This window comes from Brevibacillus gelatini (genome assembly GCF_050920745.1).
GTDB lineage: Bacteria > Bacillota > Bacilli > Brevibacillales > Brevibacillaceae > Brevibacillus > Brevibacillus gelatini.
The window spans coordinates 1,579,303-1,693,327 of the sequence record NZ_CP154342.1 but is presented as its reverse complement, the minus strand read 5'-3'; the positions used below and the strand labels follow the sequence as shown (position 1 = coordinate 1,693,327).

General features: G+C 52.4%; 112 protein-coding genes, 3 pseudogenes, 1 riboswitch and 1 other annotated feature (2 of these 117 running past the window's edge). Of the genes and pseudogenes, 31 read left to right on the top strand and 84 right to left on the bottom strand.

The genetic code is table 11. The features are described from left to right. From AAFJ72_RS08380 to rpsU, 19 genes are all read right to left on the bottom strand, one after another. On the bottom strand, positions 1 to 558 hold the 5' portion of the coding sequence (locus AAFJ72_RS08380; RefSeq protein ID WP_122904584.1) for a pyruvate, water dikinase regulatory protein. The gene continues 279 nt to the left of window position 1, outside the view; the window shows 558 of its 837 coding nt (coding positions 1–558); it begins with the start codon at positions 556 to 558; its stop codon lies beyond the left edge, outside the window. Positions 559 to 569: 11 nt separating this feature from the next. After that, the gene (locus AAFJ72_RS08375) at positions 570 to 1,214 is read right to left on the bottom strand and encodes a helix-turn-helix transcriptional regulator (protein WP_432776735.1); all 645 of its coding nucleotides are present in this window, start codon (positions 1,212 to 1,214) and stop codon (positions 570 to 572) included. A 125-nt stretch (positions 1,215 to 1,339) separates the two neighbouring features. Further along, positions 1,340 to 3,409, bottom strand: a complete 2,070-nt coding sequence (glyS, locus tag AAFJ72_RS08370; RefSeq protein ID WP_432776734.1) for a glycine--tRNA ligase subunit beta — start codon at positions 3,407 to 3,409, stop codon at positions 1,340 to 1,342. Further along, a complete protein-coding gene (gene glyQ, locus AAFJ72_RS08365; RefSeq protein WP_122904587.1) occupies positions 3,402 to 4,331 on the bottom strand; it encodes a glycine--tRNA ligase subunit alpha in 930 nt (309 codons plus the stop codon). Before glyQ ends, glyS begins: the two co-directional genes overlap by 8 nt. Before the next feature lie 289 nt (positions 4,332 to 4,620). Beyond that, positions 4,621 to 5,394, bottom strand: a complete 774-nt coding sequence (recO, locus tag AAFJ72_RS08360) for a DNA repair protein RecO (RefSeq protein WP_122904588.1) — start codon at positions 5,392 to 5,394, stop codon at positions 4,621 to 4,623. Further along, positions 5,385 to 5,540 (bottom strand): YqzL family protein, encoded by a 156-nt coding sequence (locus tag AAFJ72_RS08355; RefSeq protein WP_122904589.1) that lies wholly within the window; start codon positions 5,538 to 5,540, stop codon positions 5,385 to 5,387. The genes recO and AAFJ72_RS08355 overlap by 10 nt, the downstream gene beginning before the upstream one ends. A gap of 116 nt (positions 5,541 to 5,656) precedes the next feature. Next, positions 5,657 to 6,574, bottom strand: coding sequence for a GTPase Era (era, locus tag AAFJ72_RS08350; protein WP_122904590.1), 918 nt, complete (start codon positions 6,572 to 6,574; stop codon positions 5,657 to 5,659). Beyond that, positions 6,567 to 6,965 (bottom strand): cytidine deaminase, encoded by a 399-nt coding sequence (gene cdd, locus AAFJ72_RS08345; RefSeq protein WP_432776733.1) that lies wholly within the window; start codon positions 6,963 to 6,965, stop codon positions 6,567 to 6,569. The genes era and cdd overlap by 8 nt, the downstream gene beginning before the upstream one ends. Before the next feature lie 175 nt (positions 6,966 to 7,140). Next, complete coding sequence (locus AAFJ72_RS08340; protein ID WP_432776732.1) at positions 7,141 to 7,512, bottom strand: diacylglycerol kinase family protein; 372 nt, start codon at positions 7,510 to 7,512, stop codon at positions 7,141 to 7,143. A 9-nt stretch (positions 7,513 to 7,521) separates the two neighbouring features. Next, positions 7,522 to 8,001: an rRNA maturation RNase YbeY gene (ybeY, locus tag AAFJ72_RS08335; RefSeq protein ID WP_432776731.1), complete on the bottom strand. Its 480-nt coding sequence runs from the start codon at positions 7,999 to 8,001 to the stop codon at positions 7,522 to 7,524. A 35-nt stretch (positions 8,002 to 8,036) separates the two neighbouring features. Then, complete coding sequence (locus AAFJ72_RS08330; RefSeq protein ID WP_122904594.1) at positions 8,037 to 9,008, bottom strand: PhoH family protein; 972 nt, start codon at positions 9,006 to 9,008, stop codon at positions 8,037 to 8,039. Between the two features lie 41 nt (positions 9,009 to 9,049). After that, positions 9,050 to 10,258 carry a sporulation protein YqfD gene (gene yqfD / locus AAFJ72_RS08325; protein WP_432776730.1) on the bottom strand — a complete coding sequence of 403 codons (1,209 nt, stop codon included), beginning with the start codon at positions 10,256 to 10,258 and terminating at the stop codon, positions 9,050 to 9,052. A 26-nt stretch (positions 10,259 to 10,284) separates the two neighbouring features. Further along, complete coding sequence (gene yqfC, locus AAFJ72_RS08320) at positions 10,285 to 10,581, bottom strand: sporulation protein YqfC (protein ID WP_122904596.1); 297 nt, start codon at positions 10,579 to 10,581, stop codon at positions 10,285 to 10,287. A gap of 241 nt (positions 10,582 to 10,822) precedes the next feature. Then, the gene (locus AAFJ72_RS08315) at positions 10,823 to 11,029 is read right to left on the bottom strand and encodes a sigma-70 family RNA polymerase sigma factor (RefSeq protein ID WP_122904597.1); all 207 of its coding nucleotides are present in this window, start codon (positions 11,027 to 11,029) and stop codon (positions 10,823 to 10,825) included. Positions 11,030 to 11,180: 151 nt separating this feature from the next. Next, positions 11,181 to 11,678, bottom strand: coding sequence for a hypothetical protein (locus AAFJ72_RS08310; protein ID WP_432776729.1), 498 nt, complete (start codon positions 11,676 to 11,678; stop codon positions 11,181 to 11,183). 11 nt (positions 11,679 to 11,689) lie between these two features. After that, on the bottom strand, positions 11,690 to 12,694 hold the full coding sequence (gene floA / locus AAFJ72_RS08305) for a flotillin-like protein FloA (protein ID WP_432776728.1): 1,005 nt from the start codon (positions 12,692 to 12,694) through the stop codon (positions 11,690 to 11,692). Positions 12,695 to 12,709: 15 nt separating this feature from the next. After that, positions 12,710 to 14,044 (bottom strand): NfeD family protein, encoded by a 1,335-nt coding sequence (locus tag AAFJ72_RS08300; RefSeq protein ID WP_432776727.1) that lies wholly within the window; start codon positions 14,042 to 14,044, stop codon positions 12,710 to 12,712. A 149-nt stretch (positions 14,045 to 14,193) separates the two neighbouring features. Then, the gene (locus AAFJ72_RS08295) at positions 14,194 to 14,640 is read right to left on the bottom strand and encodes a GatB/YqeY domain-containing protein (RefSeq protein WP_432776726.1); all 447 of its coding nucleotides are present in this window, start codon (positions 14,638 to 14,640) and stop codon (positions 14,194 to 14,196) included. A 17-nt stretch (positions 14,641 to 14,657) separates the two neighbouring features. After that, positions 14,658 to 14,831, bottom strand: coding sequence for a 30S ribosomal protein S21 (gene rpsU / locus AAFJ72_RS08290; RefSeq protein WP_005833076.1), 174 nt, complete (start codon positions 14,829 to 14,831; stop codon positions 14,658 to 14,660). A gap of 260 nt (positions 14,832 to 15,091) precedes the next feature. Between rpsU and AAFJ72_RS08285 the strand changes: the two genes are divergently transcribed. After that, positions 15,092 to 16,474, top strand: coding sequence for a UDP-N-acetylmuramoyl-tripeptide--D-alanyl-D-alanine ligase (locus AAFJ72_RS08285; RefSeq protein WP_432776725.1), 1,383 nt, complete (start codon positions 15,092 to 15,094; stop codon positions 16,472 to 16,474). A gap of 116 nt (positions 16,475 to 16,590) precedes the next feature. Here AAFJ72_RS08285 and AAFJ72_RS08280 read toward each other — a convergent pair whose 3' ends face one another. Beyond that, positions 16,591 to 17,718 carry a D-alanine--D-alanine ligase gene (locus AAFJ72_RS08280; protein ID WP_122904603.1) on the bottom strand — a complete coding sequence of 376 codons (1,128 nt, stop codon included), beginning with the start codon at positions 17,716 to 17,718 and terminating at the stop codon, positions 16,591 to 16,593. A 235-nt stretch (positions 17,719 to 17,953) separates the two neighbouring features. On the opposite strand from AAFJ72_RS08280, the gene AAFJ72_RS08275 reads away from it, so the two are divergent. Next, positions 17,954 to 18,448 carry a hypothetical protein gene (locus AAFJ72_RS08275; protein ID WP_122904604.1) on the top strand — a complete coding sequence of 165 codons (495 nt, stop codon included), beginning with the start codon at positions 17,954 to 17,956 and terminating at the stop codon, positions 18,446 to 18,448. 117 nt (positions 18,449 to 18,565) lie between these two features. Here AAFJ72_RS08275 and AAFJ72_RS08270 read toward each other — a convergent pair whose 3' ends face one another. Further along, positions 18,566 to 19,861, bottom strand: a complete 1,296-nt coding sequence (locus AAFJ72_RS08270) for a class I SAM-dependent rRNA methyltransferase (RefSeq protein WP_432776724.1) — start codon at positions 19,859 to 19,861, stop codon at positions 18,566 to 18,568. Positions 19,862 to 19,992: 131 nt separating this feature from the next. Here AAFJ72_RS08270 and AAFJ72_RS08265 point away from each other — a divergent pair, with 131 nt between their 5' ends. After that, positions 19,993 to 20,967, top strand: coding sequence for a Na/Pi cotransporter family protein (locus tag AAFJ72_RS08265; RefSeq protein WP_432776723.1), 975 nt, complete (start codon positions 19,993 to 19,995; stop codon positions 20,965 to 20,967). Here AAFJ72_RS08265 and AAFJ72_RS08260 read toward each other — a convergent pair. The 25 genes from AAFJ72_RS08260 to gpr all read right to left on the bottom strand — a co-directional run bounded on the left by AAFJ72_RS08260 (position 20,948) and on the right by gpr (position 47,947). After that, on the bottom strand, positions 20,948 to 21,613 hold the full coding sequence (locus tag AAFJ72_RS08260; protein WP_122904607.1) for an LrgB family protein: 666 nt from the start codon (positions 21,611 to 21,613) through the stop codon (positions 20,948 to 20,950). The genes AAFJ72_RS08265 and AAFJ72_RS08260 overlap by 20 nt on opposite strands. Beyond that, on the bottom strand, positions 21,606 to 22,001 hold the full coding sequence (locus AAFJ72_RS08255; protein WP_122904608.1) for a CidA/LrgA family protein: 396 nt from the start codon (positions 21,999 to 22,001) through the stop codon (positions 21,606 to 21,608). The genes AAFJ72_RS08260 and AAFJ72_RS08255 overlap by 8 nt, the downstream gene beginning before the upstream one ends. Positions 22,002 to 22,108: 107 nt before the next feature. Next, a complete protein-coding gene (gene deoC, locus AAFJ72_RS08250; protein WP_122904609.1) occupies positions 22,109 to 22,774 on the bottom strand; it encodes a deoxyribose-phosphate aldolase in 666 nt (221 codons plus the stop codon). Positions 22,775 to 22,777: 3 nt separating this feature from the next. Next, on the bottom strand, positions 22,778 to 23,206 hold the full coding sequence (locus AAFJ72_RS08245) for an NUDIX hydrolase (RefSeq protein ID WP_122904610.1): 429 nt from the start codon (positions 23,204 to 23,206) through the stop codon (positions 22,778 to 22,780). Next, positions 23,203 to 24,561 carry a tRNA (N(6)-L-threonylcarbamoyladenosine(37)-C(2))-methylthiotransferase MtaB gene (mtaB, locus tag AAFJ72_RS08240; protein ID WP_122904611.1) on the bottom strand — a complete coding sequence of 453 codons (1,359 nt, stop codon included), beginning with the start codon at positions 24,559 to 24,561 and terminating at the stop codon, positions 23,203 to 23,205. Before mtaB ends, AAFJ72_RS08245 begins: the two co-directional genes overlap by 4 nt. 24 nt (positions 24,562 to 24,585) lie before the next feature. Next, positions 24,586 to 25,344, bottom strand: a complete 759-nt coding sequence (locus tag AAFJ72_RS08235; RefSeq protein WP_432776722.1) for a 16S rRNA (uracil(1498)-N(3))-methyltransferase — start codon at positions 25,342 to 25,344, stop codon at positions 24,586 to 24,588. 18 nt (positions 25,345 to 25,362) lie between these two features. Then, positions 25,363 to 26,304 carry a 50S ribosomal protein L11 methyltransferase gene (gene prmA / locus AAFJ72_RS08230; protein ID WP_432776721.1) on the bottom strand — a complete coding sequence of 314 codons (942 nt, stop codon included), beginning with the start codon at positions 26,302 to 26,304 and terminating at the stop codon, positions 25,363 to 25,365. Between the two features lie 69 nt (positions 26,305 to 26,373). Beyond that, the gene (gene dnaJ / locus AAFJ72_RS08225) at positions 26,374 to 27,501 is read right to left on the bottom strand and encodes a molecular chaperone DnaJ (protein ID WP_122904614.1); all 1,128 of its coding nucleotides are present in this window, start codon (positions 27,499 to 27,501) and stop codon (positions 26,374 to 26,376) included. Between the two features lie 157 nt (positions 27,502 to 27,658). Continuing rightward, a complete protein-coding gene (gene dnaK / locus AAFJ72_RS08220; protein ID WP_432776720.1) occupies positions 27,659 to 29,485 on the bottom strand; it encodes a molecular chaperone DnaK in 1,827 nt (608 codons plus the stop codon). A gap of 51 nt (positions 29,486 to 29,536) precedes the next feature. Next, positions 29,537 to 30,079 (bottom strand): nucleotide exchange factor GrpE, encoded by a 543-nt coding sequence (gene grpE / locus AAFJ72_RS08215; RefSeq protein ID WP_122904616.1) that lies wholly within the window; start codon positions 30,077 to 30,079, stop codon positions 29,537 to 29,539. A 58-nt stretch (positions 30,080 to 30,137) separates the two neighbouring features. Next, the gene (gene hrcA / locus AAFJ72_RS08210) at positions 30,138 to 31,163 is read right to left on the bottom strand and encodes a heat-inducible transcriptional repressor HrcA (RefSeq protein WP_122904617.1); all 1,026 of its coding nucleotides are present in this window, start codon (positions 31,161 to 31,163) and stop codon (positions 30,138 to 30,140) included. A gap of 193 nt (positions 31,164 to 31,356) precedes the next feature. Continuing rightward, the gene (hemW, locus tag AAFJ72_RS08205) at positions 31,357 to 32,499 is read right to left on the bottom strand and encodes a radical SAM family heme chaperone HemW (RefSeq protein ID WP_432776719.1); all 1,143 of its coding nucleotides are present in this window, start codon (positions 32,497 to 32,499) and stop codon (positions 31,357 to 31,359) included. A gap of 104 nt (positions 32,500 to 32,603) precedes the next feature. Next, positions 32,604 to 34,421, bottom strand: coding sequence for a translation elongation factor 4 (gene lepA, locus AAFJ72_RS08200; protein WP_432776718.1), 1,818 nt, complete (start codon positions 34,419 to 34,421; stop codon positions 32,604 to 32,606). 134 nt (positions 34,422 to 34,555) lie between these two features. Further along, a complete protein-coding gene (locus AAFJ72_RS08195) occupies positions 34,556 to 35,362 on the bottom strand; it encodes a heme ABC transporter ATP-binding protein (RefSeq protein WP_432776717.1) in 807 nt (268 codons plus the stop codon). Further along, positions 35,359 to 36,396 carry a FecCD family ABC transporter permease gene (locus AAFJ72_RS08190; RefSeq protein ID WP_432776716.1) on the bottom strand — a complete coding sequence of 346 codons (1,038 nt, stop codon included), beginning with the start codon at positions 36,394 to 36,396 and terminating at the stop codon, positions 35,359 to 35,361. The genes AAFJ72_RS08195 and AAFJ72_RS08190 overlap by 4 nt, the downstream gene beginning before the upstream one ends. A 46-nt stretch (positions 36,397 to 36,442) precedes the next feature. Beyond that, entirely contained in the window at positions 36,443 to 37,483 is a 1,041-nt protein-coding gene (locus AAFJ72_RS08185; RefSeq protein WP_432776715.1) for an ABC transporter substrate-binding protein, read from the bottom strand. A 161-nt stretch (positions 37,484 to 37,644) separates the two neighbouring features. Continuing rightward, a riboswitch (cobalamin riboswitch) is annotated at positions 37,645 to 37,849 on the bottom strand. A gap of 15 nt (positions 37,850 to 37,864) precedes the next feature. Continuing rightward, on the bottom strand, positions 37,865 to 38,956 hold the full coding sequence (locus AAFJ72_RS08180; RefSeq protein WP_432777160.1) for a M24 family metallopeptidase: 1,092 nt from the start codon (positions 38,954 to 38,956) through the stop codon (positions 37,865 to 37,867). A 175-nt stretch (positions 38,957 to 39,131) separates the two neighbouring features. Then, positions 39,132 to 40,025 (bottom strand): ABC transporter permease, encoded by an 894-nt coding sequence (locus AAFJ72_RS08175; RefSeq protein ID WP_122904623.1) that lies wholly within the window; start codon positions 40,023 to 40,025, stop codon positions 39,132 to 39,134. Between the two features lie 17 nt (positions 40,026 to 40,042). Continuing rightward, entirely contained in the window at positions 40,043 to 41,053 is a 1,011-nt protein-coding gene (locus AAFJ72_RS08170) for an ABC transporter permease (protein ID WP_432776714.1), read from the bottom strand. A gap of 99 nt (positions 41,054 to 41,152) precedes the next feature. Continuing rightward, positions 41,153 to 42,805: an ABC transporter substrate-binding protein gene (locus AAFJ72_RS08165; RefSeq protein ID WP_122904625.1), complete on the bottom strand. Its 1,653-nt coding sequence runs from the start codon at positions 42,803 to 42,805 to the stop codon at positions 41,153 to 41,155. Positions 42,806 to 42,931: 126 nt separating this feature from the next. Next, on the bottom strand, positions 42,932 to 43,903 hold the full coding sequence (locus tag AAFJ72_RS08160) for an ABC transporter ATP-binding protein (RefSeq protein ID WP_122904626.1): 972 nt from the start codon (positions 43,901 to 43,903) through the stop codon (positions 42,932 to 42,934). Positions 43,904 to 43,922: 19 nt separating this feature from the next. Next, positions 43,923 to 44,891 carry an ABC transporter ATP-binding protein gene (locus tag AAFJ72_RS08155; RefSeq protein ID WP_432776713.1) on the bottom strand — a complete coding sequence of 323 codons (969 nt, stop codon included), beginning with the start codon at positions 44,889 to 44,891 and terminating at the stop codon, positions 43,923 to 43,925. Positions 44,892 to 45,214: 323 nt separating this feature from the next. After that, positions 45,215 to 45,523, bottom strand: coding sequence for a DUF3679 domain-containing protein (locus tag AAFJ72_RS08150; RefSeq protein WP_432776712.1), 309 nt, complete (start codon positions 45,521 to 45,523; stop codon positions 45,215 to 45,217). Between the two features lie 5 nt (positions 45,524 to 45,528). Continuing rightward, positions 45,529 to 46,710 (bottom strand): stage II sporulation protein P, encoded by a 1,182-nt coding sequence (spoIIP, locus tag AAFJ72_RS08145; protein WP_432776711.1) that lies wholly within the window; start codon positions 46,708 to 46,710, stop codon positions 45,529 to 45,531. A gap of 136 nt (positions 46,711 to 46,846) precedes the next feature. Further along, on the bottom strand, positions 46,847 to 47,947 hold the full coding sequence (gene gpr, locus AAFJ72_RS08140) for a GPR endopeptidase (RefSeq protein ID WP_432776710.1): 1,101 nt from the start codon (positions 47,945 to 47,947) through the stop codon (positions 46,847 to 46,849). A 177-nt stretch (positions 47,948 to 48,124) separates the two neighbouring features. On the opposite strand from gpr, the gene rpsT reads away from it, so the two are divergent. Beyond that, positions 48,125 to 48,400, top strand: a complete 276-nt coding sequence (gene rpsT / locus AAFJ72_RS08135; protein ID WP_012685714.1) for a 30S ribosomal protein S20 — start codon at positions 48,125 to 48,127, stop codon at positions 48,398 to 48,400. Between the two features lie 63 nt (positions 48,401 to 48,463). Here the strand turns inward: rpsT and holA are convergent, their stop codons facing one another. The 4 genes from holA to AAFJ72_RS08115 form a co-directional block, all read right to left on the bottom strand. Next, positions 48,464 to 49,504, bottom strand: coding sequence for a DNA polymerase III subunit delta (holA, locus tag AAFJ72_RS08130; protein WP_432776709.1), 1,041 nt, complete (start codon positions 49,502 to 49,504; stop codon positions 48,464 to 48,466). A gap of 302 nt (positions 49,505 to 49,806) precedes the next feature. After that, positions 49,807 to 50,688, bottom strand: a complete 882-nt coding sequence (locus AAFJ72_RS08125; RefSeq protein WP_432776708.1) for a hypothetical protein — start codon at positions 50,686 to 50,688, stop codon at positions 49,807 to 49,809. Then, positions 50,688 to 51,233: an RNA polymerase sigma factor gene (locus AAFJ72_RS08120; protein WP_122904633.1), complete on the bottom strand. Its 546-nt coding sequence runs from the start codon at positions 51,231 to 51,233 to the stop codon at positions 50,688 to 50,690. The genes AAFJ72_RS08125 and AAFJ72_RS08120 overlap by 1 nt, the downstream gene beginning before the upstream one ends. Before the next feature lie 53 nt (positions 51,234 to 51,286). Next, entirely contained in the window at positions 51,287 to 53,662 is a 2,376-nt protein-coding gene (locus AAFJ72_RS08115; RefSeq protein WP_432776707.1) for a DNA internalization-related competence protein ComEC/Rec2, read from the bottom strand. Between the two features lie 213 nt (positions 53,663 to 53,875). On the opposite strand from AAFJ72_RS08115, the gene asnB reads away from it, so the two are divergent. From asnB to comER, 3 genes are all read left to right on the top strand, one after another. Next, a complete protein-coding gene (gene asnB, locus AAFJ72_RS08110) occupies positions 53,876 to 55,801 on the top strand; it encodes an asparagine synthase (glutamine-hydrolyzing) (protein WP_432776706.1) in 1,926 nt (641 codons plus the stop codon). A gap of 123 nt (positions 55,802 to 55,924) precedes the next feature. After that, positions 55,925 to 56,683, top strand: coding sequence for a helix-hairpin-helix domain-containing protein (locus AAFJ72_RS08105; protein WP_432776705.1), 759 nt, complete (start codon positions 55,925 to 55,927; stop codon positions 56,681 to 56,683). Between the two features lie 70 nt (positions 56,684 to 56,753). Beyond that, positions 56,754 to 57,587 carry a late competence protein ComER gene (gene comER, locus AAFJ72_RS08100; RefSeq protein ID WP_122904637.1) on the top strand — a complete coding sequence of 278 codons (834 nt, stop codon included), beginning with the start codon at positions 56,754 to 56,756 and terminating at the stop codon, positions 57,585 to 57,587. A gap of 160 nt (positions 57,588 to 57,747) precedes the next feature. On the opposite strand, the gene leuS is transcribed toward comER, so the two are convergent. The 9 genes from leuS to AAFJ72_RS08055 all read right to left on the bottom strand — a co-directional run bounded on the left by leuS (position 57,748) and on the right by AAFJ72_RS08055 (position 65,854). Next, positions 57,748 to 60,165, bottom strand: coding sequence for a leucine--tRNA ligase (gene leuS, locus AAFJ72_RS08095; RefSeq protein WP_122904638.1), 2,418 nt, complete (start codon positions 60,163 to 60,165; stop codon positions 57,748 to 57,750). A 211-nt stretch (positions 60,166 to 60,376) separates the two neighbouring features. Then, positions 60,377 to 60,618, bottom strand: a binding site (T-box leader). A 51-nt stretch (positions 60,619 to 60,669) separates the two neighbouring features. Further along, complete coding sequence (locus AAFJ72_RS08090; RefSeq protein WP_432776704.1) at positions 60,670 to 61,407, bottom strand: class I SAM-dependent DNA methyltransferase; 738 nt, start codon at positions 61,405 to 61,407, stop codon at positions 60,670 to 60,672. Positions 61,408 to 61,412: 5 nt separating this feature from the next. After that, positions 61,413 to 61,769, bottom strand: coding sequence for a ribosome silencing factor (gene rsfS / locus AAFJ72_RS08085; RefSeq protein ID WP_432776703.1), 357 nt, complete (start codon positions 61,767 to 61,769; stop codon positions 61,413 to 61,415). Further along, positions 61,769 to 62,359: a bis(5'-nucleosyl)-tetraphosphatase (symmetrical) YqeK gene (gene yqeK / locus AAFJ72_RS08080; RefSeq protein WP_432776702.1), complete on the bottom strand. Its 591-nt coding sequence runs from the start codon at positions 62,357 to 62,359 to the stop codon at positions 61,769 to 61,771. Before yqeK ends, rsfS begins: the two co-directional genes overlap by 1 nt. Continuing rightward, entirely contained in the window at positions 62,343 to 62,936 is a 594-nt protein-coding gene (locus tag AAFJ72_RS08075) for a nicotinate-nucleotide adenylyltransferase (RefSeq protein ID WP_432776701.1), read from the bottom strand. Before AAFJ72_RS08075 ends, yqeK begins: the two co-directional genes overlap by 17 nt. A 13-nt stretch (positions 62,937 to 62,949) precedes the next feature. Next, complete coding sequence (gene yhbY, locus AAFJ72_RS08070) at positions 62,950 to 63,240, bottom strand: ribosome assembly RNA-binding protein YhbY (RefSeq protein ID WP_432776700.1); 291 nt, start codon at positions 63,238 to 63,240, stop codon at positions 62,950 to 62,952. Between the two features lie 36 nt (positions 63,241 to 63,276). Further along, positions 63,277 to 64,128: a shikimate dehydrogenase gene (locus AAFJ72_RS08065; RefSeq protein ID WP_432776699.1), complete on the bottom strand. Its 852-nt coding sequence runs from the start codon at positions 64,126 to 64,128 to the stop codon at positions 63,277 to 63,279. A gap of 83 nt (positions 64,129 to 64,211) precedes the next feature. Further along, entirely contained in the window at positions 64,212 to 65,333 is a 1,122-nt protein-coding gene (gene yqeH / locus AAFJ72_RS08060; protein WP_432776698.1) for a ribosome biogenesis GTPase YqeH, read from the bottom strand. Then, entirely contained in the window at positions 65,330 to 65,854 is a 525-nt protein-coding gene (locus AAFJ72_RS08055; RefSeq protein ID WP_122904646.1) for a YqeG family HAD IIIA-type phosphatase, read from the bottom strand. The genes yqeH and AAFJ72_RS08055 overlap by 4 nt, the downstream gene beginning before the upstream one ends. Positions 65,855 to 66,050: 196 nt before the next feature. Here AAFJ72_RS08055 and AAFJ72_RS08050 point away from each other — a divergent pair, with 196 nt between their 5' ends. Together AAFJ72_RS08050 and AAFJ72_RS08045 are read left to right on the top strand one after the other, a co-directional pair. Further along, positions 66,051 to 66,614: a TetR/AcrR family transcriptional regulator gene (locus AAFJ72_RS08050; RefSeq protein WP_432776697.1), complete on the top strand. Its 564-nt coding sequence runs from the start codon at positions 66,051 to 66,053 to the stop codon at positions 66,612 to 66,614. Positions 66,615 to 66,694: 80 nt separating this feature from the next. Next, on the top strand, positions 66,695 to 67,915 hold the full coding sequence (locus AAFJ72_RS08045) for an MFS transporter (RefSeq protein ID WP_432776696.1): 1,221 nt from the start codon (positions 66,695 to 66,697) through the stop codon (positions 67,913 to 67,915). Positions 67,916 to 67,974: 59 nt separating this feature from the next. Here AAFJ72_RS08045 and AAFJ72_RS08040 read toward each other — a convergent pair whose 3' ends face one another. From AAFJ72_RS08040 to AAFJ72_RS08025, 4 genes are all read right to left on the bottom strand, one after another. Then, complete coding sequence (locus AAFJ72_RS08040; protein ID WP_432776695.1) at positions 67,975 to 68,172, bottom strand: hypothetical protein; 198 nt, start codon at positions 68,170 to 68,172, stop codon at positions 67,975 to 67,977. Between the two features lie 9 nt (positions 68,173 to 68,181). Further along, positions 68,182 to 69,234 carry a DNA polymerase IV gene (locus AAFJ72_RS08035; RefSeq protein ID WP_432776694.1) on the bottom strand — a complete coding sequence of 351 codons (1,053 nt, stop codon included), beginning with the start codon at positions 69,232 to 69,234 and terminating at the stop codon, positions 68,182 to 68,184. Positions 69,235 to 69,444: 210 nt separating this feature from the next. After that, on the bottom strand, positions 69,445 to 70,179 hold the full coding sequence (locus AAFJ72_RS08030; RefSeq protein WP_432776693.1) for a gamma-glutamyl-gamma-aminobutyrate hydrolase family protein: 735 nt from the start codon (positions 70,177 to 70,179) through the stop codon (positions 69,445 to 69,447). Positions 70,180 to 70,212: 33 nt separating this feature from the next. After that, a complete protein-coding gene (locus tag AAFJ72_RS08025; RefSeq protein ID WP_432776692.1) occupies positions 70,213 to 71,838 on the bottom strand; it encodes a peptide ABC transporter substrate-binding protein in 1,626 nt (541 codons plus the stop codon). A 108-nt stretch (positions 71,839 to 71,946) separates the two neighbouring features. Here AAFJ72_RS08025 and AAFJ72_RS08020 point away from each other — a divergent pair, with 108 nt between their 5' ends. After that, positions 71,947 to 72,759, top strand: coding sequence for a serine hydrolase (locus AAFJ72_RS08020; RefSeq protein ID WP_122904653.1), 813 nt, complete (start codon positions 71,947 to 71,949; stop codon positions 72,757 to 72,759). Between the two features lie 125 nt (positions 72,760 to 72,884). Here the strand turns inward: AAFJ72_RS08020 and AAFJ72_RS08015 are convergent, their stop codons facing one another. Next, entirely contained in the window at positions 72,885 to 74,183 is a 1,299-nt protein-coding gene (locus tag AAFJ72_RS08015; RefSeq protein ID WP_122904654.1) for a phytoene desaturase family protein, read from the bottom strand. A gap of 183 nt (positions 74,184 to 74,366) precedes the next feature. Between AAFJ72_RS08015 and AAFJ72_RS08010 the strand changes: the two genes are divergently transcribed. Both AAFJ72_RS08010 and AAFJ72_RS08005 read left to right on the top strand, forming a co-directional pair. Continuing rightward, positions 74,367 to 74,813, top strand: coding sequence for a M15 family metallopeptidase (locus AAFJ72_RS08010; RefSeq protein WP_432776691.1), 447 nt, complete (start codon positions 74,367 to 74,369; stop codon positions 74,811 to 74,813). 6 nt (positions 74,814 to 74,819) lie between these two features. Then, the gene (locus AAFJ72_RS08005; protein ID WP_432776690.1) at positions 74,820 to 75,053 is read left to right on the top strand and encodes a M15 family metallopeptidase; all 234 of its coding nucleotides are present in this window, start codon (positions 74,820 to 74,822) and stop codon (positions 75,051 to 75,053) included. Positions 75,054 to 75,127: 74 nt separating this feature from the next. Here the strand turns inward: AAFJ72_RS08005 and AAFJ72_RS08000 are convergent, their stop codons facing one another. The 3 genes from AAFJ72_RS08000 to AAFJ72_RS07990 all read right to left on the bottom strand — a co-directional run bounded on the left by AAFJ72_RS08000 (position 75,128) and on the right by AAFJ72_RS07990 (position 78,010). Continuing rightward, a complete protein-coding gene (locus AAFJ72_RS08000) occupies positions 75,128 to 76,258 on the bottom strand; it encodes a virulence factor (RefSeq protein ID WP_432776689.1) in 1,131 nt (376 codons plus the stop codon). A gap of 108 nt (positions 76,259 to 76,366) precedes the next feature. Continuing rightward, the gene (locus tag AAFJ72_RS07995) at positions 76,367 to 77,236 is read right to left on the bottom strand and encodes a GNAT family N-acetyltransferase (RefSeq protein WP_432776688.1); all 870 of its coding nucleotides are present in this window, start codon (positions 77,234 to 77,236) and stop codon (positions 76,367 to 76,369) included. A 15-nt stretch (positions 77,237 to 77,251) separates the two neighbouring features. Beyond that, entirely contained in the window at positions 77,252 to 78,010 is a 759-nt protein-coding gene (locus AAFJ72_RS07990) for a DUF4931 domain-containing protein (RefSeq protein ID WP_432776687.1), read from the bottom strand. A 196-nt stretch (positions 78,011 to 78,206) separates the two neighbouring features. Here AAFJ72_RS07990 and AAFJ72_RS07985 point away from each other — a divergent pair, with 196 nt between their 5' ends. Continuing rightward, positions 78,207 to 78,443, top strand: a complete 237-nt coding sequence (locus tag AAFJ72_RS07985) for a hypothetical protein (RefSeq protein ID WP_122904675.1) — start codon at positions 78,207 to 78,209, stop codon at positions 78,441 to 78,443. Positions 78,444 to 78,566: 123 nt separating this feature from the next. Here the strand turns inward: AAFJ72_RS07985 and AAFJ72_RS07980 are convergent, their stop codons facing one another. The 4 genes from AAFJ72_RS07980 to AAFJ72_RS07965 form a co-directional block, all read right to left on the bottom strand. Further along, the gene (locus tag AAFJ72_RS07980; RefSeq protein ID WP_122904659.1) at positions 78,567 to 78,788 is read right to left on the bottom strand and encodes a hypothetical protein; all 222 of its coding nucleotides are present in this window, start codon (positions 78,786 to 78,788) and stop codon (positions 78,567 to 78,569) included. A gap of 108 nt (positions 78,789 to 78,896) precedes the next feature. Continuing rightward, the gene (locus AAFJ72_RS07975) at positions 78,897 to 80,807 is read right to left on the bottom strand and encodes an ABC transporter ATP-binding protein (protein ID WP_432776686.1); all 1,911 of its coding nucleotides are present in this window, start codon (positions 80,805 to 80,807) and stop codon (positions 78,897 to 78,899) included. Positions 80,808 to 80,964: 157 nt separating this feature from the next. After that, positions 80,965 to 81,687 (bottom strand): NAD-dependent deacylase, encoded by a 723-nt coding sequence (locus AAFJ72_RS07970; RefSeq protein ID WP_432776685.1) that lies wholly within the window; start codon positions 81,685 to 81,687, stop codon positions 80,965 to 80,967. 59 nt (positions 81,688 to 81,746) lie between these two features. Beyond that, complete coding sequence (locus tag AAFJ72_RS07965; protein WP_432776684.1) at positions 81,747 to 82,532, bottom strand: cupin domain-containing protein; 786 nt, start codon at positions 82,530 to 82,532, stop codon at positions 81,747 to 81,749. 193 nt (positions 82,533 to 82,725) lie between these two features. Between AAFJ72_RS07965 and AAFJ72_RS07960 the strand changes: the two genes are divergently transcribed. The 6 genes from AAFJ72_RS07960 to AAFJ72_RS07935 all read left to right on the top strand — a co-directional run bounded on the left by AAFJ72_RS07960 (position 82,726) and on the right by AAFJ72_RS07935 (position 87,062). Continuing rightward, the gene (locus AAFJ72_RS07960) at positions 82,726 to 83,511 is read left to right on the top strand and encodes a metallophosphoesterase family protein (RefSeq protein ID WP_432776683.1); all 786 of its coding nucleotides are present in this window, start codon (positions 82,726 to 82,728) and stop codon (positions 83,509 to 83,511) included. Positions 83,512 to 83,687: 176 nt separating this feature from the next. Next, entirely contained in the window at positions 83,688 to 84,116 is a 429-nt protein-coding gene (locus AAFJ72_RS07955) for a disulfide oxidoreductase (RefSeq protein ID WP_122904663.1), read from the top strand. A 2-nt stretch (positions 84,117 to 84,118) separates the two neighbouring features. Then, positions 84,119 to 84,589, top strand: coding sequence for a thioredoxin family protein (locus AAFJ72_RS07950; protein ID WP_122904664.1), 471 nt, complete (start codon positions 84,119 to 84,121; stop codon positions 84,587 to 84,589). Between the two features lie 161 nt (positions 84,590 to 84,750). Beyond that, positions 84,751 to 85,626 carry a cytochrome c oxidase assembly factor CtaG gene (ctaG, locus tag AAFJ72_RS07945; protein WP_432776682.1) on the top strand — a complete coding sequence of 292 codons (876 nt, stop codon included), beginning with the start codon at positions 84,751 to 84,753 and terminating at the stop codon, positions 85,624 to 85,626. Between the two features lie 51 nt (positions 85,627 to 85,677). Further along, positions 85,678 to 86,289: an SCO family protein gene (locus AAFJ72_RS07940; protein ID WP_122904666.1), complete on the top strand. Its 612-nt coding sequence runs from the start codon at positions 85,678 to 85,680 to the stop codon at positions 86,287 to 86,289. Between the two features lie 5 nt (positions 86,290 to 86,294). Continuing rightward, on the top strand, positions 86,295 to 87,062 hold the full coding sequence (locus AAFJ72_RS07935) for a FixH family protein (RefSeq protein ID WP_432776681.1): 768 nt from the start codon (positions 86,295 to 86,297) through the stop codon (positions 87,060 to 87,062). A gap of 87 nt (positions 87,063 to 87,149) precedes the next feature. Here the strand turns inward: AAFJ72_RS07935 and AAFJ72_RS07930 are convergent, their stop codons facing one another. The 3 genes from AAFJ72_RS07930 to AAFJ72_RS07920 all read right to left on the bottom strand — a co-directional run bounded on the left by AAFJ72_RS07930 (position 87,150) and on the right by AAFJ72_RS07920 (position 90,066). Then, positions 87,150 to 87,497, bottom strand: coding sequence for a transporter (locus tag AAFJ72_RS07930; protein ID WP_122904668.1), 348 nt, complete (start codon positions 87,495 to 87,497; stop codon positions 87,150 to 87,152). Positions 87,498 to 87,676: 179 nt separating this feature from the next. Continuing rightward, entirely contained in the window at positions 87,677 to 88,657 is a 981-nt protein-coding gene (locus tag AAFJ72_RS07925) for a C40 family peptidase (RefSeq protein ID WP_432776680.1), read from the bottom strand. A gap of 242 nt (positions 88,658 to 88,899) precedes the next feature. Next, a complete protein-coding gene (locus AAFJ72_RS07920) occupies positions 88,900 to 90,066 on the bottom strand; it encodes a UDP-N-acetylmuramoyl-tripeptide--D-alanyl-D-alanine ligase (RefSeq protein WP_432776679.1) in 1,167 nt (388 codons plus the stop codon). A gap of 151 nt (positions 90,067 to 90,217) precedes the next feature. On the opposite strand from AAFJ72_RS07920, the gene AAFJ72_RS07915 reads away from it, so the two are divergent. Continuing rightward, on the top strand, positions 90,218 to 91,285 hold the full coding sequence (locus AAFJ72_RS07915) for a CapA family protein (RefSeq protein ID WP_432776678.1): 1,068 nt from the start codon (positions 90,218 to 90,220) through the stop codon (positions 91,283 to 91,285). Positions 91,286 to 91,418: 133 nt separating this feature from the next. Here AAFJ72_RS07915 and AAFJ72_RS07910 read toward each other — a convergent pair whose 3' ends face one another. After that, on the bottom strand, positions 91,419 to 91,949 hold the full coding sequence (locus tag AAFJ72_RS07910) for a CarD family transcriptional regulator (protein ID WP_432776677.1): 531 nt from the start codon (positions 91,947 to 91,949) through the stop codon (positions 91,419 to 91,421). A 225-nt stretch (positions 91,950 to 92,174) separates the two neighbouring features. Between AAFJ72_RS07910 and AAFJ72_RS07905 the strand changes: the two genes are divergently transcribed. Then, positions 92,175 to 93,290: a hypothetical protein gene (locus AAFJ72_RS07905; RefSeq protein WP_432776676.1), complete on the top strand. Its 1,116-nt coding sequence runs from the start codon at positions 92,175 to 92,177 to the stop codon at positions 93,288 to 93,290. A 584-nt stretch (positions 93,291 to 93,874) separates the two neighbouring features. Here AAFJ72_RS07905 and AAFJ72_RS07900 read toward each other — a convergent pair. Beyond that, a pseudogene (locus AAFJ72_RS07900) lies at positions 93,875 to 94,129 on the bottom strand (sigma factor-like helix-turn-helix DNA-binding protein); the annotation flags it as partial. A gap of 364 nt (positions 94,130 to 94,493) precedes the next feature. On the opposite strand from AAFJ72_RS07900, the gene AAFJ72_RS07895 reads away from it, so the two are divergent. From AAFJ72_RS07895 to AAFJ72_RS07885, 3 genes are all read left to right on the top strand, one after another. Beyond that, positions 94,494 to 95,051, top strand: a complete 558-nt coding sequence (locus AAFJ72_RS07895) for a hypothetical protein (protein ID WP_432776675.1) — start codon at positions 94,494 to 94,496, stop codon at positions 95,049 to 95,051. 120 nt (positions 95,052 to 95,171) lie between these two features. Beyond that, complete coding sequence (locus AAFJ72_RS07890; protein WP_432774378.1) at positions 95,172 to 96,296, top strand: IS4 family transposase; 1,125 nt, start codon at positions 95,172 to 95,174, stop codon at positions 96,294 to 96,296. Positions 96,297 to 96,604: 308 nt separating this feature from the next. Continuing rightward, positions 96,605 to 96,970: a hypothetical protein gene (locus AAFJ72_RS07885; protein ID WP_432776674.1), complete on the top strand. Its 366-nt coding sequence runs from the start codon at positions 96,605 to 96,607 to the stop codon at positions 96,968 to 96,970. Positions 96,971 to 97,365: 395 nt separating this feature from the next. Here AAFJ72_RS07885 and AAFJ72_RS07880 read toward each other — a convergent pair. Further along, positions 97,366 to 97,611 (bottom strand): annotated as a pseudogene (locus AAFJ72_RS07880) (sigma factor-like helix-turn-helix DNA-binding protein); the annotation flags it as partial. 418 nt (positions 97,612 to 98,029) lie between these two features. Here AAFJ72_RS07880 and AAFJ72_RS07875 point away from each other — a divergent pair. From AAFJ72_RS07875 to istB, 5 genes and pseudogenes are all read left to right on the top strand, one after another. After that, positions 98,030 to 98,500: a hypothetical protein gene (locus AAFJ72_RS07875; protein WP_432776673.1), complete on the top strand. Its 471-nt coding sequence runs from the start codon at positions 98,030 to 98,032 to the stop codon at positions 98,498 to 98,500. Between the two features lie 231 nt (positions 98,501 to 98,731). Next, entirely contained in the window at positions 98,732 to 99,379 is a 648-nt protein-coding gene (locus AAFJ72_RS07870; RefSeq protein ID WP_432776672.1) for a hypothetical protein, read from the top strand. Positions 99,380 to 100,007: 628 nt separating this feature from the next. After that, a pseudogene (locus tag AAFJ72_RS07865) lies at positions 100,008 to 100,232 on the top strand (hypothetical protein); the annotation flags it as partial. A gap of 96 nt (positions 100,233 to 100,328) precedes the next feature. Then, the gene (istA, locus tag AAFJ72_RS07860; RefSeq protein ID WP_432776059.1) at positions 100,329 to 101,552 is read left to right on the top strand and encodes an IS21 family transposase; all 1,224 of its coding nucleotides are present in this window, start codon (positions 100,329 to 100,331) and stop codon (positions 101,550 to 101,552) included. Continuing rightward, a complete protein-coding gene (istB, locus tag AAFJ72_RS07855) occupies positions 101,549 to 102,316 on the top strand; it encodes an IS21-like element helper ATPase IstB (protein WP_432776671.1) in 768 nt (255 codons plus the stop codon). Before istA ends, istB begins: the two co-directional genes overlap by 4 nt. Positions 102,317 to 102,751: 435 nt before the next feature. Here istB and sigK read toward each other — a convergent pair whose 3' ends face one another. Next, a complete protein-coding gene (gene sigK, locus AAFJ72_RS07850; protein WP_122905981.1) occupies positions 102,752 to 103,462 on the bottom strand; it encodes an RNA polymerase sporulation sigma factor SigK in 711 nt (236 codons plus the stop codon). 566 nt (positions 103,463 to 104,028) lie between these two features. Here sigK and AAFJ72_RS07845 point away from each other — a divergent pair. Both AAFJ72_RS07845 and AAFJ72_RS07840 read left to right on the top strand, forming a co-directional pair. Beyond that, positions 104,029 to 105,864: an IS1182 family transposase gene (locus AAFJ72_RS07845; protein WP_432776670.1), complete on the top strand. Its 1,836-nt coding sequence runs from the start codon at positions 104,029 to 104,031 to the stop codon at positions 105,862 to 105,864. 205 nt (positions 105,865 to 106,069) lie between these two features. Next, complete coding sequence (locus tag AAFJ72_RS07840; protein WP_005833250.1) at positions 106,070 to 107,302, top strand: IS110 family transposase; 1,233 nt, start codon at positions 106,070 to 106,072, stop codon at positions 107,300 to 107,302. Positions 107,303 to 107,493: 191 nt separating this feature from the next. On the opposite strand, the gene AAFJ72_RS07835 is transcribed toward AAFJ72_RS07840, so the two are convergent. The 6 genes from AAFJ72_RS07835 to AAFJ72_RS07810 all read right to left on the bottom strand — a co-directional run. Then, positions 107,494 to 107,850 carry a response regulator gene (locus AAFJ72_RS07835; RefSeq protein ID WP_025847145.1) on the bottom strand — a complete coding sequence of 119 codons (357 nt, stop codon included), beginning with the start codon at positions 107,848 to 107,850 and terminating at the stop codon, positions 107,494 to 107,496. Between the two features lie 607 nt (positions 107,851 to 108,457). Then, positions 108,458 to 109,495, bottom strand: a complete 1,038-nt coding sequence (locus tag AAFJ72_RS07830; protein WP_432776669.1) for a protein-glutamate methylesterase/protein-glutamine glutaminase — start codon at positions 109,493 to 109,495, stop codon at positions 108,458 to 108,460. 43 nt (positions 109,496 to 109,538) lie between these two features. Then, positions 109,539 to 110,384, bottom strand: coding sequence for a CheR family methyltransferase (locus AAFJ72_RS07825; RefSeq protein WP_432776668.1), 846 nt, complete (start codon positions 110,382 to 110,384; stop codon positions 109,539 to 109,541). A 106-nt stretch (positions 110,385 to 110,490) separates the two neighbouring features. Further along, positions 110,491 to 113,577 (bottom strand): methyl-accepting chemotaxis protein, encoded by a 3,087-nt coding sequence (locus tag AAFJ72_RS07820; RefSeq protein WP_432776667.1) that lies wholly within the window; start codon positions 113,575 to 113,577, stop codon positions 110,491 to 110,493. A gap of 149 nt (positions 113,578 to 113,726) precedes the next feature. Continuing rightward, complete coding sequence (locus AAFJ72_RS07815; protein ID WP_432777159.1) at positions 113,727 to 113,801, bottom strand: hypothetical protein; 75 nt, start codon at positions 113,799 to 113,801, stop codon at positions 113,727 to 113,729. A 116-nt stretch (positions 113,802 to 113,917) separates the two neighbouring features. Then, positions 113,918 to 114,025, bottom strand: the 3' portion of a protein-coding gene (locus tag AAFJ72_RS07810; RefSeq protein WP_432776666.1) for a chemotaxis protein CheW. The gene runs 1,905 nt beyond the window's last position; only the last 108 of its 2,013 coding nucleotides appear in the window; the start codon falls outside the window, past its right edge — the gene reads right to left on this strand; its stop codon occupies positions 113,918 to 113,920.

Sequence of the window (114,025 nt, the reverse complement as noted above, 5' to 3'; positions counted from 1 at the left end):
TTCCGGCGGCTCCACCTCGGGGACGAGCGGGACGTTCGCTACCTTCAGTCGCTTGTTTGCCAAATACATGGAAAGCGGAGTCTTGGAGGTGCGCGATACCCCGATCAGCACCACGTCTGCACGCAAAAGTCCGCGCGGATCACGCCCGTCATCGTATTTGACGGCAAACTCGATGGCGTCCACCTTGCGGAAGTATTCCTCGTCCAGCCGACGAACCAGCCCCGGCTTGCCTGTCGGCGGCTCCTTGAGCATGCCCTGCAGTGTTTGCATAAGCGGTCCCATCACATCAATCGCGGGGATGCCGTGCAGGGCTGCTTGCTGGGTAATGTAAGCGTTCAGTTCGGGGATGACCAGCGTAAAGACGATCATCGCTTTCGATTCCTTGGCGGAGGCGATAATTTCGTCGATGGATTCCTTGTCTTCTATGTAGGGATACTTTTGCACATCAAACAAAAAACGGTCAAATTGGCTGGCTCCAGCGCGAACGACCAGCTCGGCCGTTTCGCCGATGGAGTCCGACACCACGTAGATGAGCTGCCCTTGTTGTTTACCTTGCATCCATTTTCCTCCTACACTTTCGGCTCGCTGCCCAGTTCTACAAATGCTTTGGCGATCGTCGTTTTCGTTACCCGTCCCACCAGCTCCATCTGCTTCGGATCTTCGTCACTGGCGCGTACAACAGGCAAAGAGTCGATCTGGAAATCGATCAGCTTCTTCGCTGCCGCATACAAGGTTTCCTCCGGCCCACAAGTGATGATATTCGGCATCCGCGACATGATGATGCTGACGGGTACATCCTCCAGCGACTTGTTGCCCAGCGACGCGCGCAAAAGATCCTTGCGTGAGATGACGCCAGCCAAATACCCTTTTTGATTGACAACGAACAACGTCCCGACATCCTCCAGAAAGAGGGTAACGATTGCATCGTAAGCGGAGGCGGACTCGGAAACTACGATTGGCACAGCCTTGTAGTCATTGACAATAAGCTTGTGAAGCCGTTCACTAATGACGGAGCTTGCAGGTCGGCCAGCATAAAAATACCCGACCCGAGGTCTGGCTTCTAAATAACCCGACATGGTGAGGATGGAAAGATCAGGGCGCAACGTAGCGCGAGTCAGATTGAGGCGCTCGGCGATATGCTCCCCTGTAATCGGTCCGTCATCCTTCACTATCTGTAAGATTTGCTCTTGACGCTTGGTAAGCTCGATGACCAATCACCCCGGTTCTGTCTTTACCTCTTCCTAGTATTACTCTATTCGACCGGATATTCCTTCTTTCGCGCGGAAAAAAGGTGCCCCCGTCCTTTTTTTAGACGGAGGCACCTGCCTATTTGGTTTTTTTACGCAAACACAATTTTGGCAAAGTCGGCGTAGCCGTTCAACAGACGAGAGATGCAAAGGAGCAGGCCCAGGCGATTGGCGCGAACGGCCTGATCTTCGGCCATGACCATGACCTTGTCGAAAAAGCCCTGAATCGGCTCGCGAAGCGTCGAGAGCGTCGCCAAAATTTTCTCCTGATCGGCAAGCCCTTGCACTTCGCTCGCAACAGACTGGTAAGACTGGTACAGTTTGCGCTCGGCTTCTTCGGCAAACAACGCTTCGTCCACGCTGTCCGCTTCCGCTTTTTGCGCCAGATTGTTCACCCGGGTGAACTGCTCGACAATCAGCTTGAAGTCTTCGGCCGCAACCGTTGCCATCAGAGCCTTCGCTTTTGCCAGCACGTCAGGCACCCGCGTCAAGTCTGCGTTCAGCACGGCATCCACCACATCGTAGCGGACTCCGTTTTCTTGCAGGACGTTTTTCAAACGCAGTGCGAAGAAGTCGACCAGGTCCTTTTTCACTTCTTCCACGGTGCGCTTTTTTACGCCTTGTGCCGCATAGCCTTCGAGCGCCGCATCCCACAGCTCGTCCAAAGACAGCTGCCAGTTGCGCTCCAGCAAAATGGCGACGATCCCCGCAGCCATCCGGCGCAGGCCGTACGGGTCCTGGGAGCCTGTCGGCACGATGCCGATGGAGAAGCAGCCGACGATCGTGTCGAGTTTGTCCGCCATGCTCGCGATCGCACCCTGGGCAGAAGCCGGCATGAGGTCTCCGGCAAAGCGAGGCAGATAGTGTTCAAACACGCCGCGCGACACGAGGTCGGATTCTCCTGCCTTGCGGGCGTAATCTTCACCCATGATGCCTTGCAGCTCAGGGAATTCGCCTACCATGTTCGTCACGAGGTCAAACTTGGCGATTTCAGCGATGCGGTCTACTTGCTTCGCCTCTTCCGCACTTACGCCGAGCTTGCTTGCGATCAGCCCTGCCGTTTTGCGGACGCGGCGCACCTTGTCGCCAATCGTTCCCAGTTCCTCGTGGAAGACGATTGTCTCCAGACGCTTCAGGCAGCTTTCGATGGACATCTTCTGGTCCTCGACATAGAAGAAGCGGGCGTCAGAAAGACGGGCACGCAGCACTTTTTCGTTTCCTTTTGCCACGTTTTCCAGTGCGCGGCTGTCGCCGTTGCGCACGGTGACGAAGTGATTGAGCAGTTTGCCCTGTGCGTTTTCCACCGGGAAGTAGCGCTGATGCTCGCGCATGGAAGTGACCAGAACTTCGCGCGGAATGGTCAAAAATTCCTCTTCGAACGTGCCGTAGAGTGCTGTCGGATACTCGACGAGGTGAACGACCTCATCAAGCAGCCCTTCGTCCATCGGAATTTTCCAGCCGTGCTCTTGCTCCAGACGGCGGATTTGCTCCACGATCATCGCCCGGCGTTCGTTCGGATCGACAATGACGTGCTGCTCGGCCAGCTTGCTCACGTACTCGCCCGGGTTGTTCAGCGTCACTTCTGTGCCCAGGAAGCGATGGCCGCGGGAGACGCGACCGCTTTTGACGCCTGCAATCTCCAGGTCGATCAACTCTTCGCCAAACAGGGCAACGAGCCAGCGAATCGGACGAACGTATTTCAAATCTCTTGCGCCCCAGCGCATGTTTTTCGGAAAGCTCATGCCTGCAATCACGTCAGAGAGCTGCGGCAAGATTTCCGTCGTCGCCTTGCCTGTCTCCGCTTTTCTCGCATGAACGTATTCCACGCCGTTTACTTCCTTGAAGTACAGGTCGTTCGGGTCGACATTGTTGCTGCGCGCAAAGCCGAGCGCTGCCTTGGACCAGTTGCCCGCTTCGTCCAGGGCGATTTTCTTTGCCGGACCTTTTGCTTCGTCGTTGCGATCCGGCTGTTTTTCTGCAAGCCCCTGGATCAGCAGGGCGAAACGGCGCGGCGTTTCCAGCGCAGTAATCTGCTCAAATGGCAAACGTTCTGCCGTCAGCCATTTCTCCACTTTTTCCTTCAATTGCGACGCTGCCAGTGCGACAAAACGCGCCGGCATTTCTTCCAGACCAACTTCTACGAGCAAATCGCGTTTACTCATTTGTATCCTCTCCCTTCACCTGTGCCGTCTGTTCCTGTTGGGCGTCCTCTTTTTTCAGCAGCGGGAAGCCGAGACGCTCGCGCTCCGCGTAGTACGTTTGCGCCACTTCACGCGACAGGTTGCGGACGCGGGCAATATAGCCTGTACGCTCGGTCACGCTGATCGCGCCGCGTGCATCCAGCAGGTTGAACGTGTGTGAGCATTTCAGCACGTAGTCGTACGCCGGGTAGACGAGACGCTCCTTCATCAGTCGTTTTGCTTCGGCTTCGTATGTGTTGTAGAGGGTAAACAGCATGTCTGTGTCAGACAGCTCGAACGTGTATTTGGAGTGTTCGTACTCAGGCTGCAGGAACACGTCTCCATACGTGTAGCCGTTGCACCATTCCAGCTCGAACACATTTTCCTTTTCCTGAATGTAGGAAGCGAGTCGCTCCAGGCCGTACGTCAGCTCGACTGCTACCGGCTTGCACTCCAGACCGCCCACTTGCTGGAAGTAGGTGAACTGGGTGATTTCCATCCCGTCCAGCCAAACCTCCCAGCCGAGTCCCCATGCGCCCAGACCCGGATGCTCCCAGTTGTCTTCCACGAAGCGGATGTCGTGCTCCAGCGGCTCGATGCCGAGTTCACGCAAACTTTCCAGGTACAGCTCCTGGATGTTGTCCGGCGACGGCTTCATGATGACCTGGAACTGGTGATGCTGGTACAGGCGATTCGGGTTTTCCCCGTAGCGGCCATCCGCCGGGCGACGGGAAGGCTCGACATAGGCGACATTCCACGGCTCCGGGCCGATGGAGCGCAAAAATGTCATCGGGTTGAGTGTCCCTGCCCCTTTTTCCACGTCGTACGGCTGCACGATCAGGCAATTTTGCTTCGCCCAAAAGTTTTGCAGCGTCAAAATGATGTCTTGAAATGTCATTTTCATGCTTTTTCCTCCTCCAAAAATAAAACCTCCCGCCCGCTACACTGTTGCGAAACGCTACAGTGTAGGGACGAGAGGATTCTCGCGGTTCCACCCTACTTGGCGAAAAAGTTCTTCGCCCACCTTGTCAAGACACAATTGCTCCGGAACGCCCTTCATCGGCATGGTGACCGGGCTTGCACCGTCCCCGGTTCGCTACTGGCACACAGTGGCCGACTACTCCTTTCCTTCATGGCAACACTCGGTATGTAAGTTTGCTACTTATCATAGCGAAAAGAAAATGGGATGTCAATCAGTCGCTGTCCGGCTGCGCCATCCTTTCCATTCGCTCCAGCTGTTCCAGAAATGCGCGACTTTTCAGCCGCAGATCGAGATGCTCATCCATGAAGCCGCGGATAACGCGCTTAAGCTGGCTGCGCGTCGCCGGCTTCACCTCGATCTCGCCGAGCCGCTCCAAATCGAAGACCTGGAACAGCCGCAAAAGCTTCCAGGTAGAAGGCGTAACCGCCAAGGCATACGGATCAAAAGGCTGACAGGAAGGACACAACAGTCCCCCCTGTGACACGCTGATCGCGTACGGCTCCCGCTGCTGTCCGCAGTTCGCGCACGCTGACAGCTGCGGGGAGATTCCGGCCACGATCAGCATCTTCGTCTCGAAAATCCGGCAAAGAATTTCCGGGTCCACTCCTTCATCCAGGTAGCGAAACGTCTGAAGGAGCAACTGGAACAAAAAAGGATTCGGCTCCCGCTCGTGTGTCAAACGATCCAAAAGCTCCGCTATGTAAGCGGCATAAGCCGTCGCAGTGAGGCTCTGCCGCATATCCCGAAACGAATCCAGTATGTCCCCCTGTGACAAATCAGGCATTCCTGCTCCGGGCCCTGCTTTGCACAGAAAGTAGCCGTGTGAAAACAACTGGGAGACGGCGGCAAGACGGCTCTTGGTCTTTTTGGCACCGCGCGCCATCACGCCAAGCTTGCCGTTCTCCCTGGTAAACAACGTCACCACTTTGCTGGACTCGCCGTAGTCCACGCTGCGAATGACAATCCCTTCCCACTTTACAAGCATGCCTGCGAGTCACCCAATTCTTCTTGGGCGAGATCAGGCAGAGCTTCTTCTGCGGAGCTGTCTGCCTGATGGTGATCGCGATAGAGAAGGTAAGCATGGATGTCACCGGTTGAAGCGAAAACTCTCCAAGAAAAGTCACGAAGCATGGTGCATCATCCTTTCCTGTATCGGGTCTATCCACTTCCTTCTTAGAATCACCTGCGCCCGTTTTTCTATGCCTTGGAAAAATTAACACGAATGAAAACGATGCTGTTTGTCCCGTCTATTCTTCGTCGTAAAAGCCGAAGTTGCGCAGCATGCGCTCCTGGTTGCGCCAGTCCTTTTTCACCTTGATCCACAGTTCCAAAAACACCTGATCGCCCATCAAACGCTCGATGTCTTTACGCGCCCGTCGGCCGATCTCCTTGAGCATCTGGCCTTTTTGCCCGATCAGAATCCCGCGCTGTGAATCCCGCTCTACATAGATCGCGGCGTAAATGTACAGCGTCTTCCCGTTTTCGCCGCGCTTCATTTCTTCTACGACGACCGCGATCGAGTGCGGCACTTCCTCGCGTGTCAAGTGCAACACTTTTTCCCGAATCAGCTCTGCTACGACAAAGCGCTCCGGGTGATCGGTCACTTGGTCGGCCGGGTAGAACATCGGGCCTTCTTCCATTTCACCCATGATCGCCTCAGTCAACGCGCCGGTGTTGTTGCCCTCCAGCGCGGAGATTGGAACGATCTGCTTGAAATCATACAACTTGCGGTAATCGTCGATAATCGGCAGCAAAGCCTCCGGATGAACCTTGTCGATTTTGTTGATGACCAAAAATACGGGCGTCTTCACTTGCTTCAAGCGTTCGATGATGTAATCGTCCCCTGCGCCGCGCTTTTCCGTCGCGTCGACTACAAACAGCACGAGATCGACTTCGTTCAACGTGTTTTCTGCAACCGACACCATGTAGTTGCCCAGCTTGGACTGCGGCTTGTGAATGCCCGGCGTGTCGAGGAAGATGATCTGCCCTTCTTCCGTCGTATGCACAGCGGTAATTTTGTTGCGCGTCGTTTGCGGCTTGTTCGACATGATCGCGATCTTGTGGCCGACGATGTGATTGAGCAGCGTCGATTTGCCTACGTTCGGTCTGCCGACAATCGAAACAAACCCAGATTTGAATGACTTTTTGGTCTTGCGGTTATCCACGTAAATCCTCCTTGGAAAATGCCCCTGGCAAAAGGGCAGATACTGTCGTTTCCTCTACGTCACCTTTGAGGTTGGTCAAATATACCGGCATGTCCGGCGGGCAAAGCTCTGCGATCACCTGGCGGCAAGCGCCGCACGGAGATACCGGCCCTGGCGTGTCTGCCGCCACTGCGAGCGCCTTGTATGTACGATCGCGCTCGGAATACGCTTTGAACAGGGCGGTCCGCTCCGCGCAGTTGCACAGCGAGTACGCGGCATTTTCGATGTTGCCGCCCAGGTATACGTTGCCGCTCTCACACAGCAGCGCGGCTCCCACCTGAAACCTGGAGTACGGCACGTACGCCAGCTCCCTTGCTTCGATGGCTTTCGCCAGTAACGCTTGTTTATCCATTCTCATCATTCCTCTTATTCGTAGTCTCTACCACGATTTTTCACGAATCGCAAAAAAGGGCACCTGCCCCCTCACGAAGAGACGACAAGAGACCAGACTTCATGGCCTCCCAAAAAGGCTCGTCCGGTCTATTGTATCGGCGGGGCTACGGCCAGTCCTGCTGGGGGATGACCTCTTAGCCCACTATTTTTTGCAGCAAAGGCGGCCCGAAGACAGCGATGCCGATCACGACAGACAAAATCGCTGCCACCAGCACAGCCCCAGCGCACGCGTCTTTGGCGATCTTCGCTTTTTCGTGCCAGTCTGGCGAGGCGAGATCGACAACTGCTTCTACAGCCGTATTCGCCAGCTCCAGCGAAAAGACAAGACCGATAGAAAAAAAGACCAGCAAAACATCGCTGCGGGGAATGTGCAGCCACCATGCCGCCACCAGTACGATTACAGCAGCGGCTACGTGGATTTGCATGTTTCGCTGTGTCTTTACGGTATGCCCGATTCCTTGCAAGGCGCAGCCGAAGCTTTTCGCCAATCTCCGGAATTCCTTCAACGTGATCTCCTACCTCGTCAAGCCGATTTGCTCCAACACTTTTTCTTGACGGGAAAACATTTCTTTCTCCTCTTCCGGCGTGCCGTGATCGTAGCCGAGCAGATGGAGAAAGCCATGCACAGCGAGAAAGCCCAGCTCCCTTTCAAAGGAGTGGCCGTAATCCTCAGCTTGCTCACGCGCTTTTTGCACCGAGATGATAATGTCTCCCAGCATGTTCGGGATTTCGTCCGCTTCGCTCTCGTCGAAGAAGATTTCCATTTCGCCCTCCCCTTGTTCATTCATGGCAAAGGACAAAACGTCTGTCGGACGATCCACTCCGCGATAGTCGCGGTTCAGCTCGTGAATCCGCTCGTTCGTGACCAGCGTAACGACTACTTCTCCCTGCACGTCCTCCAGCTTTGCGCATGCTTCGAGACAGTCGGTCAGCAGTTTTTGCAGGCTTTCATCAAGCGCTTCGATTTCTTCATGGAGGATTTCTACAGATAGCACAGATAAACAATCTCCTTTTTTACAAACGCGATTTATCAATAGCCGTGATCGACTTCTTCCTTGGCATAGGCAGCGATAATTTTTTGCACCAGGCTGTGTCGCACGACATCTCCTTCCTGGAATTGAATGAAGGCGATATCCGGAATCCGGTTCAAAATCCGCTCCGCTTCCCGCAGCCCGGACTTTTTGCCTTTGGGCAGGTCAACCTGTGTCACGTCACCCGTGATGACCATTTTGGACCCGAACCCAAGCCTGGTCAAAAACATTTTCATTTGCTCGGGAGTGGTGTTTTGCGCCTCGTCCAAAATGACGAACGAGTCTTCCAGTGTACGGCCGCGCATGTACGCAAGCGGAGCGACTTCAATCAGTCCGCGCTCCATCATCTTGGCCACCTGCTCGTTGCCGAGCATGTCATACAAGGCATCGTAGAGCGGACGCAGATACGGGTCTACCTTTTCCTGCAGATCGCCAGGCAAAAATCCAAGGCTTTCCCCCGCTTCTACAGCCGGTCTGGTAAGAACGATCCGTTTGACACGTCCATTTTTCAACGCGGTTACGGCTGTGACCACCGCCAAATACGTTTTCCCCGTTCCGGCAGGCCCGATTCCGAAGACGATGTCGTGCTTCTTGATCGCCGACAAATAGTGACGCTGGCCGAGTGTTTTGGCCCGGATCACCTTTCCGCGCTGGGTACGTGCCACTTCCTCATCATAAACATCCAGCAGTTGCGCTCCATCTCCCCGGCCAACGAGCATCATCGCATATGAAATGTCGCGCTCGGACAGTGGAATGCCTCTGCGAATGAGCTGCAGCAAAATGCCAATCAGCTCCGTCAGCTTATCCACTTCCGGCTTGTCGCCGCTAATGACCAATTCGCCTTCGCGGGTCATGATTCGGGCAGGACTTTTTTCCTCGATCAGTTTTAGGTACGCGTCGTGTGGTCCAAACAACAGCAGGGCCTCAGATGCGTCTGAAAACGGGATTCTTACCTCATCTTGTACGTGCAACAGGCTTCCATCTCCTTGCAACGGTTATCATCAATATCGCGTCACGGATTGCCATTGTTCACAGGTGCCGGGGGTATGATCGGCTGTTCAACGGCAATTTCTTCAATGACGGAAAAATGAATGCTTACGTAAACTTTACCATTCTCTGCGGTGACGTGCAAAACTTTTTCGTCCTGAATGAACGCATCTTTCCCAGCTTTTTGCAAAATGTCTGCTCTCGCGAATTTTTTCGCGATCTCCGTCGCCTCTTCCTTGCTCAATTGCTTCGTAATCGGCTCGATTTCCGAGTAGGTGACGGTCTTCCAGCCGATCGGCGACGTATACCCGGCGTAGGAGGGGACGAACCTTTTTTCTTCCGTCCGGGCCTCTGCAAACACTTCCCTGGTAAATGGCCAGACCTGAATCGCGTACGGCCCTACCAGCAAATACTGCTGCTTTTGCCGCTCTCCGGTCAGCCGATAGAGAGTTTGCTTTAGCGGTACTGTTGTGTTGCTGACATACCAGACCTCGCCTTGCACCTTGCCGCGGGCGGATACGGCCTGCTGGCGCTCTTCGTTGCCGATGATGCCGGAGATGAGCACCTGCCCTTTTTCGACGAGTTGGTTGTTCGTCACCTGGCTTTTGCCGACCTCCGGAAGAATTTTGTGGATGACCGCCCGTTTTTTCGCCACGAGATGGCGCGGGCCTGTCGCGAGCGGCTTGACAGGCGCTTCCTTCTCCACTACTTGCAGCCTGACCTTCGTGCCCTGGATGTCGATGCCGACCCAGGCTGCTTCGGGCAGCAGGCTCAGCAGTTCTTTTTGCAGGATCAGCGGTTCCTTTAGTTTGACCTTCCAGGCCCCTTCCTTAATCCCGATCTGTCCGGCAGCCTGTATGACCCGCGCCGGATCGATATACTTGGTTCCGGTCACTTCGACGCTCCATACAAACGAGGAGAGCATGTACAATCCGATCAAAAACAAAACCGCCCCGATAGCCAGTCCCGCGCGTCTGCGCACGCGCAAAAGCCAAAACGGAAGGCCCTCCCTGCTTTCCACATGACTGCGACAGCCTGTCTCCCGCAACAGCGGCCGCAGGCGAAAATAGTCGCGAATCAATATATCGCAGCGACTCACCTCCGAACCGACCCTGCGAATATTCCAGATCCGGATGCCCTCCCGTACGGCCATATTCAGCAAACGTTCAAAACGCTTCCCCCGCACGGTAATGGTGATGTGTCCATCTACCCATTCCTTGAGTCCGTTTCGCATCTGTGCCGTCTCCACCTTTCTTTGCGCTACTTGTCCTGCGGCCCTGTCTCCAAAAATTTGACCCCGCCAATCCGTCCTTCGAGCAGCACCTCTTCCGGCAAAATCGCCCTGATGACAAGCTGTTCGCCTGAGACTATCATCTGCCCGTTTGTAAGCAGCAAGCGCAGCTCATGTTCACTGAAATGCAAAACACCGCGATGGTTCTCTATGTACATTTGCAAATGACCGATCATCGTAATCCGCGGGACTTCCAGGACCACATCTTGCGGCAGATCCAACACACCTCCGGCCAATTGGCGCAGACGGCGGCTCCAACGCTTCATGGATAAGCCCCCCTTCTACTGGCGCATGCGCCGTTTTCTAAATTGGGTCGTTGCCAATCTCGCTTCCGGGCTGCTGGTGCAAGATCATTCTTACCTATGCGTATGCGAGCGATCTGTGTGTCATTCATACGAAAAGCCGATCCGCGCATTTCCAGTAGAGACAGCCGATTTTGGGCGAAAAAGGGAGCATGGGCAAAAATAAAAGACCTCTGGCACTTTGGAGTTTCCAAGTGCCAGAGGTCTATCTCTGCTGTTCTTTTGCAAGGAAGGCGGACAACTGCTGTTCGCTTCGTGTAAGCGTCCTCCATTTTTTCAGGACCCGCTTGACCTTTTCCGCGGAGCAGCCGCAAGCAATGGCTGTTTCATAAATGGATTTTCTTTCAAAGATGGCAAGGCGAATCACTTTTTGGCGAAAGCGCCCCATTTGCTCAAAAATTTGCTCACTCATTCGCTTGTCCACCACTCCTTCTCATCAGTGGAAACGGTTTCTATACACTACAGGATATTCAACCGTATTCGTGGAGACAAGCCCAAATTTTCGACAAGCGCAAACACCCGACAGGCAACCATGATGTTCGCCTGTCGGGTGTACAAATAAGCTATTTGATCGCGTTGCGGGAGCGCTCGGCAAAGTAAGGAGCTTTGGAGCGCGGCGCCCCAAAAATCAGCGCCCACTTCATGCCCTCGCGCGGGTCCGCATTGTTGACAGACCGCAGCTTCGCTCGCTGTGGAGCCGGCTCTGCTGCCGCAGCGGACACGCGGATCGTGGAGCCATTCGAAGCGCGCGCAGGCTCGGGAAAGGCCCATTCCTGCTCCACTCCGACACCTTCCATCGATTCCGTGTCCTGCTCCATTGGCTCGTATTTGGCAGAGGCCCGCACCGTTTGCCGCTCCTGTGTCACAGCAGGCTCTTCCACCCAGGGGGTTTCGACAGGCGTCAGAGGGGGGGTCGGCTTTCCTTGTGCCATCCTTTTCCCTTTGCCGCCCAAGCCCAGCAGTTTGTAACCGATGTAGCCCAGTATGATAAACCAGTACTTTCCAATCAGAGGCAGAACCCAGCCAAACAAGTCAAAGAGGAGCTCAATGAGTTCGTCCATGGCACTCGCCCTTACTCTTGCCGATCAGGCGAATCAGGGTCCTGTTTGTCACCTGGATGCCCGAACGATTGGCGCATTTGGGTATCCGCTGCAATGTTTTGCAGGTTGTAGTAATCCATGACGCCCAATTTGCCGCTGGTCAACGCTTCTGCCAACGCAAGCGGAACCTGCGCTTCTGCCTCTACTACTTTTGCCTTCATTTCCTGTACGCGCGCCATCATTTCCTGTTCCTGGGCAACCGCCATCGCACGGCGCTCTTCGGCTTTTGCCTGCGCGATGCGCTTGTCGGCTTCGGCCTGGTCGGTTTGCAGTTGCGCCCCGATGTTTTTGCCTACATCGACGTCTGCAATGTCAATCGAGAGAATTTCAAACGCCGTTCCCGCATCCAGACCTTTGTTCAGTACGGTTTTGGAGATGAGGTCCGGATTTTCCAATACGTCCTTGTGACTGATGGACGAACCGATGGTCGAGACAATGCCTTCCCCGACACGCGCGATGATCGTTTCTTCCCCCGCACCACCGACCAGGCGGTCAATGTTCGCGCGTACAGTCACTTTCGCTTTGGTGCGCAGCTCGATCCCGTCTTTTGCCATGGCTGCTACAACTGGTGTTTCAATTACTTTCGGGTTCACGCTCATTTGTACCGCTTCCAATACATCGCGTCCTGCCAGGTCAATCGCTGCGGCGCGTTCGAAGCCGAGCGGAATATCTGCGCGCTGCGCTGCGACCAGTGCGTCCACGACACGGTCCACGTTACCACCCGCCAGGTAGTGGCTCTCCAACTGGTTTGTATCCAGTTGCAAACCAGCCTTGCGCGCCTTGATGAGCGGGTTTACGATGCGCGACGGAACGACGCGGCGAAGACGCATGGCGACGAGCGTAATGATCCCGATGTTCACACCCGATGCGAGGGCGGAAATCCAGAGCATCACCGGAACGAACGAGAAGAAAATCGAGAGAGCTACGATGGCGACCGCCACCATAAAAATAAGAGGTATCAATCCACTTTCCAGCATATGCAAATCACTCCTTTATTCTTGTTCGGCTACAACGACGCGCGTGCCTTCTACTTGCACCACGACAATCGCCGTTCCGGGGTCGATAAAACCTCCGGCCGAAACCGCATCAACACGTTTTCCTTCCACCTTCACGACACCAGCCGGACGCAAAGGGGTGAGGGCAATTCCTGTCTTCCCGGCGAGGTCACGCTGGTCCTTCGGCGCTACATATCCTTCCTCGTTTCGCTGTACGTCACCGAGAACAAATTTGCCAAACAACCCTCTGACGCCGTACCGTTTGATGAGCAAAAATGTGACGAAAGCCGTGACGGCTGCGGCGATGCCCAGCGAAGCAAGTCCCTGCTGCGTGTCGTAAGCAGCCATTACCAGCCCGGTCACGATACTGATGAAACCGATCGCCCCGACAATACCGCCTGGCAAAAATATTTCCAAAATCATGAGTAATATTCCGACCACAAACAGCCCGATGTGCAGCCAGTTTGCAAAGCCTGCCACATAATGGCCGAAGAAATACAGGCCAAAAGAAACGAGAGAGATCGTACCTGCGACACCAAAGCCAGGTGCAAACAGCTCAACCACAATTCCAACCAGACCGATGACGAGCAAGAGACTCATGACATATGGACTGGTCACCCAGCGCGCGACTATTTCCCCGCCTGTCGGCTCGATCATCTGGAGGGAATCGCCTGCAATCCCCAGACTGGCAAGCAGCTCTTCCTTGCCGGAAACGACGCGATCCGCGTAGCCCAATGCTTTTGCTTGCTGGGCATCGAGCGAGAGCACCGTGCCCTTCGGCTTCAATCCCGGAAACTCCGTATCAATTTCGACCATGGCCCGCGCCACATCGGGATTTCGGTTGTTCAATCCGGCCGCTGCCGACATTTTTTTGCTCCACCCGGAGATGAACTTGATGTCGGCTGCATTGCCTGCCAGATCAATGGGAGTCGCTGCCCCTATGCTGCTGCCTGGCGTCATAACGATTTCGTTGGCATTTAAAGCGATATAGGTACCCGCTGAAAAAGCCTGATTGTCAATGTAGGCAATCGTGCGCATGGGAGATTGGCGGATCAGCTGCCCAATCTGGTCGGCAGCATCCACTTCGCCACCTGGCGTATTGATATGCAAGATGACAAGGTCTGCCTGTTGCTTTTCCGCGTCATGAAAAGCTCTCTTCAGGAAGCTTTCCAGACCGCGCTCAATCGTGTTGTCTACCGGAACCCAGACCGCTTTTTGATAGGTTTGGGCAAAAGTTCCCGGTGTTGCAAGAAACATCGAAAGCCCCATCATCATGCAGAGAAACGAAAAGAGCAGTCGCACACGACGCAAAGCTGGCCTTGCTGCAGTCATTGCATGTACCTCCTTCCTTGTATCAGCTTCAGCATCATGCCCACTATGGTATACGAAAAAGGATGGAGATTGTTTCAAAAAAAGAAAAAACCCAGCCATCTTCTTCCGGCTGAGTTTTTCCGTTCGTATCTATATGAGGTGTTGCTCGTCTACGATGGTAGTTCCTCAGATACAATCTTTTGCACGAGGGTTCCGTCTGCTCTGCCTTTCACTTTCGGCATGATTGCCCCCATCACTTTGCCCATTTCCTTTTTGGAAGAGGCATTCGTGGCGGCAATCGCTTCCCGAACGATATGGCGAATTTCGTCTTCGCTGAGCTGAGCGGGCAAGTAAGCGGAGAGCACGTCGATCTCTTCGCGCGATTTTAAGGCAAGTTCCTCACGGCCTGCCTTCTCGAATTCGTGGAGGGATTCACGGCGTTGTTTTAACTCACGAGTCAAGATGGTCAGCACTTCGTCTTCAGACAAAGTTCTGCCTTTGTTAATCTCTTCATTCTTTAAAGCGGCTTTCACCATGCGAATAACAGAGAGTTTTAGAGCAGCTTTGTCCTTCATCGCTTGCTTCATATCTTGATCGAGTCGCTCCATTACACTCATGATGGGCCCTCCGTCCATTAGTACTTACGTTTGCGAGCTGCTTCGGATTTCTTTTTGCGCCGAATGCTAGGCTTCTCAAAGTGACGACGTTTACGCAGTTCCGCCATCACACCGGATTTGGCGCTCTCACGCTTGAAGCGGCGAAGTGCGCTATCCAAAGACTCGTTTTTCTTGACTCGAATTTCTGCCATTTGTCTTCCCTCCCTCCGCTAAAACCGTGGGACGCCTGAATCGTGGTACGAACAGACTGTCACACTTCATTATAGGATAATTGACTAATGCAGGTCAACCTTTAGTTCGTTTTTCTTCGTGAAATCTAGTATCATGATTGCGGACGGCGCAACGCGACTGCGACGGCCAGTCCCGCAATTTTGTCTTGCGGCCATAACGGACGCGTGGTAGCATGACTTCGAGGTTGGAGAAGGATCATGAGAAAAAGGAGTTCGTGCACATGAAACCAATTGCGCTGGAACAGGCTGCCATCAACGCGGAAGGACTCTTGCTGGCAGGTTCCCCGCATCTTGCCGTGTCATCCGTTCACTTCGATACCCGCCAGTTGAATCCTGGGTCATTGTTCGTGGCGATGACAAGCGGTGTACGGGATGGTCACGATTTTTTGCTGCAAGCCGTCGAACAGGGCGCTGTAGCCGCAATCATATCCAATCAGGAAAAAATTCCTGCAGGCTTGCCAAAAGACTTCGGTCTGATTCTCGTCAACGACACGCTGCGCGCTTTTCAAAAGCTGGCAGCAGCTTATCGCAAACAGTTCGCGATCCCGCATATCGCCATCACGGGCAGCATCGGGAAAACAACGGTCAAGGACATCGTTGCCCACGTACTGGAGGCGCGCTCTCCCGTTTACAAAACATATAAAAACTTGAACAATCATCTCGGTGTGCCGTTTTCCCTGCTGCAAGTCGAGGAGAAGCATCAGGCTGCCGTCCTGGAGCTTGGGATGAATCACGCCGGAGAAATCGACCTGCTCGCCAGCCTGGTCAAACCGCAAATCAGTGTCATTACGTTCATCGGCGAATCGCATCTGGAGTTTTTCGGCACGCGGGAAAAAATTGCGCTCGCCAAGGCGGAGCTGCTGCCGCACACATCCCCGGACGGCCTCGTTCTGCTGAACAAGGATTCGGAGTATTTGCCGCGCATTGCCCACCTGTATCCCGGCGAGATCATGTACTACTCGGTCAAGGAGCCTTGTGATCTCTGGGCAGAAAAGATCGAGCCGACCGACAGCGGGACACAGTTTGACGTCTGCTTCGCTTCCGGGGAGCGTTTTTCTGCATTTCTTCCCCTGCACGGCAAGCATAGCGTGCTGAACGCTCTGCCAGCAGTCGCCATCGCCAAGCGTCTTGGCATGAGCACTGAGCAGATCGTCCAGGCACTGGCGACTGCCAAGCTGTCCGCCATGCGCTTTGAGCAGGTGCCCTCCAGGCACGGTTCGCTGTACATCAGCGACGCCTACAACGCCAGCCCGTCGTCGATGGAAACCGCTTCCCGCACATTTGCCGAACTGTTTCCGTCTCGCCAAAAAGTGCTCGTCCTGGGCGACATGTACGAGCTGGGGCCGCAAAGCGCCCAGATGCACGCCGGAGTCGGCCAAGCGCTCACAGACATTGCGGATCGCATCGAGCTGCTCGTCACCGTCGGCGAAGACAGCCGCCACTTGCACGATGCCTACGGCGGCAACAAGCTGCATTTTGCCACGAAGGCAGAGGCACTCACCGCTCTCTTGCCGCTACGCGATACAAGCCACGCCTTTTTGTTCAAAGCGTCAAAAGGCATGGAGCTGTGGACATTGCTTGACGATCTGGAAAATCACTTTTGAAATACAGCGCCTCTCGTCTGGACGGGGGGCGCTTTTTTCGGTTCGGCTGCGTTCTTTTTTTTGACATACGAAAAAAGGCGCTATTTGCTAGCACCTTTTCTCCTTCCCTCTTCCAGCTATTCCAGCCCTTCCGCTTCGACGATGTTGCGCTGCTTGTCGGCATGGCGTTCGAGCGCAAGCTGCACGAGACGGTCAATCAGCTCGCTGTAGCTGATTCCTGCTGCCTGAAACAGCATCGGGTACATGCTGAACGGCGTAAAGCCTGGCATGGTATTCACTTCGTTAATGTACAGTTTGTCATTTTTCTCATCCCAGAAAAAGTCGACACGGGAAAGCCCGGAACCATCCAGCGCCTGGAACGCTTTTTTCGCGATGTCGGCGATCCCTTCGGCGACATGCGCCGGAATGGCCGCAGGAATGGACAACTCTGTGCCCGCTCCTTTGTACTTGGCTTCGTAATCGTAAAATTCCTTGGCCGCGATAATCTCGCCCACCACCGACGTCATGAGCTCCTCGTTGCCAAGTACGCCGATCTCCAGTTCCCGCGCCTGGACAAATTCCTCCACGATCAGCCTGCGGTCAAAGCGGGCAGCGAGATTGAGTGCCTGCACAAGCTCCTCGCGGTTTTTCGCTTTGCTGATTCCGACGCTGGAGCCCATGTTCGCTGGCTTGACAAAGCACGGATAGCCGAGTTCACGCTCGATTTTTTCCGCGACTTCCTCGGGGCTTTTTTCCCATTGCGAGCGCAAGAGCCCTACGTACTTCACCTGCGGCAGACCGACCTGGGCGAAGACCGTCTTCATCATCCACTTGTCCATGCCGACAGCGGAGGCCATGACGCCCGTGCCGACATAAGGCAGGTTGGCGAGCTCCAGCAGCCCTTGAATCGTGCCATCCTCGCCATTTGGTCCGTGTACGACCGGGAAGACCACGTCTACCTGCTGACCGATGGAAAACATGGACGCCGGCTTGCTTGCCGTAATGAGCTCCTGTCCAGCCGCGGCTGGCTGGTTAGGTGACTGTGCGCCAGCCGTCAGGCGCAGCGCGTCGATTGTTTCCGGCAGCTGGCCTGCCAGCGCCTCTCCTTTTACCCAAGAGCCGTCCAATTGCACGTAAATTGGCGTTACCTCGTATTTATTCGCATCCACAGCCTTCATGATCGACAAGGCTGTCCGCAAAGAAACCTCGTGCTCCGAGGATTTTCCCCCATAAATAATTCCCAGACGGATTTTTTCTGTTCCCATCCGTGCCATGCTCCTTTCCTATGTGGCAGGCAAAAGAGTCTACCTTAGTTTCATCTCTCCCCTATACTATGCAAACGCCCAGATTCTGCACGTTGTACCGGGCAAAAGCTCGTCATTTAGCATACACAAACCGATCGGCAATTACAAGAGAAGCAAGTATCACCCACCGCGAAACTTCGTCATATCATGGGGAGTAAAAACGCTGTCATGGAGCTATTTTGCTGGAGGGATGTCCATGAGAGACTACTTGCTTTACTGTACCTATTGCTCCTCGTACACGCTATTGCACAGCTACGACAAAGACAACGGCACTTTTTTGGGGGAGTACTCGCTCCTTCACAACGACTACACGCGGGACAGCATCGTCCTGAACAAATTTTTGCTCGCTCACCTTGGGCACACCATCCGGCCGATTCCCTCCCAGACGGATGACTATCGGCAAATTATTTGCAACGCCTCCCATTTTCTTGAGGATGACATCGACAAATATGTGGAGGAAAGCCAGCAACGGGCGAAGCTCCGGGAGCGGGACCGCAAAAGCGAGCGTGAAATCGGCCAGGTCCAGCTCTACCTCATCGAGCATTTGCTGACCCACGAGCTGCAGACATTAAGCCAGGCCCGCGCTGCCACCCCCGCCGAAGGACAAGTCTTGCTCGGAAAAGAGCTCGGCTTCAAAAAAGCTCTCGACCTCGTCCGGCAGGTGAAAAACGACAAACAATTTGCACAGTAAGCCCGGCAGTCTGACGAGCTAGACGGCGGGTGTCAGCCAGTTGGCGCGAGTAGCGCCCCCATTTTCCCCATGAACGCAAAAACAGCGCCAGATACGCTTCGGCGCTGCTTTCTTTTTCTACTTGCGATCACGCACTTCAAAAATGGCAAACTTCAAGTAATGCGCTTCGTCAGCCCCGCTGATTTGCGGATGGTCCTTCCCGGCTCCGCGCCACTCGATCAGCCGCAAGATTTTTTTCGCATCGACCGCCGCGTCCTGGATCGTTTCCAAAAACAGCTCGGGAGACATGTGGTACGAGCAGGAGGCCGTGACCAAAAAGCCGCCCGGACGGACGAGCTTCATCCCGTTCAGGTTAATATCCTTGTAGCCGCGGCAGGCGCCTTTGACGGCTCCTCGCGACTTGGCGAACGCTGGCGGGTCGAGAATGACCACGTCCCAGCTTTTGCCCGCCTCCACATTTGCCCGCAAATAGTCAAACGCATTGGCGACGACAAACTCGACGCGATGCAAAAAGCCGTTCAAGGTAATGTTGCGCTTCGCCGTTTCGATGGCGTGCTCGGAGATGTCAAGCGCGGTCACTTTTTTCGCCCCGTGCTTGCAGGCGTTTAGTGTGAACGAGCCGGTATGCGTGAAGCACTCCAGCACCTCTGCCCCGTCCCAGAACGGATTTTTGACGACTTTTCCCCGCTTGTCGACAGGCATGAGCTTTTGCTCGCCATCTATTTCTACGTGCTGGAGGGTAATACCGTGCTTTTCGCCCCAGCCTTTCATCAATGGCGCAATCGAAGCGCGGTTTTCCCGCTGGTCGTAGAAAAATCCGGTTTTTTGCCCCTCGACGATGTCCACGTAGTATTTCAGGCCGTTTTCCTCGATCAATACTTCACGCGGACATTCTCCGTACAGGACGCCTTTTCCTTCCGCCAGCCCTTCCAGCTTGCGCACAGGCACGTCGTTGCGCAAATAGATGCCTGTCGGCGCAAACACTTCCACGAGCGCATCGCGAATCCAGTTAATCCGCTTTTCCATGCCCAGCGAAAGAACCTGTACAACCAGCGTATCCTCGTAACGATCGACGATCAGCCCAGGCAAAAAATCGGCCTCGCCGTAAATGACGCGGCAGGCGCGCGGGTTGTCCACAAACCTTTCGCGAAACTGCGCTGCCTGTCTGATTTTGCGCAAGAAAAACGCATAGTCGATCACTTCGTTCGGATCGTAGCTCAAAATGCGCACGATCATTTGCGAGGCGGGGTTGATGTAGCCTTTTGCCAAAAAGTGACCTTTGTGATTCGTAACCTCGACGATCTCCCCCGGCACGACCTCGCCCTGGATTTCCATGACCTCCGACTGAAAAACCCACGGGTGTCCCGCTTCCAGCCGCTTTTTCCGATGCTGATTCAGTAGCACTCTCGCCATGCAGTTGATCCTCTCCTTGTCATGCTTGCCCTCGTACAGGCATAGCGTAATAGTAATTTCCTTTGCATTTGGCTCCGCACGCTTGCGGCCAGCCTCGCTTGTACTGCAATCAAGAAGGAGGAACCCAGCTTGTGATCTTCTCCATTCTCGTCCCGTTTACGATCGGGCTATGCTTTTTTCTCATTGGTATGTATGCGATGCGGACCGGCTTTCAAAATTTGGCGGGCAAAAAAATGGAAGAATGGATGTCGCGCTTCACCCGCACGCCCTACCATAGCTTCTGGATCGGACTGATCGCCACATTTGTCCTGCAAAGCTCCAGCGCCGTAACCGTCCTGACCATCGGCCTGACCAATGCCGGCATCATCCAGTTCGCCCAGACGGTCGGCATCATTCTCGGCACCAATCTGGGCACGACGGTGACGACAGAGCTGGTTGCATTGAAGCTGGAGTCGTTCGCCATCCCCATGCTGCTCGTCGGCGTGGCTCTCTGGCTGATGCCGCGCCGAAACGTTCGCTGCACGGGCCTTGTCATTGCCGGGTTCGGCCTGATCTTCCTCGGAATTGATACGCTGAAGCTGATGGCAAAGCCGTTGGAGCAATCCGAGACGTTCCGCTCCCTGTTTTTGGAGAGCAGCCATTCCATCTGGATCGGCCTTGTCACGGGAATTGTTTTCACCGCGCTCATCCACAGCGGGTCAGCGACGACTGTTATCACGATGGGGCTGCTCAGCCATCAGATTTTATCCATGGAGACTGCGCTTGCCATCGTGCTCGGAGCCAATATCGGCACATGCTTCACCGCTGTTGTTGCCGCAATCGGAGCGAATACCGCCTCGAAGCAGGTTGCCTGGTGCCATACGCTGTTCAACGTCGCGGGCGCGATTGTTTTTTTACCTTTTTTAACCCAGCTTGCCCAGGTAAGCGCCTTTTTAACGGATAGCCCTTCGATGCAGATTGCCCATTCCCAGACAATCTTCAATCTGATCTGCTCGATGGCCGCCTTGCCGTTTGCGTCCCAGATTGCCCGCTTTATCCAGTGGATCATTCCGGATAGACGGCAACCGCCTGCAACGACCGTCTGGCTCAATAAGAAAACGGGATGAGGTACAGCGAGGTGACGACGCCCGCGACGATCATCGCGACGCTCGAAGCCGCTGTCTGGACAGGGGAAATCCGGTTCAAGCTGGCTGTTCCAATCGCATGCGCACTCGTTCCCACGGCGATTCCGATTGCCCAGTCGTCGGTAATCCGGCCCCATTTGAGGACAGGGCGCGCGATCATCACCCCGACCATGCCTGTCAGCGCCGTAAAAAAGGCAGCAAGAGCAGGCACTCCGCCAATCGACGCCGCCAGTTCCAAGGCAATCGGCGTCGTGACCGATTTGCTCAGCATGCTTCTGAGCAGCAAGTCATCTGTGCCAAAGCACCAGTGGATCGCATACACAGACGCAATCGCCACGGCACACCCCGCACAGACGCCGAGCAAAACGCCGCGCCAGATGTGGGCAAACTCCCGGATTTGTTTGGCGAGCGGAACCGCCAACGCGACAGTAGCGGGACCGAGCCAGAACGAAATCCACTTGCCCCCATCAGAAAAAGCTTCCCAGTCATCGCTTGCGGCCCACCAGATCAGCCAGACGAGCACGACAGCGACAATGATCGGCTGCAAGCGGGGAAAGCGGGCGTTTACCAGGAGTGCCCCGCGATAGCCTGCCAGCGTGACGAGAATCGCCAACCATTGACTAAGCATCCAGCGTCCTCCTCTCCTCCACTGCCGCAGCTTCTGTCTTTTGCTGCTGGCGGTGCAAATAGCTCTGGACCACCCGGCCCGTGACGAGCATGACCAAAAGCGGCCCCACAATCAGCGACAGCGCAATCGGCCACGGAGCCTGGGCAAACAAATTCAGATAGGTGGCTACCCCGACGATAATCGGGACGAAAAACAGCATCATGTGGCGAATGAGAAACATACTCGCCTTCTCTACCCACTCCATCCGAATCCAGCCGGTGACAAGCCCAATCGTCAACAAGAGCATCCCGACCAGGTTGCCAGGCAAAGGGATGTGCAGCCACTCGCTCGCCAGCACTCCCACTCCGTAAAAAGCAAGAAGAATACCGATCCCTGTGACCATTTTCATCTGTCACAACCCTCCCCGTTTTCTCTTCCCATAATCTTTTTTGGAGCGCTCACAAATTTAGGACGGAAAAAGCCCGGCCCTTACATCGGCCAGGCTTTGTTTGCGTTCTAGTATCCGGTGCCTGTTGCTTTTGCCCCAGTCACAATCGCGATGCCGGAGCTCGTACCGATGCGGCTCGCACCTGCCTCGATCATGGCGAGAGCTGTCTCGCCGTCGCGCACACCGCCGGATGCTTTTACCCCAATATCAGGGCCGACAGTTTTCCGCATCAAAGCAATGTCTTCTACAGTGGCTCCACCTGCGCCAAAGCCGGTGGACGTTTTCACATAGTCTGCGCCTGCTTCCACGCAGAGCTTGCAGGCGATTTCTTTTTCCTGATCGGTGAGAAGCCCTGTCTCCAAAATGACTTTCACGAGCACATCTCCGGCCGCTTGCTTCACGGCAGCCACGTCCTGCTTCACTGTTTCCAGATCACCGGATTTCAGGGCGCCGATGTTCAGCACCATATCGATTTCGGTTGCGCCGTTGGCAATCGCGTCGCGTGTTTCCGCCACTTTTACCGCAGTCGTGTTCGCTCCCAGAGGAAAGCCGATTACGGTGCACACTTTCACATCTGTACCCGCCAACAGCTCGGCAGAACGTTTTACCCAGAAAGGATTGACGCACACAGACATGAAATCGTGCTCTTTTGCTTCCGCGCAGAGCTTGTCGATCATCTCTTGCGTAGTTTCCGGCTTCAAAAGGGTATGGTCAATGTATTTGTTCAACTGCATAAACTACACCTCAATCCCGAGTTTTTGGAAAGCAAGGCGAAAAATGTCGTCGTTGTTCCGGTATCCCCGCTGCAGTTGCAGCTCCCATGCCTCTTTGGCAGGATGCCAGTGGACGTCATTGATTTCTTCCAGTTGCACCGTAATCTCTGTGTTGTAAGCTTCAACCAGATAATAGTGGACTTCCTTGTCGACGGACTCCCCCGTCACCGGATGCGTGTAGACGTAAGTAATCATGTCGAGTTTGGGGCCGAGACGCCCTGCCACTCCTGTTTCCTCCAAAACTTCACGCAGAGCGGTTTCCTCGATCGTCTCGCCGAGTTCCTGCTTGCCTTTTGCCAGCGTGACTTTGCCATAGCGGTCTTCGATCAAAAGAAGCATGTATTCCCCGTCTTGCAGCTGATAGACTACGCCTCCTGCCGATATTTCCTTCATATGGCCCGCTCCTTCAAATAAGACGGCTGCTCCGTTTCAAGGACGCGGACAAACGTCCCTTGGCAATATTCAGAGCCAGGTTCGTCCAGTCTGACCTTGCAAATTTTTCCGATCATGCTCTCGTCGCCAGGGAACACGACATTCAAGTAGTTGTCGGAGTAGCCCATTAACAGTCCGCTGTCCGGCGCATCCTTGAACGGACGCTCTGGAATTACTTCCAGCACGTCGCCGACGAATTGCTTGGCGTAAGCCATGGTCAGCTCCCGGTTCAGCTCAAGCAATCTCGTTACGCGCTCGTGTTTTACCTCTTCCGGAATCTGATCGGTCATCCGTGCAGCCGGCGTACCAGTCCGCATCGAATACGGGAAGACGTGCAGCTCGGCAAACCCGATTTTCTTGATGAAGTTGTAGCCGTTCATGAACTGCTCCTCGGTCTCGCCCGGGAAGCCGACAATGACATCTGTCGTAATCGCCACACCTGGCAGCGCTTCACGCACTTTCACCATTTTTTCGTAAAATTCGGCTGTCGTGTACTTGCGGCGCATGCGCTTCAGCACTTCGTCATCGCCTGCCTGCAACGGCACGTGCAGATGGCGCACGATACGGTCGGAATTGTTGATAACCTCGATGACTTCATCGGTAATCTGGCTCGCCTCAATCGAGCTGATGCGGATGCGCTTGAGCCCATCCACCTGATGCAAGTCGACCAGCAGCTTGGCCAGGTTGTAGTCTTCCAGGTCTTCGCCGTATCCGCCTGTATGAATCCCGGTCAAAACGATTTCCAGGTAGCCTGCTTCTACCAGCTTCTTCGCCTGCTCGATCACGCTCTCCGGCTTGCGGGAGCGCATCAGGCCGCGCGCCCACGGAATGATGCAAAACGTGCAAAAGTTGTTGCAGCCTTCCTGAATTTTCAGGGAAGCGCGGGTTCTGTCCGTGAAGTTCGGAACATCCAGCTCTTCAAACTCGCGCGTTTTCATGATGTTGCCAACCGCATTGATCGGCTTGCGCTCGGCTTGAATTTGCTTGACGTACTCCGTCAGCTTCTCGCGCCCTTGCGTTCCCACGATGATGTCCACGCCAGGGATTTGCGCGATCTCGCCGGGAGACGTTTGCGCATAGCAGCCAGTTACGGCGACAATCGCGTCCGGATTGCGCCGGATCGCGCGGCGGATGACCTGACGGCTCTTTTTATCACCTGTATTCGTAACGGTACAAGTATTAATCACGTAAACATCGGCGTCGTCCTGTTCAAAGTCGACTCGCTCGTAGCCTTCTGCCTTGAACAGTTGCCAGATCGCCTCTGTCTCATAGCTGTTCACTTTGCAGCCTAATGTATGAAAAGCAACGGTAGACATTGCCATTCCTCCTTTCGCTTGCGCTCACCCTTTGCGATGCGACGAAGCTTTTCGTTCAAACTGGTAGGAAGCGGCGGCGAGCACGTACTGGCTTGCCGTTTCCGTGCGCAAAATGCGTGGGCCAAGGGACACTGGCAAAAATCCTTTGTTCTCCGCCTGGGCCACTTCCTCGGGGGAAAAGCCCCCTTCCGGGCCAATCAGGACGAGCAGGGAGTCGCCTGCTGCCATCTGCTCCAGCACTTCATGGATTGTCGTACTGCCTTCCTTTTCATAGGCGATGGCGACATGCGTATAGGCTTCACCTGCCGCAAGTGCCTCGCGAAACGAAACAGGTGCGAGCAGCTCAGGCAAAACAGCCCTGTGCGACTGCTCGGCCGCCTCCTTGACGATTTTGCGCCAGCGCTCCAGCTTTTTCGCTTCTTTTTTGGCGTCCAGCTTGACAATGGTCCGCTCGGAAGAAAACGGAAAAAAGGAGTACGCCCCAAGTTCCGTCCCCTTTTGCAAGATCCACTCCATCTTCTCGCCTTTTGGCATTCCTTGACCAATGGTGACGCGGATCGGCAGCTCACGCTCTTCCTGGAGCATTTCAATCACTTCTGCCTGGACTTCCTTGGCAGAAAAGCTGACGAGCCTGGCTCGCGCCGTTCTGCCCGCTCCGTCCGAAACGAGGATTTCGTCCCCGATCCGCGCCCGCATCACGTTTACGATATGGTGAACATCGTCTCCGATAATCGTTAGCTCATGCTCATGAAAGAGATGTGGCTCGACAAAATATCGTTGCATCTCGCCAACCTCACTATTCTATCGTTTTTTTGCAACAATTGCTACCCAGTCGTCGATGAAAATGGTTTCCACGACTTCAAGCCCGGAAGCAATCAAAGCGGCTTTGACGTCCGCTTCCCGCGCCTCGATAATGCCGGACGCGATAAACGTGCCGCCTGGCTTCAGCAAGCGGAATACATCGTCTGTGAAGCGCAGAATGACTTCCGCCAAAATGTTGGCGACGATGACCTCCACCTGCTCCTCGATGCCATCCAGCAGGTTGTTCTGTCTGACGGTGATTTGCTCGTGCACGCCGTTCAGCTCGGTGTTGGCCTGAGCGGAGCGCACCGCCACCTCGTCCAAATCCATCGCAAGCACGTCTTTGGCACCGAGCTTGACTGCGGCAATGCTCAAAATCGCTGTTCCGGTTCCCACGTCGTACACGCGATCGCATTTTGCCAAATACTTTTCCAGCGCGCGCAAGCAGAGAATGGTTGTCGGATGCGTGCCTGTACCAAAAGCCATCCCCGGGTCCATCTCGATGATGATTTCTTCCGGATGCCGCGGCTCATACTCTTCCCAGACAGGCTTGATCGTCATCCGGTCGGAGACGTGCACAGGCTTGTAATACTTTTTCCAGGCGTGGGCCCATTCGTCTTCATGGACATCGTTTACCGCGATGGTCGCCTTGCCGATGTCCAGGCCGTAGTCGGTCAACTGGGCCAGTTGCTCTTTCAATTCTTCCACGACATCAATCAGCTCACTGCTGTCGACAGGCAAATACGCCTTGACGAATACGCCCTCGTCCGGAAAATCGTCAGGAGAGAGCTGGTAGATTTCGCCAAAAGGGGTATCCCACTCGCGATAGAGCACCTCCGGGTCTTCGATGACGACACCGTTGGCCCCCATTTCATAGAAAAGACTGGACACCGCCTCTGTAGCCTCCGCTGTTGTATGGATACTGATTTCTGACCATTTCACGAATCTACCACTCCCCACTTTTGCTACCTGATGGACTTATTCACTACAAGCGGACAAAACCGCGACCGATTACTCGCCGCGGAATGCCCGTTTCATTTTTTCAAAAAAGCTTTCATCTTCTCCGCCATGCTGCCCCGGCTTCTCTCCGGACAACTCGGCCAACTCGCGCAAAAGCTCCTTTTGCCTGTCGCTCAGCTTCGTCGGCGTGATGACGCGCACTTTGACGTGCTGATCGCCACGGCCGTTGCCGCGCAGATGCGGCACCCCTTTTCCACGCAAGCGGAAGAAGGTTTCGGTCTGGGTTCCCGCGGGGATTTTCAGCTTCACGCGGCCATCCACGGTCGGAACCTCAATCTCATCGCCGAGCGCTGCCTGTGCAAAAGTGAGCGGCACTTCGCAGTAAATATCGTTGCCTTCGCGCTCGAAAAACTCGTGGCTTTTCACGCGCAGCACGACATACAAATCGCCCGGAGGTCCTCCGTTGACACCCGGTTCCCCTTCGCCAGCGACGCGCAGTTGTGCTCCGTCATCGACACCTGCCGGTATGTTGAGATGAATTTTGCGACGCACCTTGACGCGTCCGCTGCCTCGGCATGTGGAGCATTTTTCCTTGTAAACCTTCCCTTTGCCTTCGCATGTGGAGCATACACGGCGGTTGACGATGCGGCCAAACGGCGTGTTGGCTGCCACTTCCTGCTGTCCGGTTCCGTGACAAGTTTTGCAAGTCTGGACGCCTGTGCCCGGTTTCGCCCCGGAGCCAAGACACGTATCGCATTCCGCTTCTTTCGGAATTTCCACGTCGGTTTCTTTCCCGAATACCGCGTCGATAAAGTCGATGCTCAGGCCAAACTGCAAATCGGCCCCTTTGCGCGGCGCGTTCGGGTTCGCGCGTCTGCCGCCGCCACCGAAGAACATGTCAAAAATGTCTCCGAAGCCACCCATGCCCGAAGTGTCAAACCCACCGCCGCCAAAGCCCTGATTCGGGTCCTGATGGCCGAACCGATCGTATTGTGCGCGTTTTTGCGGTTCAGACAGGACATCGTATGCTTCCTTGACTTCCTTGAACTTTTCTTCCGCATCAGCCGCTTTATTTACATCCGGATGGTACTGGCGCGCAAGTTTTCGGTACGCCTTCTTGATTTCCTCGGCGTCCGCGTCCCTGGACACTCCCAGAACCTCGTAGTAATCGCGTTTCATCTCCTAGATCACTCCCATGATAGTCAACTGTTATCATAGCATGTGACAGACCCGAAAAAAAGTCAAAGTCAGCTTTTGCGTGACTTTGACTTCCATGGGGTCACATTGCGGAGAGCGAGGGGAGAGTCGCTCTCCCCTCACACTTCCTTCGTGATTACTATTTCTCGTCTACCACTTCATAGTCAGCATCAACGACATTGTCCTTCTTCGGTTCTTGACCTTCTGCTGCGCCCCCTGCATTTTGCTGCGCCTGTGCAGCCTGCTGATAGAGCTTCACGGTGATTTGTTGGATGATCTCGGACAGTTCGTCTTTTGCAGCTTTAATTTCGTCAATGTTGCCGCCTTCCAACGCTTTTTTCACTTTGTCTTTGGCAGCGTTCGCACGGTCAATCTCCGCCTGTTCTACCTTGCCTTCCACGTCTTTGAGTGTCTTCTCGGTAGTGAATACGAGCTGGTCAGCTTCGTTGCGGATTTCCACTTGCTCTTTGCGCTTTTTGTCCTCTTCCGCATTCAGTTCGGCTTCTTTTACCATGCGTTCGATTTCTTCATCCGACAAACCGGAGTTGGACGTAATGGTGATGCGTTGCTCTTTGCCTGTGCCCAGGTCTTTTGCACGCACGTTCACGATCCCGTTTGCGTCAATATCGAAGGAAACTTCGATTTGCGGAACACCGCGTGGCGCTGGCGGGATGTCAGACAGCGTGAAGCGGCCCAGCGATTTGTTGTCGGCAGCCATTTGGCGCTCGCCCTGGAGAACGTGGATTTCTACAGAAGTCTGGTTGTCAGCAGCAGTAGAGAACACTTGGGATTTGCTGGTTGGGATGGTCGTGTTGCGATCGATCAGCTTGGTGAATACGCCACCCAATGTTTCAATACCCAGGGACAGCGGAGTTACGTCGAGCAGGACGACGTCTTTCACGTCACCAGTCAGTACCCCTGCTTGCACGGCAGCACCCAGCGCTACCACTTCATCCGGGTTCACGCCTTTGTGCGGTTCTTTGCCGATGAACTTCTTGATCGCTTCCTGTACGGCCGGAATACGTGTAGAACCGCCGACGAGGATTACGCGGTCGATTTCGCTTGGCGTCAAGCCTGCGTCTTTCAGCGCCTGACGGGTTGGACCCATGGTGCGCTCTACGAGTTCAGCGGACAGCTCTTCGAATTTGGCGCGAGTCAGGTTCATCTCCAGGTGTTTTGGACCTGTCGCATCTGCTGTAATAAATGGCAGCGAGATGGTCGTGGTCAGCACGCCAGAGAGGTCTTTTTTCGCTTTTTCCGCCGCGTCTTTCAAACGTTGCTGAGCCATGCGGTCTTTGGACAGGTCAATGCCGTGCTCTTTTTTGAACTCGTTCACGAGGTAATTGATAATCACATTGTCGAAGTCGTCCCCACCCAGCTGGTTGTCGCCGGAGGTCGCTTTTACTTCGAAGAAACCGTCGGACAGTTCCAGAATGGAAACGTCAAACGTACCGCCGCCAAGGTCGAATACGAGAACGGTTTGGTCTTCGGTCTTTTCCATACCGTATGCAAGAGCTGCTGCGGTTGGTTCGTTCACGATACGCAGCACTTCCAGACCGGCGATTTTACCGGCGTCTTTGGTCGCCTGGCGTTGGGAGTCGTTGAAGTAGGCAGGTACAGTGATAACCGCCTGCGTTACAGGTTGGCCCAGGTAAGCTTCCGCGTCTGCTTTCAGCTTTTGCAGAATCATCGCCGAGATTTGCTCTGGGGTGTACTGTTTGCCTTCCAACGTTTCTTTGTGGGTCGTTCCCATGTGGCGTTTGATGGAAATAACCGTGTTGTCAGGGTTGGTGATCGCCTGGCGTTTTGCCGCTTCCCCTACGATGCGCTCGCCGTTTTTGAAAGCGACCACAGAAGGAGTGGTGCGGTTTCCTTCAGCGTTGGCGATAACGACCGGCTCGCCGCCTTCCATTACCGCTACGCAAGAGTTAGTAGTTCCAAGGTCAATACCAATTACGCGACTCATACAATATATCCTCCTAACACTTTCTCATCGAATGAATAGATGAAATCAAGCTTATTCGTTCACTTGAACCATCGACGGACGAACGACGCGGTCTTTGAACATGTATCCTTTTTGCAGTTCGGCCACTACGACGCCCGATTCATATTCAGGGTTCTGGGTCTGCATGACAGCCTGATGGATGTGCGGGTCGAACGGTTTCCCTTGTGCCTCGATGGCGCTCAAGCCTTCTTTTTCAAACACTTGCACCATCTGGCGGTATACCATGTTGACTCCTTCCAGAAGCGATTCTACCGTCATGGATTCCTTGTCGGCAGCCAGTGCGCGCTCGAAGTTGTCGAGAACCGGCAGCAACTCTTCCACGATTTTCAGGGAAGCGTACTTGGCCAGGTCCTCCTGCTCCTTGCGCACGCGACGTCTCAAGTTTTCCATGTCAGCCATGGCGCGCAGCATGCGGTTTTGATGCTCCTCCGCCTGTGCCTTCCACTGGGCTGCTTCCTGCTCCCAGTTCACTTCGGCCGTCTGTTGCTCTCCGGCTGTCTCATTGGCTTGCTCCTCTGCGACAGACGGATCTTGGGTCATTTTTTCCTCGCTCAACGTCGATACCTCCTGGGGGCTCTTTCCTGATTTGAAAAATCAGCGAGCCATGCTCCATTTATTTCTCAAACTGCGAAGTCAGCATGCGCGATAAGCCTTCTGCCAAATAATTGAGTACGGAAATGACTTTGCCATATTCCATTCGCGTCGGGCCAAGTATGCCAACCATGCCTACGGGCTTGCCTCCAAGCGAGTAGGAGGTGGTGATGATACTGCATTGCTTGATCGCGTCCAGCTGGTTTTCCTGACCGATGCGCACCTTGAGTCCCTCTCCCGGCATTCCGATCAAGTGCAATAACTGATCCTGTTGCTCCAAAAGCTCCAGAATGTCCTTAACCTTGTCTACATCGCGGAATTCCGGCTGGTTCATGATTTTGGTCGCACCGCGTAAGTATACGCGTTCCTCTTCCGGCTTCAGCGACTTGTCGAGAATCATCAGCATTTCCTCGTACTGCTCCGCATTGCGGCGCATCTCGCCCGATATTTCCTGATAGACGCGCTGCTTCAACTGCCACAGCGGCACATCGGTCAGTTTGGCATTCAACAGGTTGACGAGGCGCTCGATTTCGCTTGGGCCAATGCCTTCGGGAAGATCGATCAGCTTGTTCTCCACGCGTCCGGTATGCGTAACGACAATCGCTACCGCCTGTGTCTCGTTCAGAGGAACGATTTGAATATGTTTTAACCGATGCTCAAAAATCTCCGGTCCCAGGACAATCGCCGTGTAATTGGTCAACTGGGAAAGAATTTGAGCGGTGTACTCTACCACCTTTTCGGAGTGGAGAATACGCTCGGCAAACAACTGTTTCAGCTTGCCCAATTCGGCCTCGCTCAAGTGCTGTGGCTGAATCAGATTGTCGACGTAAAAACGGTACCCTTTTGTCGAAGGAACTCGTCCTGCCGACGTGTGAGGCTGCTCCAAGTACCCAAGCTCTTCCAAATCGGACATCTCGTTGCGAATGGTCGCCGAAGAAAAGCCGATGTCCTCCCGTTTGGAAATCGTCCGGGAACCGACCGGTTCGGCAGAATGAATGTAATTATCGACAATCGCGTTCAAAATCAATTGTTGGCGGTCAGATAACATGGATGTCGCTCGCCTCCCCGATGAGCATTCAATCATATGGTGGTCGCTCCGCTGTTCGGAACGTTTGTTAGCACTCATACGTAACGAGTGCTAAATCTATTTACTAAGGTATCAATAGTAGAAGGATTTGTCAACGGACTTGGACGAGATACGCAGTCAAATTCTCACATTTTTCGCCAACAGCGTCCCGATTTTAGCGCAGAAAACGCGCAAATACTTCATTTCCGAGCGGAAGTCCCTTTTGGGTCAGTCTCAGACAGCCGTCCCGCTCTTCCAGCATGCCTTTGGCAATCTCTTCTTCTATTATCGTCCCAAAAACCTCGTGCGCCGATACGCCAAAACGCGAAGCAAACTGGGCCAGATCGACTCCTTCCCGCAAGCGCAGCCCCAAAATCATCTGTTCCTCCATCGCATCTTCCTTCGGCACCGCAAACTGCTCGACGCGCGGCAAGCCTTCCTTGCATTTTTGCATGTAGAGCATGAGCGGTCCGGCGTTGACATGTCTTTGCCCGCACACGTAGCCGTGGGCGCCCGCCCCCAAACCATAGTATTCACGATTGAGCCAATACGTTTTATTATGTTTGCTCTCGTAGCCCGGTTTTGCAAAATTGCTGATTTCGTACTGCGGGTAGCCGTGACGCTCCATCTCCTCGATCAACACCAGGTACATCTCCAGCTCGGTTTCTTCCGACGGGAGCGGGAGCTGGTCTTTTTGATAGAGCGTATGGAACAGCGTATTTTCCTCAACCTTGAGGCTGTAGGCGGAAAAGTGCGTCGTTCCCAGCGCGAATGCCTTGTCCAACGTCTCGCGAAAAATCTCCAGCGTCTGGTCCGGCAGGCCGAACATCAAATCGATGCTCACGTTCGCAAACCCGACTTGCTTCGCGTTCTCGATGCTGCGGTACACGTCGTCGCGGTCGTGAATCCGTCCCAACCGCTTCAACAGGGCATTGTCAAACGACTGCACGCCAAAGCTGAGCCGATTGACGCCCAGTTCGCGCATGATCCGCAGCTTTTCCACATCGGTCGTCCCCGGATTGGCCTCCATCGTAAATTCGATGTCCTCCGTCCAATAGGGGCCAAGGTGACGCTGGACGGTCTGCAAAAATTTTCGCATTTGGGCGTGGTCGAGAAAAGTAGGCGTACCGCCGCCGACGAAAATCGTCTTGACCTCCTGGACTGGCTGCTCGCCAAACGTCAGCTCCATCTCCTTGTCCAAGGCGTCCAGGTAGTCCCAGACCAACTGCGGATTGTTTGTCACAAACGAGTTGAAATCGCAGTAGTAGCATTTATTTGTACAAAAGGGAATGTGGATGTATACCGATTGCGGCATCATGACTCTTCCCCTCCTTCGTGTTTGAATACAGGTGAAAAACCCGTTCGCGCACAGACTGCGCCGCGCTTTTCAACGAACGGAAAAGACCTGACACAAGGTCAGGCCTATTTCTTATCATCCATGCGCAATACAGCCATAAACGCCTCTTGCGGCACCTCGACGGAACCGACGGCTTTCATGCGCTTCTTTCCTTCTTTTTGCTTTTCGAGCAGTTTGCGTTTCCGCGAAATGTCCCCGCCGTAGCACTTGGCAAGAACGTTTTTGCGCAGCGCGCTGATCGTTTCGCGGGCCACGACCTTGTGCCCGATGGCCGCCTGAATCGGCACCTCGAACTGCTGGCGCGGAATCAGCTCTTTCAGCTTTTCGCAAATCACTTTTCCGCGAGCGTAAGCCGTATCCTTGTGTACGATAAACGACAGGGCATCGACCATCTCGCCGTTTAGGAGAATATCCATCTTCACCAGCTTGGACGGCTTGTAGCCTGCCAGCTCGTAGTCAAAAGAGGCGTATCCGCGCGTACCCGACTTCAGCAGGTCGAAGAAGTCGTAGACGATCTCGGAGAGCGGCATGTCGTATTTGAGCTGCACGCGGTTTTCGCCCATGTACTGCATGTCGAGGAAGTCCCCGCGCTTGCCCTGGCAAAGCTGCATGACGTCGCCGACGTACTCTTTTGGCACCATGATCGTGGACAGCACGTACGGCTCCTCGATCATTTCGATTTTTTGCGCTTCCGGCATCTTCGACGGGTTGTCGATCTCGATCACTTCGCCATTCGTCCGGGTAATGCGGTAAATTACGCTCGGCGCAGTCGTAATCAGGTTGATGTTGAACTCGCGCTCGATGCGCTCCTGGATAATCTCCATGTGCAAAAGTCCCAGGAAGCCGCAACGGAAGCCAAAGCCGAGCGCTTGCGACGTCTCCGGTTCGAATTGCAGCGACGCGTCGTTGAGTTGCAGCTTTTCCAGTGCTTCGCGCAGGTCGTTGTACTCGCTTGTCTCGATTGGGTACAAGCCGCAGAATACCATCGGGTTGATCTTGCGGTAGCCCGGCAGCGGCTCGGCAGCAGGTCGGGCCGCATCGGTGATCGTATCCCCGACGCGCGTGTCGCCTACTGTCTTGATTGAGGCGGCCACGTATCCTACATCACCGACAGTCAGTTCCTCCACCTGCGTCTGGCGCGGCGTCGAAGTACCGATCTCCGTCACCTCGAACGACTTGCCTGTCGCCATCATTTTGATCTTCATGCCTTTTCTGAGCGTACCGTTGATGACGCGAATCGAAGCGATAACCCCTCTGTACGGGTCAAAATACGAGTCGAAAATCAGGGCCTGCAACGGCGCGTCCGGATCTCCCTCTGGAGCCGGCACTTTTTGCACGACTGCTTCCAGCACCTCTTTGATCCCGATACCTGCTTTAGCAGAAGTCAGCACCGCTTCGCTGGCATCCAGACCGATGACGTCCTCTACCTCTTGCTTCACGCGCTCAGGCTCTGCGCTCGGCAGGTCGATCTTGTTGACAACCGGAATGATCTCCAGGTTGTTGTCCAGCGCCAAATAGACGTTGGCAAGCGTCTGAGCCTCGATTCCCTGGGCAGCGTCTACAACGAGAATCGCCCCTTCACAGGCAGCCAGGCTGCGGGATACCTCGTACGTAAAGTCTACGTGTCCAGGCGTGTCGATCAAGTGGAGAATGTAATCCTCTCCGTCATCTGCTTTATAGTTCAAACGCACGGCATTCAGCTTGATGGTAATCCCGCGCTCTTTTTCCAGCTCCATCGTATCCAGAAACTGGGCTTCCATCTCACGTGCAGTCAATGCTCCGGTCAGCTCCAAAATGCGGTCTGCCAGCGTCGACTTTCCATGGTCAATGTGGGCGATGATGGAAAAATTTCGAATCCTTTTCTGTCTTTCACGGCGATCCATGTGTTGTTCGTTCCCTCCCACGCGAATCCATCGAAACATACAGATTGCGCTCGAAAAAAATACACTAACGGTAATTATAACAAACGCCTGATAGAAAGAGCAACCAAAGAGAATGCGGCGTTTGTTGACGCCGTTCATCTTGCCTTGACCTTTTGCCGCGATTGTTGGCTGCTGACTGTTTCCGAAAAGAAATAAACGTGTTTTTTCCCCGTGCCCGGATGCGTGACCACCTCTGTTTCTACCCCGAAAACGTCGCGAATCAACCCCGGTTCAAGCACTTCCTCCGGCGTGCCGGAAGCAACCAGCTTCCCGCCGCTTATGACGTACAGCCGATCACAGTACATGGCGGCCATATTCAGATCATGCAGCGAAGAAAACACGGTAATCCCGAGCGTCTTGACCAGATCCATCACTTGCAACTGATACCGGACGTCCAGATGGTTGGTCGGTTCATCCAGCACGAGAAACTCGGCTTGTTGGGCCAAGGCTCTCGCAATCAGCACGCGCTTTTTTTCCCCGCCAGACAAGGAAAAATAGCTGCGTGAGGCGTATTCCTGCATGCCGACGCGCTCCAATGCCTCTTCACCGATGCGGCTGTCAGCGGCGGTATCGGATTGAAACAGCTTCTTATGGGGAGAGCGCCCCATCATGACGATTTCCATGACGGTAAAGTCAAACTCGATTGACGATTCCTGCCGCACGACCGCCATACGCTGCGCATTTTGCCGGGCGGAAAGCTCGTAGACGTCAGCCCCGTCCAAAGAAATGAATCCGCTGTGCGGCTTCAGCGCCCGATAAATGCTTTTGAGCAGGGTGGACTTCCCGCTGCCATTCGGCCCGATCAGCCCGACAAATTCACCGGAGCGGACCGTCAGGCTAACGTCGCGCAAAATCGTTTTTTTCTCCAGCGCAACCGAAATGTTTTCCACATGCAGATTCATCGACCGCTACCTCCGAAAGAATAGGAGCTGCGCAGCATCAGCCAAATAAAGAACGGGCCGCCGCACAGCGCCGTAATAATCCCGATTGGCAACTCTTCCGGCGCAAACGCAAGCCGGGCAATCACGTCTGCCCAGATCAGGAAAATGGCCCCGAGCAAGGCGCTGACAGGCAGGACACGCCGATGGTCCGAACCGACGATGACGCGAACGATATGCGGCATCATCAAGCCGACAAAGCCAATCGACCCGCTGATGGACACAATGACGCCGGTAAGCAGGGCGGTAATGACCAATAGCTGCTTGCGAAATTGCACCGTGTTGACGCCCAGCGTTCCCGCCGCTTCTTCGCCCATCAAAAGCGCATTGAGCGAACGGTATTGCGCCAACAGGACAATCAGGCAGATCACGACGATCAGCGACGGAATGGTCAAATACTCCCATTTCCCTCCAGCCAGGCTGCCGCTCATCCAGAACAGAACGGAGCGGATGCCGTGCTCATTGGGCGCGGAAAAAATAATCAGGCTGGTGATGGCAGACAAAATGGCGGAAATCGCGATGCCTGCCATGAGCAGACGCACCGTGGAGTTTTGTCCGCCGATGCGGGACAAGGTAAAAACAAGCAGAATCGAGACAAGCGATCCTGTGAAAGCACCGAAGGAAAGCGCGTATTGTCCGTACATGCTGAATGCTCCGAACAAAATGACCAGCGTCGCTCCTGTGGATGCGCCCGAGGAAACTCCCAATATGTACGGATCTGCCAAAGAGTTGCGAACCAGCGACTGGATCGCCACCCCCACGACAGACAGACCAGCCCCGACGACAGCCCCCAGCAGGACGCGAGGAAAGCGAATCTCCCAGATAATCGTCTGTTCTCCTTTTGACCAATCCGCTCCGATCCATTGATCGACCAGCGGAAGATGCGATAAGGCAATTTTCCAAACGGTCGCTGGCTGGATTTCCACCGAGCCGAGTGTCACTGCAAGCGTAATCGAGACGACTAGCCCGATCAGCAGCGCAACAATAAGGAAGGGCATCTTGATCTTGTGCAGGGCCGTTCCCTCCTTCTCTTTGCAAACTTTTTTATTTGAATCGATCCGGGTAAAGCCCTTCGGCGAGAATTTTCAGCGCGACAGGTGCGCGTACCCCTTCAGACGCTGCGGACAATGGCAGCACGATCAGGCGCTTGTTTTGGATCGCTGGCACGTCAGCCAGTTCCTTTTTGGTCAGCAGGAATTGTTGTTTCTGCTCTACTGTCTTGTCGCCGTAGTCTACAACCACGATCACGTCAGGCTTGCGGTTGACCACTTCTTCCCAGCTTACGGTAGCCCAGCCTTTTGATATGTCGTCGAACACGTTTTTGCCGCCTGCCGTTTTTATAAGGGAAGTCATGTAGTTGTTGGCAGCGGTAAACGGCTGGTCTTCTCCGCTGTCGTACACGAACACGTTCAGCGGCTTGTCCACCGTACCGATTTTGCTTGTGGTTTGCTCCATTTCCGCTTTCATTTTGCCAATCAGTTCGTTCGCCCTGTCTTCTACGCGGAAAATGCGGCCGATGTTTTGAATATCTGTGAAAACATCGTCAATCGTCGGGCCCGGCTTGTTCGAAGACTCTTGCAGGTACGATTTGATCCCCGCCTTTTCCAAATCCTCCATCGTCCCTACCCCTTTGTCGCCAAAGGCGCTTTTCCAGCCTGCGTACACGAAGTCAGGGTTTGCGGCCAAGAGCACTTCTTTGGTCGGATACTTGTCGGACAGGACTGGCACTTTGTCATAGTCGGCCTTCCACTCAGGCAAAATTTGATCGTCCAGGTACGCGGTTCCGACCATTTTGTCAGCCAGTCCCAGCGCGAGCATCACTTCGGTTACGTGCTGGTTCAGCGTCACCGCGCGTTTTGGCGCTTCCGGGTACGTCATCTCGATCCCGTTGGTTACAATCGTTACAGGTTTGTTGTCAAAAGCAGGCTGGGCCGTATGCTCAGGCGTTGCGGCTTGCTTTGCGCCAGTGGATTCGGTCGCAGCAGGTGCCGCAGAGCTGCACGCGGACAAAAGCAGCATGATCGCTGCCAGCGCTGCCATCCGGAAACCGTGGAACCCTTTTTTTCTTAAGCGAATTGTACTCATCTCCATAACCCCTCTTCTTTTGTTTTGTCATAGAAAAAAGCACCCCCCTTTTTTTCCAATCGGGAGGTGCTTGACATAACGTGACATGACGATAGATACGGTGTTGCCAATGGCGCCGTTTCCTCGTCTGCTTCCACATCTGTCCCATCCTCGTGGGGCCGATTGCACATCATCTCATGGCAGGTCTCCTGGCTTACGAATCATCATCCCCAGCGCCTTCCCATTTTTCGTCGCGCGAAAAACAGTGGCTCTTTGCTGGACACTCCTCGTTACAGTGGCGGGACCGCGCCGGATTTTCACCGGACTTCCCTATTAAGCTGGCGGAACCAAACGATTCCGCGCAGCACCATCAGACGTCTATTCAATTGTACGTTTTTAGCTTTATCCGATCACCGTCAGTTTTTTCGGAAACTTGCTCAACACTTCCACGCCTGTTACGGTTACGAGCACATCGTCCTCGATGCGCACGCCGCCTGCTCCCGGCACATACACCCCTGGTTCAATGGTGAACACCATGCCTGGGCGCAGCGTTTCCTGGTTTTGCCCATGTACGGACGGATATTCGTGCACATCCATGCCAAGACCGTGGCCCAGACGGTGGATGAAGTAGTCGCCGTAGCCTTTTGCGGCAATGACGTCGCGAGCCGTTTTGTCGAGATGGGCAAATGTCACGCCTGGACGAACCTCGGCAATCGCTGCCTCGTTTGCGGCCAGCACCGTTTCGTAAATATCGCGCAACTGCTCGCTGATCTGCCCGACGGCAAAGGTACGGGTAATGTCGGAAACGTAGCCGTCTGCCGCTACCCCGATGTCAAACAGGAGCAAATCGCCTTCCTGCACCTTGCGCGAACCAGGCGTTCCGTGCGGCAGTGCCGATTTTTCCCCTGCCAAAACCATCGTGGAAAAAGACGGGCCGTCTGCTCCCAGCCGCTTCATCTGGTATTCCAGTTCCGCGACGATTTCCATTTCGGTCTGGCCGATTTTGAATGTCTTCAACGTCTCGCTGAGTGTATCTTCAATCAGTTGCACAGCCTTTTTCAAGCGAGTTACTTCATCTGCCGATTTAATCAGGCGCATCTCGCGGAGCGGCTCTTCCACATCCACGTAGCTTTCTGCACAGACGACTTGCCCCAGCGCTTCGTAACGTTCTACAGTCATGTGGCTTTTTTCAATGCCCAGCTTTTTCAGGTTCGCTGGCAGCACTTGCTTGAGAAGCTCGTACGGATTTTGGACATCCGTATGAGTGTGAATCGTCTGAACGGTTGAAGCCGCTGCTGCCGCTTCGCGGTCGAGGGCGGGAACGATCAGGGATGGCTCGCCCTTAGCCGGAATCACCAGCCCCATAAAACGTTCGTGTGGATCGGTAAAAAAGCCGGTCAAATAGTAAACATGCTTCGGAGAGGTGATGACTACCGCGTCGAGCTCTTGCTTGGTCAAAAAATCGTGCAGTTTCGAAATGCGCTCCAAGTACACCTGCGCCACCTTCGCTTTCGACAAGATTCTATCCTAGAGAATACCATTTCCCTGCCCAAAAAAGAAGGGCGGACTGGAAGTTTCTCTCTGAACCCGGAAGCCCTCACGGCTGGGTTAAACAAAAAAAGAAGCGAAAAGGACTGGTTGTGTCCCTTCACGCCCCTTTTGCTGCGCACTAGTTTTTCATCCGCGGGTCAAGCGCATCCCGCAATCCGTCCCCGATCAGGTTGAAGCCGAGTACCGTCAGCATGATCGACAGTCCAGGGAAAATGACCGTCCACGGTGCCTTCTGGATGTACTGGCGGGAATCGGAGAGCATTTTCCCCCACTCCGGCTCCGGCGGTTGGGCACCGAGCCCCAAAAAGCCAAGCGCGGCCGCTTCAATAATTGCTGTCGCAATCCCCATCGTCCCGGTCACGATGATCGGCGCCAGACTGTTCGGCAAAATGTGCTGCATCAAAATGCGCGAGTCCTTCATGCCGATTGCGCGCGCCGCCATGACGAACTCCTCTTCCTTGAGACTTAACACACGCGAGCGCACCAGACGCCCAAAGTTCGGGATGTTGATGATCGCGATCGCCAGCAGCGCATTTTGCAAGGATGGCCCCAGAATGGCGACAATGGCAATCGCGAGCAGAATGCTTGGAAACGCCAGCATGATGTCAAAAACGCGCGAGATGATCGTATCAACCCATCTGCCGTAAAAGCCTGCCAACAGACCCAAAATCGTGCCTGCCACGACGGAGCCGATGACCGAGAAGGTCCCGACCCAGAGCGAAATGCGCGCACCGTAGACGACGCGGCTAAACACATCCCGCCCGTTGTAATCTGTGCCAAACCAATGCTCCTCGGACGGCGGCTTGTTTTTCATGACCAGTTCACCCTGGTCATACGGGTACGGAGCAATTACGGGAGCCAGCACCGCAACCGTCACGAAAAACAGAATGATCGCCAATCCTGCCATGGCGAGCTTGTTTTTTCGCAAAGCTCTCCAAGCTTCCCGCCAAGGAGAGACAACTTCTTCCTCTTTTGCTCTCAGGGATACCGTCTGTACTTGTGTCTCTGCCATGTCTCTTCATCCCTCCCCTAGCGGTATTTGATGCGCGGATCGATATAGGCATACAGAAGGTCGACCAGGAGATTAATAAAGACAAAAATCGTAGCGATTACCAAAATGCCGGACTGGATCACCGGATAGTCCCGGTTGCCGATCGCGGTATAAATATAGCGGCCAATACCCGGCCAGCCAAAAATGGTTTCGGTCAGCACCGCCCCGCCCAAAAGCAAGCCCGTTTGCAGACCGATCACCGTCAGCACTGGGATCATCGCGTTTTTCAGCGCGTGCTTGTACACGACCCAAAACTGCGCCAGGCCCTTTGCCCGTGCTGTCCGCACATAGTCGGCGCGCATTACTTCCAGCATGCTCGAACGGGTAATCCGGGCGATAATCGCCATCGGAATTGTCCCCAAAGCCACACTAGGCAGGATCAAATGCTTGATAACCTCCCACAGTTGATCCCACTGTCCAGCCAAAATCGTGTCCAGTATATAGAACTGCGTAATGGCCTCTACAGGATTACGCGAATTGTCGCGACCAACGGATGGCAGCCATTTCAGTTCTTGCGCAAAGAACCATTGCTCCATCAAACCAAGCCAAAAAATTGGCATCGAAACACCGATCAAGGCGATCAACATCGCACAGTAGTCAAACCAGGAGTTTTGCTTCCACGCAGACAGGATTCCTGCGTTTACCCCGATCATGACAGCGAAAACCATGCTGAAAATGGTCAGCTCTGTCGTAGCCGCCAAATACGGGCCGATTTCTTGCGTGATGCTCGCACCGGAATGCAGGGAAACCCCCAAATCTCCGCTGAGAATCTGTTTCAAATAGTCAAAATATTGAATGTACCACGGATTGTTCAGACCTAATACTTCCCGTAAATCTTCAATCGCTTTCGGACTTGCTTTCTCTCCCAATATGGTCAGAGCCGGATCACCTGGGATGGCACGAATGATGGAAAATACGACGATGGACATGCCCAGTAGAACGGGGATGAGCATAAGAATTCTTCGGATGCTGTAGGATAGCAATGCCATCTCCTCGCTTTCCTTACCAAAAAAATAATGACTGCGTGCAAAAAGAGCGGGTAAGAAGAGGGTTTCTCCTCTTACCCTGCTTGCTCATCGGATCAATTTTTACTTGAGATCAACCTTTTCCAGGCTCTCGGAGCCTTTTGGATGCGGCTTGTAGTTGATGACGTTGGCTTTGGCAGCCAGCGCTGGTGTAGAGTGAGCGAGCGGCACCATCGGCACGTCCTTGAAGATGATTTCCTGAACTTGCAGGTACAGCTTTTCACGCTCTTCCTGGGTAGTTGCAGACTGGGCAGCCATCAGCAGCTTGTGGGCTTCCTCATTTGCCCAACGTGTGCGGTTGTTGCCACCAATGTTGTTTTTATCCAGCAAGGTCGCCAGGAAGTTGTCCGGGTCTCCGTTGTCGCCCGTCCAGCCCAGCATGAACATTTCCTGTTCGCCTGCTTTTGTTTTGTCCAGATACGTCGCCCATTCCATGGTGACGATTTCCGCTTCTACGCCAATCTTTTTCAGGTCCTGCTGGATAGCCTCGGCAATTTTCACGCCATCCGGCATGTACGGACGAGCAACCGGCATCGCCCAGAACTTGATTTTGAAGCCGTTCGGATAGCCTGCTTCTGCCAGAAGCTGTTTCGCCTTGTCAATGTTGAACTCGCGGTCTTTGATGTTGTCGTTGTGCCCCCAGATGGACGGCGGCAACGGGTTCACAGCGGGTTCACCGAGTCCGGCGAAGAACGCTTCGATGATTGCAGGCTTGTTGATCGCATAGGCGATCGCTTCACGAACTTTCGGATTGTCCAGCGGCTTTTTCTCTACGTTAAAGCCGACAAAGCCAAGGTTCATGGATGGACGCAGGATCAGTTGCAGATCGCTGTTGTCTTTTACAGTTTGCGCGTCATCCGGGTTCAGACCGTCCATCAGGTCGATCTCGCCGGCAGTCAGCGCTGTCAAACGGGCAGTGTTTTCAGGAATGACTTTGAAAACGAGCTTGTCGAGCTTAGGAAAACCGGCGTTCCAATAGTCCGGGTTTTTCTCCAGCGTAATGGTGTCGTTGCGCTTCCACTCTACGAACTTGAACGGTCCTGTTCCGACCGGATTTTCGTTGAACTTCTCAGGGCCCATCTCCTGTACCGCTTTTGGCGATGCAATCGCGAAGCAGGACATGCCCAGGTTTTGAATGAATGGAGCGAGCGGGCGGTTCAGCGTGAACTTCACCGTCAGCTCGTCTACCGCTTCTACAGACTTGATGACATGGGTTTCGTCGCCTTTGTAGCCGCCGAACATGTCGTTGTAGTATTCGAAGCCTTCCTTGTTATGCTGCGGATGGTTTTTGTCGCTCCAGCGCTCGAAGTTCCACTTTACCGCTTCGGCATTGAAATCGGTGCCGTCGTGGAACTTCACTCCGCTGCGCAGATGGAACGTGTACGTCAGACCATCTGGCGAGATTTCCCATTTCTCTGCAAGGGAAGGAACTACCTCTGTGCTTTCTTCCGCATAGCCTACCAATGTATCGAATACGTTTTCCGTCACCTTGAACGATTCGCCATCGGTTTGCGCAATCGGGTCGAGACCCACGCTATCGCCACCGCGGCCGACAATCAGTTGTTTCGGTCCTGCGTTTGCAGGCTCAGTTGCCTGAGTCTCTGTGTTTTGCTGTTCTGCCGGCGCTTGTGTCGTCTGCGAACCGCTGCATCCGGCAAGCAACATGGCCAGTGCCAACAGGCTGGTCATGGCAGCAGAGAGAACTCTCTTCTTCATGAAAACATCCCCCTCTTTTAAATTGACAGCATGTTACCTGAATAGATGGTCGTTCGAGTCGTTCCTGCCTCGCATCCCCCCTTTAAAAAGGCTTCCTTTTCATCAGGCGGACAGCCCAAGTGCAGCTTACGGTTTGTACAGATGGCAAGCCACAAAGTGCCCGTCGCCCACGTCCTGAAAAGCGGGACGAACAGCTCGGCATTCTTCTGTCGCATGCGGACAGCGCGTATGGAACGTACAGCCGCTGGGAGGATTCGCCGGACTCGGTACATCTCCTTGCAAGATAACCCGCTCCCGCACAGCGTCGGGGTCCGGAGTCGGCACGGCAGAGAGCAAGGCTTTTGTATACGGATGGAGCGGGTTCGAGTAAAGCTGCGTGCTCGTGGTCAATTCCACGATCCGGCCCAGATACATCACGCCCACCCGATCACTGATATGCCGCACGACACTCAGGTCATGGGCGATGAACAAGTACGTCAGGCCCAAATCGCGCTGCAAATCTTGCATAAGATTGAGCACCTGTGACTGAATGGACACGTCGAGCGCAGATACAGGCTCATCGGCCACGATCAGCTTCGGATTGAGCATGAGCGCCCGGGCGATCCCGATCCGTTGGCGCTGTCCGCCGCTGAACTGGTGCGGGTAACGCCTGGCGTGATAGCTGCTAAGCCCCACGACCTCCAGCATTTCCTGCACTTTTCGTTTGCGTTCGGCACTCGTGCCGATACCATGGACGATGAGTGGCTCTTCCAGAATCTTCTCAATATTGTGACGAGGATTCAGAGAAGCGAACGGATCTTGGAAAACAATTTGCATATGGCGACGCATTTTGCGCATTTCGTCTGCGGAAAGCGCCGTCACATTCACTCCGTCAAACAGGACTTCACCCGCCGTCGGTTCGATCAGCCTCAAGAGCGAGCGCCCTGTCGTCGACTTTCCACAGCCGCTCTCTCCGACCAGTCCCAGTGTTTCCCCGCGTTTTACCGTAAACGAAACATCATCAACAGCCTTCACTACACCAACTTCTCCGCCCAAGATGCCACCTGTGATGGGATAATACTTTTTCAGGTTTTTTACGACGAGTAGTTCTTCTGTCAACGGGCATGCTCCTCTCGGGTTATTCACTCAGCCAGCAGCGGGACAAGTGATTTTCTCCAACTGCTTTCAACTGTGGCATTTCGCTGCGGCAAAGATCCGTCGCCTGATCGCACCTTGGTGCAAAGCGGCATCCGACCTTGAGCGAGCCAGGAATCGGCACATTCCCCGGGATGGAGTAGAGCCTCTCCCGCGGCCCCTCCAGCTTGGGCAAAGAATTGAGCAAGCCCTTCGTATACGGATGCTTGGGCTTTTTCAAGATCGTGCGGACATCTCCCTCTTCGACGACATTGCCCGCGTACATGACCACGACGCGATGGCACATCTCCGCGACCACTCCCAGATCGTGCGTGATGAGCAAAATCGCCGTCTGCGCCTCCTGGTTGAGCTGCCGCATCAGGTCGAGGATTTGCGCCTGAATGGTCACATCGAGCGCCGTTGTAGGCTCGTCCGCTATCAACAGCTCCGGATTACAAGCCATCGCCATTGCAATCATGACGCGCTGCCGCATTCCGCCGGAAAGCTGGTGCGGGTATTCGTCCACAATCGCTTCCGCCCGCGGAATCCCTACTTTTTTCAGCATGTCGATTGCGCGAGCTCGCGCTTCTTTTTTGCTAACCTTCATATGTAATCGAATCGCTTCGCCGATCTGATTCCCTATCGTAAATACAGGGTTCAGGGATGTCATCGGCTCTTGGAAAATCATCGCGATTTCATTTCCGCGTATGTCCCTCATCCGCTTTTCATCGGCTGTTACGAGGTCTTCCCCTTTGAACTTGATTGTTCCTCCGACGATTTTTCCGGGAGGGTTGGGCACCAGCTTCATGACTGACAGGGAAGTAACGCTTTTCCCGCAGCCTGACTCACCTACGATGCCGACTACTTCTCCCTTGTTCACCGTAATCGTCACGCCATCAACGGCAGGGATTTGGCCGCGGTCCGTGAAAAAGTGCGTCTGCAGGTTCTCGATTTGAAGGACAGGATGTGACACGTGGCTCACCTCTCTTACCGACATCATTCCGTTTTTCAGTAGAAAAAGATCTATCAGTAGACATTATGCCATCAATACATTTTTTTGGCAACAAAATAAATTCTTACTATTGTATTTTTGCTGACTATACGGAATATTCCTTCTTCACTACTCCATTTCTTGTAAAAAGTTTTGACCTGCAGCACAAAGCGCAGTCGCCTTCTGCGTCACACAGGTTCGCGCCTATCGTATCAGGCCAGCCTGCCACGCAAAAAAGACCCGCTGGAACGGGCCTTTGGTCACTGAGGCTTTTTACACCCCTTCTTTTTGCGCGTAAACAAAATTTACGGTTCGAAAATACTCCCGATCCAGTCGACAACCATTTGCGCGCCATGTTTGATGCTGTCTCCCAACGCCAGGCCAGCACGGCTCATGTAGTTGACCATTTTCTGTGGTCCTGCCGTCTGCACCTGTTTGCCCATCACCGCGATTTCCATCTGGCCTTGATCGACCTTTTTGACGTAAAAGGTTTGCGCTTTTTCTGCCGGCACTCCGCTCACCTTGGCGATTCCCCGCTCCGCCGTTTGCAGACCGATCACCACGCCGATCAGCAAGATTATCAAAAGACCTGTCAGCTTCACCGTCACGTTCATGCCCATCACCTCTTCGCAGGCTCTTCCGCTACTGTTTTGCCTACCTTTTCCGCCTGCAGGTAATAAGCGGCAAAGACATCGGCCAATGCCTCCGCCGTATTCAGACTCTCCTGCAAGGTGTTTTCCGTGCCACCTATTTCCATTAACAGGCTTCCCGGAGAGATGGACTGATTATACTCGCCGTGATCGGTTTTTGCCCCTTTTTCCATCACGCCGCGGGACAGCTCGGGATACATCTTTTCCATCAGCTCGTGCAGTTCAGTCGCAAACGCCTCGTTTTTCTCATGACTCTTGTTCCGCTTGCCGATGACGAACATGACACGTGCGTACGTTTTTCCTTTGATTGTGACGGTCGTGCGCTCTCGCGGAGCTGTATCGCGGTGCAGGTCGAAGAAGTAATACAGCTCCCGATTTTTTTCGATCGCGGCTTTCACGACTTGCAGCGATTGGGCGTAGGACAGCGCGTAATCCATTTTTTTGTTCAGCAGTTGCTGGTAAATGTCGTCCTTGCTCACTTCCGCGCCGATTCCCCGCTCGTTCAGCGCCTCGCTCAGACGTTTGCTGACAAGGGAGATGTTACGCGTCGGATGATCGACGGACGTACCGACCGGCTTTGTTTCGCTATACCACGATTCACGGTTGTGCGAATTGTAGACGAAAACCACTTTTTTGCCGGTTGTCGCGGCCGGCTTTGCTACAGGAGCGGGCTTTTCTTCTGCAGGCTTTGCCGCCGCCTGCTCGTTCGGCTCCACGACAGGCACGAGCTGGGACGTATCCGCGAGCTGCTTTGGATGGGCAGGATACTCGATGTAAAAGTCGGCGAGCGTAGCTCCTTTTCCCTGGACGACAAACCGCGCATCTTCCGTCGTCACCATCCCCGGCAACTCTCTGCCCAGCAGGCTGCGCAAATCCCCCGGCTGTATATTGGTCGCCAGTTGAAACAGAAAGCCCGTGACGCTGTTGGACCTCGTATCGGCCGAAGCCTGCACCGTAGCGGAGAGGGCCGGGATCTCCTGCCCCATCCAGCCTAATATCGCCAGACTGGATATATGCGAAGCCGCCTGCTGGATGGCAGAGGAGGTGATCGCGACACGATTTCCTCCCAGCGACAACACACCCGTCACGACGAACAAAAAGGCGGTTATGAATGAAAGAACTGCGAATTGGCGTTGGATCAGGGTTGCCATCTGTCTCACTCCTCTGGCTGGTGCATGGACTCTCTCTCACGCTTGTCTATGCTTTAGCCTATGATCCTCATAGAGACGATAGAACCCTTTTCTAGCTGTTCTCTCACAATCTAGCGCTTTTTGCGTCTCACTCAGGCTAGTGTGTGTAGGCGGCGCTATTGTCTTCGTTCACAGCCTGATGCAGGGCACGGTTCAGCCCGGTTGCAATCACGTTGGCCACGCCTTCGATGAAGTCGTCTACCTCTTTGGGCGTGACGACCAAATCTTGTCCAAGCGGCCGGAGTACCTCGTGGATCAACTGCCGCTTTTCCTCTTCCGGCAGTGAGCCGACCAGGCCCATAAACGTTTTGCGCGATTCCATGTCAGGCAAATCGTCCTCGGTATACGGCTCGCTGCGCTCCGGCACCGTGCTCAACGCCAGCCTGTTGAAGGCCCGCTTGCTTTCGACCATCGACTGACCAAAATGCCCGAGCAAATACGTAATTGCGTCATTGACGATGGTGGAGGCAAAAACGACGGTCGGCACGCCGACGGCGATCACCGGAATCCCGAGCGTCGTCTGGTCGATCGCCTTGCGCTTGTTCCCTACCCCGGAGCCGGGATGAATGCCTGTGTCGGATATTTGGATCGTCGTGTTGACACGGTGCAGCGCGCGGGAGGCAAGAGCATCAATGCAGATGACGAAGTCCGGCTTGCTTTTTTCCACGACGCCGAAAACAATTTCGCTCGTCTCAATCCCGGTAATGCCCAACACACCCGGCGAGATGGCGCTGACCTCGCGATAGCCTTCGCCCACTGTTTCCGGTGCCAGCTTGTACAAGTGGCGCGTAATCAGCAGGTTTTCCACCACCATCGGCCCGAGCGCATCCGGGGTCACATTCCAGTTGCCAAGCCCCACAATCAGTGCCTTTTGGTCTTTCGTGATTCCCATTTGCTCCAGGAAAGCGGAAAATTCCGCAGCAAACCGTTTTGCGACTTGTTCTTCTATCGATGTATCGTTATCGCGTAGTTTGGGTACTTCAATCGTCAGGTAGCGCCCTGGCAGCTTGCCGATTTGCTTGCCTGCCTCCTCGGTCTCTACATGCAATCTCGTCACCTTGATGTTCGGCTCCCGGTCGTCCGTTTGCAGCCACACGCCTGCAATATTGCTTTCGTTTTGCTGCCTGGCCAGCTCATGCGCTTCGACAGCCAGATCGGTGCGAATCGAGTAGCCTGACAAATCAATGTTGTGCGCCATGTTTCATCGACTCCCTTCTCGATGAGAAAACCGGTCGTGACCGTTTTCTGCCTGCTACTAGGTTGCTTGAATCCTTTATTTTTATTCCGAATCCTTTCTTGCAAAAGGCCTTTGCCCATGCTAGAATTACTTTGTTGTATGACTGTATGTCTATGGTCGTCTAAGGAGGTGACACACATGCCAAACATTAAATCCGCGATTAAACGCACCAAAACAATCGAAAAGCGTCGCGCACACCGTGCTTCTCAAAAGTCTGATCTGCGTACTTCCATCAAAAACTTTGAGAAAGCTGTCGCCGCTTCTGATGTAGCATTGGCGAAATCCACTCTTCTGGTGGCTGTGAAAAAGCTGGACAAGGCCGCTTCGAAAGGTCTCATTCATAAAAACGCAGCAAACCGTCAAAAGTCTCGTTTGATGAAAAAGCTCAACGTTCTGAGCGCTCCTGTAGCGTAAGAGACCAAGCGAAAAAAACCCCGCGAACATTACGTTCAAGGGGTTTTTTATTGGCGTCCGGCGCTATCCTGTCGTCTTTTGCCGCTCGGCATGGGCCCGTGCTACAAACAGCTCCAGCGCAAGACGCTTGTCCACCTGACCGGACTTCATGCGAAAATCTTCTTCTGCCAGTATCCGCAGCAACCTTTTCAGCGAATCCTCGGAAAAATGACGTGCCTGCTCCATCGCTTTTTTCACGGCGTACGGATGCATTTTTATCATGCCTGCTATCTGCTGCTGTGAATACCCGCGCGGTGCCAGCTGCTTGACGTGCAGCAGCATGCGGAACTGTCTGGCCAACAGCGCAATCAGCTTGATCGGCTCCTCGCCTGTCTTCATGCAGTCGTACATCATCCTAAGCGCCCTGTCCAGCTTCCCTGACGCCACCTGCTCGATCAGCCCGAAAACATCCTGCTCCAGCGTCCGCGCGCCGAGCGTCTCGATCACTTCATCCGTGATGCTGGCTCCCGCTCCGACGTACAGAGCGAGCTTTTCCACTTCCTTGTCCAGAAGCCGCAGTTCGTGGCCGACGCGCTCTACCACCTTCATCGCCTGCGGTCGCCCGATTTGCGCCTGGTATTTTTCTGCCCGCCGCTCAACCCAGCCGTACAGATCCGCATCCTTTAGCAGTGGAAACGGAATCACCTTCGCTTTTTGCTGCAGCGTTTTGACGAGCTTTTTGCGTTCGTCGAGCTTTTCAGCTTCAGTATGTAAAATGAGCGACGTGTACGGCGGCGGGTTTTGCAAATACGCGAGCAGCGCATCCGGATCGCTCTCCACTTTTGTCTGCGGCTTGCTCCCCGTCAAAAAATACGCCTGTCTGGCAATCACCAGGCGATGCTCTCCCAGAAACGGCAATGTTTCCGCGTCTTGCAATATGTCCGAAAGCCCTGTCTCCGTACAATCGTAGACACTCATGTTGAGGTCGCGAAACTGCGGGTCAATCATTTCGTTTTTGGCCAGTGTCAAAAATTCTTCGGCTAAAAACGATTCCGGCCCGAAAAGCACGTAGAGCGGCGCAAAGTGCTTTTGCCGGATCTCCCTAATGGCCGACAGGAGTGGCATGCGTTTTTCTCTCCCTTTCCTTGCAGCTTGTCTGCGTCATTATAGCACTAGAAAACTTCGCTTCGCCAATCTTTTTGCTTGGGTCAGCGCCACAAAGCAAAAAAACCGCTACCTGTTCAAGCGGTAGCGGTTTTCCATCCGTTGGCACCTTTATGTAAACGTTTGGGGAAAAGCCCCGGGATTCCTCCTCCCCAAACGGTAAGCAGGGGGTGCTTGATAATGTACTTTACGCAAGACTCCCCTTCGCGGTGCCAGTCCACACTCGAAAAACACGTTTGCCATGGAACAGGAAAAAGGCTGACCTAATCGTCATCATTCTCTTTTTTGTCGTCCCGTTCCTTTTTGTTATCTTTTTTGTTGTCTTTTTTGCTGTCTTTCTCCTCGTCCTCATCCCTGTCTTCTTTATCACGCGCATCTTTGCTGTCTTTATCGTCCGATTTCTCTTCCAGTCCGATCGGAAAGGACGGTGGCTTATCCTCTGTCACGACAGGCTTTGGAGGAACTGCGGGCTTCGAAGCTGGCGGAGTGGTGTTTTGGACAGGCGGCTTGTCCGGTTGCTTTTGCTCAGTTTTCGCAGGCGGCTTGGTCGTTTTTTTCTTAGGCTGCGTTTCCACGGACTTCTTCTCCACTTCCTTTTTATTCGATGGAGATGGATTAGTGCTTGGAGTAGGAGCTTCAGGTCCGTACACCACGTTCTTTTCCTCCACGACGGGGGGCGGAGCAATGTCCGCACCTTGGCTGAGCGGATCTGGCTCCAGAGGCTGATGCTTTCCGGTGCCGCCTGTGAACAGCATGCCGATCAGCAAGCTGGCTGCAACTGCCGTGCTGCCAATTCCGGCGAGCCACACTTTCATTCGCTTCCATTTTTTCGATTCCGACAGCGAAGACGACTTGCGCTTAACTTCCAGAGCAGGCAAGGATTCCTCAACAGTTGCAGACGATTTTGAAGCTGTCGGCTTTGCTGCTGCAGATTCCAGCTGCGGCAAAATCGAATCTACAATGCTGATTGAGGGTACGACAGGGGGCAACTGCTCCAATTTTTGCGAAACAGTTTTCAAACGGTTGTACATAAGTTGCAGTTCAGCATCTTTTTGCATGAGGGTGTACAGCACTTGTCGCTCTTGCTCGGACAAGTCCCCATCCAGATCTCTCTGCATGTATTCCCAAATCTCTTCGTTCGTCATCAACCGATTCCCCCTTTCTGGTAGTCGTACAACAGTTCTTGCAACTGTTGCCTAGCCCGAAACAAATACGACTTGACCGTGTTAAGCGGCAAATCCAACGCTTCCGCTATTTCCTGGTAGGACAAGTCCTCCAGATAGCGGAGTACAACAACCATCCGGTACTGCTTGGGCAGCTTTCCGATGGCTTCCTGGATGTCATTTGACAGCCCGGTGAGAAGGATCTCATCTTCTACGTTGTTTCGATCAGGTATTATCAGCTCATGCTCGTCAATTGAGACCGTTTCCTTCTTCGCGCGAAATTTGTCCATGCAGACATTGCTGACAATTCGTTGCACCCAGGTGGAAAACTTTGCCTTTTCCTGATAGGTGTCTAACCTTCGATAAATGCGAATGAGCACTTCCTGAGCAGCATCGAGTGCGTCCTGTTCATTTCCCAAAATATAATAAGCGCTTCGGTAAACGGAGGTCTCAATGGATCGAAGCAGTTCGACAAGCGCATCATGATCCCCGGATTGCGCCAGCCTGATCAGTTCTGCTTCCTGCATAATCTCCTCTCCCCCCTACAGACGGGTCGCTCATGAAAAAGGTTGCAACCATGTTATGTATCCAATTTTTGGGTTCTCCAGGACAGTCCGGCAGGTGAAATTATCAGCGTAATCGCACCGTGCCGATCTGTCCGGTAAATAGCGGTACCGTGTTCCCCCAAACGCTGCAGCACCATGGCGGAAGGATGTCCATACCGATTGTTCTCTCCTGCCGAGATGACGGCTGCCTTTGGGGTAATGGCCGCAAGCAGTTCCTTGGTGCTGGAAGTATTGCTGCCGTGGTGAGCGACCTTTAACACATCCACGGGCGACAGACCGTTTTGAACGAGCGCTGCTTCTCCGCCCTGTTCGATATCCCCCGTGAACAAAACCGTTTTGTTGTATGCGGTAAGCTGAAGAACGACGGATGCATCGTTGCCGTGAAGGGTCGTTTCTCCAGGATGTAGCCATTTCCACTCAATTCCAGGCCCATCCGACCACACCTGGCCAGGTGCGCCAGTCGTAATCGGAACGCCTTTTTTCAAAAAAAGCTCACGAATCTTCGCTTCCTTCTCTTCAGGCACTTTTCCGTTCACCAGTACCTCACCGAAAAAAAGACGAGGAACCAGCGCTTCCATGCCGCCGATGTGGTCCAAGTCGCCATGGGTCATGATGACGCGGTCAATTTTTTCGATTCCGCGCGCCATAAGAAACGGGAGAACGACGTCCTTGCCTACTTCAAAAGGATCGCGCTTCTCCATCCACGGTTCCGCTGCAGGTTGGCGCATTGTCCCACCTGCATCCATTAAGTATACCTTCTGATTGCCAATTTCGACAACGATGGAATCCCCTTGTCCGACATCGAGAAACGTAATCCGCACTTCCTCGCTGCCGGCAAACGGCTGCCGCGCTGCTGCCAAAAGCCCGAGAAATAAGGCAAAACAGAGCGCCACGTCCCGTTTGCGGTGATAGCCCCGGTTCCATAAAATGGGCAATATCCCGAGAAAACAGGCATACAGAATCACCCACCACCACTCCGGATGCGGCCAGTAGGTAAATGGAATCACCTTTTGCTCCAGCGCGTAGAGCGGCTCGTGTATCCAGCCGAGCAGCCAGGTCGTGAACCAGACCGGAACAGCGGCAAGCGCTGGATGGATGAGCGCAAGCACGAGCGCGATGTAACCGAGCGGCAGGGCGAGCAGGGAAAGCACCGGCGTAGCCAGGAGGTTGACCAGCCAGGACAGCGGCGAAAACTGGTGAAAGTGATAAACAAGAAACGGAAAAGAAACGAGCTGGGCGGAAAAGGTAACGGCAACAAGCGTCCTGATCCAGACAGGCACCCGGACAAGTACGTGCTGGCTGTACGGGACAAACACAATCAGCCCCAGCGTGACCGCAAAAGAAAGCTGAAACCCGACGTGCCACAACTGGTACGGGTTTACGGCAAGCATAACGAGCAAGGCGCCTGCCCAAACCTCTTTTCCATCCAGCTTTTTACCTGCGACCTGGCAAACAAGGCCGACGCCCCCCATCAAGCCGGAGCGCACAGCCGATGCGCTCGCTCCGACCAACAGAATATAGCCGACAAGCAGAGCGACTGTCGCCAAAAGGCCCCACCTGCGGCTTACTCCCAGCCTGTCCAGACACCACATGAACATCGAACTGACCAGCGTCACATGCAGGCCGGAAATCGCGAGAATGTGGCTTAGCCCCAAATTGGCATACATCGCCTCCAACTCAGGCGTTACGTCCTGACCGAGTCCGAGCAGCAATGACTTCATATACCCTGCCGTTTCCTGATCGGCAAACAGGCTGTCGATCCGCTCAGCTCCTGCCTTTTGCCACTCCTGAAAGCTGCCGCGGATGCTCGCTGCCGCCTCTACCCGCACCTCACGAAAAGCGGTCTCCCCCACGACGTGCACCCCTTGCCAGTGCAGGTAGCGTGCATAGTCAAAGGCATGCGGGTTGCGCGCCCCTTGCGGCAGTCCGAGCCGGGCAAGCGCTTCAAGCTCGCTGCCTGTGCACCACCTCTCCACGGCTGCCGCTTCCTCTGCTGCACTCAATTTGACGCGCAGAACGATCGTTTCGTTTAGCCCAAGCTGCTGCCAACTCCCATCCTCTTCCCTCCATTCGCGCACAACCGCAAAAAAACGGGCAACATCACCGTCCCGTTTGACAAACGAAGCAATTTCCCCCCGCACCCAAACGGATCGCTCCTGCACCGCCAACGGTTTCAACTCCGACTGCTGGAGAATCTCGTACCCATAAAAATGGAGACCTGCTAGAATAGAGAGACAGGAGCAAAAGGCAAGGCGGCCTCGATGGGCGCGTGGAATAAACGCAGCCGCTGCCGCCCACGCCCCGGCAGCTCCCGCAAGCCAGGCGGGATGTGTATAGGCTGACAGGAGCAAGCCGCTCATCACGGCCAGGCTCGCATACCAAAGTGACATCGTCTCTCCCTCCGTCCATTTGTCGAACTGATCTTTCCCTGCGGGGAGTATATCCTTTGGCATGCGGACAAAAATAGTAGAGACGAAAGCCGTTTTTCCCTGTCTGCGCAGCCGTTTTGCGTACAGGTCAGGGCATCCAGAAGTGATTGCGCCAGCTTGCGATACGTGATAGAGTTAGCAGGAGCAATCCAGTGAGAGGAAGAGTCATTTCATATGTGTGGAATCGTAACACTCTACAACAAGCGGCAAATGCCGGTTAAGCAAGAAACGATCAGCGCGATGACTGGTGTCATCCTGCACCGCGGTCCAGATGACGATGGTTTTCATCTCGAAGACAACATCGCCCTGGGCTTTCGTCGTTTAAGCATCATTGACGTGGAAGGCGGGCACCAACCGCTGTTTAACGAAACGCGTGACATCTGGATTATTGGCAACGGAGAAGTGTACAACTACAAGGAATTGCAACAGTGGTTAAAAGACATCGGCCACGTATTCCATACCGATTCTGATATTGAAACCATCCTTCACCTCTACGAAGAAGTCGGAACGGACGCACCCAAGCACTTGCGCGGGATGTTCGGCTTTACCATTTACGACTCGCGCAAAAAACGGCTGTTTGGCGCGCGCGACCATTTCGGAATCAAACCGCTTTACTATGTGGAAACGAATGATTCCATCGGCGTCGCAAGCGAAATCAAAAGCCTCCTGGAGCTGCCCGGCTTCAAGCGCGAGGTGAACCACACGGGTTTCTATCACTATTTGACGTTCCAATACGTTCCTGATCCCGAGACGATGTATAAAGGCATATACCGCATCCCGCCAGCGCATTCGTTCATCATCGAAAACGATCAGATCAAGCTGGAACGTTACTGGGATGTGGAGTTCAAGCCAGATGAAAGCAAGCCGTTTTCCTACTTCGTGGAAGGGACCCGCAGCGTGATGCTCGAATCCGTCGACAAGCACCGCATCAGCGAGGTTCCGCGCGGCGCTTTCCTGTCCAGCGGCGTTGACTCCAGCAGCATCGTCGCCATGCTGCGCACCTTCGAGCCTGTGAAAACTTTTTCCGTCGGGTCAGACATCCCTGGCTACAGCGAATTGGACTTCGCGAAACGGACGGCTGCCTTTTTGGGCACAGAGCACTTCGAGCGGGTCGTCAACGCCCAGCAGTACATGGATGAACTGCCCCGCCTCATCTGGCACCAGGACGAACCGGTAGCGGACCCTTCCGCTATCCTGCTCTACTTCGTCGCGCAAATGGCAAGCGAACACGTCACTGTCGTCTTGTCCGGCGAGGGCGCCGATGAGTTTTTTGGCGGATACAACATCTACCGGGAGCCTAGCTCGCTCAGAATGTTTTCCGGCATGCCTGCCTGGATGCGCCAGTCGATCGGCTACATGGCCCAGCGCCTGCCCGATCAGGTAAAGGGGAAAAACTTCCTGATCCGCGGCTCGAAAACAGTGGAACAGCGCTTTTTCGGCAACGCCCTGATCTTTAGCGAAGAGATGAAAAGACGCGTCGTGATGGACGACATCGCCCGTTCCGAATCGTACGTCTCGCCGTTTACGATCACAGAAGAGATTTACAAGCGCGCTTCCGAGTACGATGACGTGACCAAGATGCAGTATTTGGACATTCACACCTGGCTGCGCGGAAACATTTTGATGAAAGCCGACAAAATGACGATGGCAAACTCGCTGGAGCTGCGCGTTCCGTTCATCGACCTGAAAGTGTTCGAGTTCGCCGCGACCATTCCGACGAAGTACAAAATCGCCAACGGCACGACCAAGCACGTGCTGCGCGAAGCGATGAAAGACTTCCTGCCCCCGGAAATCAAGTCGAAGAAAAAGCTTGGCTTCCCGGTTCCGACCCGTCATTGGCTGAAAAACGAATTTTACAAATGGGCAAAAGAAATCATTTTTGAATCGAAGGTCGACGATCTGATTAATAAGGCCTACGTGCTCTACATGCTTGACGAGCACCGCGAAGGAAATGCCGACTATAGTCGCAAAATCTGGACGATCCTCATCTTCATGTTGTGGCACCAAATTTTTATCGAGCAAAAATATACGTTCGATCCGTACGTCAGCCCGAATGTAGACATTCGCCGCAAGAAAAATTCGCTGCAGCATATCGGCTAAAAGCCGGTAGCGTGCCTACGCAAAAATATTTGCAGACCCTCTTTTACTTTTCGTAGATTGTGACTAGAGAATGCTATTACTCTATTTCACAAGCAGACGCGAGGTAAGGGAGGGTCTTTTGCTATGCTGTTGGATTGGTGGGAACGGTATCGACGCCCGGTTCTGCTCGTGGCAGCGATCTTGTTTGTGGCTGTCAGCTTTTGGCTCTACCAGGCGGAGCCGCAGACGGAAATCGTGGGCGTGCCACTCGCTTCTTCTGTTTACGCGGAGGAAGGGAGAAATACAGAGAACCCGGGAGAGGACACGGCCACGTCGCAAAATCAGAAGGCAGCCAATGCCCAGCCTGCCGAAGTTCGTGAGAAAACACAGACGCAAGCCGCCCACGAAACAGCCCCTCCCCCTCTCTACGTCGATATAAAAGGCAAGGTGAGGAAACCGGGACTATACCGCTTTGCGCCGGGCATGCGCGTAGCGGACGCCATTGAAAAGGCTGGCGGCGCCTTGCCAGAAGCAGACCTCGATCAGGTCAATCTGGCCGAGCCTTTGGTGGATGGGACTGCGCTCCTGGTTCCGGCAAAAGGCAGCACGGCTGGCGGGTCTGACACGGCCGTTGGCGCCCCTCCCCTCTCAACTGTGCCCGCGAGCGGGATCCGTGCTGCGGGGGCTGGTGGTGCTGTCCCAAAAGCCAGGCCACTCAATCTCAACGCAGCGACCATCGAGGAGTTGATGGGCTTGCCGGGAATCGGAGAAGCGCGGGCAAAAGCGATTTTGGAATACCGCTCCCAGGTCGGCCGCTTCCGCTCTGCCGACGAGCTGAAAAAGGTTCCGGGGATCGGGGCGAAGATGTTCGAGCGGATCAAAGACCAGCTCGTTGCACAATAAAGCAACGTGCGGTCATGTTTGCCCATGTTTTCACATAGAATGGGGAGAGAATATCGAGGGAGGTATGCCCATGGATAAGATCGGGTTTATTGGCACGGGCAGCATGGGCAGTATCTTGGTTGAATCATTGCTGTCCGCCAAAGCGCTGTCTCCCAGCCAGATCATTATCAGCAACCGCACGATGGAAAAAGCCGAACAGCTCGCGAAGCGGCTTGGCGGGCTGGCGGTCGCTCATAGCAATGTGGATTTGGCCCGAGAAGCCAACATCATTCTGCTGTGTGTCAAGCCGCTGGAGTACAGTGTGTTGCTGGAGCAGCTCGCTCCTGTCCTGACGTCCAAACAGCTTCTCATCACCATCACCAGCCCGATCAAGCTGGAGTATCTGGAGTCAAAAGTGCCCTGCGCGATCGCCCGGGTCGTCCCCAGCATTACCAACGCAGCGCAAAGCGGCGTCAGCCTCTGCGAATTCGGCGAGAGGGTCGATGAGGAACAGCGCGATTTTATCCGCAATCTGTTTGCCCACATCAGCACGCCTGTCGAGATTACCGAGCCTTTCTTGCGCATCACTTCCGATATTGCCAGCTGCGGCCCTGCTTTTTTGAGCTATATTTTGCAGCAAATGATTCAGGATGCCGCGGAAGAGACGGGCATCTCCACAGAAGCGGCTACGTACTTGACCGCGCAGATGCTGATCGGCGTAGCGGATCTGTTGCGCCAGGAAAAATTCACGCTCCCCTCCCTGCAGCAGCGTGTCTGCGTCCCCGGAGGAATTACCGGCGAAGGACTGATTCCTTTGCAAGACAAGGTACCCGGCATTTTTAGGGAAGTTTTCCGGCGCACGCGCGCGAAGTTTGCCGAGGATCAGGAGTTGCTTGACCGTTATTTGAACGAACAGCCGCTGTAGCAGCGGGGCCACCAAAACGCAAACATAGCAAAAAGGAGCGGAAACCTGTTCCCTACGAACAGGCTCCACTCCTTTTTGCTTTCCCCTCACCTACGCTCGCCTTCAGCCGATAACGACGTGTTGGTGGGGATCAATTGGCGACCCCGTGTCTCTGACCCGACTATCGAACCACAATGTTAACCAGTTTGCCAGGAACGGCGATGATTTTGACGATTGACTTGCCTTCGATCAGTTCTTTGATCTGCTCGTTGGCAAGAGCCAGCTCCTCCATTTGTTCCTTGGTCGCGTCGGAGGCGATCAGTGCCTTTTCCTTGTTTTTGCCGTTGATCTGGATGACGATTTCCACTTCGTCGTCGACCAGCTTCGATTCATCGTAAGTTGGCCATGGCTCGTACGCGATTGTTTCCTTGTGGCCGAGCTTTTCCCACAGCTCTTCACCCAAGTGCGGAGCGATCGGGGAGAGCATTTTCACGAAGTCTTCCATGTATTTTTTCGGCAGGACGTCAGCTTTGTACGCTTCGTTGACGAATACCATCAGTTGGGAGATACCTGTGTTGAAACGCAGGCCCTCGTAGTCTTCCGTCACTTTTTTCACGGTTTGATGGTAGACGCGCTCCATGCTGTTCGGTTTTGTCGTATCGACGATTTTCGGGTTCAGCTCGCCATTGTCCTGCACGAACAGGCGGTATACGCGGTCCAGGAAGCGGCGCGCGCCATCGAGACCTTTTGTCGACCAGGCGATGGATGCGTCCAGCGGCCCCATGAACATTTCGTACAGGCGAAGTGTGTCTGCACCATGGCTGTCGATAATATCGTCCGGATTGACGACGTTGCCTTTGGATTTGCTCATTTTTTCGTTGTTTTCACCAAGGATCATGCCTTGGTTAAACAGCTTCTGGAACGGTTCCTTCGTTGGCACGACGCCGATGTCGTACAGGAATTTGTGCCAGAAGCGGGCGTAGAGCAAGTGCAATACGGCGTGCTCCGCACCGCCGATGTAGATGTCGACTGGCAGCCATTCTTTCAGCTTTTCCGGATCGGCCAACGCTTTGTCGTTGTGCGGATCGATAAAGCGCAGGAAGTACCAGCAGCTGCCCGCCCATTGCGGCATGGTGTTGGTTTCACGACGCGCTTTCATGCCTGTTTCCGGATCGACGGTGTTCAGCCAGTCGGTGATGTTGGCCAGTGGCGATTCGCCTGTGCCGGACGGCTTGATTTCTTTTGTTTTTGGCAGCATGATCGGCAATTCGGACTCCGGTACGGTTTTCATCGTGCCGTCTTCCAGATGCAGGATCGGAATTGGCTCGCCCCAGTAGCGTTGACGGCTGAACAGCCAGTCGCGCAGACGGTAGGTCACTTTGCGCTGTCCTTTTCCTTCTGCTTCCAGCCATTCGATCATTTTGTTGATCGCCTGTTCCTTGTTCAGGCCGTCGAGCATACCGGAGTTGATGTGCTCTCCGTCGCCTGTGTACGCTTCCTTGGAGATGTCTCCACCTGCAATGACCGCTTTGATTGGCAGGTCAAACGTTTTGGCGAACTCGTAGTCGCGCTCATCGTGCGCCGGTACCGCCATGATCGAGCCTGTTCCGTAGCTAATCAGCACGTAATCGGCGATCCAGATCGGCAGACGCTCGCCGTTTACCGGGTTGATCGCATAGGCACCTGTGAATACCCCTGTCTTTTCCTTCGCCAGGTCGGTACGCTCCAGATCGCTTTTGCGCTTGGTCTGCTCCAGGTACGCTTCCACTGCTGCTTTCTGTTCAGGCGTCGTAATTTTTTGCACCAGCTTGTGCTCGGGCGCGAGTACCGTGTAGGTTGCCCCGTAGAGCGTATCCGGGCGGGTCGTGAAGACAGTGAAGGTTTCGTCGTGTCCATCAATGGCAAACGTAACTTCTGCCCCTTCGGAACGGCCGATCCAGTTGCGCTGCATTTCCTTGATGCTCTCCGGCCAGTCCAGCTCTTCCAGGTCTTCGAGCAGTCTTTCCGCATACGCGGTAATTTTCAATACCCATTGTTTCATCGGACGGCGTTCGACCGGGTGGCCGCCGCGCTCGCTTTTGCCGTCAATGACTTCTTCGTTGGCCAGTACGGTTCCCAGCGCCGGGCACCAGTTCACGGCTACTTCGTCAACGTAGGCCAGACCGTGCTCATACAGCTTCGTAAAAATCCACTGGGTCCATTTGTAGTAGTTTGGATCGGTCGTGTTGATTTCTCTGTCCCAGTCGTAGGAGAAGCCGAGCGACTTGATTTGGCGGCGGAACGTGTTGATGTTTTTCTCCGTAAACTCCGCAGGGTCATTCCCCGTATCGAGCGCGTACTGTTCGGCTGGCAAGCCAAACGCATCCCAGCCCATTGGATGGAGCACGTTGTACCCTTGCATCCGCTTCATGCGGGACAAAATATCCGTAGCCGTATAGCCTTCCGGGTGTCCGACGTGCAGCCCGGCACCGGAAGGATACGGGAACATATCGAGTGCGTAAAACTTTTTCTTGTTCGGGTCCTCAGAAGTTTTGAATGTCTTGTTTTGCTCCCAGTATTGTTGCCACTTTTTTTCAATTTCACGATGACTGAAAACCATGTAGAGCACTCCCATCTTGAAATAGGTAAAAATGAAAACCTGGCTTTGCCAAGCTGTTGCCGTATGTTGCGTTCGCGAACTACTTTTCGAGCGCATCCGAAACTTGGCTGCGCAAACCGATTGACGCAGCCTTTGTGGCCCTTATACCAGATCCGATTCCGTCAATTTTGGTCCAGTACAAAGAAAAACCCCACGTCCCCAGCCGTTCTACGAAAGGGACGAGAGGTTTGTTGATCTTCCCGCGGTACCACCCAGATTGGCGAATGCAAAAGCATTCACCCACTTGAAATCCGTAACGGGGATGAGCCGCCTGCCCTTACACAGCCATGTGCACATGGCCTTCGGGGCAAGTGCTGGGAGGCGAGTTCAGATCGTCCCGGGTTGACTTGCACCTGCCGTCAACTCTCTGCATGCGCGGGGCATATTCCTACTATTCCTCTTAAGCGCGTCGAAATTTGCAGTTATAACGCCATTATAGTCAATATAAACCAACCGTGTCAAACCCTACGGCTTGCGAGCAGCAAAAAACAGGCGTTCGCTCGTTTCCTTCGGCGGCAAATCCGAATAGTCTGCCGAAATTGCGATGTCCGTGAATCCCGCGTCTTTCAGCCAACGCATCAGTTGAACCGGCTGGTAGGCTCTCTGCCAATGCTCCTCTTCCAGCCGCTCGTACAAGCCGTTTGGCTGGCGGACGAAAAAGGTGAGCTGGTGCTCGACTTCCAGGCGCAGCGGATCGCAAAAACATTGCCAAATGTACGAAACCTCATCGTCTACGTAGGTGAATGTCTCGTCGCCGAAAATATGCAGCATTTTGTACGGGCTGTGCACGTCAAACAAAAAGCTTCCCCCGGGGGCAAGGTGAGCGAAGACGCGCCGAAATGTCTCCTGCACGTCCGCTTCTTCCGTCAGGTAGCTGAGGGAGTCGCACAAGGAAATGACCGCGTCCGCCTCCGACAAGGAAAGCTCGCGCATATCCTGCTCGACCCATGCCACCTCTACCTGCTCCTGCCGCATTTTGTCGTAGGCAATCGCCAGCATCTCGGCTGACAGATCGACGCCTGTGACGCGATAGCCCCGTTTGGCCAGCGGAATCGCAATCGTTCCTGTCCCGCAGCCAAGATCAATGACTCGCTTGGGCACCTTTCCCTTTTGCCAGGTGCGCTCAACCCAGTCCAGCCATTGATCGTAGGGGGTGTCTGCCATGAGCCTGTCGTAGACTGCGGCCATGTGCGTGTACGCCATGTGTCTTACCCTTGCGCAGCGAAGGATACTTCTTCGGCATCCTTCCACAGGCGCTCCAGGTTGTAAAACTCGCGATCTTCGCGGTGGAAGACGTGCATCACGATGTCGCCCAGGTCGATGAGCACCCAGCGTCCTTCATCCGCGCCTTCGATGCCGCGGACATCAAAGCCGTTTTTATGGGCTTGATCGCGAATTTCGCGCACGATCGCCTGTACTTGCCGCTCGTTGTTTCCGTGGCAAATCATGAAGTAGTCCGCAATCACGGAAAGCTTGCTGATGTCCAGCACCTTCAGATTTTCGGCCTTTTTCTCTTCCGCTGCCTTCACTACCAGGCGAGCCAACTCTTCTACTGTTTTAACCATCAAAACCCTCCTTCTTTCCCTTTGCGGGATACCAGATCGTTATAGGCGATAAGCGTCAACGGGTACACCGTCTTCTGCTTTTCTATCAAAAACTGGATCGTGCCGCCCAAAGCAAGGGCCAGGGCTGCATCGAGGTCTTTATCGGCCAGCGCGCGAATTTTCTCCACGCCGGGAAAACTGCGGTTCGGTTCAATATAGTCTGCCACACAAACGACTTTTTCTAACAGGGACATCCCTGCGCGCCCTGTCGTATGGTAGCGAACGGCTTGCAAAATGTCCGGGTCCGTCACGCCCAGGTCGTACTGAATGACGATTGCCCCGGCAAAGGCGTGCCACAGCTCTTTTTCCCCTTCCAAAAGCTCTGTCGGCATATCGTGGCGAACGAGAATTTCGAACATTTTCTCCACGGGCCAGCATTTGCAGTAATCGTGCAAAAGTCCGGCTAGCTCGGCTTTTGCCGGGTCAGCGCCGTAACGCTCGGCAAGCTCGCGGGCAGACCGGGCGACCCCCAGCGTGTGCTGGTAGCGCTTCTCGTGCATTTGCGCCCGGATGCGCGCAAGCAGTTCCTCCCGATTAGACAAAAGTATCATAGATTCGGTTCTCCTTTATATAACGCTCGACAGCATCTGGTACCAGATAGCGGATGCTTTTGCCCGCCGCCGCCTTTTCACGGATTAGCGTGGATGAGATGTCCCAGACCGGCATCTCCACGAAGGTGACGTACTCGCACGCCTCCCGCTCCAGCTCCGTACCCGGTCTTGCCAGACCTATAAAGCGTACCATACGGATCAGCTGCGAAAACTGGTACCATTTGGGCAAGATTTTGACCATATCTCCCCCAATGATAAAAGAAAACTGAAAATCAGGAAACTGCTCTGTGAGCTGAACCATCGTATCGTACGTGTATGAGCGGCCTTTTCTGGTCAGCTCGATCTCCGTTACGCGAAACGACTCGTGATCGGCGATGGCGAGCTGAACCATTTTCAGGCGGTGGTGCGCCTCTGTCAGCCCTTCCCGGCTCTTGTGCGGCGGAATGTACGTCGGCATAAACCAGACCTCGTCAAGTCCGGCCTGCTCTCTGGCCTGTTCCGCCGCGAGCAAATGGCCACAATGGATAGGGTCAAACGTGCCGCCCATGATTCCGACTTTTTTGCGTGCGTCCTTCATGGCGTTCGATCACTTACGGCAGCTGGATCGTCTTGTGCTCCCGGGACTCTTTGTACAAGACGACCGTATGGCCAATCAGCTGCACCAGCTCGGCCCCCGCACCTGCTGCCAGTTCTTCTGCTACTTCATGCTTGTCGTCGGTGTTGTTTTGCAAAATCGAGACTTTAATCAGCTCGCGCACTTCCAGCGCTTCCTTGATCTGGTTAATCATATTTTCGTTAACGCCGCCTTTTCCTACCTGGAAAATCGGCGTGAGATGATGGGCTTCTGCGCGCAAAAAGCGCTTTTGCTTGCCGGTCAACATCGGCATGCCTCCTTTTCATTCCTCAATCATGATCGATCAGACTGTTTTTGTCAGTTGCTGCAAGACGACCTCGCGCATGACTTCCGTCGGCGCAGCGATTCCCGTCCACAGCTCAAAAGCTAGAGCGCCCTGGTTTACAAACATGCCGACGCCGGAGTGAACAGTCGCTCCGATTGCCTTCGCTTCCCGGAGCAGTCTCGTCTCCAGCGGGTTGTAAATCAGGTCGCTGACAACCAGTCCGGAGTGTAGCCAGTCGGCTGGCACCGGGGTGTCCTGCACGTTTGGCAGCATCCCGATGGAAGTCGTATTAATCAAAAGCGAAGAGTCTGCAATTGCGTCTTTTTCTTCGCCCTGCTCGACGATTCGCGTCGGAACGATTGTGCCTACATGCTCGGCGAGCACGGCGGCCCTTTCCCGCGAACGATTGATGATGCGGATTTCCTTCACGCCTTTTTCGGCGAGTGTAAACGCAACGGCACGGGCAGCACCGCCCGCGCCCATCATGGTGACAGTTTGCTTGTCCAGCACGATTCCCGTCTCTTCCACAAGGGAGCGGACGTAGCCCATGCCATCTGTATTGTAACCGATCAGCCTGCCATCTTTGCTCACCACGGTATTGACGGCGCCGATTCGCTTCGCCAGCGGATCAATCTCATCAAGCATCGGCATGATTGCGACCTTGTGCGGGATCGTCACGTTAATCCCGCGAAGCCCCAATGCGCGAATCCCCGCTACCGCGTCCTCCAGCGCTTCCGGTTCGACGTCGAAAGCCGAGTAGGCAAAATCGAGCCCGGTCTCGGCAAAAGCGGCATTGTGCATCATCGGAGACTGAGAATGGGATACCGGATGTCCAAACAGGCCGACCAACTGTGTTTTGCTTGTAATCATGGAGCTTTTCCTCCCCCGTAGGTTCTCTCTACAGCATATGGCGCAAAACAAAGGACGCCATCATGCACGTCGCCCGCAAAAGGCTAGATCAGTCCTCTGCGCATGCCTACGCTTACCCCTTTTGGCGCGTGAACGACGACGTTCGCTTCGTACTTGCCTTGAAGTGTCACCCAGCCCAAGCCTGAAATGACAATATCCGTAGAGAATTGCGACTGCTTGACCTTGAACGAATGCTTCACAAACGGCGGCAATGCTTTTGCCGCTTCCTCCCCGGTAGGTGGCACGAGCAGTGTGCCGTGATGCTTTTGCTGCACCTCGTCCGCCTTTTCCAGCTTCGTGCGATGGATGTACAGGTCGTTGTCGACGTAGATGACGAACGGCTGCTTCGGCCCGCGCACAAAATCGATGCGGGCAAGTCCGCCCAAAAACAGCGATTGTCCGTCCTCAAGCTGATACACCTTGGAGTTGATCCGGCTCTTCGGAGTAATTTTCCGCAGATCGGCCGGAGAGATCATATGCCCGATCTGATCGCGGTTAATAATGCCAGGCGTATCATAAATGGAGCGTCCGTCTTCCAGCGGAATTTCAATTTTGTCGAGTGTCGTGCCAGGGAACGGCGAGGTCGTAATCATCAGCTCTGCCGCTCCGTAGTCGTGCAGGATGCGGTTAATCATCGTCGATTTGCCGACGTTGGTCACGCCGACAATGTACACATCGCGTCCTTTGCGCAGTTCTCCGATCCGTTTGAGCAGTTCATCGATATGCTGCCCTTTTTGCGCGCTGATGAGCACGATGTCTTGCGGACGCAGACCGCGCTCCTTCGCTTCGTGCTGCATCCAGTTGCGTACACGGTTCAGGTTGATGTTTCGCGGCAAAAGGTCCACCTTGTTGCCGACGAGCAAGATCGGGTTGTTGCCGACAAAACGCGGCAAGCCTCTGAGCCAGGAGCCCTGGAAGTCGAAAATATCGACGACCATGACGACCAGGGACTCTGTCGAGCCGATGCCGTCCAAAATTTTCAGGAAGTCGTCGTCGCCCATTGCCACGGGTGCGACTTCATTGTAATGCTTGATGCGATAGCAGCGCTGGCAGATCACCACTTTGCGGCCCAGCGCCGATTCAGGCGCATAACCGGGCTTTTTCGCATCCTCGGTTTGAATCGCGATGCCACAGCCGGCACAAGTGCCGATTGTTTGTTCCGTCATGCTTTTCTCTTCCACGAAACCATTCCTTTCCTTTCCATCCAGCTCAAAGCGACGCGCTCCATCTGACGGTTAAAGCGCGTCCAGAAACCGTCCGTCTGGGCCACCGGTACGACCAAAATCGTGTGAAACCCCAGCCGATTTCCTCCCAGCACATCGGTAAACAATTGATCGCCGATGACGACTGTTTCCTCAATCGTCACGTTCATTTGCCGAACCGCTTGCAAAAAAGCGCGGTTTGCAGGCTTTCTCGCCGCACAAATAAAGCCGAGATCAAGCGGCGCGCAGAAGCGCTGGACGCGCTCCCTGTTGTTGTTGGATACGACCGTGACCTTCATCCCTGCGTCGTGCAGGCGAGCCAGCCAGCTGATTACTTCCGGAGTAGCCTCTGGCCTGTCCCATTCCACGAGCGTATTGTCCAAATCGGTAATCACGGCGCGAATTTTATTTCGTTTCAATTGATCTATATCAATATGATGGATCGACTCTACGAACTGACTGGGCATCAGCTTGCTTAAAAACACGGGGCACCTCCAAATGATGTGCAGCCATCAACCGCGATTTCGGCACTTACTATACCATAATCGACCACTCCGTTGCAAAAGAAAAACAGAAGCTGCCGCTTGCCTTGGACATCGGCTTTATGCCATAATGGTAACACCAAGAAAACTACTTTTGTTTATTTAGTTTTTTTAGTGGTCAGGCAAGGGGGCAATTGTGATGAAAGACCGGATTATAAGAGGGTTTATCGAGGAGATCAGAGACAAAGGCATGAAGTTTTCCATGGACGACCTGGCTCGCCGACTCGGCATCAGCAAGCGGACACTGTATGAACACTTTTCCTCGAAGGTGGAGATTCTCGAAACCATCATCTCCCAAACGTTTGCCGAGGCCGACGAAAAAACAAAGCAAATTGTCGAAGACGACAGTCTTTCCCTCCTCGAAAAAATCAAGGGCGTCATGATGATTTTGCCAACACACTACGAATTTTACGACCTGCGCATTCTCGAACAGATGAAGCGCTACTACCCGGAGCAGTGGGCACTCGTCAACTCCGCGCTCTCGGATGACTGGCTGACGCTACGGGGACTGATCGAGCAAGGCATCAAGGAAGGGCTGATCGTCAACATGAATGTCACTTTGATGATGAAGCTGATTGTAGACGCGGTCAACTCGACACTCGACCAGCGCTTCTACATGCAAAACCAGATTACGGTATCGGAAGCTTTGGCGGCAATTGTAGACGTGCTTCTGTACGGTCTTGTACCAGTGGATAAAAGGTGACACCTTTTATTCCCTTTTTTTGCAAAAACCAATAAAACAAAAATAGTTTTTTAAGTTGAAAATGGAATGAGGTGTAGAAGATGTCCTTTTTCACGCAAATGACAAAGCCGCAACGGATCGGCTTGCTTTTTGTGATCCTGATCTTGTTTATCGACATGCTGCTTTACAGCCTGTTGATCCCGATTGTTCCTTATTTTTCCGAGACGCTGCAGCCTTCCTCGACGATGATGGGCGTTCTGTTCAGCAGCTATGCGGTTGCGATGCTGCTCGCCACGCCGATTTTCGGGCCGATCTCTGACCGCTTGGGCAGACGGACGGTACTGCTCGTCGGCTTGGTCGGACTTGCGGCTTCGACCCTGCTGTTCGCTTTTTCCGAAACGATGGCCTTGTTGATTACAGCCCGCTTCGTGCAAGGGATTGCCGCGGCTGCAACCTGGCCGACAGCTCTCGCTCTGCTGGCCGACCTGTTCCCGCCGAAAATGCGCGGAGCAGTCATGGGCACCGCGCTGACCGCTATCTCTACAGGCACCTTGCTCGGCGCGCCAATTGGCGGCTGGCTGTTTGAAATCAGCGATCACCGGACACCATTTCTTGCCGCTACTGCCTTTACGGTCCTCAACATCGTCCTGGTGTATTTGTTCCTCAAGGAAGAGGGAGCGCGCACAGCGAGCGAAAAGCTGTTAGTCGGTAATTTTTTGCGCAACCCGCAAGTCGTGTTCATCGCCGGAATTGTTCTGCTCGCGGAAGTGTCGCTCTGCCTGCTGGAGCCGACACTGCCAGTCTTCCTGACGCAAAAGCTCAGCATTACGCCGACCGTGATCGGACTATTGTTCGGGGCGATGACGCTCGCGTACGGCTTGATAGCCCCCGTGGCAGGCTCGCTGTCTGGCCGGTTTCACCCGTACAAACTGATGTTTGGCGGGATCTTCTCACTCGCTGTCTTCATGCCTTTCCTGGTCTGGGCCGACTCGCTGTGGCAAGCCGGAATCGCGATGGCACTCGTCGGTGCAAGCATCGGCTTCACACTGTCCCCTACCCTCCCGACACTCGGGGGAATCATCGACCAGGGAGGAAGCGGTGCTTATGGAACAGCTTACTCTCTGTTCAACATGTTCCACGGAATTGGCATGGTCGCAGGGCCGCTGGCTGGCGGAATTTTGACGGATCTCTTGCCTGTGTCCTCGGCCATCCTTGTTGTCTCGGCAGCCGTGCTCGGCTTCGGCACCCTGCTGTTCATCCAGTTGAAAGCGAGCAAGACCGCGCAATATTCCACACAAAAAAGCAAGATGCACACTTTTTGAGCCTAACCAACACCCCCCGCCTGCCACAGCTTCGTGTGACAGCGGGGGGTTGCCATTTTTTATTCCCTTCTGTTTTGCTGCTGCCTCGTCTCCATCAGCCGTCTGACCCGCTCTGTCGGGGTCCAGCATTGGAAGCGATAGTCTGGCCGCGTCTCGTAGGTGAGGCGCGAACAGCGATAGGTTACGCCACCAGACGTTTTTTCCACGCGAAAATGAATGCACGTCGCACAGCAGTGAAACGCATTGTCTGCTTCCATCCCTGTCCCCTACCTCCCAAGCTTCCACGGAAACATCGAAAGCTGTTCGTAGCGCTCTTTTTGCGGTTCGACAAAATTGGAAAAACCAACGCCTACCAGCCTGACACCCGGCGAGTAATCAAACGCATCGAGCAAATCGTCCAGCAGCTCCTGCCAGTTGGCTCCGGGAACGGCCTTGCGCTGCTTCGTTCTTTGCGTAAAATCGGTGTACTTGATCTTGAGTGTGATCGTTTGCGGCTCGACCCCTTCCTCGCGAACGTCTTCCTCGACCTCGCGCAACAGCGAAAGGGCAATCGGCGCGATGGAGTCGCGGTCGTACAAATCAAAGGACAGCGTCGTCTCGCGGCTCGTCGATTTCGGCGCGCGGTCCGTCACGATCTCCCGGCTGTCTTCCCCTCTGGCCCGGTCGTACAGGGAACGGCCAAACTTGCCGAATAGCTGTACAACCTCATCCAGCGAAAGCTGCCAAAAGTCCTCCACCGTCTTGATGCCTTTTCTTTCGAGCAGCTCCTGCGACTTTTTGCCGACACCGTGTAGCGTCCCGATCGGCAGCGGGCGCAGTACGTCCAATGCCTGCTCGGGCCGGATGATGACAAAGGCGTCCGGCTTTTTCAAATCGCTGGCGATCTTGGCGAGCGACATATTATAGGAAAGCCCGATGCTGCACGTAAGTCCCGTCTCCTGTTTGATCCGTCTCTTCAGCTCGCGGGCAACCGGCACGGCATTTTCGTAGTCGGATACATCCAGGTACGCCTCGTCGAGACCGACTGTTTGGTAGCGTGGTGTATAGGAAGCAAAAATTTCTCTGACTTCTGCGGATTTTTCGGCATAGCGGCTGTAGCGGACGGGAAGGTACACTCCATGCGGACATTTTTTCCGCGCCAGTGCAATAGGCATGGCAGAGCGCACCCCGTATTTGCGCGCCTCGTAGCTGCACGTCGAGACGACTCCGCGGTTGGCAGTGCCGCCGACAATCACGGGCTTTCCGCGCAGTTCGGGCCGATCCAGTTGCTCTACACTGGCGAAAAAAGCGTCGATATCCAGATGAAGTATTTTTTTCATGACAGACAACCACCAAACATACATTCTCATTTCTATTATCGCTGTTTTGCCCGGTCGGCGCAAGCGGTGGACGCACCCAGCGGCGCTTTGTGTTTACTGCCCGGTTTGGCGAGCTTACATGGCTTTTTGGGGGGGCGTACGTACAGAAAAAACCGCCCTGCTGGCCGCAGGACGGCTGTCTTTTTTTTATGCGCTTGTGCTTTTTTTCTATTACGATGCTTGCAGCTTCTGCTGCTTTACCCGGGCAATAAATGCCTGGGCGATGTTAAACATCTGGCTGTCGTGCGACCACATCCGCTCCGGATGCCACTGCACGCCGACAGCAAGCCCGTCGAGACTCTCGATTGCCTCGATCACTCCGTCAGCCGCGCATCCTGTCATCTGAAAACCTGGCGCCACGTCTTTGACGGCCTGGTGGTGAGAACTGTTCACCAGCACCTCGTGCTGCCCGAGCGCGTCCGCCAGAAAGCCGGGCTGGAGCGTGACTTTGTGCACGCCGTATTGGCGGGAGCCTTTTTGCGCGTGCTGGAAGGCTCCCGGAACCTGGCTGGGAATATCCTGAATGAGCGTGCCGCCACACGCTACATTCAAAATCTGCATTCCCCGGCATATGCCGAGAATCGGCTTTTTCAGCTCCAGCGCCAGCTTGATTACGGCCAGCTCGGCCAGATCCCGTTCGTACTCAATGTTCCCCAATCCTTGCAGCGGCTCTTCCCCGTACAAATGCGGGGCTGGATCGTCGCCGCCAGTCAGGATCAGTCCGTCCAGCGATTCGATCATTTCGCGAAACGGCGCTTCCTGCACGGTCAACAGCGGCAGGATGAGCGGAATGCCGCCAGCGCGGGCCACTCCGTCCACATAGCCGGACCCGACATAGAAAAACTGGTCCAGATGATTATTCGGGAAATGCATTTTTGTACACGCGACACCAATAATCGGACGCACGCCAAGTCACTCCCTTCCGGCTTTCTCGTCACTTCACTTGACATTTGACGCGTATTTGAAGTCGATGAACCCAAGTGCGTCCACGACGACGTCTTTTACGCTGTCCTGCTTCACCCAGGCATACGTGAAGTAGTAGATCGGCAGCGCAGGCATTTCATCCATGACGATCGCGTCTGCTTTTTTCAAAATTTCCTTGCGTTTTGCCGGGTCGCCTTCTTTGGCAGACTGCGCGAGCAAGTCGAGGAATTCTTTGTTTTCCCACTTCGACGTGTTCAAACCGCCCTTGAACACCTCGAGGAAGTTGATCGGATCGTTGAAGTCGCCAATCCAGCTCGCGCGGCCAATGGTGAAGTTGCCTTCCTTCATTTGCTCGCGGTGCACCTTGTTTTCCTTGTTCACCAGCTTGACTTCGATGCCGAACGCTTTGCGCCATTGGTCCTGAATGACCGTCGCAATGCGCTGGTTCACTTCTGTCGTATTGTAGGAAATGGTCAGCTCAGGCAGCTCGGTCAGGCCCGCTTCCTTCATGCCTTCTGCCAGAAGCTTTCTCGCTGTCTCCACGTCGCCGTCCTTGATGTAGCCGTCCGGGTTGAGCGCCATGGTCGGCGGGAGGATGCCGGTCGCTGGCGTGCTCTTGAATGGCACGACGCTTTCGGCAATCTCCTTGCGGTTGACCGCTGTGGCAAACGCCTGGCGAATTTTTTTGTTGTCAAACGGCTTTTGCGTCGTATTGAAGATGTACCAGTACGTGCCTGCTGTCGCTTGCGTCTGCATTTTCCCGGAATCTTTCAAGGCATCGAGGGCATCCAGCGGCAAATCGCCCAGAGGAGAGCCCGCCCAGTCCAGATCGCCTTTTTCAAACATGGACAGCTCGGTGTTCGGGTCTTCGATCATGTTGATGGTCAGTGTAGACAGATGAACAGCGTCTTTATCCCAGTAGGTGTCGTTCTTCGCAAATTCGATCACCGATTTGTGTTCCCATTTTTTCAGGACGAACGGGCCGTTGCCGATGTACGTCTCCGGTTTGGCAGCCCAGTCCTTGTTACCCTCCACCACTTTTTTGTTGACCGGGAAATAGGTGACGGATGCCACAAGTTCCGGGAAGAAGGGCGCCGGATTTTCCAGCGTTACGACCAATGTCTTGTCATCAGTCGCCTTGACGCCGACATCCTCTGCCTTCGCCTTCCTGGCGTTGAACGCTTCCCCGTTTTTGAGATAGTACAGCTGGTACGCATAGCCAGATGCTGTCTCAGGGTCGAGCACCCTTTTCCAGGCGTATTCAAAGTCATGGGCGGTCACCGGATCGCCGTTCGACCATTTGGTATCGCGCAGATGGAACGTGTACGTCAGGCCATCGGCGGATACTTCGTACTTTTCGGCGACTGCCTCCTTCAGCTCGCCCTTCTCATTCAGGCGCAAAAGACCATCAAATGCGGCGCGGGCAACAGACATCGAAGGAATATCTTCTGCCAGTCCGGGGTCAATGGTGTTTGGCTCGCCTGTGTTCAGGTTGACCTGCATCGTTTGGGGCGCAGTCGTCTGCTCCTGTTGTGCATTTTGCGGATTTTCCGCAGAGCCATCTTGCGTCGTTCCACAGCCGGCAAACACCAGACTGGTCAGCAAAACGGCGCAAAACGACAGTTTCTTCAGCTTTTTCACAACAAAACCCCCATCATTAGAATAATCCTGCTTGATTGTTCGGAGCATGAATAAATAATATTATCTTGAGAAAATTTTGTCTACACGATAAAAAAGGAGATGGGTCTTATGTTATCCGGTCTTTTTGCCCCTGTTTCAGAGCTGCTTGAAGCGGCTGGCGGTGAATGGGGAATCTACCTGGAAGATTTGCAGACAAACGAAAAACTTGCCGTCAACGAAAATCAGCGCTTCTACGCCGCAAGTGTCATCAAGGTACCGATCATGGCCGCAGTCTTCGCCGAGGTTTTTTCCGGCAAGCTCGCTCTCGAAGACAAGATCAGGCTGCGCCGGGAAGACCTCGTGGGGGGAGCAGGTGTCCTGCAACACATGACGCCCGGAACGGAATTTACCGTGTACGACCTTGTCACCTTGATGATTATCCAAAGCGACAACACCGCCACCAACATGCTGATTGACCTCGTTGGAACAGACAGCATTCGCAGCATCATGCAAAAAACCGGAATGGAAAACAGTTCCTTTTACAACAAGCTGATGATCGTGCCAGCCGAACTGGAAGGCTACAACGAGATTACGGCCGCAGACATCGGCAGCCACCTCCGCTACCTGGCGACGGGAAAAATCATCTCCTACGACAGCTGTCTGAAAATGATCGCAATCTTAAAGCAGCAGCAGCATCGCGACCGCTTCCCGTTTCTTTTGCCTGATCCGGATGGGGAGATCATCGGCATGGTTCCGAAGTGGGAGTATGCGAACAAGACAGGTTCGGTCACAAAAATCACACATGATGTCGGAATTTTCTATACAGGACCGCACGCAATCAGCATCTCCCTGCTCAACAAAGGCCTGGAGCAAAAAGATGCTGCCAGCGTTATGGCGCGCATCGGCCGCCTGCTGTACGATCTGTACGGACCAAAATGGTAAATGCGCACGACACACCGCTCGCCCGTTTCACCGGACGAGCTTTTCTTTTGGCTCGCGGTTGTGCTGTCCACGCAAAAAAGCGGGTCTTCCTCTTCGGTGTCGAAAAGGAATGACCCGCTCGCTTCTTACTTGTCTTTTTCCAAAATCAGATTGGACACTTGCCATGCGCTGGAGAAGGACAGTTCGGAAAGCTGGCCTTGTCCTTCGCACCAGTCACCCGCAAAGAACAGGTTGCGGTAGTCCGGGAAGAAGGTAGGCATTGGCTTTTGGTTCATCGTCCATTTGATCTCCTGGACAACGGCACGGGCAGACACGCGCGGAACGACCAGTTTCTCGCGCCAGCCTGGGAAGTGCTTGTCGTACAGATTCTCGATCTCCTGCTTGCGAATCTCTGCCGCTTCCTTGTTGCCCACGTCAGCCTGGCGCATGTAGGCTGTCGCCTGCAAAAGCTGTCCGCCTTCTGGCACGCAAGTACGGTCGTAGTAGGAGATGTCTGTGATGAAAATATTGTTCTGCTTGTCGTAGATGTAGGAGAACGGCACATCAATCCGTTCTTTCAGGCCAATATCGTAAACCATGACGACTGTCGGCTCGTATTCCGCGTGCTGGGCAACCGCGTGCTCCAGGCGTGTTTCAGCGAATACTTTTACCAATTCTTTCGGTGGGATACAGCAGACGAACTCATCAGCCGTAAACTCTCCCTCCGGCGTCACCACTCCAACCACGCGATCATTTTCTACGAGAGCCTTCTCTACTTTGGTCTTGAGCATGATCGTGCCCTGGTTTGCCTCGATTACGCGAACGAATTCGTTAATCAGCGCCTGCCAGCCGCCGCCGATGTACGAAACAGGCTTGTTCGTGGTGAACAGGCGGCTGTAGTACGTGAAGAACACGTCAGACGGAATTTTTTCCGGTTCACGCGTAAAGAAGTTGGAGGATGCAAGTGTCAGCATCATGTCTTGCACGTCTTCGCTGACTTGCTTTTTCTCCATCCACTTCTGAATCGACATGTGCGGATGGCCTTTTTCCACTTTCAGCATCGTTTTCAATATCTCAAACGTAAATAATACTTTGTCGATTCCTTTTAACAGCTTGGTTTGGAAAAGTCCCTGCACGTTGGAAGGAACAGCAGTCAAATCGTCCCCAATATCGTACTTTGCTTTTGTCGGATTGAAGTCTTGCCAGTCGATGTTGAGTCCGAGTTCTTTTTCAAACGTTCTCAAAACGGAGCTGTCGCGCGCATAAATGGCGTGAGCTCCAAAGTTGAAGTTGAATCCTTTGATCTTCAAGGTAACGGCGCGACCACCCAATTGTCCGCGCTCCAGTACCAAAACTTTTTTGCCTTTCGACGACAGGTAGGCGGCACTGGAAAGACCAGCCAGTCCGGCACCTACAATAACAACGTCATAGTGATTGGTTGTCATACACAATCTCCCCTACGCACTAGCAATGTTGATTACTTGAGCTAAACACTACAATAGAATAATGGATGAGTAAGGTGGAAGTCAACTATTATTGAACTGTGTCTATTTTTATACTAGCAGATGCCATTTTTTACCTGACAGACGTGTGCTATGATGGGGAAAAAGGCAAAGGAGATGCCCGAGATGGACTGGAATATCCCGATTCCGCCCGAGGAAAAAGAAGCAGGTACGCTCCCCGCCATCTGCGAAAACAACGAGCCGCTCCTATCTCTCATGCAGTATGCCCCACAACTGGAGGTATATCCGGTCTACTTCAAGGAGGGGCTTGCCGGTGCGATGGCGGACTGTCTCGTCAGAAGCTCGGTCGCCGACAGGCTGCTGCAAGCGGCCAGGCTGCTTCCTGACGGTCTGCGGCTCGTCGTGCTGGACGGCTATCGCCCGCTGCAGGTGCAGCAAGCCTTGTACGACCGCTTCAAGCAACAACTGCTCGAACAGGGCTGGACCGAGAGCGAGGAAATGTACGCCGAGCTGCACCGCTTTGTGGCCCGCCCGACGGCCAATCCGGCAAAACCGCCGCGCCACCTGACCGGAGGGGCTGTCGATTTGACGATTGCAGGTCCTGACGGCTAGCTGGAGATGGGGACCGCTTTTGACGATTTTTCAGAGCGCGCTTGTACCCGCTATTTCGAGACGCTCGCAAACTTGAGTGAAGCAGACCAAAAAGCACGCGCGAACCGCCGCCTGCTCTACCACGTCATGATCCGCGCCGGCTTCACCAACTACGCAGACGAATGGTGGCACTTTGACTACGGCAACCAGGCGTGGGCCGCCCAAACCGGAAGCCCCTGTGCCCGATACGGCGGCGTGTAGCCCTGTTCTTTTTCACATCAACAAAAAAAGCTTGATCGCGGCCATCCCTCCACAGGAAGCCGCGGTCAAGCAGGCTAGTCGTTTCGTCTTGTCATTTGCTGCCAGACCGTACCGCTGGCTGCTTCTCCACGTTCGATCCGCTGTACGGCCATCTGCACCTGCAAGCTGACCTCGAACTCGGGATCGTTCTGGGCAGCGCGCAAGGCGTCCAGCGCCGTCTCGTCGCCCACTTCAAACAGGTAGCGGGCCGCACGCCAGCGCACCAGCTTGTTCTTATCCTTGAGCGCCTCACACATCGGCCCAATCGCCCGCGGATCGCCCAAATCAGACAGCGTATCGCCTGCCGTGCGTCTCACAGACACGGATTCGTCGCGAAGCGCTTCGAACAACAGCGGAAACACTTTGTCGCCTCCGACCATCCCCAGGTAGACGACTGCCAGCCTGCGAATGGACGGCTTCGGATCGCGCAGTGCTTTTTCCAGGACAGGCAAGTCTTCCTCCGTCGGCTCCATCCGATCCAGCGCTTCATAGCGCTTTTGCCAATCCGGGTCGTCGAGCATGTCGAGTGTGACGACCTTTTTCTCCCGCTCGGCCACCTGCGGCGTCTCGCCAGGCCCGAGCAGCATCGCCTGCTGGACGAGCTCGTCCACGCGGCTCTGCGGGTACGTCGCGTCGATCTCCTGCGCTACCTCTTCGCCGATTTCACGCAAGTCGCCGTAACGAACACCGTGCTCGACCCACTTGCGCTCCATAATCAGGTTCGGGGAAGCAGACCCGGCCTGCACGGCAGCCTGTCCGAAGCGCTCCGGCAAGGCGGCACGAATCTGCTCCGTCCCCATCGTCACCTTGACCTGCATCGGGATGCCGCGGAACATCTGGATAAACACTTGCGCCTCTCCGTAAGCTCCCGCCTGCTCCGCAGTGACAACAGGGATCGCCGTCCCTTTTCCCGCCTGCAAAATTTCCCGCGCCTGTGTCAAAATGCGCTGCCAGTCGGCATTCGACCTCCGCTCCAGCGCGAGAAAGTCCGCTGTATGAAAAATCGACGCCACTCCGTCAATCGCCAGCAGCTCCTGCATCAGTTCCGGCGCTTTTTGCGCTTCTGCTTTTGTATATACATGCTGCACGCCACCTGGCAGAGTCTCGTCCACGTTCAGCTTCATCACGTTGGGACTCGGCGTCGGTTCGATGGACAACAGTTTCATGCACTCGTCACTCCTTTTTCCACAATGCTACCTTATATGGTAGCACGTTAGCTGCTTCGTTTGCCAACCTGCGAGTGCGAGAAAAACAGTTTGCCGCCGAACGGCCGCCTAGAGCGCAAGCCTGTAGTAATCGTTGGCCGACTTTACGACAAAGCCGCACGACTCGTACAGCCCGAGCGCCCGGTTGTTTTCACAGGCGACCTCAAGGGAGACATCGGTGAAGCCTTCTGCCTGGATCAGCTCGATCGTTTTCGCCAGCGCCTGGCGGCCGTAGCCTTTGCCCTGTTCGTCTGGGTGGACGCAAAAGCCGTAGATGAAAGCTTTTTGCCCTTCCCGATTCACGCTGATTTTCCCGACTTCCCTCTCCTCCGCCAAAATCAGATACGTGCTGTTGAGGGGATCGTTCGCCATCCGCTCAGCCATCTCCCGAACCATTGCTTCCTCCAGTTTAAAACCCAGCACATTGAGCTGAATCAGCGTTTCATCATCCGCTGCTGTTGCCGGCCGCAGCTGCACTGCGTGCCCCAAGGCTACCTGCGCCGGTTTTTCCAAATCCATCCAGTATTCCGAAAACTCGTACCTGGCGCCGATCCGCTGCATATAGGCCGCCCCTGACTGCGCCTTTTTCTGGACGATAAACACCAGGTCCGGGATTCCCCGCTTGCGGCATTCTTCCTCGGCTACACGCTGCAGCCCGGTAAAAATCCCTTTTCTCCGATGCGCCGGATGGACCATGCCGCTGACCTCTGCCTCTTTGTTGTGGAAAACGTACAGACCAAGGAACCCGACAAGTTTGTTGTCCACGTAGCAGAGAAAGTCTTCCGGATGATCGCCTGAACGCTTTTCCAGCATACTCGGGTTTATTTTCAAATCAATGCCGTCGTGCTCGTTGCAGATGACAGCCAGTTGGCTGACTTCCTCAAGCTGTGCTGCCGACATGGATTTTGTCGTGACAATCTCGTATTCCAACAGACTCACTCCTTTTTTGTATGTCTAAAAATAACGCCTTCTCATCTCCGCGACGATTTCCTCCAGATTGTTCGCTACCTGCGGAATCGCATAGCCCACGTACAGCGGGGAAGTCACGAAGCGCGGCACCGCCTTGGCGATCAGCTTTTCTTTCCATTGATAGAAGAAAAAGTTGTAGCTCTGGTTGCGCGGATTGACGTGGTGCAAAATCCAGCGGGCCAAAATTTGCAAATAATCAGCCATCCTGGGCAGACGATCCAGGTCGGACAAAACGACGTTGTACTCAAAAAAGCCCGCGCGCGGATGCGTCGAGAGCGAGCACTCCACCCCTGACTGTCGGTCGATGGTGATGCCGTAAAAATCGCTGTCCCGAAGTTGTGTGCGATAGTCGTAGTCCCTCAGCCCGACGATCTGCATGTGCGGGTGGCGAATGCTTCCGCCGGAATACGGCCCGTGGTTTTTGAAAAAGAGCACAGAGCGAAAAGAGCCGCTTCTCTCCATCTCCAGCCATTTTTCCACGCCAAAGGCGAGCAGGGCGTGTGCATGCTCACGGGAATAGGTGGACCAATCGCCTTCACACTCATCTGATTCAATCAAAACGGTCTGGTGCGTATCCTCCAGGACGGGATATTTGTTCATCAGCCAGATCATGGAACCGCGTTGCTCCAGCACGTCAGTCAAGCTGTCGCGATCACAAAACGGACACGCTGTTTCCCTGTTGATTACGCTCTCCGGCTTTTTTCTGCCAATGTGCATGTTAAAGTGCAAATGTGTCTGCGCCATACAAAGTGCCCCTCCAGTTTCTGGATACCTCCACTTTACACCGATTTGGGCGGAAAATCATGACGTATTTTCGCTCCCGCCATCACCCCGCCACAAATTGGCCTATTTTTCCAATTTTTGCGCGCTCGTTTCTTTTTTTACCCCAAAAGGGTTGCATATAATGGGAGCAGTGATAACCGGAAAGGTGTTGGATACGATGGAAAAATCATTTTATTACCCGGTAAGCTGGAGTGAAGCCCACCACTACAAGGCGCTGCTCGATCAGGAGGGAGTGCCCTACGAGATCCAGTCTCCGCTCGATCTGCCCATCCTGGAAGAAGGCAAGCTGGCGATTGTCTTCCCTTCCATCCCGCTTCGGCTTTATGCGTGGGTACGCACCTTGTTTTACCGCGACGGCCTGCGCTATCCTGATACATTTTCTTCCTTCAGGTAAAGGAGTCCAGACTTCGGTCTGTTTGTCGAAAAACAAGCTCATTCGCTCCTGCCCGGCTACGCATCCGGCAACAGTGACGACATGCAAAGACCCGCCTCCTTTTTGCAGGAAGGCGGGTCTTTTTCACATGCACTGCTCGTTTCTTTTTGCGACCGTCTGCTGGTCTTCCATCTCCAAAAATACGAGAAATCTTCTGGCTTGCTTGTACATGATCGACAGCGTCATTTCCCTGATCTTGTTCATGATCGCTTCTTTGTCCTTCGGATGGACTTCACAAGCGAGCCTTTTTTCTTGCAACGCGAGGTAAGACATCACCCAATCCGGGTCCAACTTATAGGCAGGCAACGACAGCGACTCCTCTACTCTAGTAATCTCCTCTAGTCTACAGGAGATCGGTGTCGCTTTCCCAGCCACAATAACTGGCTAAACAAACAGAGATTGGCACGCTGTCAATTACTTTCCTTGCTCCAATTCCTCAACCAGAAGCGACAGCTCCGTCCATCGCTCCATTGCTGCTTCCAGCTCGGCTGTCACCTGCTGCTCTTCGGCAAACAGCTTTTCTACCTTGCCGTAGTCGCTGCCCGCTTCGGCAATTTCCTGTTTCAAAAGCGCAAGTCGCTCTTCCAGGGAAGCGATTTTGTCCTCGATTGTATCCCATTCCTTCTGGTCTTTGTAGGAGAGCTTTTTCGTACGGTTGTTGCCGCGAGTCGCCTGACTGGCCGGCTGCTTCTCGGCTGGCTTTTGCTTGGCCTCGGTAGCGGCGTTCTCTCTCCGTTTTTCTTCCAGATATTCGGAATAGTTGCCTGTAAAGTGGCGAATCTTTCCGCTGCCTTCAAAAGCGAACAGATGGTCAACCGTGCGATCCAGGAAGTAGCGATCGTGGGAAACGGTAATGACCGCTCCGGGAAACTGCTCCAGATAGTCTTCCAAAATACTCAACGTCTGGATGTCGAGATCGTTGGTCGGCTCATCCAAAAACAGCACGTTCGGCTCGCCCATCAACGTCCGCAGCAAGTACAGCCTGCGCCGCTCGCCGCCGGACAGCTTGGAAATCGGCGTCCACTGCATGGCCGGGGAAAACAGAAAGCGTTCCAGCATTTGCGAAGCCGTAATCTTCTCTCCGTCGCTCGTCGTAATCACTTCCGCCGCTTCCTTGACGTACTCGATCACGCGCAGATTTTCGTTCATCTCCACGTTGTCCTGCGTGTAGTAGGCGATTTTTACAGTCATGCCGATGTCAATCGTTCCGCTGTCAGGCTGGATGCGGCCTGCGAGCATGTTCAAAAGCGTCGTTTTGCCGCTGCCGTTTGGACCGATAATCCCGACGCGATCTCCCGGCAACACAATATAGCTGAAGTCGTCGACCAGCTTTTTGTCCCCGTATGCTTTTTGGATATGCTCGATCTCGATGACCTTTTTGCCCAGACGGCTTGCGCCCAACGCCATCTCCAGCTTCGCCGCCGGACCTTCCACCTTCCGATCGCGCAGTTCCTCTACCCGCTGGACGCGCGCTTTTTGCTTGGTCGTCCGCGCTTTGGCCCCCCGGCGCAGCCAGGCCAGCTCGCGGCGCAGCAAGTTTTGCCGCTTGTCCTCTGCCGCCGCCTCGTTTTCTTCGCGCTCGGCTTTTTTCTCCAAAAACGTCGCGTAGTTGCCTTCGTAGCTGTACAGCTTGCCGCGATCCAGCTCAAACGTGCGGTTCGTCACGCGGTCGAGGAAGTAACGGTCGTGCGTGACGAGCAGCAGGGCGCCTTTGTAGCGGGACAAGTATTCCTCCAGCCACTCTACCGTCTCGTTGTCAATGTGGTTCGTCGGCTCGTCGAGAATCAGCAGATCGGCCGGCTGGATCAGCGCTCTTGCCATCGCCACCCGCTTGCGCTGGCCGCCAGACAGTTCTTTTATTTTTTGGGAAAAATGGGTCAGACCGAGCTTGGTCAAAATCGTTTTGGCCTGGGTATTGCTCTCCCACGCGTCGGCCGCATCCATCCGTCCCTGCACCGCAAACAGCCGCGCCTGTTTTTTCTCGTCGCCCGGGTCTTGCTGCACCGCTTCCAGCGCTGTCTCGTATTCCCGCAGCAGCTGGATGAGCGGTGATTCTCCGTAAAACACCTGCTCAAGCACCGTCGATTCTTCATCGAAGCTCGGATTTTGCGGCAAATATTCCACGTGAAAATGATTGGCGTGAATGATTTTTCCGCTGTCGGGCGTATCTTGGCCCGCGATGATCCGCAAGAGCGAGGATTTTCCGGTGCCGTTGACGCCGATCAGGCCGATCCGCTGCTGTTCTGCGATATGAAAGGAGATGTTGTCAAACAACACTTTCTCTCCATAGCTTTTGGAAAGGTTTTCTACTGAAATGATTTGCATGGTCGTCACCTGTACTTTTCGATTTACAATCCTCTCAGAATCGTACCATTTTTTTCGCAGCAGCTCTAGGGACTCTCTGCCTGCAAATTTCCTGCCGCCGCACAAAAAAGCAGGCGTACTCCCTGCCATTCTGCAATCGAGTACGCCTGCCGTTCACTCAGTTGTGCAGCCACTGTTCCGTGCGCGACAGCAGCTCGCCGATTTTCATATCCTGTACGACCATGTCTGCCCATCCGTCCAAAGGCGTCGGCTCCTGGTTGACGATCACCAGCTTCGCTCCGTTTTCTTTTGCCCGCTGCGGAAACCAGTTGGCGGGGCTGACCGTAAGCGACGAGCCGAGCACGATCAACAGCGGCGCGCGCTCTGTCCACTCCACAGCCAAATCGATCTGCGACTGGGGGAGCGACTCTCCGAACAAGACGACATCCGGCCGCACGAAGCCTCCACACTTACACGCGGTCCCTTCCTCCTGCAAATACCGCTCGCTCGGGTAGCTTTTGCGGCATCGGATACAGCTAACCGTCGTCAACGTCCCGTGAAGCTGTGCCACCGCCTGACTCCCGGCTCGCTGGTGAAAGCCGTCTACATTTTGCGTGATGATGCCCGCAAGCAGGCCACGCTGCTCCCATTTGGCCAAAATCTCATGTCCGGCATGCGGTTCGCAAGCGGTAAGCCCCTTGATTCGCATCCGGTAAAACTCCACAAACGCCTCGCGGTTGTGCCGCATCGCTTGCGTGCTCGCGAGCTTTTGCGGGTCATTTCCCCGCCACAGTCCGGTCTGCGAGCGAAAATCCGGCAGGCCGCTTTCGGTCGACATGCCGGCACCTGTAAAGACGACCGCGCCCGGCGATTCCTGGAGCCATTTGGCAAGCGCTTCCATCTGCATCGCCCTCTTTTCTTTTTGCCCCCATTGTAGCGGAGGAAAAAGCGGGTGTACAGCTAGTACGCGGCCGAATACCCGTACGGCTGCTGACAAGCCGTTTGCAGCTGGCTGGGCGGATTGTACGTGTAGCCCGCAAGCTCCGGATAGTGGATGTACTGCCCGTACTCCGGCGGCTGCGTGTAGGCGGCTGCATCGTAATAGTAGTACGAGCTTGTCGGCCACTGGCTGGAATAGCTGTAGTGCGGATACTGGCTGGAGGTGTGCTGCCATTGGCTCTGTCCCTGGTTGGGTGCGGGGTTTGCCCCCTGCTGGCAGCCGAGCGGCGGACCAATGACGACGGTCCGGGTGATCGGGGCAAAGGTGTCTTTTACTTTCGCTTCATCCAGACAATACGTGTGCGCCCAGATGCTTGCAGGTGTCAGGCGCAGGATGTCGGAGCCGAAAATCACTTCCGGCACAGGCGCGTCGAATATCGCGATCAGATGCGTATCGTCCGTCAAAGCGACTTCGTAATGCCACCAGCCCTGCGGCACGTTCGCCACTTGCCGCGGCTTGATCGGGAAGTTGAGCAACTGGTTCGTAAACGGGTTCACGATCGAAACAACCGCCTCCCCCGTCACACAGTAGACGAGTTCGGAAGCGTTTTGGTGAATGTGCGGCTCAATGACATTACCTGTCGTCAGGAAAATGTCGAGTATCGACGTGTTGCCAAGTGTGTTCAGTTGCTGGATGCCGAGCGCGTTGATGAAGTTTCCGGCGTCTTTGCGAAAAAACGTGTTGTTGCGCAGATCATACGTGAACTCTGTATTGGGTGAGGTGTAATCCCGATAGGATGTAGCCATCTGTCCAATTTTCCCTCCAGCATCTAGGTATATGTCTCATACGTATCCATATTCCACTCACTTCCGTTGGTGCGCCCATGTTTTGGCACCGCTTTGCTCGCGACGGCTTGCACGCATGCCTTGGCACGCTTCCTTCTTCCTATACATATGGTAATAACAGTTGTGCCAAGTTCTCTTTTGGAGGGGATGGGAAGTGGCCACCTATTTCGTTTCGGATATTCATGGACAAAATCAGGCTTTTCAGCGAGCGTTGCGCGATGGCTCCTTTTCCCCGCAAGCAGGTGATCGTCTCTATGTGATTGGCGACATGATTGACCGCGGGCCCGAGTCCAGGGAAGTGTTGTTCGAACTGTTCCGCCTGCGTCAAGCGTACCCGAACCAAGTCTTTCTGCTAAAAGGAAACCATGAACAAATGCTGGAGGATTGGCTGAAAGGGCAAGGAAATCCCGAACTTTACCTGCGTTACAACGGAGGAGATGCCACAATCCGTTCGCTGCTCGGCCATCATCCGCTGCGACGGGCGTTTTTGCATTCCATGCCCTCTATCGCAGAGCAGGAGGAGGCCAGACGGCTGATTTTGACGGAGTACCCCAATCTGTTGCCGTCCTTGTCCAGCCTGCCATTGTACATGGAGCTTCCGGCCGATCCGCGATCAGGAGCGCCCGCTGTCCTGCTCGTTCATGCGGGAATCCGCCCGGGAATCCCTCTGCAAAAACAAAATCCCGAAGATCTCCTATGGATTCGGGAGCCTTTCTACCTTTACTATGAAGGAAACAGGCCAATCGTCTTTGGACACACCCCCGTTCCCCGGCTGCCGGGCTATGAAGGGCATGGACCGTGGAGAAGGGGCAATCTCGTCGGGATTGACGGCGGCGCTGCTTACCGGCGAGGGATTTTATTGGTAGAGTGGCCTTCCTTGCAGTCGATCTTCGTCCCTGTTCGCGACGCCCAGCCTGACGTGTACGTGCGGATCATCTGAGTGCGGCGACATACGACACCTCCCTGTCTGGCAAAGCTTTGGCTACTACCTGCGGCAACTGCTTCAGGTAGCGTTTCCGCTTTTTTTGGACAAGCCGCTTTGCTTTCACAATTTGTTACTTTTTATAATCAACTTCCGATTCGTAATGTGATAAGATAGAAGGACGAGGTGTTGTTATGAAACGTCAACAAGTGATGGAACAATCTATGTTTGCGGCATGGGGCGTGTCCCTGATTGCCACGGCAGGAAGCCTGTTTTTTTCGGAAGTATTAAAGTACATACCATGCGAACTGTGCTGGTATCAGCGGATCTTGATGTATCCGCTCATTATTTTGCTGGGAGTGGCCTCCGCCAAAAAAGATTACAAGATGTCTTCCTACGCCCTGATTCTTTCGTTGATCGGCGGCTGCATCTCCCTCTATCATTACCTGATTCAAAAGGTGCCTGCCCTGCATGAGCTGGGTAACGCATGTGGCATTGTGCCCTGCAACACGGACTACATCAACTGGTTCGGATTTGTCACGATTCCGTTTTTGGCGCTGATCGCTTTTACGCTCATTAGCATTCTTTTGTTCATCGTGCAGAAAAACGCAAAGGAGATTTGATGATGAAAAAAATTATCTTTTTGTCTGTCCTGGTAGCTGCGTTGCTGATTGGCGCCATTGTGTACTCGGATATTTCCAACCGCGAGGCGGCGGCAGGCAACCCGTACGGAAAAGCCAATCTGAACCCGGCTACCATCGAGCAACTGAATGATCCGTTGTACGACAACCTGATTATGCCAGAAGAGTTGAAGCAGAAGATCGAGAGCAAGGAAGACTTGTTCGTCTACTACTACAGCCCGCTGTGCGAGCATTGCCGCGCGACCACACCTGTCCTCGTGCCCATCGTCAAGGACATGCAGATCGACATGAAAAAACACAACCTGCTGGAGTTCACAGCCAGCTGGGATGAGTACCAGATCGAATTCACCCCGACCCTTGTTCACTACAAGGACGGCAAGGAAGTCGCTCGCCTGGTAGGCGGACATGAACCTGACGAGTGGAAAAAATGGCTGGAAGAACAGAAAAAATCATAATAGTTGAACACCCTCGGACTTTGCGGTTCGGGGGTTTTCTTGTAGCATCCGTGACAAATATGTGAACGCCCCCCTCCAGAAATAGCCCAAACGAGTCATTAGGCTTTTGGAAGCGAATGCCTATAATGGTTACTGGGGAATATTCCAGGAAAACGGAGGTAATGGTGTTGAACCTTATCGACTTGACCGAAACATTCGGCTTTCGGGCGACGTGGAACCCGGAGCTGATCTTGCTTACCGCTCTGATCGGACTTGCCTACTTTTCGCTGACAGGACCTTTGCGCCGGACGTTTCCTGAGGCAAAACCCGTCACGCTCACACAGAAGCTGTCGTTTTCCATTGGCTTGCTCCTTTTTTATTTCGGCATGGGCAGCCCATTGAACGTCGCGGGCCACTTTTTGTTCAGCGCCCATATGCTTCAGCAGTCTATTCTTTACCTGATGATGCCGCTATTGCTGCTGGCTGGCACGCCGTCCTGGCTGATCCGCTCGCTTTTTTACCGCAAAGGGCTGAAACGGCTGCTGCGCGTGGCAAGCCATCCGATTACGGCCATCCTGCTGTTCAATGCCCTATTTTCGTTTTATCACATGCCTGTTATGCTAGACATGGCGATGAACAACCTGGCTATGCATAATCTGATTCACCTGGTACTGTTGGTTACGGCCATATTGATGTGGCTTCCTGTGATCGCTCCCATTCCGGAGATTCATCGGCTGTCCGAGCTGCAAAAGCTGGCCTACATTTTTGCCAACGGCGTGCTGATTACGCCAGCCTGTGCGCTCATTATTTTTTCGGAGACGGCTCTGTACAGCACGTATGTCAACGGCCCTTCGATGCTGTGTGCGCCGTTTTTTTCCGCCCCGATCGACAAGTCAATGTTTGCCGTTCCGCTCGTGCCCCTGGAGGATCAGCGGCTTGGCGGAATCATCATGAAGCTGCTGCAGGAGTTGACGTACGGTTCCGTCCTGGCCTACGTGTTTGCCGCCTGGTACCGGAAAGAAAAAAATCAGCCGGACGATGGTCTGATTCCGCAATAACACTGCCCAAAGCGGCACACTTACCTATCTGCAAAAAAGGAGGCATCCTGCGTGCCACTCACTCCTACTGCCGCGATCCGGCTAAGACGGCTGCTCGTGTTGTTGCCGCTGCTCGTCCTCGCTGCTCTCGTCGCCTCTTGGTTTTGGCTGAGTCCGTCCACGGTTTCGGCCAAGCTGCCGGACGTACAACTGCAAACGCTGGATGGAGAAGCTTACTCTCTCTCACCAAAGACCGGGAGCATCCGTCTGGTCGAGCTGATCTATACGCGCTGTCCCGATATTTGTCCGACGACCACCGTAAAAATGGTGCAACTGCAAAAACGGCTGCAAGCGGCTGGACTGATGGGACAAGGCATTGAATTTTTGACGATTACCATTGATCCCAAAAACGATACTCCCGACGTGCTGCGCTATTACGTCCAACAGCTCGGTATTGCAGACGAGGGCTGGACCATATTGCGCGGCGACGAAGAGACGATTCGCACCGTGACCAGCTCGCTCGGCTTTTTTGCCAAAACGACCGAGGACGGATTCATCTCGCATACGTCGAGCACCTATCTCGTCGACCAAAACAACGAGGTCATCCGCAAGTTCGGGATGGGTGAGGACTTTGATCCGGAACAAATTTATCAAGAGTTGTTGAACTTGAAGAAGGAAGGGTAACGCAAATGAAACGCTTTTTCACGCTATGCCTGTCCGCACTGGTCATTTTGACTGCGGCATGTTCTGGCCCAAGCGACCAGGCCTTGGAAGCTTCAGGCGCTCCTGTTGACGCCACTTTTTCTATCGAGCCTGCGGAGCCGGTAGCAGGCCAACCCATTACGTTTTCCGTCAAAGTGACCCAGGAAGGCAAGCCTGTGGACGATGCGCGGGAAGTCTCGTTTGAATGGTGGAAGGATGGACAGGAGAAACACGAAACGATTCCGGCGAAGCTCGTATCCGATGGCGTCTACACGGCGCAGCAGACGATCAGCGAGCCTGGCTCCTACTTTGTCTACTACCACGTCACCGCCCGCGATTTCCACAACATGCAGAAAACGCCTTTTACTGTGAAAGGCGCAGCCGATGCCGATCATGCTGATGCGGGTCATACAAGCGGCGGACACGAGCACGGCAAAGCCGCTTCCGGCGAAGCGCATGCAGCCAGTGGAGTCGACTTTCACCTGATGCCACCGGACGAGCTCAAGGCGCAGTCTGCGGCTGTCATGGTCGTTCACCTGATGAAGGACAACCAGCCGTTGTCGGGAGGCACGGTCAAGTTTGAGTTTTGGACAGGCGATGCGGCGAAGCACAGCTTTGCGGATGCCAGCGAAAAAAATGCCGGGCAGTACGAAGGCAACCTCTCCTTCCCTGCCCCTGGGGAATACACGGTGAAGGTCCATCTGGAAAAAGGCGACATGCACGATCACAAAGATTTCACCGTGACTGTCCAGTAACAGACACGTAAGTCAGACGCTTTCTTGAGCAAACAGCAAAGACGGCCATTCCATTCCGGGGAAGGCCGTCTTCTGCACTTTTTCGTATTAGCAAGTAAAGTAGGCGATGCGGTTCAGCTCCAGGCCATAGTATTCCCACTGGTTTCTTCTCCAGCGGTAGCCTGTTACTGAACTCCGGCCGATGAATACAGGATAAAACCAGAAGGAGCGCCCATTTTGCAGCCAGATGTACGTATACCGATACAGGCACGGATAAAATCCGCCCGGTTCAATCCGACGTGTCCCCCCGTATCCTCGCGATCCCGGTGCACTGGGCGTCCTGCCTGGAGGCGGACCTGGCGGCGGTGGAGGAAACCCTCCAGGAGAACCTCCCGGCGGCGGCGGTGGTGGGTACCCTCCTGGAGGATAGCCACCTGGGGGATACTGATATGACATGACGTTTCACCTCCTACAAGTCTCCCTATAAGAGATGCTGCAAACGCACAGATGGACTGTGTGTTTGCCCGTGGTCATTCACCTATTTTCCGCGATCGTCCCCTTCGCCTGCATCGCTCCCCTTCCCCTAAAAAGAAGGCGACGCAATCGCGCCGCCTTGGATTTCAAACTGTCTCTGGTTAATAAGGGCGTCCGCCCATGATGAAGCGGTATTCCCAGTGTGTATTACTGAAATTTGTAATTTTCACGCCGCCGGACTCCTTGGAAAAGGTGTGCAGCAGCTTGTCGTCGCCCAGGTAGATCGCGACGTGGGTAATGCTTTGCTTCGGCACGTTAATCCCTTTGTAGTCGGATTGCTTGTAGCCTTTGTAGGCCATGAAAAAGACCAGATCGCCTTTTTTCAGCTTGCTTATATCAGTGGTATACGTGCCGTTGCTTTTTACGAAGTTGGCCTGGGAGCGCGCTCCGCCTTTGCCCATGTCGATATTGGCCCCTTCGAGGTACGCCCACATGGTGAATTCGGAGCAATCCATCGTCTTTTTGTTCGCACGGGTCGAGCCGTACTCATACGGTGTGCCCATGTATTTTTTCCCGGCCGCAATCACCTTGTCCGCGATTGTAGAAGCACCTGACTCCTGCTGACCCGGCTCCGGCGTTGTGCCCGTTCCGGTGTCCTCCGGCAAAATTCGGCGTGCGCCAAGCAGCTTTTTCGTATAATCGCTGACTTTTTTCAAAACGACCTCATCTTCTCCTTGCGATGAGTATATGTACTGGCCATTTCCGATGTAAATTCCCATGAAGGTCGGAGCACCTTTTCCATTCGAGGAAAAGAACAGCAAATCTCCAGCCTGGATTTTGTCTGTCGAGACGGACTTGCCCGCCTTGTACAGCTTGGCAATCGTGTTGTCAATCGTCAGTCCGGCCTGTTTGTACACGTAGGTAGCGAGTCCCGCAGAGCCGAACGAGTTCGGACCAACCGCCCCGTATTTGTAGTCTTTGCCGATCAGGGATGTAGCTGTCTGGACGATTTTTTCTGACTTGACCAAATATTGCGAATCCACAGTCTGAGCGGCGGCCTGTCCACCTTCTGCGAACAGAAGCAGGGATGTACTCAGCATGACGGCGACAGTCGACTTTTGCAACCAATCTCGTTTCGTCATTCGTTCTCCTCCTGGCTGTGTTTTTTCCCAACGGATTGGGTACAATCCCACTTTACTGGAAAAACCCGACCCGTATAAGTCTGTAAATCTTTCCAACAAAGGATTTGATTACATAGTCGGATGACCATAGTCCTGTATTTCAGACCTTTCTGACCGATTCGTCCCATGCCTTTTCCCATGCCAAAAAGGCCCTTGTCCGCTCCTGGGACAAGCGCCTGCCCGCGTGCAAGGTTCTGACAACGCTAGCGAGGTTTGCGTTTGCCTTTCGCAAGCGTATTGCACAAAAACTGTACCGTTTCTCCCATTTTCAGCCGATGCGAGCCTTTTACGAGAAAAGTAGTGTCGGGCTTCATTCTTTTGGCGAGATTGCGGTGCAATACCTCTTTGTTCGGGCAATGCATGACCCGGTTCGCGGGAAAGCCTGCCCGGATGGCCGCGCGCGCAATATGGCGGGCACTTCGCCCCAACGTGTACAAATAATCCACATTTTTTTGGCTCAAATACTCGCCGACTTCCTCGTGGCCTCGCACTTCGTAGTTCCCCATTTCCAGCATGCTCGCCAGCACCGCGATTCTGGTGCCTTGTCCGGACTGGCTGAGCACGTCAATCGCAGCCTTGGCCGCATCCGGATTGGAGCTGTACGTGTCGTCCAGCACCTGGACATTGTGGGCCAACCGGTAGCTGACGAGCCGCTTCCGCTGCGGCCGGAATTGGCGCAGCCCCTCCCGAATTTCCTGAAACGGGATGCCGAGTGTATGCGCAACGGCAATGGCCGCCAGCGCATTGTGCACATTGTGTTCTCCCAAAATCGGAATAAATATCGCTTCTCTCTGCTGCTGAAACGAACAGACAAACGAAATTCCGCCTTCCTCCCGTGCAATGCTGTCCGCCCGGTAATGCGCTTCCTGCCCGACCCCGAACGTAACGAATCTGCCAGCAAACGTCCCTAAAAAAGGTTGTTGGGTAAACTGGCGCGAGTATGGACAATCCCAATTGAGAAAGACGATACCGGTAGACTTCATGTGGCGGATCAACTCGGATTTTGCCATGGCGAGCCGTCCGACATCTCCGCCGAAGTTGCCAATGTGCGCAGTCCCGATGTTCGTAATGACCCCCAGATTCGGTTGAATGATCTGGCAATGCTGGCGAATATGGCCACTTCTCAGCAACCCGAATTCCAGCACAACCGCTTTGTGCTCGTCCCGCAAGCGACTGACATGCGCTCTCGTATTGCCCAAAAAGTTCTTGTTGTACATCGAACGATATGTGGACATACGTCTTTGCAATATCGTATAGATCATTTCTTTCGTCGTCGTTTTCCCGGCGCTTCCCGTCACCGCGATCACCGGTTTGTTCAGCATCACCGTCTTTGGCCGAGCTGGTTTCTTGCCTTTCTTTTTCACTGACAATCTCCCCTTCACCCCTGCTCTTCCAATCCGCTTCGGTATTGTATGTCCGAGTGAGACAGCCTGTATAGACCGTTATCTATGAAAACGTTCCGCTTCTATCCAAAACAGGCGGAAGACTTTCGGAATAGAGTAGAGGGAAGAGGTGAAGCCAATGAAAAAGAAAGTCACCATCGCCGCAGTTGGCGACATCCTCATGTGGAAGGAGCAGGTGGCTTGCGCCAAGCTGACTTCGATGGATCAGTATTCCTTTGCGGAGATGTTTGCTCCCGTCGCCCCTATCCTGTCAGGCACTGATCTTGTCATCGGCAATCTGGAGACGACGTTTTCCGGCAAAGGCCAGCCCTACCAGATCGGCTCGGCACGAACTGGCTATCCTCGGTTCAACTGTCCCGACGAGCTGGCGCGCGATCTTAGACAAGTCGGCTTTGACATCGTAACAACCGCAAACAACCACTGTCTGGACGGAGGGCCAAACGGACTTTGCCGCACACTGGATGTCCTGGATCGCTACAAACTGGCGCACACAGGCACGTCCCGCTCCCCGCAGGAGGCGAGCACTCCTTTGATCCGGGAAGTAAACGGCATCCGCATCGGGTTGCTTGCTTACACGTACGGAACGAACAAACAGGTCATTCCCGCGCACATGCCATGGCTCGTCAACCTCATCCGCCGGGAAGCCATTTTGCAGGACATCGCGGCCATCCGCCCATTCGTCGACCTCGTAATCGTCGCCCTGCATTTTGGCGTGGAATTCCGCTACACCCCGACAGCAAACCAGCGCCTGCTCGTGCAAAGCCTGCTCGACCAGGGCGCAGATGTCATCCTGGGCGCACACCCTCACGTGCTCCAACCCGTCGTCACTCCCGCAATTCCCCTTGCGGATGGCAGGAAAAAGCGTACTCTGGTCGCCTACTCGCTCGGGAATTTCACCTCAGAGAAAATGCTGCACTTCGCTCAGTCACAGGTCGGGGCAATTTTGCGCTTTTCCGTGGAAAAGGACGCGCAGAAGCAGGTCGCCATCCGTCAAATCTCCGTCATTCCAACCTACTGCCAGCGCTACATGCAGGACAGCCGCATCCGGTTTCGGGTGATTCCCATTCGCTCGTACCTGAAGTATCCGGACATGAACCTTCCCCTGCTGCAACGAAAGAAACTGCTGCTTCTCTGGAAACGCGCGATCCAGATTATCGGTCGAAAGCCAGGCATCCTGATCGAGTAAAAGGGGGCGCCAATAAAGCCCCTTTCCTCTTTTCCCGGCTATGGGTCTTGGCTGCCCCTTCATTTGTTGGCAAAAAAAAGGGGCGACTGCTGTAGCAATCACACCCTTTGCTCCCTTTCCCGGCTTATCGCATTCACTTTTGATAGACCGCCGTCTGCTGCAAGGAAGCATCTTTGTCGGGCACTTCTGCAGACAGCACCTCGCGCAACAATTGCTCGGCCCGCTCGATGCCCCAATTTTTTACGAGAGCCATTTCGCTTGCCATTAGCTGTTGGGCATTGTCCAGCATCAGCTTGTCGCTGGTGCCCAATACTCTGCCCTGACTGATCCGCCACAAGTCCCGGATCACTTCGGCCTGCTCAAAAATATCGCCGCTCTTCATTTTTTCCGTATTCTTCTTGTATCGCTGTTGCGCATTCAACGTAGAGTCAGGACGCTCTGTCCGCATGACAGCCAACACTTCGTCCAAAATGTCAGCGTCTACGACCATGCGAATGCCCAGTGTGGACATTTTTTCAACGGGGACCATGATATTCAACTCTTTTTGCAGCATGTGGAGCACATAATAGAGCTGCTTTTCACCCAGAAATTCCTTTTCTTCCAGCGCCTCGATTACGCCTGCCCCGTGCATCGGGTAAAAAATCTTGTCACCTACTTGAAACATACGTCCACCTCCTGCAATGCGATCTTCTTCATTATAACACAGTTTTCGAATTTAAAAATTTTTATTTTATCATGCACTTTTATTTTAAGTCAATATTTAATTTTGGATAAAAATGCATGAAAAATGGGTGAAGAAAGCCTACTGCCCACAAGGAGTCTTTTTTGCTGTTTGGGTAACTTTCCCGTGCTTTGCGCGTCTAACCAGTCAGAGAAAGGATGACGCTTGATGAAAAAAACGAGACAACTAGCCCTGGCAGCAATGCTCCTTGCCGCATCCGTATGCTCACCGTTAGCCTCGCCAAAAGCAAGTGCAGCAAGCACCACTTCGACCACAACGAACACTGCCGCCCAACTCTCGAAAATATACCGGATCAGCCTGGATGGAAAAAAGCAAACGCTCATCGCGCAGCTCCCCGCTGTGCACCGCGCGAGCATGTCGCCGAGCGGTCGGTTTGTGTATGCGGAAAAGCAAGGCTTCAAAAAAGGGGAACCGACCATCTTCTACTTGTATGACAGCAAGACCAGGCAACTGCGCCAACTGAGCGGTTTTGCCAAGTGGGCACAGAAAAAGGACGAGCTTCTCCTGATGGAACAGGCCAGCCTGTACCGCTACAACCCGCTCACGAACCAAAAAACGCTGCTTGTCAAAGGGACTGCCGACACACCGATTCTCGATTATGCGCTTGCACCGGACGGCCACTACCTCACTTTTATCCAGTCGGATCTGAAGGAAGCAAATTTGCAAAAGCGCCACAAGCTTTACCTGCAAGACATGAATACGCTGAAAATGAAGGTCAACGACCAATTTTCGCTCCCTGCTGAAGAAAAAAGCACGCAGGCGGTAAATCTGCTCTACTGGATACCCACGTCCAAAAAAGTGCTGTACAAGGCAAACGGCACCATTAAAGAGCTTGATTTGCCGACAGGGCTCAAATACACGCATTCGATCAAAAGCTTTCCTTCGTATTCGAACGATATGAAGCTGCGCTTCGACGTCAAAGAAGGGCACGGCTTTATGACCGACCTGCAAACAGGCAAAAGCGTGCCGACCGCCGAGCACCCTCATTCCGTGTACATTGACCGTGATTTGACCAAAGTTTTCTGGTCCCCGACCGGACATAACTATGTCGCTGAAAAATTTCTCTCCACCTCCAATGCCCAGGATGCGAACGAGCAGCTTGTCATAAAGACGGCGAATCAAACGTTTACCTACCCGCTCGATGGCAGTCCTTATTTGGATACCATCGACAACATTCAATTTTTGGGATGGGCGGCAGATGGCAAGTCATTTTTTGTCGGAGATTTGGACTCGGTGCACATGAGCCGTTTTGCAGGGTGGTAATCGCGTGTGAGGCAGCAGAAGGGGCAAAGGCTTCCTGCAACAGTGGTTGTGGAGCAAGAAAAAGAGAAGGAGCCGCAGCTTTTCTGTTCATGACGGGCTGTGGCTCAAAAGATTGAGGCGTAGATAAGGTTATTTCTTCTTGTGTTGTTAGAATGACAGCCAGAACGGACAGCCAAATGATTGCGTATATTGCGATTATTTTTTGACCGCCCTCTCTTATCCCCCAGACTCATCTTCCCCACCCCGAACACAGCAAAGCATCAAACGAGTTGGAAATGGAAGGAGCTGAAAATCATACCCATATTCAATTTGCTGCGGGAAAATATTATGTGGATGTTAATAAAAAAAGTCACGACAAGCGACGGGAAAATCCGCGTGAATCACTATGACTATGTTCTCGTTTACAAAAATTTGGAATGGAACGTATTAAACAACCGAATCACGTACACAGGTGAATGACATCATGATAGCCTATGTTTACTTCGTCTCCAAGTGGGATGACAGATTCATTGACATCCACGAATAAACAAAAATACCCCGCAAGAAGGACACAGGAAAGTGACCGTCTTGCGGGGTACTGTAACTCACCGATTCTGCGTCTGTTTGGTACGATAAAACTCATTGAACAGCTTCATCAGCGCCCGCTTCTCGATGCGGGAGACGTACGAACGGGAAATGCCAAGCTCCCGAGCGATTTCCCGCTGTGTCTTTTCTTTGTCCTGATCCAGGCCAAACCTGCCGATGATGACCTCTTTTTCCCGTGCGTCGAGGATGTGGATGTGCTGATAAATTTTGTTGGATTCCAGCTTGAGCTGTACCGCATCCACGACTTCGCCCGTGCCCTCTACTTGCCAGGATTTAGCGAACCTACATTTCTTGAACCAGGATTATTTGTCTTTTGTATCGGTAAGAATGCTAGTTAATAGAATGGCGGCAATCAATGATAGGAGCCACTCTATTGTGCCGTTTTCACTATCAAGACTAATACTATTTACAGCAAAATGAATGATAATAGTGAGTAGTAATACTACTAGTAATTTTAATATTTTCATTTAATAAATCCCCCCAACTAATAAACACTATCTTAGCACAAAACTTAAAATTAGAAAATTATTAATCATTTGTAAAATAATTGAAAATTTTCGTTTTATGCTTTATTATATTTACTGTAAATTATAACCAAGAAAGGTGAGTTTAGTTACTATGAAAAAAGTACTATTATGCCTATCTTCCCTAGTATTATTACTAACGTTAGCAGTCACCCCTTCATTTGCAGAAAAGAGATTCCTGAAGCGTACACTGTTAGACAGTACGGAGGAATTTAAGAGTTTAATGGAGGAAAACGGAGAGATTGCTTTCATCAACCAAAAAGACGTTGACTTAGCGGAGTTAAGAAAAGAAATTCCATTCGGTGGGCTTATTGTAAAAGAAGCCGAGAATTCAGCATTCAATCAAGCAAATAAAGATCAGAAGTTTACTTATTTCGGATCTTTTAAAGACAGTGACGATAAAATTGTACCAGTCTATCTGACTTCTGACAGTGAATTATCTGAGAAACAATTCAGAGAAATCGGAAAGGAGATATTAGACGAATATAAAGATAAGAGCGAAGAAAATATTGAGATGAATGAAAGTAAAAATCCATTAAGAGCACCTACCCTCCAATACTACCCAACAAGTAGGGCACTTAAAATTAATGTATCGGAGGATGGTAAAGTTTTTTGGAATACGGAATATCGAGTATCACTAGCGTTGCATTAATATAACCAGAACAAACACAATATTCAGTATTTTTATATTGAATATGGAAGACACAAAAAAATCCTTTACAATGGAATGGTCAGGTAGTTTCTGTCCAAATCCACTGAAAGGATTACATGTATGGACAAGAATACCTTATTTTCGTCATTTGGTAAATGGGTTTCGCCTATTTTTTCGAAACGTTTTTTTGAAGATTTGGCTTCTAGTGATCACGACAAGTACGTCAAAAAGCTGACGACCTCCGCCTATCTCCTGTTGTTTCTGCATGCTCACCTTCAGCAGCGAGAAGGATTACGGGCGATTGCAGATGACGCGTTAGGAAGGAAATTTCAACAAGAACTTGGCTTTACCTCGATCAGTCCTTCCCAACTTTCACGCAAGCATCAGCAGTCTCATTCCAACCTGTTACAACGTGTGTTCAGGGACTTGGTTCAACGGATTCGGCTATGCTCTCTTCCCCCAGCGATGAAACGTGATTTTCGCATCGTAGATGCGACCACGATCCCTTTGTGCCTCCATACATACAAGTGGGCGACCTTTCGTGAGACAAAAGCGGGAGTAAAACTTCACTTCCGGGTCGCATTTGCTTCTTCAGAAGACGTTTATCCGGAAAGGGTACAACTGACGCCAGCACGTGTTCATGACCGGACTCAACTCGATACGCTCGTAGACCATCCGGGTACAACGTATGTGTTTGATCGAGGATTTGTAGACTACGCCAAGTTTGACGCGTTCTGCGAACGCCGGATCTTCTTCGTTACGCGAGTAAAGAAGAAGGCAGCTATCCGGTATCTGTTTGATCGTCCGGTTTCCGAAGGGAGTTCCATCAAAAGAGATGGTTATGTACAAATGGGGACACAGCAAAAGCGAATGAAACATGTCCTTCGCCTCATAGAGACAACCGATTCACAGGGAAATCCCCTCCTGCTGATCACGAATCGATGGGAGTTATCTGCCGAAGAAATCAGCGAGATGTATCGGAGTCGCTGGGCCATTGAAATCTTCTTTAAATGGTTGAAGCAACACGTGAAAATCACTTCGTTTTACGGAAAAAGCCAAGAAGCGGTTCTGAACCAAGTGTTCATTGCCCTGATCGCCTTTTGCTTACTTCTCTTGGCCAAAATCTTCTCTGCTTGCCAAGAAAGCTTGTTGCAAATCTATCGGTGGTTACGTGTGATGCTCTGGGAGGATAGCCGAATCTGGTGGGAGCGATTAACCTCGAAACGAAGAAAGCCTGATCCATAAGCAGGAAGGAAACAGTTGTGTAGCATCTGGTTTAAGTGTATATAAATGCCAAATGGACGGAACTACCTTTGTGGGTCACTCCGTTCTTTAGCCATTTGGAAGTGGAATTTAGTTCAGAAAAATCAGTTTATTAATCCTGGCGAATTTTATGCAACGCTAGTGATCGAGTATATATAGGTGGGACAACTACTAAAATAAATTATTTTTATTTAAGAGCAGATCATAAGAGTAAAACTTCTACTGATATTACTGGCTTTAAAGCTCAATGGTGGCCAAGATGGCATTCTTACACAGATTTACTAGATCCAATGCCGGTTTCATCTAAAAACAGAACCAGTCAAGTATCAATCACCATTCCGGCCGCTATCACTTGGGTAACAGATATTAATAGCGATGTAAAAATTGAGAGTACGTTTGATCAAGTAGATGACCATGCAGTATGGTATGTAACAAATCCAATGCCGATTGGTCCATATAAGCAAACGATGCCAAACTTCAGTTTTTCTCAAGGTACCCATATTGAGGCAGATAGAAGCAGAGATGGTTTTAGAATGAATGTGAATTATGACATTTGGAAAAGTAACTCACATAACATTAATTCATCTCCATGGTTGTGGTGGGAAGATATGATCTATTTTGTATTAAGTGACGATGATTTGAATTTTAATGACTAAAAAATAGCGCCTAGGGCTACCTAGCTACGATTAGCAAAAATCATGTGAACGCTCACCAAAATGTTGACCACTTTGCTCATCATAAAGTTACCCACCTGACAGTTTGAGCACACGTCATCATTTTCACACCTAATTGCAAATGTTTTTCTGAGCAAAGGATCGTCAGGGGCTTGCGTAGCAAGGGGTTTACCCTTTATCCTTGACGATCCTTGGTGCAGGAAATAAAATGCTGCTTTGTGTGAAAAAAAGCATCGCAGGTGGTCAACTCGAAGATGATCGTTTGCTCCAAAAATGGTCAACTTTTTGATTAGCATTCACAAAATCACCCGCAAGTAGGTCAGTGACCATCTTGCGGGTGACTTATTGGTTTCCAGCTTCCGTTAGCACGCACCCACTCACCGATTCTGCGTCTGTTTGGTACGATAAAACTCATTGAACAGCTTCATCAGCGCCCGCTTCTCGATGCGGGAGACGTACGAACGGGAAATGCCAAGCTCCCGAGCAATTTCCCGCTGCGTCTTTTCTTTGTCCTGATCCAGGCCAAACCTGCCAATGATGACCTCTTTTTCCCGTGCGTCGAGGATGTGGATGTGTTGATAAATCTTGTTCGATTCCAGCTTGAGCTGGACGGCGTCCACCACCGCCGCCGGAGCCATTTCTGCAAATTAGGTCTTTTGGGAGATGATTACCCGAGATAGGTTCTAAAGGTAAGCCGCTCTCCAAACTCTATGTAGAACTGCTTCAAGCCAGAGACAGTAATTGGTTATGTATAGTCAAACATGCCTTATCGAGAATGTTTTGTAATAATACAAAAACAAACCAAAGAACCAAGAGCTCCTCCGGCAAGTAATCCTAGTACGAGAAAAGGAGCATCTAAATCTGGTTGCACCTGCACTTGCTAATGGGGAAGAACATAATATCGAAAGGCAAATAGCTTTCGAGTCTTTTTCTAAATTTGAAAAAAATATTCAACTAGCAAAAGATTTAAGTGACGAAGAGATCGCCAGAACTGCATTTGAAAATCTAACTCCAGAAGCTCAGCAAAAGTTTATAGATTTCATGATTAAACAAAGCAAACAGGGAAACTCTAGTTTATTGGAGTTTCATGAAAAAGCAGTTGGTAAAATTTCAATTGATACCCTAGAACGTGCAAATGTAAAAACAAAAACGATTTCTAAAAATATGGTGGCTAAAGCTGCCAGTGAACCACTTGACATTCTGTCATCTCGTCTTGATAGATTAAATTTGCCTAGACCTGTTTACTACTCAATGATGGCTGTTGGTGGAGGGATTGCAGCTGCTGCGGTTAACGGCCCTTTGCCAATCGGTGATATTATTGGTGTAATCACTGCTATAGGAGCTGGGGTAGTTGTTGGAATCTATTGGGATGAAGTGGAAGGTAAGTTTGAAGGGATTGTAAGTGCGTTTAAGGCTGCATTCAGTTCTATGGCAAATAAGATAGATAAAGCATTTACTTCACTTTATGCCCAAGCAGTTATATATTTTGCTGATGTTCCAAAAAATTGCTGAATAAAGATGGGGACGGAGTTGATCTCGGAAAATTTACTGACAAAGTTAGAGGGCGTACAGCTTATCGAGATCCTAAAACAGGCTGGGAGATAGACAAAGATAGGGCAGGAGGAAACAGTCATGGAGGAAGGAAGCGCTTGGAAGTTAAAAAATCCTGCTGGAAAACGAGTTGCCACTCTTAACGATGAAGGCAAAATTCTGCGTGACTAATAATCTAAGATGGGAGATACTATGACCAAATTTGAAACTGTAGTAAAGTCGCTTTGGAATGAAGAATGGGATATATCCATTGATCCTAACAGGGATTCAGACTCAAGTACTGTGCTGTTAGAACATAGCGAAATCGTTTTCGAAAAATTTTCCAGTCAAAGTTTAATCATTGACAGATTTCCAAGAATAATTGAAGATAACTTCAAATTTTCTGCGCTAAATGTAAACTTTTCCATGGTTGAAGATAAACAAGCTCTTAAAGAACTTTATATGAAAGAAGAGGAAAAGTATCAACGGCTGTTCAAATTACTATGGGCTTATGATTCTGTATGGGTTGAGACCTCTCTACGAACCGAAAATGCTGAACGTATAAAAGAAGTATTACATGACGAAACAAAAGAGCGTCGTGTGATTACTCTTCAAGATACCCTGAATGAGGGGGATACTGACTATTTAAAAGTTGACCATGTAGCAGATTTAGAAGTTTTACTAGAATTAGGCTTACGTGAAACGGTTTCTACCGTTTTTGTCTTTGAAAAGTTAAAGATTTGTATATGGTCTAACTATGATCTAAATATGCCCGCTTATATCGGTAATCTTGACAGCCAAGAACTTCTTCAAACAATTGCTACAACTGAAGGTCTTTATTTACGCCCTTTTATTAAGTAGTTGGTTGATAATGTCAACGCCGACAAGTAAAGTCGGCGTTGACAACAACCGTCATACTCCGTACTGAGCATAAAGAAACCAGCAACCATATCCCGCAACAAGATAAATGATCGCTCTCAGTGGCTTGGGCAGCCGAAACAAAATTTTACCGAATGCCAATGTCATCACGAGCAACGGTACCGCTACCCATAAAATTAACTTCAAGATGCCACCAACTATAAGGTCAACGAACGGTTCCATAGGTTCCATACTCACTCCTTGTACACTTGGAAAATTCCCCCTTTCCTCATTCCCTTCAACCGCAAAAAATAAACAACCTATCCAACGAACGAACAATAGACTGTTTGCAACTCGCTCAGAAATTTTTGCCTACGCACGGGTGAGAACTGTCTGTACGATGCTCTTGGTGTTCTTGAGCAGGCGGGCGATGTCTATGTCTTCAAACGAAAATCCTTCTCCGTTCGCGGGACGTAAAACTCGCACTGGCGGTCGTTGAGGCTGGACAAAACATCCTCAGTTGAAACCACTGCCACTCCTTCAGTCCCGATATGTGGCTTTCTTTTTTACTCTCGAAATATTTCCAATTCTCGATTACTATAGATAAAAATGATTTGAAAGGAACTGAAGTATGAAAGTAATTACGCTTTGTGGTTCCACCAAATTCAAAAAACAATTTGAAGAGGTAAATGCAAAACTTACTATCCAGGGGCATGTTGTTATTAGCTTAGGGTTCTTTGAACAAAGTGAAGGGATCGAAATAACGCCTGAGCAAGAGGCACTATTTGAGTTGATTCACTATAAAAAAATCGATTTAGCTGATGAGATTTTTGTTATTGATGTCACCGCCGAGATATAATTGACCCAGGTTCGCCGGAAAGAAAATGACCCACCCTTAGCGAATATATCCCCTTCGGTATTAACGGCCAAGTTAATTTTCGGAGGGAGACACATGCTAAGGAGTGGGATAGTGATATCGTTACATACCATGAGGGCAGAAGGCAAGAGTATTCGTGAAATTGCCCGTCTAACTGGGCATTCTCGAAATACAGTTCGCCGATATCTCCGGGGTGAATTCATTCCCGAAAAGGGAACCCGTAAATCTCGTGGTTCCAAGCTTGATCCATTCAAACCGTTCCTGCAGGAACGTCTTCAAGAAGGTATCTATAACTGCGAGGTTTTATTCGATCTTCTACAAGAAAAGGGCTATACCGGGGGACGTACCATCTTGAAAGACTATGTGAAGGATTTCCGTCCTCCCAAACAAGTTCCCGCTGTTCTTCGTTACGAGACAAAACCCGGTGAATATGCACAGGTCGACTGGGGACTGTGTGATTACGTAGATTTGGACGGTACCGTCCGAAAAGTGCCGGTATTTGTCATGGTACTGGGGTACTCTCGTTCCACCTATATCGAGTTCACAAAGCGTTGTGACATTCACAGTTTTCTTCGTTGCTTGATTCATGCCTTTGAATATTTTGGAGGTATCCCAAAAGTCATGCTGACCGACCAGATGAAAACCGTCGTACTGGGCATGGGAGATGATCGAAAACCTCGCTGGCACCCGCTTTTTGCTGACTTTGCCGCAGCGATTGGGCTTGTTCCAAAAGTATGCAAAGTTCGTCGCCCCGAAACAAAGGGAAAAGTGGAACGAGGCGTTCAATACGTAAAAAACAACTTTCTTCCTGGCAAACGCTTCGTTGATTTACAGGATCTCAATCAACAAGCCCTACACTGGTGCGAGCGGATTAACCGCCGTATTCATGGAACAACTGGCGACCGCCCCTTTGACCGACTCCGTGAGGAAAATCTGTCGCCCATCCCTTCAACTGAACGGTGGGAAAAATACTTACATGAACCAAGAAAGGTCAGCCGAGACGGATTTGTTAGCTACGATGGTGTACGATATGGCGTTCCATGGAGGTACAGTGGACGTGAGAGTACCGTTCGCGAAGTGAATGGGTGGGTGGAAATCTGGGCCGACGGCACATGTATTGCTCGACATCAAAAGGTCTATCGATCCCGCACCACTGTTTTTTGCGAAAACCAGTACGCAGGTCTTTCGACCGCTCAAGGATATGCCTATCCACGTCCACAAGCCCGACAGATTTCACCGCAACAAGTGGAAGTACGTTCGCTGGACGTCTATGAGCAGCTGACGGAGGTGGGAGCATGATTGAACTGGAACAGGCGCGACTACGCCTCGAGGAACTTGGGCTTCAACAAGCGGCTCTCCTTTTGGATGCTCACTTGGAAGCGGCAAGTCATGGACAGCCCACTTATCTGTCCTTTCTCAACACGCTCCTTGATGCCGAGATAGCGGAACGTCAAAAGCGGAATATGGAGGTACGCACCAAACTTGCCCATTTGCCTTACCGCAAAACACTAGAGGAGTTCGATTTTGCTTTCCAACCTAGTATTGACGAACGATTGATTCGAGAGCTGGCCACGATGACTTTTGTAACCCGACACGAGAATGTCTTGTTCTTAGGACCTCCCGGAGTAGGAAAAAGTCATTTGGCGGTGGCGTTGGCTGTAGAAGCCATCTCGCAAGGGATATCTGTTTACTTTGTCAGTCTATCGCATCTCATCGAGGATCTGCGAAAAGCTTACATGGAGAACAGACTGGATAAACGCATCTGTATCTATATTCGCCCAAAGCTCCTCGTGATTGACGAGATTGGATACTTGCCGTTTGACAGTTTGGCAGCTAACCTCTTTTTCCAGGTAGTAAGTGCAAGATACGAGAGAGGGAGCATTCTGTTGACCAGCAACAAGAGCTTCGGGGAATGGGGGGAACTGATGGGCGATCCGATACTTGCTACAGCTATTCTGGATCGGCTCTTACACCACTCCCACATCGTCAACATTAGGGGGAATAGTTACCGACTTCGTGAAAAAATGAGGACTGGAGCCTACGGCTCTCCCTCTACCACCTAACCAACAAAAAATCGCCGGGTGGGTCAGTTCTAAACCGGCGAGGGTGGGTCAAAATAAAGTCGGCGTTGACAATTGACGTAAATAAATACATTGGAGAAAGTACTAGAAAAGAAATTGAATATGCAAAACGAAAGGGTAAGGCTATCACTTACTATTCTTCAAGTGATTTCATTTAATTGATACCTATCAAACTGTCAACGCCATTTGGCCGACCGGATGCTTGTCCCGCTCAAACGATGCTACGATTTTTTTCGTTCTGGGAGCAGAGCAAAAGGAGTACCCGAAGGCACTCCTAACGTTTTCATATAGTAGCAAGCATTTGTCGCACTTGCTACGCAACATTGCCGGATACGACAGTACATTTCACTCCAACTCAGCCATATTTACAGGAGAAAAAACCACTAGCCCGAAACCCGCTAGCGGTTTCTATCCGATTCATTTCCCCTGCGTCTGCTTCGTCCGATAAAACTCATTAAACAACTTCATCAACGCCCGCTTCTCGATGCGGGAAACGTACGAACGGGAAATGCCAAGCTCGCGGGCGATTTCCCGCTGTGTTTTTTCCTTGTCCTGATCGAGTCCAAACCTGCCGATAATCACTTCTTTTTCCCGATCATCGAGGATGTGGATGTGCTGATAAATTTTGTTCGATTCCAGCTTGAGCTGGACCGCGTCCACCACTTCGTCTGTTTCGGTACCGAGCACATCAATAAGCGTAATCTCGTTCCCTTCCTTGTCCGTTCCGATTGGATCGTGCAGAGAAACATCCTTCTTCGTTTTTTTCAGACTGCGCAAATGCATAAGAATCTCGTTTTCGATACAACGGGCCGCGTACGTAGCCAGCTTCGTTCCCTTTTCCACCTGGTAGCTCTCGATCGCCTTGATAAGTCCGATCGTGCCGATAGAGATCAGGTCTTCACTGTCTTCACCCGTATTTTCAAATTTCTTCACAATGTGCGCCACCAGCCGCAAATTGTGCTCAATCAGCTTGTTGCGGGCGTACGGGTCGCCTTTTGCCATGAGGCGGAGGTACTTTTCTTCTTCCGTATCCTGAAGAGGCTGGGGGAACGCGTTGTTCTTGACATAAGCGACAAACATGAGAAGTTCCTTGAACACAAGGGAAAGCGCCGCGATGATGCTGGACATGGCTGCCACCTCCACGTCTGGATAGCTTACTTCTATGCTTATGTGGGCGAATACCCAGATGTGCAAGTACCAACGGAAAATCGGCGTCTGCATCCGCGCGGGCTTGCCTTTGCATTTCAGGAACTGACGATCTGACTCGGTTGCTGCAATCGCAAAAGTGGCTCCTGTACCTGTTCCGGCTCCCATCGTCGAGGTGATACGCAGAGACGTCATAAATGGTTTGATGATTGGCATTCACAGGGGCGGTACATTTTTGTAATGCCACAATGGTTCCAACTTCACAGCTTCGCTTGTAATGCGAGGTCTGTTGCCTCAATCAGCTCAAACATGATAGAAGGGGGCAGTGGGAGAACTGTTTTAAGTACGGGGTAATCCCCAGGGGCTGTCACGTTCTCCCGGCTACCGCCATCATAGAACGACCAAGAAAAAAGGGGCTGTCCAGAAAGTCAGTGTAACCTGACTGCTGGACGCCCCGTTTTTATTAATGTGAAAAATAGGCACAAAAAAATCGCCACATCCTGTAGAATGGAAGTTACCACACCACCAACTCAGAAAGGGCGATTTTTTTGCGTAATCGAACGACTACTACTGAACAGTATATCACGGAACTTTCACTTCCTCTAGGGGATATAGAAAAGAATAGGATTGCCAAACGAAAACTTGCTCCTACATTCAAATCTTACGACAACAAGCAAATCCAAATGATTCTGGATTTGGAATTGTATATCCCGCCCCATCATGTGGCACGTGTCATTGATGAGATGATCGAGGCCATTCCAGACAAGCAGTTGTTCGCGCATTATACAGGGGGCGGTCGCAGCTCCTATCATCCGAAAATGCTGCTGAAAGTCATTCTTTACGGATACTCGCAGAAAGTCTATTCCTGCCGTGGAATCGAAAAGCTGTTGCAAGAGAACATCCCTGCCATGTGGCTGGCTGCGATGCAACAGCCCGACTTTCGGACCATAAACGAGTTCCGTGGTGTACGCATGAAAGCTCTCATAGACGAGTTGTTTGAAACCATGATTCAAAAGCTGATTGCGGACAATTACATCACGATGGAAAACTACTTTCTCGATGGCACGAAGATCGAAGCCAATGCAAACAAGTATTCCTTTGTATGGAAAAAGTCCGTACTTCGCTTTGAAGAGAAGCTGAAGGAAAAGATCCAGGAGACCCTTGCCCATATTCATAGCCTTACCCGACAAGAGGCTGGAGAGTATGTCGCTGTCCATTCAGAGGAACTCCCTGCCAAGCTCGAAGAAGCCGCCGCCGCATTGGAGGAAAAAGTCGAAGAATTGACGGAACAAATCGCTAACACAAGTGAGAGTGCCGAACGGAAAATCTTGCGCCAAGAGCGTAGTGCCCTGAAGCAACCCCTAAAACAAATCCGTGAGGATTTTCTTCCCCGCCTGACGAAGTATGAACAGCAAAAGGTCATCTTCGGTGAGCGCAACAGTTATTCCAAAACAGACCCGGATGCCACGTTTATGCGAATGAAGGAAGACCACATGAAAAATGGGCAGTTAAAGCCGGGATACAACGTGCAAATAGCCACGGAAAACCAGTTTATTTTGTCTTACAGCCTTCATCAACGTCCAACGGATACGCGATGCTTCATTCCACATATGGAACGACTGGCTGCGTCTTCTTTACCGATGCCAAAAACGGTCATTGCCGATGCGGGCTATGGCAGTGAGGAAAACTATTTGTATGCAGTTGGAGAAGAAAAAGAGCCGCGTTTTGATTTTCTCATTCCCTATAGCAACTACATGAAAGAGAAAACGAGAAGTTACCAAAAAGATATACGACATGCATCGAATTGGACGTACGAAGAGTTGGATGATCGATTCATTTGCCCTAACGGCCGAAATGTTCCATTTAAGAAATATCAAACGAAAAAAACACATTCTGGTCTGGAACAGAGCTTCAAGATTTATGAATGTGAGGATTGCAGGGATTGCCCACTCAAGTCAGCCTGTACGAAAGCAAAAGGAAACCGCCAGGTACACTGGAATACGATCTGGGAAGAGTTGAAAGCAAAAGCCAAAGGAGCCCTTGAGGATGACGAGAAGTCCGCTATCTATTTTCGGCGTAAAGTCGAAGTCGAAAGCGTGTTCGGTCACATCAAGGGCAATCGGTCGTTCCGCCGATTTTCCTTGCGAGGGTTGGATAAGGTTCATACAGAGTTTGGGATTGTGGCTTTAGCCCACAATCTACTGAAGGTGGCGAGCATCCGCCTGACTGCCTTCATCAATAAAGAAACGAAGGAACTAAAAAAATGGACGGGAACCTTTCGGTTTTCCGCCCATTTTTTATTTTGGGGACTTATTGGACAGCCCCTACTAATACGAAGGGGCTGTCTCAAACTACCATGGCCTGACAGCCACCACATTGAATGAAAATGTACTTGGCCTGTGAACCTGCTGATTTCATAATAAAATTAGCAGGTCACAGGCCGATACTTTTTTGGTGGCAATAACCCCGAGTCTCAAACCGGCCGACTGCACCTACGAGCACCGCCGATTGTTACCATGAGTACGTGTATAAAAATACTTTGCTTCGGGTGCATGGCCTGCATCATTTTCTACAAAGGAAGTGATGGGAATGGATGCAATATTAGAACGATGTGCTGGACTCGATGTACACCAAGAGACGGTGGTAGCATGTGTTATGTATGGTCCTTTGGACAGAAAACCGAAACAAGAAACCAAGACTTTTTCTACCACTACCAAAGGACTCCTTGAACTTCACGATTGGCTCCATCAATACGAATGTACGCACATTGCAATGGAAAGCACAGGAGTATACTGGAAACCGGTATGGAACGTTCTTGAAGGGAGCTTTACATTGGTACTCGCCAACGCTAAGAGAATCAAGAATGTTCCAGGTCGAAAAACGGATGTAAAAGATGCAGCTTGGATTGCTCAATTACTCCGCTGTGGGCTGATCACTCCCAGCTTTGTTCCGCCCGAAAATATTCGAGATTTACGCGATTACACTCGTTATCGGAGAAAGCTGCTCGGTGATGCTACGGCGGAAAAAAACAGAATCCACAAGATTTTGCAGGATGCCAACATCAAGCTGACAACATATGTGAGTGATGTATTCGGTGTATCCGGAAGAGCCTTACTCGAATCGATTGTGAACGGTGAGGTGCTAAGTCCAGACCAAGTAAAAGATCTAGTCAAAACATCACTGAAAAGAAAAGTTCCGCAACTTATAGAGGCTTTGAATGGTCGAGTTCGAGCTCATCATCGAAAAATAATCGGGATGCACCTCGATCACTTGAGGTATCTCGAAGAACAAATTAGGGAAATCGAAAAAGAAATCGACAGGCTCCTCAGTCCTCATTTGGACATTGTTGAACAACTCATCACCGTTCCGGGGATTCAAAAGGATGCGGCGGCGGTCATCCTAGCAGAAATCGGATACGATATGTCTTGTTTTCCATCGGATGCCCATCTCTCATCATGGGGAGGTTTAAGTCCAGGGAACAACGAAAGTGCGGGCAAGAAAAAAAGCTCCCGAACCACGAAGGGAAACAGGAGCTTGAAAGCCGTACTTTGCCAGGCAGCTTGGGCCGCGAGTAAATCGAAAGGCACTCGGCTCGCTTCGTTTTTTTATCGCATCCAGAAACGAAGAGGCCAGAAAAAAGCTACGATGGCCACGGCTCACCTCATATTACGTATTATATATCACATGTTGAAAAATAACATAACGTATCAAGAGTTTGGATGGGATTACTTACAAGATCAGGATCGAGTTGTTGATTATTGGATCAAGAGAATTGAATCACAAGGGTTCAAGGTAATGATTGAACCAACTGAGGTCGTGTAAGTAAATACCATATTTTGGATATATCTAGCAACCAACTGTAGTCCGTCCCTTTTTTTGCTTTTTAGGGGGGGCATTTTCGTATAAAAAGTCGATATTTCCACTTTGAGATACCCCTTTGTATGTCAGAAACGTTGATATAGCAATGTTTCAGATTTTTAAACGTTAGCGGATTTGCCCTTTTTGGAAAGCCCCTAGACAATCTTTTTGATGGCATCGAGTACCCGGTCTGCTTGAAAAGGTTTCACCACAAAATCTTTTGCGCCAGCCTGAATAGCATTTAGAACCATTTGTTGTTGTCCCATAGCAGAACACATTATCACTGATGCATTGGGATCGATTTTCTTAATGCCCTTTACGGCATCTATTCCCTCCATCACAGGCATTGTAATATCCATTGTAACTAAATCAGGCTTTAATTGTGCATATTTTTCTATTGCCTCCAGACCATTCTCAGCCTCACCAATTACCTCATGCCCGCCTTTTGTCAAAATGTCCGTTAACTGTAGTCTCATGAACGCAGCATCATCAACGACTAATATTCTAGCCATAAATCACATCTCCTCAACCTTTTGTCCCAGTAACATATACCCATTTTCAATAGGGAGTAAACAATAGCAATGGAATACTTGATTGGAAAGGATTCATGTAATAAGGAGAGCATACCTGTGTTTAACAAAATAAAAGTACATACTTTGGCAATCGAAAAGGGCAGACCATTTTCGAAAATGAAAAAAGCATTGCCAGCTAGCTAACCAACACTTTGCTCTTCTATTTGCGGAACAGATAGGAGAGAGATGAAAGGAATGCTGGCAATGGCTCAACAACACAATATCTAATACTTACGCGATGTAAAAGATCAATCCATCTCCCAGATTGCGAAGCAAATGGCGTCTCTGATTGGAACAAGAATTTGCAGGGGAAGAAGAAATCCGGAAAACGACCGCCCGCACCATGAAGGAACTGGGCCTTAATTCGTGCATCATCTGTTCTGAATCAGCAGTTCACAGCGAATGCTCCCGATCAAATCTGGATGGCAGATATCAACCTGCTTTCCAACGTTGAGAAATAGCTTTATGTTGCGCGAGCGTGATGGACTTGTAACCATCGGATATGCTGCACCGGTTCGATACGAATGGATGTACGCCCGAGATCCACCTAAATAAATGATAGAATCTCTTGATATATATTAGGTAAAGACACTTGGCGATCAGCGTACCCCGCCTCATAAACAGCTTTAGGCATACCATATACGATACATGATTCTTCAGCTTCAGCGATCACATGCCCCCGTTGCCGCTTCACTTCACTACAACCAATTAACCCATCCGTGCCCATTCCTGTAAGAATAACGACCAATAAACGGTCGCGATAAATCAAAGATGCGGAATGAATCGTAACATCAATGGATGGCTTGTACAATTTGCTCTCATCCAGCACAATTTTCAGTATGGTCTTTCCGTCATTTGTTTTTTGAAATAAAGTTTGATACCCTGCAGGAGCAATATAAATGATCCCTGGCATCACAACATCGCCATCTTCTGCTTCTTTCACTCTTAAATTACAAATAGTATCGAAACGGTCTGCCAAAGGTTTGGTAAATCCGGGCGGCATATGTTGTACAACCACAATTCCTGCCGGAAAGTCCGGCGTAAATCGCGGCAGAATGGATTGTATGGCAGACGGTCCACCTGTGGAACATCCGATAATGAGCAGATCAACGGAAGCGGAGCCCGGTTTCTTTTTTTCTTTCACTGCTTCTTTTACAGATGCAATATTGTTCCTTATGGGTAATTTTGCACTGGCAGCGGCCTTTACCCTCATCAGAAAATCGTCAATGATTTTAGGTTCCGCAGGATCCTTCATCAAGGAGTTTTTTGAAAAGAAGTCTATCGCACCTAATTGTAATGCAGTTAGAGTGGCTTCCGCTCCTTCGTCTGTTAGTGTGCTCAGCATTACGACGGCTACCGGATGGTATTTCATGATTTGTTCCAAGGCGGTTATCCCGTCCATTTCCGGCATTTTCACATCCATTGTAACGACATCCGGTTTGAAACGCTTTATCTTTTCTATTGCCTCCAGGCCATTGCGGGCGATTCCTACGATAAAAAAATCCGGATCCTTCTCAAATAAGAGGCTGATGGCCCTCCTCATGAATGAAGAATCATCGACGATCAGCACACCGTACCGATTCAATTGCCTTTGCCTCCTTATAAAAATGCCGAAAGCTGGCGTCTCATCAAAATGCCGAACTCTCAACGTCCGCTTTTTGGTAATAAAATGCCGCCCGAGCATTTATTGTTGCAAAATTGATGTTCATGCCCGTTATCGTTTCAGCATGTCCCAGAAATAAAAATCCACCCGAATTTAAACGATCGTAAAATTTCGCAACGACCCGGCGTGTTGTTACGGAATCGAAATAAATAAGCACATTTCTACAAAAAATGATATCAACTTTTTCGACCGCCGCCATATCCTCATCATCTAAAAGATTCGCATACCGGAATTCAACCCTGTCTTTAATGAAGCTCTTGATATGAAAGCCTTCATCTTGCGGAATAAAGTATTTATCCAACATCTCCTTAGGAGTCCGGCGGAAGCATAGCGAATTTTTATGGTACCACCCGCGTCTTGCAATTTGCAGAACTTTTTTATTGATGTCGGTTGCAATGATACGTACAGATTCCAGAGGTACAATCCCTGATTCTGCGATTGTCATCGCCAAGCTGTAAGGTTCTTCTCCCGTTGAGCAAGCTGCACTCCAAATCCAAACACATTCTTTATTCCGAAGTTGGGGAAGAACCGCATCCCTTAATTCATTTAGCTGGCTCTCTTCACGAAAAAAATAGGTCTCATTGTTGGTAATGAGTTCAACAAGGTTATTCCATTCTTGCTGGTTCCTTTTTAAGAATTCGGTGTACTCCCAGTACGACATATTTAGAACGGATAGTCTCTTCGACACTTTTGATGCAAGCGATGAAAGATTGCCCAAGTAATTCAGCCCGCAAAAATCATATATCATTTGCGCCAAATCGTTTAAGCACATATCATTATCCCGAATTTCGTTTTTGAACTCCATATTCATGAATGTTCCATCTCCCATATGAGCAGCGCATTGACAAAGTCCTTAAAGCTATCTCAATGGTTCAATTTAGAGAATAATAAAGAACTGATACTTTCCGTCGAACGAGTTAGGCTTGCACTATTCGAAGTGAATGATTAATTGTCGTGGATCGGTCTGCCAATTCTCGTGCAACCCCAACCATCCTTTCCACGGCCTGAATATTCTGTTGGACAACCTGTTCCGTATTGGAAATCGTCTGATCGAGCTTGTCCAATTCTTTCAGTTGAAATTTTGTTGCTTCCGTTACTTCTGCAGCCTGCTTTGCTACATTTTCGACGCCGTTTACAATATCATTTCCGTGTTTTCCCTGTTCCACTGCGGCTGCGGTAATCTGACGCACCTGTTCACGGGTATTCACTACACCCTTGATGATTTCTTCGACGCCGACGGCCTGTTCCTTCGTCGCCTGAGTCACCATAGCGGCCTGTTTTGTTACATTGTCTACCGCCCTTGCGATATTTTCACCTTGCTTAGCCTGTTCGCCAGTTGCTACGGTAATCTGAAGCACCTGCTCACGGGCGTTCGCTACACCCTTGATGACTTCTTCGACGCCGATGGCCTGTTCCTTCGTCGCCTGAGTCACCATAGCGGCCTGTTCTGTTACATTTTCTACCGCCCTTACGATATTGTTGCCTTGCTTTGCCTGTTCGCCAGTTGCTACGGTAATCTGAAGCACCTGCTCACGGGCGTTCGCTACACCCTTGATGATTTCTTCGACGCCGACGGCCTGTTCCTTCGTCGCCTGAGTCACCATAGCGGCCTGTTTTGTTACATTGTCTACCGCCCTTACGATATTGTTGCCTTGCTTTGCCTGTTCGCCAGTTGCTACGGTGATCTGACGCACCTGCTCACGGGCGTTCGCTACACCCTTGATGACTTCTTCGACGCCGACGGCCTGTTCCTTCGTCGCCTGAGTCACCATAGCGGCCTGTTTTGTTACATTGTCTACCGCCCTTACGATATTTTCGCCTTGCTTAGCTTGTTCGCCAGTTGCTACGGTGATCTGACGCACCTGCTCACGGGCGTTCATTGCCCCCTTGATAATTTCCTGAACACCGGCAGCCTGTTCCTTCGTCGCCTGAGTTACCATAGCGGCCTGTTCTGTTACATTTTCTACCGCCCTTACGATATTGTTGCCTTGCTTTGCCTGTTCACCAGTTGCTACGGTGATTTGACGCACCTGTTCACGGGCGTTCGCTACACCTTTGATGATTTCTTCGACAGAGATGGCCTGCTCCTTCGTCGCCTGAGTCATCATTTCTGACTGAATGGTTAAGTCGCCTACGGATTTGACGATTAGTTCGCTTCCCTTGGCCTGTTCAACGGTAGCAGAAGTGATCTGTCTGATTTCATTCGTAATTTTTTCGACTCCAGTTACTATTTTTTCGATGGCTACACCTGTTTCATCCGCCAATCTGTTTCCTTGTTCGACTTTTACCATACCAATCTCGATAGCTTTGATGGCATCGGTTGTTTCACTTTGAATCCCTTTGATTAATTGGGCGATTTCTTTTGTGGCTTTTGCGCTTCTTTCGGCGAGCTTCCTCACTTCATCGGCAACAACTGCGAATCCTTTTCCGTGTTCGCCCGCCCTTGCAGCTTCAATCGCGGCGTTAAGTGCCAAAAGGTTGGTTTGCTCGGCGATATCGTCGATGACTTCAATAATGCTTCCGATTTCTTCTGAGCTTTTCCCCAGATTGGTCATGACGCCAGAGGCCTGTTTTACGACATCCGCAATTTCTTTCATTCCTGTGATGGACTGACTAACCGCCTTTTGTCCATCTTCGGCATCCGTTTGAACCTGGCTTGTAAGTGAATTCACATTTTGCGCATTGTTAGCCACTTGTTCAATCGAAGCCGCTATTTGCTGAATCGATGCAGAGGTATCTCCGGCGATTTGCTGCAATTGGTCTGCATTTGCGGCAATGCCGCGAATCGATTTTCCCATCTGCTCAATGGATACGGAGATTTGTTCAACCGAACTTGCCGTGCTTTCAGCATTTCCGGCTACTTGCTGAATGGAAACGACCATTTCCTGGATGGCATTCGAGGTTTCTTCCGCCGAGGCAGTCAAGCTCGCCGCATTATCGGCTACACCTTTGATCGACTGTCCCATTTCTTCAATGGATGCGGAAATCTGCTCCACGGAACTTGCCGTGCTTTCAGCATTTCCGGCTACTTGCTGAATGGAAGCGACCATTTCCTGGATGGCAGTCGAGGTTTCTTCCGCCGAGGCGGTCAGGCTTACCGCATTATCGGCTACGCCTTTGATTGACTGTCCCATTTCTTCAATAGAAGCGGAAATCTGCTCCACGGAACTTGCCGTGCTTTCAGCATTTCCGGCTACTTGCTGAATGGAAGCAACCATTTCCTGGATGGCAGTCGAAGTTTCTTCCGCCGAGGCGGTCAGGCTTACCGCATTATCGGCTACGCCTTTGATCGACTGTCCCATTTCTTCAATAGAAGCGGAAATCTGCTCCACGGAACTTGCCGTGCTTTCAGCATTTCCGGCTACTTGCTGAATGGAAGCGACCATTTCCTGGATGGCAGTCGAAGTTTCTTCCGCGGAGGCGGTCAGGCTTACCGCATTATCGGCTACGCCTTTGATCGACTGTCCCATTTCTTCAATAGAAGCGGAAATCTGCTCCACGGAACTTGCCGTACTTTGGCTATTTCCAGCTACTTGCTGAATGGAAGCGACCATCTCCTGGATGGCATTCGAAGTTTCTTCCGCCGAAACGGTCAAGCTCGCAGCATTATCGGCTACGCCTTGAATCGACTGTCCCATTTCTTCAATGGATGCGGAAATCTGCTCCACGAAACTTGCCGTGCTTTCAGCGTTTCCGGCTACTTGCTGAATGGAAGAGACCATCTCCTGGATGGATTCCGCGATTTCATTCGCGGAAGCAGCCAGACGATCTGAATTATTGCTTACCCCTCCAATGGATTTCGATATCTCCTCAACTAGACCGGATGTGGACTCAATAGATGACGACTGCTGTCTGGTCCCATGAGAAATCTGTTCCGTAATTACGAAAAGATCCTTCAGATTTTGCTCTAATCTTTTTGAATCTGTTATAGCCGCTTCAATGGTTTCAGAAACTCCTGCAACTTTCATGAATTTGTGAGTAAGTTTTTTGGTCAAAGTACTCATTGACTGTTTTCCTCCCATTTTCAACTTCGTTGATGATGAAATTCATATCCAACTTGTTTAACAAGTGATCCAGACGAAGCAATATAATGAGACGATTGTCCATTTTACAGATTACTCTCATATAAGCCGTTTGTTCAGTAACGATCATGTCAGGAACCGGTTGTAATAATACGCTGTTTTTTGGACTTTATCGGTTCTTTCAAAAATTGAATTCTAAGATCGATTACGGGTATGATTTCCCCGCGAAGATTGATAACTCCGACTATGGATTTGGGTGTTTTGCAATCGATGGGCAGATATCAACGATTATCCCCTCCATTACTGTGAAAAATCGATATGGTTAGACCACATCATCTGTGACTTCGGACTCGATAGACTTAAAGTTATTTGCCAATTTGAATACTCCGGTTACGTCCAAGATCAGCGCTACGCTTCCATCACCTAGAAT

Bases quoted from the DNA above. Each gene is read 5' to 3' on its own strand.
- istB (WP_432776671.1), top strand. From the start codon at position 101,549: ATGATTGAACTGGAACAGGCGCGACTACGCCTCGAGGAACTTGGGCTT.
- AAFJ72_RS08275 (WP_122904604.1), top strand. From the start codon at position 17,954: ATGAGAGACTACTTGCTTTACTGTACCTATTGCTCCTCGTACACGCTA.
- AAFJ72_RS08000 (WP_432776689.1), bottom strand. From the start codon at position 76,258: ATGAAACTGTTGTCCATCGAACCGACGCCGAGTCCCAACGTGATGAAG.
- dnaK (WP_432776720.1), bottom strand. From the start codon at position 29,485: ATGAGTCGCGTAATTGGTATTGACCTTGGAACTACTAACTCTTGCGTA.
- AAFJ72_RS08355 (WP_122904589.1), bottom strand. From the start codon at position 5,540: ATGCTTCGTGACTTTTCTTGGAGAGTTTTCGCTTCAACCGGTGACATC.
- gpr (WP_432776710.1), bottom strand. From the start codon at position 47,947: ATGGCGCACAACATTGATTTGTCAGGCTACTCGATTCGCACCGATCTG.
- AAFJ72_RS08170 (WP_432776714.1), bottom strand. From the start codon at position 41,053: ATGGCATTGCTATCCTACAGCATCCGAAGAATTCTTATGCTCATCCCC.
- cdd (WP_432776733.1), bottom strand. From the start codon at position 6,965: ATGGATAAACAAGCGTTACTGGCGAAAGCCATCGAAGCAAGGGAGCTG.
- AAFJ72_RS08040 (WP_432776695.1), bottom strand. From the start codon at position 68,172: ATGGAAGCAGACAATGCGTTTCACTGCTGTGCGACGTGCATTCATTTT.
- asnB (WP_432776706.1), top strand. From the start codon at position 53,876: ATGTGTGGAATCGTAACACTCTACAACAAGCGGCAAATGCCGGTTAAG.
- AAFJ72_RS08300 (WP_432776727.1), bottom strand. From the start codon at position 14,044: ATGACTGCAGCAAGGCCAGCTTTGCGTCGTGTGCGACTGCTCTTTTCG.
- AAFJ72_RS07915 (WP_432776678.1), top strand. From the start codon at position 90,218: ATGAAAAAGAAAGTCACCATCGCCGCAGTTGGCGACATCCTCATGTGG.
- AAFJ72_RS08310 (WP_432776729.1), bottom strand. From the start codon at position 11,678: ATGGACGAACTCATTGAGCTCCTCTTTGACTTGTTTGGCTGGGTTCTG.
- deoC (WP_122904609.1), bottom strand. From the start codon at position 22,774: ATGCAGTTGAACAAATACATTGACCATACCCTTTTGAAGCCGGAAACT.
- AAFJ72_RS08115 (WP_432776707.1), bottom strand. From the start codon at position 53,662: ATGTCACTTTGGTATGCGAGCCTGGCCGTGATGAGCGGCTTGCTCCTG.
- AAFJ72_RS08050 (WP_432776697.1), top strand. From the start codon at position 66,051: ATGAAAGACCGGATTATAAGAGGGTTTATCGAGGAGATCAGAGACAAA.
- dnaJ (WP_122904614.1), bottom strand. From the start codon at position 27,501: ATGAAACGCGATTACTACGAGGTTCTGGGAGTGTCCAGGGACGCGGAC.
- AAFJ72_RS08175 (WP_122904623.1), bottom strand. From the start codon at position 40,025: ATGGCAGAGACACAAGTACAGACGGTATCCCTGAGAGCAAAAGAGGAA.
- yqeH (WP_432776698.1), bottom strand. From the start codon at position 65,333: ATGACGGAACAAACAATCGGCACTTGTGCCGGCTGTGGCATCGCGATT.
- AAFJ72_RS07935 (WP_432776681.1), top strand. From the start codon at position 86,295: ATGAAACGCTTTTTCACGCTATGCCTGTCCGCACTGGTCATTTTGACT.
- AAFJ72_RS08015 (WP_122904654.1), bottom strand. From the start codon at position 74,183: ATGACAACCAATCACTATGACGTTGTTATTGTAGGTGCCGGACTGGCT.
- leuS (WP_122904638.1), bottom strand. From the start codon at position 60,165: ATGGTTTTCAGTCATCGTGAAATTGAAAAAAAGTGGCAACAATACTGG.
- spoIIP (WP_432776711.1), bottom strand. From the start codon at position 46,710: ATGGCAACCCTGATCCAACGCCAATTCGCAGTTCTTTCATTCATAACC.
- AAFJ72_RS08235 (WP_432776722.1), bottom strand. From the start codon at position 25,344: ATGCAACGATATTTTGTCGAGCCACATCTCTTTCATGAGCATGAGCTA.
- AAFJ72_RS08045 (WP_432776696.1), top strand. From the start codon at position 66,695: ATGTCCTTTTTCACGCAAATGACAAAGCCGCAACGGATCGGCTTGCTT.
- AAFJ72_RS08010 (WP_432776691.1), top strand. From the start codon at position 74,367: ATGGACTGGAATATCCCGATTCCGCCCGAGGAAAAAGAAGCAGGTACG.
- AAFJ72_RS07990 (WP_432776687.1), bottom strand. From the start codon at position 78,010: ATGGCGCAGACACATTTGCACTTTAACATGCACATTGGCAGAAAAAAG.
- AAFJ72_RS08035 (WP_432776694.1), bottom strand. From the start codon at position 69,234: ATGAAAAAAATACTTCATCTGGATATCGACGCTTTTTTCGCCAGTGTA.
- AAFJ72_RS07875 (WP_432776673.1), top strand. From the start codon at position 98,030: ATGATTAAACAAAGCAAACAGGGAAACTCTAGTTTATTGGAGTTTCAT.
- AAFJ72_RS07820 (WP_432776667.1), bottom strand. From the start codon at position 113,577: ATGAGTACTTTGACCAAAAAACTTACTCACAAATTCATGAAAGTTGCA.
- AAFJ72_RS08165 (WP_122904625.1), bottom strand. From the start codon at position 42,805: ATGAAGAAGAGAGTTCTCTCTGCTGCCATGACCAGCCTGTTGGCACTG.
- AAFJ72_RS08295 (WP_432776726.1), bottom strand. From the start codon at position 14,640: ATGAGTGTAATGGAGCGACTCGATCAAGATATGAAGCAAGCGATGAAG.
- rpsT (WP_012685714.1), top strand. From the start codon at position 48,125: ATGCCAAACATTAAATCCGCGATTAAACGCACCAAAACAATCGAAAAG.
- AAFJ72_RS08090 (WP_432776704.1), bottom strand. From the start codon at position 61,407: ATGGCGTACACGCACATGGCCGCAGTCTACGACAGGCTCATGGCAGAC.
- AAFJ72_RS08285 (WP_432776725.1), top strand. From the start codon at position 15,092: ATGAAACCAATTGCGCTGGAACAGGCTGCCATCAACGCGGAAGGACTC.
- floA (WP_432776728.1), bottom strand. From the start codon at position 12,694: ATGCTGGAAAGTGGATTGATACCTCTTATTTTTATGGTGGCGGTCGCC.
- glyQ (WP_122904587.1), bottom strand. From the start codon at position 4,331: ATGAAAATGACATTTCAAGACATCATTTTGACGCTGCAAAACTTTTGG.
- AAFJ72_RS07975 (WP_432776686.1), bottom strand. From the start codon at position 80,807: ATGCAAATCATTTCAGTAGAAAACCTTTCCAAAAGCTATGGAGAGAAA.
- AAFJ72_RS08125 (WP_432776708.1), bottom strand. From the start codon at position 50,688: ATGACGAACGAAGAGATTTGGGAATACATGCAGAGAGATCTGGATGGG.
- AAFJ72_RS07825 (WP_432776668.1), bottom strand. From the start codon at position 110,384: ATGAATATGGAGTTCAAAAACGAAATTCGGGATAATGATATGTGCTTA.
- AAFJ72_RS07985 (WP_122904675.1), top strand. From the start codon at position 78,207: ATGGAAAAATCATTTTATTACCCGGTAAGCTGGAGTGAAGCCCACCAC.
- AAFJ72_RS08280 (WP_122904603.1), bottom strand. From the start codon at position 17,718: ATGGGAACAGAAAAAATCCGTCTGGGAATTATTTATGGGGGAAAATCC.
- holA (WP_432776709.1), bottom strand. From the start codon at position 49,504: ATGCCACTCCTGTCGGCCATTAGGGAGATCCGGCAAAAGCACTTTGCG.
- AAFJ72_RS08195 (WP_432776717.1), bottom strand. From the start codon at position 35,362: ATGAATCTGCATGTGGAAAACATTTCGGTTGCGCTGGAGAAAAAAACG.
- AAFJ72_RS08245 (WP_122904610.1), bottom strand. From the start codon at position 23,206: ATGAAGGAAATATCGGCAGGAGGCGTAGTCTATCAGCTGCAAGACGGG.
- AAFJ72_RS08120 (WP_122904633.1), bottom strand. From the start codon at position 51,233: ATGCAGGAAGCAGAACTGATCAGGCTGGCGCAATCCGGGGATCATGAT.
- AAFJ72_RS07905 (WP_432776676.1), top strand. From the start codon at position 92,175: ATGAAAAAAACGAGACAACTAGCCCTGGCAGCAATGCTCCTTGCCGCA.
- AAFJ72_RS07950 (WP_122904664.1), top strand. From the start codon at position 84,119: ATGAAAAAAATTATCTTTTTGTCTGTCCTGGTAGCTGCGTTGCTGATT.
- comER (WP_122904637.1), top strand. From the start codon at position 56,754: ATGGATAAGATCGGGTTTATTGGCACGGGCAGCATGGGCAGTATCTTG.
- AAFJ72_RS08150 (WP_432776712.1), bottom strand. From the start codon at position 45,523: ATGAACGTGACGGTGAAGCTGACAGGTCTTTTGATAATCTTGCTGATC.
- sigK (WP_122905981.1), bottom strand. From the start codon at position 103,462: ATGTCCAGCATCATCGCGGCGCTTTCCCTTGTGTTCAAGGAACTTCTC.
- rpsU (WP_005833076.1), bottom strand. From the start codon at position 14,831: ATGGCAGAAATTCGAGTCAAGAAAAACGAGTCTTTGGATAGCGCACTT.
- AAFJ72_RS08270 (WP_432776724.1), bottom strand. From the start codon at position 19,861: ATGGCGAGAGTGCTACTGAATCAGCATCGGAAAAAGCGGCTGGAAGCG.
- AAFJ72_RS07965 (WP_432776684.1), bottom strand. From the start codon at position 82,532: ATGGCTACATCCTATCGGGATTACACCTCACCCAATACAGAGTTCACG.
- AAFJ72_RS07885 (WP_432776674.1), top strand. From the start codon at position 96,605: ATGCCGGTTTCATCTAAAAACAGAACCAGTCAAGTATCAATCACCATT.
- AAFJ72_RS08185 (WP_432776715.1), bottom strand. From the start codon at position 37,483: ATGAGTACAATTCGCTTAAGAAAAAAAGGGTTCCACGGTTTCCGGATG.
- AAFJ72_RS07840 (WP_005833250.1), top strand. From the start codon at position 106,070: ATGGATGCAATATTAGAACGATGTGCTGGACTCGATGTACACCAAGAG.
- AAFJ72_RS08315 (WP_122904597.1), bottom strand. From the start codon at position 11,029: ATGAGTGAGCAAATTTTTGAGCAAATGGGGCGCTTTCGCCAAAAAGTG.
- AAFJ72_RS08255 (WP_122904608.1), bottom strand. From the start codon at position 22,001: ATGAAAATGGTCACAGGGATCGGTATTCTTCTTGCTTTTTACGGAGTG.
- AAFJ72_RS08105 (WP_432776705.1), top strand. From the start codon at position 55,925: ATGCTGTTGGATTGGTGGGAACGGTATCGACGCCCGGTTCTGCTCGTG.
- yhbY (WP_432776700.1), bottom strand. From the start codon at position 63,240: ATGTTGACCGGCAAGCAAAAGCGCTTTTTGCGCGCAGAAGCCCATCAT.
- AAFJ72_RS07970 (WP_432776685.1), bottom strand. From the start codon at position 81,687: ATGGAAGCGCTTGCCAAATGGCTCCAGGAATCGCCGGGCGCGGTCGTC.
- AAFJ72_RS07870 (WP_432776672.1), top strand. From the start codon at position 98,732: ATGACCAAATTTGAAACTGTAGTAAAGTCGCTTTGGAATGAAGAATGG.
- recO (WP_122904588.1), bottom strand. From the start codon at position 5,394: ATGCTTGTAAAGTGGGAAGGGATTGTCATTCGCAGCGTGGACTACGGC.
- hemW (WP_432776719.1), bottom strand. From the start codon at position 32,499: ATGATGCCGCAATCGGTATACATCCACATTCCCTTTTGTACAAATAAA.
- AAFJ72_RS08260 (WP_122904607.1), bottom strand. From the start codon at position 21,613: ATGCTTAGTCAATGGTTGGCGATTCTCGTCACGCTGGCAGGCTATCGC.
- yqfC (WP_122904596.1), bottom strand. From the start codon at position 10,581: ATGAAGCGTTGGAGCCGCCGTCTGCGCCAATTGGCCGGAGGTGTGTTG.
- istA (WP_432776059.1), top strand. From the start codon at position 100,329: ATGCTAAGGAGTGGGATAGTGATATCGTTACATACCATGAGGGCAGAA.
- AAFJ72_RS08065 (WP_432776699.1), bottom strand. From the start codon at position 64,128: ATGATTACAAGCAAAACACAGTTGGTCGGCCTGTTTGGACATCCGGTA.
- AAFJ72_RS07910 (WP_432776677.1), bottom strand. From the start codon at position 91,949: ATGTTTCAAGTAGGTGACAAGATTTTTTACCCGATGCACGGGGCAGGC.
- AAFJ72_RS08005 (WP_432776690.1), top strand. From the start codon at position 74,820: ATGGGGACCGCTTTTGACGATTTTTCAGAGCGCGCTTGTACCCGCTAT.
- AAFJ72_RS07930 (WP_122904668.1), bottom strand. From the start codon at position 87,497: ATGTCATATCAGTATCCCCCAGGTGGCTATCCTCCAGGAGGGTACCCA.
- AAFJ72_RS07890 (WP_432774378.1), top strand. From the start codon at position 95,172: ATGGACAAGAATACCTTATTTTCGTCATTTGGTAAATGGGTTTCGCCT.
- AAFJ72_RS07895 (WP_432776675.1), top strand. From the start codon at position 94,494: ATGAAAAAAGTACTATTATGCCTATCTTCCCTAGTATTATTACTAACG.
- AAFJ72_RS07835 (WP_025847145.1), bottom strand. From the start codon at position 107,850: ATGGCTAGAATATTAGTCGTTGATGATGCTGCGTTCATGAGACTACAG.
- AAFJ72_RS07925 (WP_432776680.1), bottom strand. From the start codon at position 88,657: ATGACGAAACGAGATTGGTTGCAAAAGTCGACTGTCGCCGTCATGCTG.
- AAFJ72_RS08075 (WP_432776701.1), bottom strand. From the start codon at position 62,936: ATGAAGGACGCACGCAAAAAAGTCGGAATCATGGGCGGCACGTTTGAC.
- mtaB (WP_122904611.1), bottom strand. From the start codon at position 24,561: ATGTCTACCGTTGCTTTTCATACATTAGGCTGCAAAGTGAACAGCTAT.
- lepA (WP_432776718.1), bottom strand. From the start codon at position 34,421: ATGGATCGCCGTGAAAGACAGAAAAGGATTCGAAATTTTTCCATCATC.
- AAFJ72_RS08020 (WP_122904653.1), top strand. From the start codon at position 71,947: ATGTTATCCGGTCTTTTTGCCCCTGTTTCAGAGCTGCTTGAAGCGGCT.
- rsfS (WP_432776703.1), bottom strand. From the start codon at position 61,769: ATGGTTAAAACAGTAGAAGAGTTGGCTCGCCTGGTAGTGAAGGCAGCG.
- glyS (WP_432776734.1), bottom strand. From the start codon at position 3,409: ATGAGTAAACGCGATTTGCTCGTAGAAGTTGGTCTGGAAGAAATGCCG.
- yqeK (WP_432776702.1), bottom strand. From the start codon at position 62,359: ATGATACTTTTGTCTAATCGGGAGGAACTGCTTGCGCGCATCCGGGCG.
- hrcA (WP_122904617.1), bottom strand. From the start codon at position 31,163: ATGTTATCTGACCGCCAACAATTGATTTTGAACGCGATTGTCGATAAT.
- ctaG (WP_432776682.1), top strand. From the start codon at position 84,751: ATGGTGTTGAACCTTATCGACTTGACCGAAACATTCGGCTTTCGGGCG.
- AAFJ72_RS07955 (WP_122904663.1), top strand. From the start codon at position 83,688: ATGAAACGTCAACAAGTGATGGAACAATCTATGTTTGCGGCATGGGGC.
- AAFJ72_RS08190 (WP_432776716.1), bottom strand. From the start codon at position 36,396: ATGCCCTTCCTTATTGTTGCGCTGCTGATCGGGCTAGTCGTCTCGATT.
- yqfD (WP_432776730.1), bottom strand. From the start codon at position 10,258: ATGCGAAACGGACTCAAGGAATGGGTAGATGGACACATCACCATTACC.